A 115343-nucleotide genomic window follows, 5' to 3' on the forward strand; every position below is an offset into this window, starting at 1 on the left:
TGGTACCTTCACTATCGTTACTAACATCATGCGTATCGTTACTAACATCATGCGTAGTTATACCTGAAACATTAGTATCATCAACAGTAGTACTTTCACTTCTAGAAATAGGTGAATTAGCATCCAAATTATTATTAACACCTTGCACTTCATCATAATTTGAACGTACATCAAGCACTATATTATCACTGGGAGACGATATATAACTATTTAACAGTCCATCATCATGTCCACCTATTCTATCTTCCTTCCCATTATCACCTGACTGAGGCTGTTGAGAAATATCAGTAGGTTTGCTTGAAATACCATTATCAGTCTGCACATTATAATTATGATTTCTTGGAGTTGAATCAGAACCATGATCATCACTCTTTTCTACAGATTCACCCTTATTCTCAGGATTAATATTACTTCTGCTAACCATATTAATATTTGATTTACCAGTAGATCTACGATTCCGTATTGCATCTTTAATTATACTTTGAGTTTCCTGATCAAGTCCTACTATAGAAGCTAAAGATTGAGTAGCAGCATGTATACTTGCACCAAGACCAGCAACACTCCCAGATATAGAATGAGCAATCGTTTCAGACATATTTTTAAAACCTCTCATAGCATTTGCAACAATAAGCAATATCAAAACTGATACAACACTAAATGGTAATCCAAATAATCCACGACCTCCCTGAACATATGCTTCCCTTATTGATTCAGTAATAGATAATGCAGGTGAATATCCAATAGGTGCTAATACATATATTAGACAAATATCAGGTGGAGCACCTTCTTCAACAGCACCAATAGGAAGATCAAAACCTAAGTAGCATTGACTACAAACAGTAAATCCTGTAACACTATATAACACAGTTAACATAACTTGATTCAAAAATGCAAGTGCAGCAAATAAAATTATAGGTTGTAACGAAAAATTAACTAACATCTTGATCCATGAATCAAAAAGTGTCTTTGTAAGCTGAAAGAAAACAAAAGTTATAAAGATAGGTGCTAATGTTGCTAAAAAAGCGATAGCAACAATAGTAAGTAAGTATGCTATAACTGCCTCAATAACGCATATAAAAAATACAATAGAAGCCCATAAAATTATAATAAACATCAGCCACCCTATAGGACCTGTAATTATTAATGTGGCTAATCTAATCCATACTTCCCCTGTCAATAATACTCCTATGGTAGGATCTAAAAACGCAAATGAATTATCTCCATCCAATTCACCATTAAATGCAGCTATGAGGTCACTGACTCCTTGAACAAATATTGAAAAGAAATGATCACTGAAAAATTCCCAACTACCCTGGCTTATCAAACCAACAACAACTGCAATCTTAGCAATACGTACTACTAAATCATACTTGGTACATTTTACAACACCTATTATATACCCTAATACAGTAAAAATTATATACAAAGTACATAATGCTTGTAATGCTCTCCATAATGATCCTGCACTGGTTTGATTAGTATATATACTCTGTACTGCACCTTTTGATTTGTTTGCATGTATTAAATCTATAGCTTGAGAGATACTATCAACCTTTACATCCTTAGGTAATCCATATAAAATTCTTAAAAGAGTATCTCTAATCATAACAAATACTTTAGAGAAATTTGGATTCCATGTTTTTACAAAAAAATCAGCAAAGTACTTATTTTCTGATTTCATTCCTGGCAAACTGCTATAATCAAATTGATCTTCATATCCTCTAACATCTATACCTAAATAAATCTTTCCTGATTTTTTTTCAGAACCATCTCCATTAATCATATACACTCCTGTTCCAGATGTCTTATCTTGAGGATCAGGTACAAATAATTCAACAGTACCTTTATCCCCAGGAAACATAGTTGGAGCATTATCTCCTATATACATATATAATTTTTTCCCGTACATAAAATTACATGTGCGTTCTACATGAATATTATATCCACCAGAATATAAGTGATAGTTTAGTCCTGAACCTAATACTGTAAATCTTAACTTCATACGATCATCAAGTTCATATGTATAATTAAAATCAGGTTTCAGGCTACTTGATTCAACATCCCGAGAATCATTAGAATAACAATAATGACTATAAGTTTTTTTTGGAAAACAATAATAATCTTTGTTCAAATTTTTTTTAATTCCAGGTTTTGGTATTATATCAAAATAGGCAGTCAATCCTTGTATTACTTGTCCAGAATCATTACTCTTAATAATATCTTCTAAATTCGCTTCACTTGCCTCATTGAATGTAACGTTCATATCAACTTTACTATTCTCAGTAATACAATTCCCATCTGCACGATAATTTGATATTGTAGCAATCCCTTTATCAGCACTAAGCTGTGATTTAGAATTACATATAGTGCCACAAATACAATTGATATCATATGTTGTAAAATTATTAATAACATCTATAATTTCTTTAATTGTATCTAATGTAATATCCTTTCTTATGTTACCTTGCTCTTGTTGTTTTTTATAATACTCGAGTTGAGAAGTATTTGCAGTATCGACATGACTTATAATTCCATTTTTATTTAATTCTTTAATAATCGCACAATGTTTCTTTAATATATCAACATCAATCCTCTTATTTTTTATCATTCTAGCATCATAAACAAAAGGAGCTTTAATCCAATCTTTTTCTAAACTTTTATTATAAAAAACCTTATTTCCATAGGGAGTAGTTGTATTATCCACTAATGCTGAAACTTCAGTACCTTGCAAACGAGGTATCACAGCAAATGCATGTTCAGATGATTTACATTCTTTTTCTACCTTTATATAAAATTTAGACGCACCATTTTTACAAATATTTTCAGCTGACATAGCCGTACTACAGCTGCTATCTTCAAAAATCTCATCATCAGAATAATATATGATACCAGATTCTTTCAATGCATCAGCACTACAGTCTTCCACTTTCAGTTTTCTAGGGATTAAACTAACTTTAAACATATCTCCTTTATTCATGTAAAAGGTACTAATACTGCGTGCAGTAGGTGAGAGATATGAGCTCGACGGCTGCTTAGAGCCAGCACTTTTACAGATATTTACCAAATTTTCATAAATCGATTCATCATGATAATTAACAACATAAGCAGAGTTATTACAAGTAACTGCTGGAACAACTACATCTTTTGGATTCAGAGAATCCTTAGGACACATATTTAGAACTCCAGTAATCATTAACTTCATTGGAGACTGATCTTTACTAACTCTCAATCCGGTATCAATCCAATTAGGTTGCACTATATTCCGTACCTTGTTCACTTTTGGGGTAACTTCTACAACAACTGAATTACCACTAACACCTTTACTACCTTCAATACACCTAACTTCACATCCTGTAATAAAAAATAGTAATAATATTATAAATTTTTTCATATTCTACCCACCGAAACTAGATGGAGGATTTTCCGGGATTGAAACACCACCACGTGATGGCTTGCTAGTAGATTCATCATTCAAAGGCGCCTGAAATCCAAGAGAATCACGTCGACGTTCACCATCATTATCCCGATTATTCATATTATTCATTTGTGCATATCTTGCCCTTTGCATACGACTATTTTGATCCATACCAATAATTCCCAAAGCACTCTCCTTAGCATTTTCAGCCACCATTGACAAATTAGCAAATGAACCAAAAATTGATGTACACATTTCTCCAGAAGAGCCAACAAAATGCTTTGTTGCATTCACCATTATTACAAATATTAATATATTAACAATAGGCATTGGTAATCCTATAAATATTACTGTATCACTATTTACTGAATCTCTTAGATTATCATTAAAGGCTGATACAGGAGAAAATCCTAAAGGAAGTAAAAATTCAAGCAGACAAAAACTTATTTTCGTGATTCCTATGTCAATCTCAGGTCGCAATACACATACATCACATGATTCAAAATTAAACATAGCATATATTATACTATCTATAACTTCAGTCAAAAGAGCAAAAGAAGCAAATATTATTACCGGTTGCATAGCTGTCTGTACTAAAGATTTAATCCATGCATCAAAAATTGCTTTAGTACGTTTAAATAAAATACAAATTATAAAAAAAGGTGCAATACTGAGTAGTAATCCTATAAGAATAATAGATATCAGATAAGTAACAACTGCAGTTGCTATAGTTAAAAATAAAACTATTAATCCCCAGAAAATTAGAGATACGCTCACCCATCCTACTGGACCAGTACATAATAATGATAAAATCTGTAACCAAGTTTCAGACAAAGAAAATCTATACAACATTGTATCTAAAAATTCAAAACTAGTACTATTAACAGAATCTTGACCTGTCATTATGGCAATCAATTGTATTGGCGCTTCAGTAAATAATTTAAACAAATGATCATTAAAAAACTCCCAACTATTAGGGCCAATAACATAAATTACTATACTAATTTTTAGTGTTATAGCTAATAACTCAAAAATAGAAGCCTTAGAAAATCCAACAAAATAAAATAACGCATTTATTAAGATGTATAATACCAACAATGAATTTACTATTTGAATAAAATGTGTATTTTCTATAACAGTATTATAGATTATATTAACACCTCCAGAATTAGTAGATGATGTCCCATATAATCCACGTTCCAATGCATCTTTTAATTTCTCTACTATATATGAAATCACATTAGGTATTTTCTTTTTTGCAGTGACTGTAATATTAAAATATCCTGTATTATTATCATATCCATCCCCATTATCTTTTACACCAAAATATAACTCACCAGCTGCATCATCATCTGTCAATTGAACTGTCGTGCTTTCATTGTTTATAAAATTGATCTTTTTTGTACCTCCGTCTCCTGGTTTTACTTTAGGTGGAACTTTAGATATAACATAATACAAACTATCTTTAACGTGATTACTACAATCCTTAGTTACTTCAATTTTATACTTACCTATCAATTCTAAATTAGGATCTACACGCAATTCTAAATAAAGGCCTTCAGATGAATCTTTATTAAAAGAATACCAATAATTAGTTAAAAGACCAACATCAGAAGAGTTATTATCTGCTTGCCACTTTTTAATTGTATCATCAACAGTAATAAAATTTGTTATACCTGACTCATGGTTTAAATATACAAAAGGCAAAACAGTACTATATTGCCCCGCTTCGTTTAAATCACATGATATGCTATTGCCTGTAATAGAGCATTCATTTAACATAGTATTCTTCTCTGAAACAAAACAGTTTTCAGTGACTATATCGTTTTTGTAATCAGGAACACCACATATATTTCCGCATATCATATTGACAGTATATGCATCATATATTTTTTGATATTTGTCTCTTATTAGTTTCTGACGTGTCGCAAAATGTTCTTTTTCCTTCAATATCAGTTGATTCTTATCATTATCATTATATTGAGTTTCATGTTTAAGTTTTGCTGTATCCATAATTTTATTCAGATATACATCCAACTCATCAGGTGTAAAACAAAGATTGAAATAATCATTGCCATTTTGACTAGCAGAACGTGTGTTCCGCTTTGAGTCTTTAGAATTTATCCTGCGCTTTAAATCTTGATATTCTGATTTACTCATATGATATAAGACTCTAAGTGGAAAATCAATCCAGGCTTTTTCTTTTCCTTCCAAATTAGGATTTTTTAAATACATAAGATTACTCATCTGTTGCGAACCGTAATTATCAATAGAAATACGATACTCTGTACCTAAATAATCTTCCATACATTGGTTAGTATTTTGAACATAAACTTTGGGATTTTTATTTTTACATATATCCTCATCTACAGTAAATTTAAACGCTGGTAATAAACTAAATTGCAATTTTTCTCCTGCCATTATATTAGGCATTTTAATAGGAAATCTAAGATTATCCTTCTTAGAGGATACATTGCTAATATTATAGACCTCCAGAATGTCTTTTGTATTATGACAAAAATCAACATTCACTGTATCAACTTTTATAGTAAGAGATTTTCTCCCTGCTAATATTAAATCTGACTTAACCCAAGTAACATGTTCTTTTTTTCCATTTTCTAACCCAGCTTCCACAACACTCGAATATTCATCAAATAGTACACTTTGAGGCCTAATACAACCATGATAGCCACAACTTGAAAGAAGAAAAATACTGATTATTAAAACTCTTTGAAACATAAAATCAGCTCTTCCACCTAAAAAAACAACATAAAATATCTTGATAAAATTTCCATGAACAATCAAAATTCGTTCTTAATAAAAATATTTACTTAATCCTTTCACGCATAATTAATTAACACCAAAAAGCAACACTAAATTATTCTTATCAAGAGAAGTATTTCCTCGTTAATTTTTACAGAGTCCTACAAAAATTTCATTTTTCTCCTTTAGAACTGCCTCCAGAAACTTCATCTTTACCTCCATCAGAACCAGATTTACGATTACCCAATTTATCAGATATAGCATCTTTGGCTTTTTGTCCTATACTACCTTGAACTTTAGATGCTGCATTCATAGCAGAATTCATCATTGATTTTGGATTAAATGATGAACCAACATGACCAGCTCTTGGATCACCTGCAAGCTCAGCTGCTATGTAAGTAATAGATGATAAGAAATGATAAAACAAAAAGCCTATTAATACCATCATCAGCAATTTCATCCATAACATTTCAGCTTCATGTTTAAAATCAGGAGCATAAGCATTAAATCCAAAAAATGCAGGTTTTGTTAAAAATTGCACATTTCCAAACATACATGCTAAATTATAATCATATTTTGAATCATCACATTGTTTTGGATCACGCAACTTAAAAGTAATTCTTTTATGGCCCAAAACCTGAACTTCTTGCCTATCAAACTTGAGATCTTCAAAATACAAATTATCAAAGACAGTAAACAACAATGCTAGAAAAGCAAAAAGTATTACAGGATACAATGTATAAACAATTAATTGCCTTATCCATCCATCAAAAAATCCCCTTGTAGCTTGAAATAATACCATAGGAATCATTAATGGAGAAATTAAGATTAAAATAGTAAGTGCAATTAGTGACAACAAAAATATATAAACTAACCATATTACAATAAATATAAGCATTAGTACTGCAAAAATTGCAATCAGACATAACATCAATTTCATATTAAACAGCATACTAGCAAAAAAAAGTCCTGCAGTTAAGAATAACCCTAGAACAATTGTTGCAGATCCACCATTTAATTGCTGCCCTAAATAAAACAATAATTTACAATCTAACCTATCCCATGGAGCTAGATACTGATATTGAGCATCATAATCCTGACCAGTATAATTACATATAGTTTGTTCTCCACCTGCTTGTAATACTATATCTGATAATCCTATGGAGAGCTTTACTATTTGATCATAGTAATGTGACATAGCAGATCCTTGAGTGAAATACACCACTAATGCAAACTTAATTATGAGCATGTATAATTCAGCTGGACTTTGTATTCCACCTAATACCGCTTTAATTGCAAATAATATTAAAGCTAATACCAAAACTGCCATTACTGCCTTTTTCAACTTATCCTGAGCAACTTTTAAAAAACCAGCTTTTTGGCTACCATTTTGACCACATCTACCAGTTAATATATTGTTCAGGGATCCTTTGATACAAGAGACTATTATTGAAGTCATTGGAAAGGTAGATTTTACATAAGGACCAACTTCACCTCTACATGCAGGATCTATATAACAACTATAACATTGAGAATTATCATAACTTACAATCCTCTTATTATCATCTGACATAACTGGTACAGACTTTTCACACATTGCAACTGGTGGTCCACTAGGACGCATATGACAACCAATCTCAACTTGAGGCCATAAAGGAGCACCTATAGCTTTAGTAGCATAAACACAGATTTTATCTGCTTTTTCTACAGCTTGAAAAGTAATTGTATGCATTACTTTTTCTTGACCAGATTGTAAGACCGCACACTCTACTTTTCCCTGCATAGCATACTTAGCGATTTTTATTTCTTCAGTAGAATAATCACCCTCTCTTGGATAATCTCCTGCTCTTAATAACTCAGTAACATTTCCTGATGAAGCCTCTGCTGCTCTTTTAATTATACTAATAGGATTAATACCACCTATTGGATTACGATAACAAACTTCTATATAATTAGAACTAGATATTCTATTTTTAGGCCAATAATACTTATCCACTTTTACAAATTTCTGAGACGCACATACAGGTTCATTTTGTTTTGCCCGCATTAAATCAACAGTATTGCTACTATTTTTTTTACCAGTTACAAGACATGTAAAATATTCTACTTCTGAAGCAAAATCACCATTTGCACAACTTTGATAATTTGCAGTAGGCTCTTGACATTCTTTATAAGTACCTTCAGGATCACTACCTTGCTTTGCATCACTATTATCAAAACGCATAACTGGATGACGTACAAAAGACCAATTACAAGCAAAAAATGCAGCTCCTTTAGCAACCGCCACAGCAATCAGCGCCACCCCTGTAAGAAACATTCCTAATGCCACAAGCCAAGTTCCTGGATTAATAAAAAATATACTACCAATAACCAGAGCAAACCCAGCAGTAAATCCAGTAAGTCCTATATACTTCATATGCTCATTAACTCTAGAACAGAAAGGATTACTGGCTAGTGTAGTTCTATATATAGCTGTCTTCTCGCTTTCAACTTCTGCTGCCAATATAGATTTAGCATATATAAAATTAACGTTAATCAAAAATAACATTAATATATATATTACACTCTTACTAACTTTCAGCATAATCAACTCTTTTATAAAGAACAATTAATTATTAAATGTTACACATGCTTTACTCTTTCATAAAATATAGGTAACCAAACATTTGGGTTATCTCCTACTTCTTTTATTAAATCATGTAACATTAATACTGTATCTGCTCTGCCAGACAAAACACTTACTATATCTTCAAGTCCACTTAAATTAATCCTCGCAACTACTGCACCTACCCCTTGTTTTACTAGAAAAAACCTCGTACTAGGATCCGTATGCTTTATTAAAGTATATTCTCTTTCAGTTAACATAAATACATTCCTATAGGCACTAGTAGCTTTTAAATTGGGCAAAAATATTTGAGTAGCAGTTTGTTGTACTAAAGTATCACTGATTGCACTTTTACTAGCATCTTCGACACTTTGAGTAGCAAAAATCACAAATGTGTTTAATTTTCTTAAAACTTTTAACCAATCTTTTATCTTTGGAGCAAACACTGGATTATCTATCAATGCCCATGCTTCATCTAACACAATAATAGATGGAGTGCCATCCAAAGAAATACTAATCCTATGAAATAAATACAACAATACAGGAGCAAGAGATACTGGATCTTTCAATAAATGACCCATTTCAAACCCAAAAACTCTTGACTTATTAAAATCCAATAAATCTTCTGTATTGTCAAATATTGCTGCATGAGATCCTTTACCATGCCACATAGATATAGACCCTGCCAAAGTATTAGGACCGTCTAATCCTAAAAATGGCACTAAATTCGATAATACTCTATGTTCTTTTTTCAATTTAAAATTACCTTCTATAGCATCATTAATACGAGTTATATCTTCAGAAGTAAACTTACTATTAAATACTGATATTAAAGATTTTATCCATTCCATTAAAAATGTCCGATTATCTGGAGTATCATCAAGATGTAAAGGATTAAACCCAGTAGGATTTCTTGGTTCTATAACCATATAAACCCCACTTAGCGCCCTAATGAAAATTTCAGCACCATAATCTTTATCAAAAAAGAAAATTCTTGGTGAAAACTTCATAGCCTGAGCACATAAGAAATTCATTAATACTGTTTTACCACCACCAGTAGGTCCTATAATTGCAGTATGACCAACATCACGAATATGAAAATTAAAAAAGAAGGGAGTTCCAGAAGTAGTATCAAATACTGTTACTGCCTCACCCCAATGATTATTAAATTTCTTCCCAATAGGATAATTATGCTGAGATGCAAAAGCAGCCATATTTAACGTACTTATTATAGCTTTACGAACTGTATATTCGAAATTACCTGGCAATTGAGCCCAAAATGCTGGTTCTAGATTAACTCTCTCTCTAACCGGATATACACCACAATTGGATAACTCAGATTCTATTAAAGACAATGCATTATCAAGAGTTTTTATACTTCTTTCTGTACATAAAATAGTAAGATGATGTTGTCCAAAAGCAATTTTACCACTCATTGCGTCATCCAAAGCTTGAGTGATTTCTACTACCTGAGATACTGCTTTATCTGCAGATTGTATCATACGATTCTGTTGAATCTGCATCTTAGTAATAGCACTCTGCCTATTAGTAAATTTAAAAGATTGTGTAATAATAAATTCATAAGGCAATTGTAGAAATGCATCTAACATACCAGCAGATGTTGTCTGCCCATACTCTTTTAAACTAATTAATCCTGCATACTTAGATCCATTATGTGTAACTATTTGTATTGCTTTATGTCCAAAATACAACCTATGCATAGGTAGATATTTCGATATATCCCCTGCATGAAATAACACACGTTGAAAAGATCCACAATTTACTATCTGTGACAAAAATTCCAGAATTTCAGAAAATACCCCTGTTGGTGTTTCTTTAACACTCAAAACTCTAGGCATATAATTACGCAAACTTGTCAAAACACGATTAGTTACCTCATCCAAATCTTCAGAGACAGCTTGTAAATCTTTCATCCATGATTCTTGCGATGCAACCTTTCCAAATTTACCAAAAATACCAGATAAAAATTCTATTCCTTTCTTCCCATTTTCTCTGACTATTGTAATATATAAATCATTAGTAAAAGATTGTTTTGTTGCATGCTTTTCTCTCCATTTCACATTCACGTAATTTGCAAATGAACTATATACCTTATCATTAGCAAATCCTTCTGAAAAAGCATTTCTTCTACGCCTAATTACATGAAAATATAAAACAAAAGATGCAGAAGATATGCTTCTCAACATTTGATTACGTATGGAATTCTGTATAGACAAATCTTCATCATCTGCAGTCTCAAAAGCATAGCCAGACAACTTAATAACCTTAAGCATCGACCCATCTTTTGTCATTAAGGTAGAAGAATTCCAATGTTCACTATAGGGAATAAAGTTAGACTCATGATATTCCCTTTTGATTATTTTTCTTTTTTTTGTTTGCAATTTTTGAAACTTTAACATCACATTACATCATAAGAATTAGCATTATGATAAAATCTATTTAAACATTTACTACACTTCTTCATCTTAAGCATAAATAACTCCAAAAATAATGGCTCTTTCGACGAAGCTAAAAAACCTATTCCATGTATTCCTGGACCTAAAATAAATAATGCTCTGAAATCATTAGTATACATAAATATCATTATACAAATCATAAAATTTAACATTGCAAAGATATAACTAACACCAAAAAGCATAGTAGGCCTAGTTAATCCTTTAAATAACTGATCTGCTTTAACAGTACCTGTCATAATAAAACACCACCCAAATATATCCTAAACACTGACTGCAGTTTCATATAATGTAGTGTCTAATTTTATTAATTAAACTTCTCTTATAAAGAGAACACACATTAATTGTTAAAAGTAGCAACAACAATTTAACAAACCATTAATCATTAACATTTATTTTAGATGAGGTAAAAGTGTAACAGAATTACCTCATTATATAAATTTAATAACGATACCTTTTAATTTAAAATAAAAAGGTATCATTATTAATATAAAACAAAGTAATATCTATAATTTAAATAATCAATAAAATAATACTAAATATCTAAAATTTTATAAAATAATAAACTACATTAAAATCTTAAACGTAATTCAAATTTATTATTTATCACTAAGAAATAAACTAAATTTCTAAAAATTTCTGAGCTGCAAAATCCCAGTTAACCAAATGCTGTAAGAAAATTTCTATGTAATTCTGACGTACATTAAAATAATCTAAATAATAAGCATGTTCCCATACATCCATAGTTAATAAAGGATGTGTTCCAGGATACTGTGTAATAGGTGTATCACCATTGCTAGTACATAGAATCTTAAGTTTTTGCTCATCTATATCAAAAACTAACCATACCCATCCACTACCAAAATGACTTTTTCCAGCATTAATAAAAGCATTATTGAAATCATCCATACTGCCAAAGTCTTCATTTATTTTATCTAATAATTTTCCTGTAGGAAGTCCTCCACCATTTTTCTTCATAGATTCCCAATAAAAATTATGATTCCATACTTGACCAGCATTATTAAATATAGATTTAGACCCTAAATCCCCAGATGTAACTTCAATGATTTTAGGTAAATCTTCATTAGTACACTTGCTAAAATCTGTATCTGCAACAAGAGTATTTAGAGTATTAACATAACCCTGATGATGTTTGTTATAGTGATAGTCTAATATTTGAAGACTCAAATATGGCATCAAATCACTTTGTTGATATGGAAGCTCTGGTAAAGTAAACATATGTCCTCTATTTAAAATAAACACAAATAAAAAGAATATCAACCTTACATAAAATCTATGCAAAGTTAAAATGTATATAATGATATATATTACACTATATTTATTTGAGTACACTAAAATTCAATTTTATACCAAATTAATATATTTCCATTTTACATAAAAATACTTTTAATAAGAAAAAATCATAGATAGAATTAAAAACTATATATAATAGTAAAGTTTAACATTTATAATAACATGAACATACGAAAAAAATTAGGCAAACTACTAAAGTATCGTCACATTGCTTCCCGTATATCCTTAAAAAATAGGAAAGATCGTATTTTATCAATCCTATCAATGACTGCACTGGTTACTTCTTTAGGTGTACTTTTTATAATTTTAGGAAGTATCGTCAACAATGGATATAACGCATTAACACAAACAAAAATTTTGTTATCAATAAAAATCACTAATGATGCTATAGAGCAACAAGACAAATTAAAACTCAGAAGTAATTTGATAGATTGTATCCATCAATCTTTAGAAGAATCATTCTCAGATGTTATAGATCTTTCAAATCCTGAAAATAAAAAAATTATTTATAGTATAATAAATGATACTGCACATTACAATTTAGCAGATTTTATATACAAAAATCCAAAAGCTACTAAATTTAATCTGTGGTTTAAATCTTCTACTACATTCAATAAAATTATCAAAAGTAAAAATATAAATCATCCAATATATAAAAAAATTATTACAAAATTACAGGATAATAATAGAATAAAAGTATCTTTTAATGATGCATTATTTACAAAGTATAACTCTAGATCTCCTGAAAATACTGGTATCATTGGATCATTAATAGGATCCATGTTTACAATAATTATATGTTTAACATTTGCATTACCCATAGGTATTACATCAGGTATATGTTTAAGTGAGCTCATACCAAAAAATAAAATATCTTCTATCATTGAGGTCAGTATAACAAATCTTGCATCCGTACCATCAATCATATTTGGCATTTTAGGATTAGCAATATATATTAATATCTTTAACATACCACGTTCATCAGCACTCATAGGTGGAATGACTCTATCTTTGATGATGCTACCAAATCTGGTAATAGCCACCAAACAAGCATTTACAGCAGTACCATCATCTGTGAAGGATGCAGCTTTCTCATTAGGATCATCAAATATGCAGGTAATCTTACATCACTCATTTCCAATAGCATTACCTGGTATCATGCAAGGTGTTATTCTAAGTATAGCAAGAATTTTAGGTGAATCTTCTCCATTAATAATGATTGGGATGGTCGCATTCATAGCTGATATCCCAAAAAATTTCCTTGATCCGACAACTGTATTACCTGTACAAATATACATGTGGGCAAGCAATCCACATATTGAATTTATTCAATTAGCTGCTATTGCCATAGTAGCCCTACTCTTAATGTTATTAATTTTAAATCTTATAGTAACTTTTATAAGGAAAAAATTCGATCATTTCATTTTTTAAACTAGCAAGTAAGCTAGCCTTAACAAAAGTATTATTAGTACTTTGTATCATTAAAAGACAAAACCATTTAATAACAACGTGAAAAAAATAAGTGCACTCAGCAGGATTTGAACCTGCGACCTTTACCTCCGGAGGGTAACGCTCTATCCACTGAGCTATAAGTGCAATACTGAAATAACTTATAAGAAGATATATCAAAAATCTCACAAGAGTTTATATAAAACAACATACTAAACGTATGCAATTGTAAAAACGGCTTAATTCTGTAAAAATATTAATAATATCTCACCTAAATCCTATTTATACCACGATTCTATTAACCTACCATTCTTACTTTCTAGTAATATAATAAAAATCCATTTCAATCAGCATAATATTTCATACTCTTAATTTAATAAAAAAAAGTAATTTATTCCTAATATATACTACTATTTTCCTTAATTATATAAACTTCGTGAAATGATCTACTATACAAGCTACACCTACCAATATTAATTTAACCCAAAACCTATAATCATACTAAGATTCATACTACCTTCATAAAGGAATTAATAAAAAAATATAAAATTTTATTATATATACCTAATTTGACTTGCTTTCAGAATTAATTAACACAGCAGCACGATTCTCTTTTAATTTTTGAAAATCCTCTTCAGCATGATATGAGGACCTAACTAAAGGCCCTGAAGCAACCATTAAAAATCCCTTAGAGTATGCAACATACTTATAATGATCAAACTCTTCAGGAGTTACATACCTATCAATTGCAGCATGTTTAGGAGTAGGTTGTAAATATTGACCAATTGTTATAAAATCAACATCTGCTGATCTTAAATCATTCATCACTTGATATATTTCTTCTTTTGTTTCACCCAAACCTACCATTATTCCAGATTTAGTGAATATTTTAGGGTTTTTATATTTAACTGTTTTAAGCAAGTAAAGAGAATGAAAATAACGTGCTCTTGGCCTAATCCTTGCATACAATCTTGGCACAGTTTCTATATTATGATTGTATACATCAGGAGCTGCTTCAGCAATTTTATCAATTGCACCATGTTTATTCAAAAAATCTGGAGTTAATATTTCAATAGTAACATTCTGATCTTTCTTTCGTATTTCTTCTATACACTCTACAAAATGTCCAGCTCCACCATCTGCCAAATCATCTCTATCTACAGATGTAATAACAACATGCCGAAGTTTAAGTGAACTGATAGCCATAGCCAAGTTTTGAGGTTCATGAGGATCTAACTTATCTGGAATTCCAGATGCAACATTACAAAACGCACATGCTCTAGTACACGTAGAACCCAAAATCATTACTGTTGCATGTTTCTTATTCCAACACTCACCAATATTAGGACAAGCTGCTTCTTCACATACAGTGTTTAATTTACGTAACTTCATCAAATTACGCATCTGATAAAAAGCATCCCCTGTAGGCATCTTGACTTTTAACCAATCAGGTTTACTTCTCATACAATAAAATTCAGAAATTCCCGTTCTTGAGTATAACTAACAGCAACACCTATGTCAAGAAAGTGTAATATCTATAGTTTATCAAGTACTATTATTAATCATAAAATTATCACATCATAAGTAAGTTGCTCAAAATTGCAGATTCAAAAAAAGTAAGAATCTTCTTTATCCTTTCATACCAAATAACTACTTTGTAATACGATTGAAATATACCTAATCACTAGAAATATTACCTACTTTAACCATCATGACATTCATATTTTTAGATAGCTACTATTACAAATTTTAAATTATAAAATATTACTAATCACCATAATTAAAACATCAACAACTAAAACATAAGTCACTATCAATAAATATCTTATAATATGATAACACATGATAATAAATGTAATTAACAACTGCGAGAGACATTACATACAGTATTCTGAACACTACGCTGCTCTACATTTATATTGTTTAGATAGCTATTATTACAAATTTTAAATTATAAAATATTACTAATCACCATAATTAAAACATCAACAACTAAAACATAAGTCACTATCAATAAATATCTTATAATATGATAACAAATGTAATTAACAACTGCGAGAGAAATTACATACAGTATTCTGAACACTACGCTGCTCTACATTTATATTGTTTAGATAGCTATTATTACAAATTTTAAATTATAAAATATTACTAATCACCATAATTAAAACATCAACAACTAAAACATAAGTCACTATCAATAAATATCTTGTAATATGATAATAAATGTAATTAACAACTGCGAGAGACATTACATACAGTATTCTGAACACTACGCTGCTCTACATTTATATTGTTTAGATAGCTATTATTACAAATTTTAAATTATAAAATATTACTAATCACCATAATTAAAACATCAACAACTAAAACATAAGTCACTATCAATAAATATCTTGTAATATGATAATAAATGTAATTAACAACTGCGAGAGACATTACATACAGTATTCTGAACACTACGCTGCTCTACATTTATATTGTTTAGATAGCTATTATTACAAATTTTAAATTATAAAAATATTACTAATCACCATAATTAAAACATCAACAACTAAAACATAAGTCACTATCAATAAATATCTTGTAACATGATAATAAATGTAATTAACAACTGCGAGAGACATTACATACAGTATTCTGAACACTACATTGCTCCACATTTATATCGCTTAGATAGCTATTATTATGAATCCCAAAACATGAAAATTTTAACTCACAATGATAATCCATGTATGATAAACGACCAGTAATGTGTTGAGAATTAGTAACAACATCCTGAGTAAAATTCACATGTACCATCTGAAGATGAGTTGCAATATTCACAGATTGTTTAACACCATTAGAAACATCAAATGCGTCTCTAGAGCGCTCAAAAACATTCAACTTATTAACAGCTTGTTTAACAAGATTTACTACCCTCTGAAAAACCATATCTATTGTCTGTATTATGGCAGCTACAGCAAAAAACCCTCCTTCTTGGTACCTGTACATTGACTGAGATGATATATCTCTGATAAAAAGACACTGATTATGCAACTTATAAGATATCTCATTTATCTTGCCATAAAAAACACCTGGTGCATAACCATTTACAAAGACATTTGTAGGATCAGCTATAACAAGCATTTGAGAATTAATAGCCACATCATAAAAAGCTTTCTCATCCTTCTTTTGTACAAATAATCCCGCTACTTTTAATGACCTAACGTTTTGCTGAGCAGTAGAAATATCTTGTTGTATCCCAATAAGAGAGCTGATAAAACTCACAATTAAAAAAAAGCGAAAAAGTAGATTAGAACCAATACCAAATTGCATCATTTGAGCTCTTAGTTCTGTAAGAAGCATTAACCTTTGTTGTAACAATTCTCTTCGCTCAGTATCTAACTCATTTATTAAATCCTCTTGTAATTCTAAAATCTGCGTATCTAATAATTCTTTAAGATCAAGAGATCGGCCATTACGTAAAAACTTTTTTAAGAACTCTATAATGGATTCTAATATGAACCTTTTCTTTTTCTTTTTACGTCTCAAAGGATCAAGTTCATAATTAATATCTACACAGTCCTCACTTTCCTGACATAACTTACTAAAGAAATCTAATATTTTTTGTAATAAAGATTCTTCTATCTCAAAATTCTCAATTTTACTTGTAGGCATATCATGATCATATTCATGAACTTGTACAACTTCACTATATTCTCCAGTTTGTTCTACAATAAATTTATGAAACTCTCCCTCAAGCTCTAAAACAGATTCCTTAATTTCCAAATCTTCTAACTTAATTCTCCCAAGAGCCTTAAAATCATCTTCTTCACCAATATTAAATGTCAATGCCTCCACATTACAAAGAATGCTACTGACTACATTATTATGATCTTCATTTTCTTTGTTGCATCCATTGAAATTATTTGATTTTGCGTCATAATTCTCATCATTCATCATAAAAACATACCATTCATATCTCAAGAAAATGGACTACTTGACTACTGAAATATAAATCAACGATCAATACTTAGTTTCAAAATATGGTCTACCTTACCAAGAAATAACTCCCTTTTTTGATCACTACAATTCATTTTTTGTACCAAATTCAACTCTTCCATATCAGTAGAACAACAATTGTCAGATATACACTTTACATTAAATAACATTGAATTCGATACCATATTCTCACGTAATATAAAATACTGAATATTGTATATAACTTTCTTTTTGGAACAACAGTTGATAACTTTCTGTATTCCCTTTATAAATAACCCTTCACACAAAATTTCTACAAATCCATTGATCAGTTTTGATACCCTTTTCTGGGCAAGATTTACTTTATGAAAAGAAGATGAATATATAAAATAATTAATATCTTGACAGTGCAAACTACATTGAACTGCTTGTACATTATTACATAATAGTCCTATCTCAAATTCAGAACACATAAACATTATATCTTTAAATAAAATACCCCTTTGATAAAACTCAACTAACAACAACCTTCCAAAGTCAGTGCAAGTAAAATACTCATATAATCCATCTAACATTACCATATCTAGTGCATGATCTGTTATCTGTGTAATATAATCAGCAACACTGAGCAGAGTGATTGAATTTGTAAAACGAAGTAAATAATATAATATAAAAGATATAGCAATACCCTTTGGATCTCGCAAATATTCAATAAATTTACAAACGGACTTTTTGAAACGAGCAATACAAGATATTATTCCCTTATCAATCTTAATATAATCAGCTAAATCTTTAGCCTGATCTGAAGGTTTTTTCAACAACAAATTATTAGAATTGAAAAAGTTATCAAAAAATATTTTCATGCTTGTCGTCTGACCATGAAGCATTTTATTATCATCTAATGATTGTAAAATATAACATACATCCCTTATATATGGAGAGAAGTTACTATCAATATCAGTATCTATAAGCTCCTTAGAAATTAATTTACCAAATTGCAGCTGTTTTCTATAATTTTCTAACCTTAATACACAATCATAAAGCATTACCGTAATACTATGCTCTATTCTAGTATTTAAAAATACCGATTCTGATTTATCTTTGATGTTATAAACATCATGAACGTCCAACATATGTATTGCCCATTTCAACGATGCAATTTTTGCATCCAGCAATTCCACTTTTATAGGATTACCTATGGTATTTACTCTAGCAAATATATACTTTACATCTTCTCCATTATATATCTTAATACATGAATCTTTCTGGAAATATCTAGTCTGTAAATTAACAGCAGTAATCTTGTCATGAAGTTGTGTTCTTTTTTGAAAATCATTTAAAATACTTAATCTAGCTGTACTATTAAAGTAGCCGATTTTTTCTGTATAATTATTCAATAAATACGAAAATTCATATTTTAACTTGATATAATTGACATTATTTACCATATCTTGAGGCAACTGAGAGGTATGACATTCAAACTCTTTTAATAAAAACTCAGGTTTTGGCTTTCCATTACATAAAATTTGATCAATGTATGATGACAATTCCTGTGTCATACTACTAATACGTGATAATAGACCATCACTGACATTAGCTCTGCCATATATCTGATCTAATCCTTCAATCAGACCACTATTAATATCAAATTTCTGTTCATAAAATCCTTTTTGTTGTTGATAGGTTTCAGACTCTCTTTGTTCAAAAAACCAAATCTTGCTTAATAAAATAACACATGAATCTTTAAATCCATAAACTTTCAATGATTGATAAATATTGCTACATATCTTATAAACATACTCACCTACTAAATATATTAATTTCATAATAAATCTTATACATTCTGAGAACAAACCACATAAAAGAATAAAATCAAGTACTCTAACAACAATACCCGCAATATCTAAAATTAAAATTAACGCCTTATCTACCACAGTATCTAATCCTGCTACTACAAATAATGTATCAAATATTCCCTGCATTCCATCAATAAGTTTACTAATAACAATACCAGGCAGAATATTAAAATGCGTCAGTATCCTACCAACAATTGCACTTACCAGCATAATAATGAAAATAATACCAAAAAATACATAAGCTATAAATTTATTAGATAGTAATGTTATTTTCAATTTCTCAAAAGTACCTGCTATATTATTGTCTTTACGGATTTTTTTCTTTAAAAATTTAGCTTCATAATAACTCTGAATAAATCTTTCTTTAGAATTACATAATTTGAGATCTTTTATAATTTTACTTGAAAATGACGTAATAGGAATTTTCTTATTCCGTGTATACAATTTTTCCTTAACATTATCCCCTACATAACCTGGTGTAGTACGATAACGGCTAGGATTAACATAATAACGCCATAAAGAAGAAAATGGTATAAAATGTGATGCCTTATATAAAATTTGTAACACTCTTAAAAATTTACTAACTTTAATATCACAAATAAATTTTTCATCTGTATAATTACTTCTCACAATACACTGTAAAATACTGAGGAATCTATTATAATTTAGCTCCTTATCCCACAATTCATTAGGAACATTGAAATAATTTATGTCTATGTCTAAATAATCCATTAGAGGATGTAATTTTAACTGGTGTACAAACCATTTATTGTTTTCTCCTTCTTTTATTATCCACTTCCCATTAACATATTCTATTGAATTAAGTAACCTAGAAAAATCTATAGATGATATTAGTTGCCCATTCTTTAGTAATTGCGTACTTAATATTGGGTGATTACTTATTATAAAATTAATTACTCTTTGAGTAAGGAAACTTTTGTTGACACTACCTATTTTTACATTATGGTTCATATATCTTACAATTTCTTTCAATAAAAGTACCCTGCTGTTTGCATATTCTGCTAACTCTAAGAGTTCTTTTTTTGTGAATTTCAATATTGCATTTCTGTTAACAATTTTCTTTTGTATGAAAAAATCATAAACAGCGAGCAATCGATTAATATCATCGTGTGTATCTTTACAAGTAACTTTAAAAAAAAATTCTAAATCTTCTAGCATTAAAACATCTTTGAATTTCTCCAAAAAATTAATTTCTGATTCTATAAGTGCAGTTAACCCTCTGAAATACTGTTGAGCATGTAAAATTCCATTATTACCATTCATCTTAATAAAAAAATCAAGATTTGCTGTAATATTCAATTTCACATTTTGTAAACTAGATATAGCATCTTCTATTGCTAAATTATCTTCTGGTAAATTATTTCCATATAATTCACAATATGCATTATGTGCTTCCTCTAACCCTTTTCTAGATAAATTAATACAAGATAGTTTCTTGTCTTGAAAAAACTTATAAGCAATATAGCTAACCATATGATATAGCTGACGCTCTCTTAATAAACTTTCAATTTCTTTGATTATTCCCTGATCACTTGCTAAAACATTTAACATGCCTTGAAATACATAGAATGGTATGATTAAGAGATTTCCAAGCTTTGACTGTGATAGACAATCAATAAAATTTTCTAAGCACTTTTTCTGATCCAATACTTTTAACAGCACACTATCATCAGATAGTTTAGTGCTTTCTAATTCCAGCATTTGCAATTTTTTATTAACTACTTTAAATAAAATGCTATCTCTATAATCTTTTGTACTAGACAAAAAAACACCATAGTGACCCTGATAATATATATATAATTTATTTTTTAATAATTCCGGATTTGGAAAACATAAAGGCATTAGATCTATTATACAATCTTCATTCATTCTCCCAGGACATCCTTCACTTTTAAATACACAATCTACTAATTGTAGAAAAAAATCACCTCTTCCACGCTGATCATGTTGATAAGGACTTTTTATAGTATTATAAATATCACAACAGTGTGTTTCCCAAAGATCTGTTGCTTCAAATACTAAGTACATCATCAATCTAACATTATATTCATTACCATCAACTGCTGAACGAAATGGATTACGAAATTTTGCCTTTAAAGAAATCAAATCTGATTTTCTTATTGTAAATTTACAATTTACTAGATCTTCCTCTATAATATCACGAGGTAAAAATTTTAAAATTTTCTCCTTTTCACTATCATTTTTATACATTACATAAATACATAAAAAGTGATCTTCCATCATTATGTTATCTTCTTGAATTAGAGAGCTAAGAAACTCAGTTAATGATTGACCTTTATATATATCATTTAATAACATATATTACCTAAACACATTAGATATAACCACAGGATAATGCAGGATGTTATCTTGCAACATATTTCAAGTATTTCATTTAGACTAAAGATATAACAATCTATTCTTTGAAAGAAATGCATAGTCATATTTTATGCATAATAATAATTTATATATACAAATTTATTAAAACTTAGATCAATTTAAGATGTAATAGTACTCTACATAACAGAATAGATCTTATTAAAATTACTCAAACTCTATAATAACATCACCAGCAGCTATGCTGCTTCCTTCTGAGAATAATACAGATTTAACAACTGATTTTACATCTGAGTATATCACATTCTCCATTTTCATAGCTTCAATAACTAACAAAGGTTGCCCTGGGTGAACTTCTTCTCCTTGTTTAACATAAATTTTAATAATCATACCAGAAATAGGAGAACACACATTATTACAATATAACTCTTCTGCACTAATTTGAGGCATTATAGGAAGTAGATTAGATACACAAGGTCTATATACTGCACATAAAGCACTCATAGCAGAATATCTAAGCTTATACTTATTAAATCTACTATCAACTTTTACATGAAATACTTCTCCATTATTAATTTGCACCTGTAATATTTTAAAATTTACATTCCATGTAGCTGAAATTAAATATTCACACTGATCATAAATTGCTAAAATTTTACCACTTTCATACTTAGCATTAATTGAATATTTTTGATTATCAATACAAACAATCAACTCTTTACTTTCATGTAATTCAGCTCCGTAGTTACCATATTCATCTTGAAAAAATATACACAATGAAGTTAAAATAAAAAGCTTAATGCAAGCCCCCGTCAAAGAATCTCCTTGAAACCCATCAAAATAAAATTGTTCAATAAATTTTGTATTAATATTTGCAGATATAAACGTAGGATGATGAAATACAGACAATAAAAAATCTATATTATTAGCAATACCACTGATATAGAATTCATTTAAATATCGTTGCATAAAACTCACTGCTTCATCCCTATTTTGGCCATAAGTACAAACTTTAGCAATCATAGGGTCATAAAACATACTAACTTCTGCCCCTTCAAATACCCCACTATCAATGCGTAAATTATCATTAGGTACAGGAGCAGAATAATAAACAATTCTCCCACTAGAAGGTAAAAAATTCTTAGTAGGATCTTCCGCATAAACTCTAGCTTCTATTGCTGAACCAGTAAACTTCACATCTCGTTGAGTAAATCTTAATTTTTCACCACTAGCAATTCGAATCATTTCTTCTACAATATCAATACCAGTGACAAGCTCTGTAACAGGATGTTCAACCTGTAACCTAGTATTCATTTCTAAAAAATAAAATTGCTTATTTTGATCAACTATAAATTCAATAGTACCAGCAGAATAATACTCAACTTTTCTTGCTAGATTGACACATTGCTGATACATTTTTTTCCTTGTTTTTTCATCAAGGAATGGACTAGGTGTCTCCTCAATCACTTTTTGGTTATGTCGTTGTATAGAACACTCCCTTTCACCTAAACAAACAATATTCCCATGCTTATCAGCTATAATTTGTATTTCAATATGCCTTGGTAACTCAATATACTTTTCTATAAAAATTCTACCATCCCTAAAATTTTTTGCTGCCTCATTTGTTGCAGAATTAAAAGCCTGTGCTATTTCCTCACTTGATTTCACAATTCTCATACCTTTACCACCACCCCCAGCAGTAGCTTTTATCATTACTGGAAACCCTATAGATTCAGCTATTTTTCTTGCTTCATCAACAGAGTCAACTATTCCCATATATCCAGGAATGATATTAACTTTTGCAGATTCAGCTATTTTTTTAGAAGTAATTTTATCAGCCATCATTCTTATCGAAGCAGCACTTGGCCCAATGAAAGCGATATTGTATTGCTCCAACTTTTCAGGAAAATCAGCATTCTCAGATAGAAATCCATATCCAGGATGCACAGCATCTACACCTGCATTATGCGCGACTTCACAAATTTTCTCCATATTTAAATAACTCTGATTCACTGGAGCAGGGCCAATATTTATTGCTTCTTCAGCAGATAAAACATGTAAGGAATATATATCTGCATCTGAATACACAGCAACACAAGATATTCCCATTTTACGAGCAGTCCTCATAACCCTACATGCAATTTCACCTCTGTTTGCTATTAATATTTTTTTTATCATTATCCTAAATACTCTTAGTTAAAAGGCAATCCCTTTATTTATATATAAAGATAGTCTAAAATTCTACTTATATACAACTATACTACAAGCAATATTTCACTGTTTTGACTATAATTAGTGATTACAGTATATTACCTAGGCACAAATTATAAACTATAAACATGCTAGAGAAAAAAATTTTTATTAAAAGCGGAGATGAAAATAACAGATTAGATAAATTCATAGCAAGCAAATTAAACATATCTCGTAATCAAGTACAACAATTAATAAAAGATAATAGAATCTGTCTGTTTGACAGCATAGTAAAAGATAATAATCATATAACAAAAGTAAACGACATTTATAGTATAAATATACCTATAAAAGAAGTCAGTGATACAATCACTCCCAACCACTCCATACCAATTTCAGTATTATATGAAGACCATGACATAATAATAATAAACAAAACCCCTGGAATAACTGTACATCCAGGAGCAGGAACAAGCAATAATACATTAGTTAATGCACTAGTTGCACACTATGGCAACAGTTTAAGTCATGTAGGGAAAGCAACAAGACCAGGAATAATTCATAGATTAGATAAGGACACTAGTGGACTAATGGTCATTGCAAAAAACGAAAAATCATATTATTTTTTATCTGATCTACTACTCAAAAAACAAATAAAAAAAGAATATTTAGCAGTAGTATGGGGATCTCCTAATCCTCAGAATAACACCATCAAAAACTATATTTGTATGAAACCTAATAACAGACAAATGATGTCTGTTACAGATCTACCACATAAAGGAAAATTAGCTATAACTGAATATCAAACTCAAAAAAGCTTCAGTAATATAGCAAGTTTAATAAAATGTAGAATATATACAGGAAGAACACATCAAATACGTGTACATATGAGCCATATAGGAAACTCTATAATAGGTGATCAAAAATACGGCAAAAACAATAGCAAAAGTATAAAATATGCCAAACAAAGCACTATTATTAACACATTAAAACGACAAGCCCTTCACGCATATAAATTAGGGTTTATCCATCCCACAAAAAATACATATATAGAATTTCATTCTGATATCCCCAATGACATACAAACACTAATCAACGAATTGGAACAATTGAGTTAATCGATAATCATTTTATAGTTATATAATACGTAATAAAACAACATATAAATTTTTACACATTTTTATAGATGTTCATACCACTATAAGTATCAAGCATAAAAATTCTTATATTTCGCTTCAGTAGCTACATAATAATTAAATTGCAATAGGATTATAAGTTAATAAACTAAGAATATAAAAAAATATGTTTGATCAAATACTTATAATTTAGTTCAAAACTAGAGGTATTTTTATACGTATTACATATAGTTCACAAATTTACACGTATTATAGGTATCAACTTTATAGTAACAATACTCAAAAAAATTAGATTCATTTGTAATATTATTCAGGTAAATCGTTTAACCATCTCAATTTTTCTCATGTCAGTACAAAAAATGTCTTTTATAAACACTAATTTAACACATTTCAATGCCATAGTTGTATTTAAGTATTACTATTATTCTTATCTTCCTACTTACGCAACTATATTAACAGCTTATAGTCATACTAAATAATATATATTATCTCTTATATACTACATAAGATTTACTACATTATTATTGTATTATCTCGTAGTACTATTTCTTACAAGCAACAACTTTTTAATTTTCAATAGAGTTATTATAAGTTTATGTTATAGATATCTATCAATATTATATAAATTTAATAGTAAAAATTTGGAGTATCTCATGATTTTTCTTGCACATCCATTCTTCCATTATAAAAACAACGTACTTAACATAGAAAATGTCAATGTGTTAGATATTGCAAAAAACATTGGAACTCCCGTTTATTGCTATTCTCTAAACGCAATAAAAAACAACTATAAACAATTTCAAAAAAACCTACCTAACAATTCTATCATATGCTATGCAGTTAAGTCGAACTCTAACTTATCTATTTTAAGTTTATTGGGATCACTTGGAGCAGGAGCAGATGTAGTTTCTGAGGGAGAAATACGTCGTGCTATTGCAGCTGGAATTTCACCAAATAAAATAGTATTTTCTGGCGTAGGAAAAACTGAGCAAGAAATAAATTTCGCACTAGATAACAGAATATTACAATTTAATATAGAATCTATTGAAGAACTATCTCTTATTAATACAATTGCATGTCAGAAAAATATAATTGCACCGGTATCTATCAGAATTAATCCAAATATTAGTGCAGATACACACAATAAAATTACTACAGGATTAAAAGTTAATAAATTTGGAATACCAGAAGAACTAATTGATCAAATCCTAAACAAAGACCTTATTGGTATCAGAATTATAGGAATATCTGTACACATAGGTTCACAAATTTCCAATCTACATATATTCCAAAATACAATTGATAAAATCAAAAAAATCATAAAAATATTCAAGCAACGTAATATTCAAATAATAAGGGTTGACCTTGGTGGTGGACTTGGAATACCATATAAAAGTTCTGATGTTTTTCCGACAATTCAAGAATATGGAAACTTACTAACACAGAATTTTGAAAATGAAAATTACCAAATCATATGTGAGCCTGGCAGAGCACTAGTAGGAGATACTGGTGTACTACTAACCAAAGTACTATACCGTAAAAATAATCAGGAAAAAAATCACATTATACTAGATGCAGGAATGAATGATCTAATGCGTCCAGCACTATATGATGCTGAGCACACAATAATACCAGCAGTTTCTTCAACATCAACACAATTGCAATCATACGACATAGTAGGTCCTATATGTGAATCTGATGATACTTTTGCATATAATTACCATATAAACAACTTACAAAAGGGAGAAATAGTAGTAATATGCACAACCGGAGCTTATGGGTCTTCAATGTCAAGCAACTATAATTCCAGATTACTAGTACCTGAAGTAATGGTTAACAATAGTAGCTATAACGTTATACGCCACCGTCAAACTTATGAAGATATGTTAAAAAACGAAGTTATACTAAAATTTAGTAAATAATATGCTATAGCATTAAATATGTTTTTGCAGCAACATTATACTAGTTGTTAACATCAGCCACCATAATGTCAATAAAATATAAAAGCTCGAGCTTACGGATTTTCAATGTAAAGCAACTATATTCTAGATTACTAGTAAGTAATGGTTAACAATAGCAGCTACGATTTATACATCATCATTAAACTTATGAAGATATGTTAAAAAACGAAGTTATACTAAAATTTAGTAAATAATATGCTATAGCATTAAATATGTTTTTGCAGCAACATTATACTAGTTGTTAACATCAGCCACATAATGTCAATAAAATATAAAAGCTCGAGCTTACGGATTTTCAATGTAAAGCAACTATATTCTAGATTACTAGTAAGTAATGGTTAACAATAGCAGCTACGATTTATACATCATCATTAAACTTATGAAGATATGTTAAAAAACGAAGTTATACTAAAATTTAGTAAATAATATGCTATAGCATTAAATATGTTTTTGCAGCAACATTATACTAGTTGTTAACATCAGCCACATAATGTCAATAAAATATAAAAGCTCGAGCTTACGGATTTTCAATGTAAAGCAACTATATTCTAGATTACTAGTAAGTAATGGTTAACAATAGTAGCTACGATTTATACATCATCATTAAACTATTTATACATCATCATTAAACTTATGAGAAGATATGTTAAAAGACAAAGTTACACTAGCATTTAAGAAATAATTACTATAGCACTAAATATGTTTTTGCAGATGGTATATTTTAGTTGTTAACATCTCCATATAATATCCAGTGCAACATTTATAATGTGAATTAGAACTCACTTATAACTACAATACGCTTTACCAAGAATACTGACATTAGCATAATATTGTACAAACATACTGTAGAAAACAACATTAAGTCATTGTCCTTTTTATAACATCTTATATACAAGAAAAAAAGAATTAGATTAGATTAAAAAACTATAAAGTAACTTTTACACCTCTTGCTACAGCATTTTTCACAAGCTTTTTAATCTTTTGAGCTTTATCAGTCAATTTTCTAGATGATGTATTAAGCAAATACATATCAAAACCACCTTTATAATTTACTGTTCTTAGAGTACGACTAGATATTTTTAACTTAAACTTCCTATTTAAAATATCACTTACTAAAGTAACATTATGTAAGTTGACTAAATAAGCCCTTTTAGTTTTACGATTAGAGTGCGATACCCTGTTTCCAAAAGACTTTCCTTGACCTGTAATATCACAAACCCTACTCATTTTACAAACCTAAAACACTAACTAATAGGCATTTATTATAACAATACAGTAACATTAGTCAAACACAAATTCTTCAGATTATTGAGGTTTAAAACAGCTAACTACTATGAAAATGCAACTAATTTGACCAAACCATAATATCACTTAATATTATAAAGCAATTTTTAATGCTCATTAACAAATAACTAATTGTAATCAAATAGACATACCCAATCAAAAACACAAAATTAATTACAACACAACAAGCATCATATATAATTATTAAGTCTATATACTATCTTAGTAGTAATCTACATAAAATTTACTGGATCAACATCTATGGTAATTTTTATTTTATTTGATTTCGTATAATACTCCTTATACTTAGCAAGTAGTTTTTGTATCATAACATTACTCTGTACTTTAATCAAAATCCTATACCTATACTGCATATTCAAGAAACTTATAGGAGCAGGAGCTGGACCTAGAACAGTCAAGGTATTCGGAAGACTTTTTACTATTTGTTTTGATATATTTACTACATGAGCTTCATTCTTCCCACTAACTATTATACCTATCAACCTTGTATATGGTGGCATATTAGTTAGTAACCTAGATTCTAGTTCTAAATTATAAAATAGTTCGCGATTATAAGATGACAGTGATTTTATTAAAGGACTATTAACATCATAAGTTTGTAAAATTACTTCACCGTTATCTGCAAACCTACCAGAACGTCCTGACACTTGATGTAATAGTTGATAGGTTCTCTCTGTAGCACGCAAATCACTATTATTCAATCCTAAGTCGGCATCTATTACGCCAACTAGTGTCAACTTAGGAAAATTATGACCTTTTGCTATTACTTGAGTACCAATAATAATATTCACCTCACTACGCATAATTAAATCAATCATAACACTGATATCCTTATGACTAATATCACTGCTAATTACTGCAATTTTAGCATTCGGTATCAGTGCAATAATGTCTTCTTCTACTTTTTCTACACCTATTCCATATGATACAAGAGATGATTCTGAACAATTAGTACATACATTCTGCATTATGCAAGAATATCCACAATAATGACACAATAACACATTTTTTCTTTTATGTTCTACAAGCCAAGTAGCACAATTTTTACAATGTATTTTAAAACCACAAGCCTTACATAATCTTAATTTTGCATATCCACGACGATTCAAGAAAAGCATAACTTGGTCTTGTCTTTGCAAAACTTCCAATATTTTATTATAAAGCTTGTCCGATAACCATGAATTAACCATCTTGCTTTTACATAAATCAACAATCCCTACTGATGGTAACTTAGCGTTCCCAAATCTTTGCCTCAATTTCACATGATAATACTGAGACTTTAACACATTATTGATTGCCTCCAAAGACGGAGTAGCAGAAGATAAAATTATTGGTATATTCAAGCTCTTTGCCAATACAATAGACATATCACGTGCATTATAGAGCACTCCACATTCTTGTTTAAACGATGAGTCATGTTCTTCATCTACAATGATTATCTTAAGATTTTTATATGGTAGAAATAAAGCAGATCTTGCACCTATTACAATTAAAGATTGACCATGTGCTATTGATAACCAATATTCTCTACGATTCCTTAATGTTAAATTTGAATGCCATTCTACTGGGTAATAATTATCAAAATAATGCTTTATACGCTTTATTAATTGTAATGTTAATACTATCTCTGGAAGCAAAATTAATGCTTGTGCTGTACTATCCCTCTTTATTAATTCACGTATAACTTTACAATAAACTTCAGTTTTTCCAGAACCAGTTTCTCCATCTAGCACTATAACTGAATAATCTGAAATTTTATTAACAATATTATTATATGCAGCCCTCTGCTCATCTGATAACATAATTTCTACATCATTATATCTATCATTTTTCTTTACAGAAAATTCTAACTTATAAAAAGACTTAGCGTGTATTACATTACTGAATACCATTTTTAATACTAAACCTGCTGGAACAATATTATAGTTGCCTACCCACTTGATAAAATTAAGAAATGCAATATTAACTCTTGGCAAAGAACTTTTAGAAATTATAACCCTTAACTGCAATTTTTCTATATTACAACCTGAAGGTATTGTGTCACTCAGTTTCAATATAATACCTACCATAGTCCTAAAACCAAAAGGTACAAGAACATATTCACCAACAAAAAACAACTGATTTTCTGGAACAGTGTAATAAAATGTTTTATTAATCGGTACTGGAAGCAAAATTTCAGCTATCATGCTAAATGTTTTAATAACAGAGCTATTTTATTATAACAAAAGAATCAAAATTTACATCTTTACTTACAAATCTATTTACCAATTACATACTCAGCAAATACATAACTTGCTAGTCTACTTTAGAGAAAATCAATAACATTAATATGAAAACATATTTATTAATTCTCCTATACAGTAATAAAGTTGACTATTCTTGGATTACATGCTCTACACTTTTTAAATTTTTTATATGTACTAATAAAATAAATAATAGATCACTACTATTATAAAATCACTATGATATCAATTTATACAAAAAGATATAAAATCTACTTAAGATCAGAATTATCTAAGATATAACTATTATCATCACTTACATTACATAAATAAGTAAAAACAATGTAAAAAAACTATAATGAAACAAATAAATTATAGTCTTTTTTTCAAATACATATTCATCAATATAACCTATTTTTTTATATCTAATTTCTTCAATCTCGAAAAAGAAAATCTTTAATTATTGCATCTGCAAGTATAATTGATGTATCTCTACCTGTACTATCTCCAAGTTTTCTTTCAGCATTCATCATCAGATATTCTGGATGGAATTGAAAATATATATTACCATATTTATCTTCAATTGCTTCTATAATACCATCTTCTGATACAGCAACAATCCTATACCCTAAATTATACATTTTCATTACATTCTCTACATCATTATCGATTGCTTCTGAATGTGCATCTGGAAAATATATAATTTGATTCTTATCTAACTTCAAATTAGCTACAATACTTGATAGCCTACTATTAGGAAAAATTTTGATTTGATGTAAATTAGCATCCACACTTCTAGGATCAGGCATTGAAATAGTATGTGATTCTACCGAAACATGAGAATTAATTATATTTTCCACTCTCGTAATTCTAATGCCATTTGCATACATTATGCCTTGCAAACCACCACAAATACCAAGAAGATGTATACAATGATTCTTATCATAAACTACCCTAACAATAGCATTAGTAACTAGTTGTCTATCTAAAGATGGAGCAATTGGTGGAGAACTAATATTATAATAGTTTCCTGGTATAAATATTCTATTGATATTATGTTCTTCTATAAACCTTGCAACAACACTTTCTATAACGTATCTGGACACTCCGTAATGTGTTTTATGAATTTCATTAACCCTTATTGCCTCATCCCTAACTAACTGCATAATTATCTTATAATCCATCAGAACTACACGAACCCCATAACTTTCAAGTAATTGTGTAATTCCCACAGCCGTTCTATATTCATTAGGATAGCTAATAAATTCAGTGGATAATAATCCAACTACAATATCTTTACGATCATATTTCGCACACTCAGCTACTACTGATACATATGGAACAATCAATATAGTAAAAAATAGAATTACTATTACAGCATGTCTTATTCGATACATGAACTTCATATAATATTCTTTTATAACATAGTATAAAATTACTACTAATAATAATGATCAATAAATTTAAGTATAATTAATATCAAATTAACACAATGTAAAATAAAAAAGTACATAGATAAAGTAAGTACCTAGTACGACAGCTAGGTAGATTTTAGCATAAAATTAGGGTACTATGTAATTCATGTTTACTTATCAAGTTGTACACAAACATATCTCTTAAATATAAATATTAAGTTGATTGTCTATATATACTGAGATATGTTTTTTTTAAACAAGTACACAGCACATTATATGAAATCTCTATTAGTTACCCGACCAAAAAAAGATTCTATAAAAATCAAAGAACATCTCAATAAATTAGGCTTCAATGTCTATATCGAACCAATGTTTTCAATAAAATATTTAATAGCTAAAATCAATGTAAAGGATTTTGATTTCATCATATCCACAAGTCAGCACAGCATAATTGCTTTAAGTAAAATTACTAAAAACCGAGATATAAATATTATTACTGTCGGTAACAATACCATGAATATTGCACAAGAATTAGGTTTTACATCCGTAAAATCACTCAATGGAAATATTAATGACGTTATATCTTATATAAGAAATCATAATCAAGCTAATATCCTATATATAAGAGGCAAAGAAGTTACATGCAACCTTAAAAAAAATTTCCATTATTATAAAAATTTTCAAGAAATTATACTATACAATACAATAGATAGAAAACACTTCAGTAACCGCTGTTACAATGCTTTGTTTCAAAACAAAATATTAGGTATATTACTTTATTCTTCCAGAACTGCTAAAATATTGATTGAATTAATTAAAAAACATAATATTCAAGATAAAATAGGAGGCATTACTATATATGCTATGAGTAATAAAATTGCAGATATTGCAAAAACAGCTCGCTGGAAAATTATAAAAGTATCTGATCAACCTACCAACAAATCGCTGTTATCATTAATTCAGTAACACAGTATAAATAACCATCACATTATAATCATAAAAAACATTATCTACTTTTTGTAAATATTTTCTATATAAAATAACACACCGTTATATATTTTTCTAAAAAACTATATTATTCAATGGTTACACAATACAATTATAATTAATACTTGATATATTATTAAATTGTATATCAATAAATATACTAATACCATGCTTACTGAAATCTCCAATTCCTTTACAAAAAACACAGATTTCTTCATACATAAAGTAATCAATAAAACTCAGATTTACAGTAAGATATATTTACTACTTTATATTAAATATTATAATATATTTATAAAGTACTGTAATACATAAAAAGTCATTATTATTAAATAAAACCCTACTTACCTCTTCAAACTACCACATGCATCATATAACCAACTTTTAACTTCTTCATTTAGATATGGAGCAATAGTATTACAGACAAAACTATGATATTGATTTATGTAATTAATTTCTTCTTTATTTAACATATCTGCATTTATTAATTTTAAATCTATTGGTACACATGTTAATTGTTTAAATCTTAAAAAACCATCAACATACTTTTCAACATACATAAGATTTTCAATCCTTATTCCATACTCACCATTTTTGTAGTACCCCGGCTCATTTGATAAGACCATATTTGGGTTTAATGCAATATTATTCTTGCAAGAAATAGCACAAGGACCTTCATGGACTGATAAAAAACTCCCTACTCCATGGCCTGTACCATGTTGGTAATCAAGACCTGATTTCCACAAGTACTGTCTAGCTAATATATCCAACATTCCACCAGTAGTCCCTAAAGGAAAAACTGCCATTGCTAAGGCAATATGACCTTTCAAAACCAATGTAAAATTGGTAATCTGCTCAGATGTAGGCTCCCCTATAGCAATAGTACGCGTAATATCTGTTGTCCCATCAAAATATTGCCCACCAGAATCTAACAAATACAATCCATTTTTACAAATTAACTTATTTGTCTTACTATTCGCTTTATAATGTATTATAGCTCCATTTTCTCCAAAACCAGAGATTGTAGCAAAACTTTCGCCTTGAAACAAATCTTGCTCTTGCCTGAAACTTAACAATTTTGATTCAACATCCAATTCTGTAACTCTCCGATTATTACTTAACTGAACATTCAACCAATATAATAAATTAACTACAGCAACTCCATCCCTAATATGAGCGTTAATTACACCTTGTATTTCAACATCATTTTTCTCAGCTTTCATTAAAAGACAAGGATCTGAATCATGAACTAATATATCTTGTTGTTGTAAAGATAAAAAGATGTTCATTGGTATAGTAGATGCATCTATAGCTATCGATTTTACAGATTTCAAAACATTAAATAAATCATCCAAAGAATATATACTAAGATGTTCATACTTAACATCTACCAAATGCACATTATCAACAAATAAATCAACTTTTCCATCTTTATATAATATTGCTCTAGATAACACCGACGGATTATAAAGAAACTTCTTATTACGTATATTTAGCATCCATGAAATAACATCTGTATCTGTGATTAATGCAGCATCTTTACCGGATAAATATTTTGCAACTTTACAAGACTTTTTATAACTATCAATACCAGAATACTTTAAAGGATGTTGTACTATGTTATGCTCTACAGTAAGATCACGAATCCATAATTTATCAATCAAAATTTGATCTATTGACTTTAAAACAACACCACAATCCTCATACTTTCTTATTTGGCTTAAAGTAAATAAAGAAGATTCATAAGCTATAACAGTATTAGATAAACAATTTTCTACACACCATTGCCAAGGAGTTAAATTACAAACATTATGTATTTGATAATAATTAAGGTCCAATTCCTGCGCTGCTTGTAATATATATCTACCATCGGTAAAAAAATTCTGCTTACCCTCCTTTGATATTATCAAAGTAGCATTTGAACCAGAAAAATCACATAACCATTTTATTCTCTGCTTATTAACAGGTACATACTCACATTGATACTCATCTGTATTCTGTAACAACAATACATCAATTCCATATTCCTTCATTAAACCAACTAATTGATTTAACCTATCTTCCATAAATTCCACACCTGATAATAAAAAATACATATTACTATATAACAAATAGCATAGCAGTCTTTTTTGACAATCACAAACTTAGTACTAAAACAATCCTATATTTTAAAATAAATATCTTATTAACATCAATACTTCATAATCAACAATGAATAAATATAGTAGGCAATAAACCTTAATTATCTCATATACTTCTTTATAATAATGTACAGTGATTTTTTAAAATCTTTATTTACATTCCAGACAACACTTATAGAATTTACCTAATATATCAAGCTTATTCAGTATTACATACATTACTATAAATAATAATTTTACTAACTCCCAACTTATAAGTTGTAAAATATGATAACAACTAACTAAAAAACATACCTGCTTAAGTAAATTAACTGCTTAATACTTTTATAAACTTCTACATAAAATTTATTCTATTGGAAACATTTACCTAAATCCGTAAAAATTCTATATAAAATCATTGATTCAATTATATTAAATGTTTTAATAAGAGTTTAATATGATAACAACTAACTAAAAAACATACCTGCTTAAGTAAATTAACTGCTTAATACTTTTATAAACTTCTACATAAAATTTATTCTATTGGAAACATTTACCTAAATCCGTAAAAATTCTATATAAAATCATTGATTCAATTATATTAAATGTTTTAATAAGAGTTTAACGTTAATTTGTCTCCACTCATATTGAAATGAAAATATTGTAAAAAGCTCATTCCTAAAAGAGAAGTGCGCATCGGAGAAACATTCACACTAGCCTTTACATTATTAACAATAAATTTTCCTACCTGCATTTCAGATATTTCTACATATAAAGCTTTTACTGTACCATTAGCAGTATGATAAGTCTTCTTTCTATTTAAGTATTTTAGATGATGTTTTAATCTCTTTGCATCCTCCACTGACAAGACTATATCAGTAGCACCAGTATCAACTAAAAAATTAACTGGAATACCATGCACCATAGCTTCTATATAAAAATGACCATCTTTAGCTCTGCGAAATTCAACTCCTCCTCCATTAACGTAATTAATGCTTGCGTTTTGAGTAATGCTATTAGGAAAAAATTTAAAGTATTTTCTATTAGTAATATCATCTTTTGTAACATCAAACAGCGTTACTAAGACTATAAAACCTAACCAAAACAATACATATTTTACACTTCGCATAATGGATTCCAAAAAATTCACTAATATAATAATGATATACTAGTAAACATATGAATTAATTAACTAAATACAATAGATCTATGCCTAAAGATAAAAATTACCGCTACAAGATTTATCCCACTCAATTCTAAATTGTTTGAAATGTTCCTTCTCATTAGCATCCAAATATGATAATAAATCACTTATGCTATCATTATAGTTTAGTGTTGTAATTCTATCTTGATAATGCATCATTCTTAAGTATACTAAATAAGTATTTATTACATCTGTTTCACAGTAATCACGAATTTCAGATATTTTACCATTATCATACAATTCAGCAACCTTCGACCCATCAATACCAAATTTACCAGGAAAATTCAATACTGAACATACCTCATTCATCTTTATTCTAGCAGAAGTACCAAAATCAGACAGGTAATCTAATAGATCACAATGCCAATCAATGCTATAGCGTTGAAAATAATTATTCCACTTATCCCCAATTTTATACAAACACCCTGCCTGTATACCATGTACCATAGCTCTATACTTTAATACTGAAAAATCAAAAATACGTCCATTAAAAGATACAAATCTTGGCCTCAAAGATGAAACATATTGAAAAAACCCCTTTAGCAAATCTTTTTCCGTAGAATCTACTCTTCCACCAGAACGTATTTCTTGTAAATGAAAGGATTCATATTCCCCTATTCTTTTAATATCTGCTTTTAGAAAACTAATAGCAACTATCTTGTGAAAAGGTTGTCTTAAAAATGGATTCTTACCATCAGTAATCTCCAAATGGTAATTTATTAATGCTTCTCTTTTTTCACTTAGCTCAACTGTATCATCAAAATTACTAAGAAGATTACGACAAGCATCTACATCTGGAACTGTTTCTATATCAAAAACTAATAAACTATTCAACATATCCTACACATTCATCTAAATGATTTTGCCAAAATTCTCTAACTTTCACAAATAAAAAAAGATGTATCTTCAAATCAAGTATTTCCTGAAGATCAGATTTAGATTCTATACTAATCTTCTTTATCATTTCTCCTTTTTTACCCAAAATTATAGTTCTATGACTATCTTTAGTTACATATATTACCTGCTTAACAATTAAGCTTCCATCTTCCTTTTCTTCTAATGCTTCAGTCACTACAGACAAAGAATAAGGTAATTCATGATGTAGAGATAAAAATAACTTTTCCCGTGTAATTTCAGCCATAAAAAACTTTAACGGTGCATCACTAATCTGATTCTCAGGATATAACCAAGGACCACTAGGTGAAATTTCACATAGGTAATCAGTTAAACGACTTAATCCTATATCATGTAATGCCGATATGGTAAAAGTTTTACTAAAATTATGTAATAAATACATATGCTCTATTGCTCTATCAATTGATGACACAGATACCATATCAATTTTATTTATTACTAAAATAGCATTAATATTAGATTGCTTGATTCTACTAACAATCTTTTCAACATGCTTATTCAAATAATTTTTTACATCAAGTAACAGTATTATATTTTCAATGCCTTTAAGAGACATCCAAGCATGTTTTACTATAAATTTTTCTAATTTTGTCTTTGGAGAAAAAATACCTGGCGTATCTATAAATATTAATTGAACATTTTCATTATTCAATACAGCATGCATCCTAACTCTAGTAGTCTGCACTTTTGGAGTTACAGCTGCAACTTTTTGTCCCACCAGCATGTTAATTAATGTCGATTTTCCTGCATTAGTTGTTCCAACTATAGCAGTCATAGAACATTTTTTATCCGTATGATCCATATTCCTTTGCTAATACTAAGTAATTAAACAGACAGTACATCCTTATATTTACAAGAAGATACGAAAAAGTAACACAATGTATATTTAAATACCCTTAAAACTATCGTGTAAAACCACAGGTAATACAATACTAATTACAGTAAATATTATAAAACCGACCTCTACATTACACATCAAAAACACATACTATGCAATAAAATTTTTTAATAATTTAAAAGCATACTTCAATCATTACAATAAACTCACATAAATATCTATAGCTATTCAACAAAGTAATTAATAAATTTTTGAAATTAATTTATACCCTAATTATATACTTTTCATCGAGATTACTGATAAAAAACCCCAAGGTAAAGTTTCAATAATCATATAACCACCTACTCAGAAATGATTTCAAAACATTTAAAAAAGAATTTTCACTACTCCACTATGTACAGCCATGTTTTACTTGTTATAAAGAAATGCAGAATTCATAAAATACAAAAGCTACGTAGAATATAAAATTTCATCAAAATATTTTATAATGAAATATATACCAAAAAACTGAAAATTATTTCTCATTAAATAGATTCATAAAATTTGTATCTTTAAGCTTACTAAATTTATTCATCAAGGTACTCATTTGATTAAATTGCTTTATTAACATATTAATAACGTTAATATTTACCCCAGAACCTTTTGCAATTCTAGCTTTACGTGCACCATTCAATATCTTAGGATTTTTCCTTTCTTGTTTTGTCATAGAATTAATAGCTGCTATATATTGCTTCGATCTACTATCATTTGCAATCACAGAAACTTGACGTTTTATATCAGCACCAAAATTAGGAATAAATTTCAAAATATTAGCAATACCACCTAATTTATTTAAAGCTTGTAAATGCTGTACTAAATCATTTAGATCAAACTCACCTTTCTGAGCTTTTTTTTGCATTTCATCTATAGCATGCTTACCTACAGCTTCTGTAGCCTTTTCTACTAAAGATACAACATCACCCATATTTAATATTCGTTTAGCAATCCTATCTGGATAAAAATCATCCAAATCATTCAACTTCTCACCAGTAGCAATAAACTTAATAGGGCTACCAACTGACATCTTCATAGAAAGTGCAGCACCACCCCTAGAATCACCATCAACACGAGTTAAAATTATACCTGTAATCCCTATACTACTATCAAATGACTTAGCTACATTTACAGCATCTTGACCTATCATAGAATCAACAACCAAAATCACTTCACTAGGAGATGTAAGATCTCTAATGGCTTGTAATTCTTCCATCATCACCTGATCAATATGCAATCTTCCAGCTGTATCTAAAATTAAAACATTAAAATCATTCTGTTGAACAATATTCACTGATCTCTTTACTATCTCAATAGGAGTTTGATTTTCAATAATAGGTAAAGTTTGAACATCTATCTGTTCTCCCAATATTTCCAATTGTTTTTGAGCTGCAGGACGATAGACATCCAATGATACCATTAGTACTTCTCTCCCTTTGTTTTTCAATTTTAACGCTAACTTAGCTGTAGTTGTAGTTTTACCAACACCCTGAAGCCCTACCATCATAATAACAGAACAAGGTTTATTAGAGATATTCAATTCACACTTTTCAGATCCTAATATCTCAATTAAACAATCCTGGATTTTCTTTATTATCATTTGTGTCGGTAATACACCTTTTACAGTAGTTTCTCCAACTATTTTTTCCTTAACATTACTGATAAAATCCTTAACTACAACTAAAGAAACATCTGCTTCAAGCAAAGCGACTTTCACTTCTTCCATTGTAGCATCAAAGTCCTCAGAAGAAATAACATGCTTACTCTGCATCCTTTGGATTACATTACTTAAACTATTAGTTAAAGATTCAAACATAAGTATACGACAACCATAACAATAATAAACAACATACCTAGCATTATTGTAAATCCCAAAGGATTAACACTTGGTACACTCAAAATTTCCAGATTGCTCTTAGAACATAATAATACTCGCTTACCCAACACATAGGTTAACATAGCAATAAGAATATTATAAATGTATAACAAAAACTTGTTAACAAGCAATACTACACGCATAAACAATACTCTATAGACCCAATCAATGTCCATAATAAAATTAACTCTTCCTTTAAAAAGAGAGGGAAAAAAATAAAGAACACTATACTTCCAAATATTAACTCAAATTGTAATACAATACTATCCCACTTTCCAATATCTTCCCGCGCTAATAAGAAACTGAATACTATCCCGAATAATATACAAATTAATGCCAATATTGACATCGATAATTTAGATGCTGCACAAACCTTTTTAACAACAGGACTTTCTGTAGATTTAGATACAAATATATACGAAAAAAACTTTATTCCAACGCTCATAAATAACAACATACTACATAGCAAGAATAATTTACCTATTAACACCTCTGTAGAATTCATATTATTTATCATGTGCATAATCTTAAACTTCACAACAAAACCAGCAGTACCAGGTAAAGCTCCCATATTAGATATAGCAACTATAGAACATACTGCTTCAATTGGCATTTTTTTGAATAATCCACCAATTTCACTAAGATTAAATCTTTGAGTACTCTTTATCACAGAAGTAGCAACCATAAATAACAAACTCTGATAAACTATAGACAGAATTATTTGTAGAATAATTATATCACTAACACCATCATCATTATAACCATCAGAAAATCCTATCGTGGTAATAATTAATCCCATCTGTCCAACTAAATTATAGCAAAGTAAACGCTTAATATTATTTTCTAATATTGAAAAAATTATCCCATAAATAGATGTTGCTATACCCAAAAACAATAATATTTTTTCTCCATGAAAAAATAACATCAAAAGATATACTGAAACTTTAGTAGTAAATACAGATAAAATGATAGTATCATTATTCAATGCTGTAGAATAAGTATCCGTCACCCAAGAAGATAAAGGAAAGCAAGCACAATTGATTAATAAACCTATTAGAAAAAATACTTTATAATTATCTTGACTACCAAGTGGTCCCAAAAATTGGCCAGACGCTCCAATAAGCAACATTACACCAGCTAGAAAATGAATACATGAATAATGCATAAATACTCTTCTGTTGGTTCCATTAGAACCAGAAGCAACCATTACTAGTACACTTAATGTCATAACTTCAAATAACATTGCCACAGATAATAAACTCGTTGAAGAAATAGTGGCTATGCTACTTAAGTAATATAGAAGATATAAAATTGTCTCACGCCTTTCTATATTCCAAATATATAAAAAAACTAGAACTATAATAATAGAAAATGTACCAAATATTAACATACTACCAACATCATATTCAATCTCTATACCATATAAAGGTATCACTAACATGATGAATGCTAAAAATATGAATTCAGGCATAAGTGATATAATAGAGTAGCGGTTAGTAGAATGTTTAGTCATAATAACTCAAATTATATAGTATTATTATTTTTCAACTATATATTAACTAATACCAAATCGCACTAAAAATAGCTATTAAACATTGGAAATATAAATATATTTCTTACTAGAACAACTGTATTTCTCTACACAAAAAAAGTAATAAAAAATGCTATTGGATTGTATTATCCTGCAATTCAGAAATAATTGGAAATATCAAAAAAAAAAAAACTCACACATATATAACTTTTTTTAATTACTAAAATTTCAACTAATTATATTGAAACAACAACCACTCAATATTGATAATTGTGATACTTTTTTAGATATAGCATGCAGAAAGATTACATGTTGGTCAGGTCAATAATGAGAAAGTTTAAAGCTATTAAAGATTCGATTTCTTATGATGAAGTAATTTTAGTTGTTCATCTTATTAAATATAATAATTCATTTTCTATAAACAGCAAAATCTATCATTGATTATAATATCTAGATTAAACAAATATATTCTTACTTACCCTTCAGGTTTAAAATAATTAATACAAAGATAGAACCATAACCTGATTAGTTATCTGTTTGTTAATACAAGTAACGACTTCTTTTGCTACTTGTAAAATATAATAATATATTATTCAGGTAACAATAAACTATTCGCCCTATTTTTAAAAGCAGTCATTATTCTCTTATATGCACTATCACAAACCAAATTAAATGCAGACTGTAACATAGGTACTTTAAAAGCACAATTTATATAAAACTGTACTAATGTTTGATTTTCCCCCCTTGGAATAAATGTCCATTGATTATGCAAAAATCTAAATAATCCCTCTACTGCTTCAACCTTTATCCACCCTTCTTGATTCATAGTAGGCTCCTTAAATACAACATTTGAAGTATACTGACCACTTAACCCTTTAAAATTAGCTAACAAATCAGCTACTATTATATTTTCTCTACGTTCTTTTATGTAAACTGCTTTACACCATGGAAGAAAATCAGGGTATTTCTCAACATCTAATACTATATTGAATAAATCAACAGCAGAAAAATTGATAATATCGCTATCATTTAAGTTATATTCATTTCTAGACATAACAAGATTTCATAAGAAGTATAAATACACATCCAATTGGGAGAAACCGTCATTGCCGTCTATGCTCTGAATATCCTGAGATTAAAGCTAAGGTGGGCACCATTTATTAATCCACATTGACTAACAGTGACAGTTCCCTAAAGAATCAATTGAGCTCGAGGAATTAACTTAACTTCAACGTGCAACACAGAAACTCCCATTGGAATCCTAACACAATATAATATACCTATCAACTTTATATTCTTATACAACTACAATAAGAACAATAAATTCTATTTTTTGTCTTTTTTATCAATCTCCTGATAATCAGAATCAACAACTTTAGAATCTTCTTCGTTATTTGCTGTAGTACTTTCAGCAGCTGAAGGATTATTAGCAGCATTAGCATTACCATATAAAGCTTCACCTAGTTTCATTGATACTTTCACTAAATGATCAACCTTTTGCTGTAAAACATCTAGATTCTCTATATCACTACTACTGATACCATCTTTCACATCTCTAATAGCATTTTCAATTTCAAGCTTATCAGAATTTGGAATCTTATCTCCATGCTCATTCAAAGACTTTTCTGTAGAGTGTATTAAATTTTCACCATTATTTTTTAGCTCAATAAATTTTTTACGCTTTTCATCTTCCCCAGCTTTTTGTTCAGCTTCTTTTATCATTCGTTGGATTTCATCATCACTTAACCCACCTGAAGATTGAATTTTAATAGCTTGCTCTTTACCAGAAGCTTTATCTTTTGCTGAAACATGTACTATACCATTAGCATCTATGTCAAATGTAACTTCAATTTGAGGCATACCACGAGGAGCTGAAGGTATACCTTCCAAGCTAAATTGACCTAACAATTTATTATCAACTGCCATTTTTCTCTCACCTTGGTACACTTTAATAGTTACTGCAGTTTGACCATCCTCTGCTGTTGAGAATACTTGAGATTTCTTTGTAGGAATTGTAGTATTCCTTTCAATTAATGGAGTAAATACACCACCTAAAGTTTCTATGCCTAAAGATAATGGAGTTACATCTAACAATAATACATCTCTAACATCACCAGCAAGAATACTTCCCTGTATAGCAGCACCTATTGCTACAACTTCATCTGGATTAACACCTTTATGAGGCTCTTTACCAAAAAATTCTTTTACTTTTTGTATTACTTTAGGCATCCTAGTCATACCACCAACTAATACAACTTCATCTATTTTATCTGCAGATATTCCAGCATCCTTAAGAGCTTTTTTACATGGCTCGATAGTTCTTTGAATTAGATCATCAACTAAATTTTCAAATTTAGCTCTAGTTAATTTTAAACTTAAATGCTTAGGTCCAGTACTATCACTAGAAATAAATGGCAGGTTTATATCAGTTTCCATGCGATTAGATAATTCTATCTTTGCCTTTTCTGATGCTTCTTTGATTCTTTGCACTGCCATAGAATCACCATATAAATCTATACCTGTAGTCTTTCTAAAATCATCCATCAAATAGTTCATAATTGCATGGTCAAAATCTTCACCACCAAGCATTGTATCCCCATTTGTTGCCTTTACTTCAAAAACACCATCAGCAATTTCTAATATTGATACATCAAAAGTACCACCACCTAAATCATATACTACTATTACTTTTTGCTTGTCACTTTTATTTAACCCATATGCTAAAGCAGCAGCTGTAGGTTCATTGATTATTCTAATAACATCTAACCCTGCTATCTTTCCAGCATCTTTTGTCGCTTGACGTTGTGCGTCATTAAAATATGCAGGTACTGTAATCACAGCTTTTTCAACCTTATGTCCAAGATGTCTTTCTGCTGTTTCTTTCATTTTTTCCAAAACAAATGCACCAATCTGACTAGGAGAATACTCTTTACCAAGTACTTTTATCCAAGCATCACCATTTTTAGCAGATACTACATCATAAGATGACTTTATGCCTTTTACATCTTGATATCTACGTCCTATAAGCCTTTTACTAGCATATATAGTATTCTTAGCATTTGTAGTAGCTTGACGTTTTGCTGGATCACCAACTAACCTTTCTGAATCAGTAAATGCAACTATTGAAGGAGTAGTTCTAGCTCCTTCACTATTTTCAATAGCCTTTGCATCACCTCCTTCCATAACTGCAACACAAGAATTTGTAGTACCTAAATCTATACCTATAACAGCCATAAATAGCCCCCTTACATAAAAATCAAAACTATAACCACAGATATAATAACCAAATCACAAGATTACAACCCTATTTAACACAAGTTCATAAATTTATGAATTAAATTGTGAAAATATGCGGATTAACCATTTCTTTATCCACATATTTCTAGTAGGAGTCTTTTGTATTTCTTCTTTTAATTTATTATCTTCAGGAGTTTTATAGTCAACAGTAAATACATTTACAACATCTTTACTTTGATTCAACATATCATCATTTTCAACACTAATATGAAAATCCGATGTGCTACTTGTATTTTGATTAACAGTCAACTTAACTGATACACTGAATTCTTCCTCAATCTCAGCAATATGTTGACGCTTATTGTTAAAAAAATATTCTATCATTTGTCCAGCAACTGAGATATTTATTAATTTATTACGATTCTTATTAGCACAATATCTAATATCACGTAATATATCTCCAGAAGAAGATTCTAGAGATCTAACTCTACCTACCCCATTGCAATGCAAACATTGTACTGTATTTGCTTCTAATATACTTTGCTTGACTCTTTGTCTCGATATTTCCATCAATCCAAATGTACTTATATAGCCAAACTGCACTTTTGCTTTATCATATTTAAAAGCTTCTTTAATTTCAGATTCTACTGACCTACAATAGCGATATTTTAACATATCAATGAAATCTATCACTATTAGTCCAGATAATCCTCTTAAATTAACTTGTCTAGCAATTTCTTTGACAGCTTCCATATTTGTCTTATAAGCTGTTTCTTCAATACTGTCCTCACCTGTCATTTTGCCAGAATTAACATCTATTGATACTAATGCTTCTGTTGGAGTAATAACCATGTATCCTCCAGAAGGTAAATTAACTATATTTCCATATAGCTCAGAAATTTGTGACTCAACTTTGTAATAAGAAAAAATAGGAACACTACCTTTATAAATTCTAAGGCGCACCCTATTCCTAAACATAAATTTAACACATTCTTTCGCTAACTCATACGCATAGCTACCAGATACAATAATATCTTGTGTATTTTCATCACAATAATCTCGTAGTGTTCTTTTTATTATATCACCTTCAACATATAACAATGATGGCATAGTAATACTTACATAACTATTCTGTATACTTCGCCAAGTTGATTGTAAATAAGATAAATCCTGCTCTATATCTTTTTGACTCTTATTAGACCCAGCAGTTCTAATAATCATACCAGATTCTTTTGGTAGTTTTATAGCCCTCAGAAAATTCTTCAAAACCTTTCTATCATCAGCATCCTCAATACGACGAGATATACCACTGTTCTTATTACCAGAATTTGGCATAAATATACAATACCTACCAACCAGAGTAATAAAAGTTGAAAATGTTGCTCCCTTGTTTCCACGCTCCTCTTTTACAATTTGTGCCATTAACTTCTGATCAAGTTTTATTACATCTTGCAACTTATACAATTTGTAAAAAGGCAGTTTAGATTTACCATTCTTCAAATTATCTTTTTTTAATAATGTCAACTTCTCATTATAATGGCTAACATCTTCTTGATCTTTACTATCACATGTAACAGAATCATCTACAGATCTTACATCATCATCATCTTTTATATCAGAATCTTCATATAATGCTTGATATAATTTTTCTTTCTCTTCTTCCGATATATTATAATAATCCAATGATATTTCAGAAAAAGGTAAAAATCCGTGCTTATTTGCTCCATATTCAATAAATACTGCCTGCAAAGATGGCTCTATACGCTTTACTACAGCACAATACACATTACCTTTTAAACACTTTTTACTCTTTGATTCTTGATCAAATTCTACAACTTGCCCATCACGTAATACTGCTACTCTAATTCCATCTTGATATACTGCATCAATTAATATCCTTTTATTATGACCTGACACTAGACTTACACCTAAAACTCACTTAATTATAGCCTTTAATTATAACAGCATAGATAAGATTTAAAAGATAAAAACACCTTATTATTACCCACACCTAAAAAACATAAATAAGTAAAATAATAATTATTTGTTTATCTACGTATTTTTTCGTCATTTATTGAAGAAAATGCCATTTTTATTTTTACAACTATTGATAAGCCGACAGCAAAAATTGCAACCCCAACAACAATGGCTGTTAACATTAAAACACTAGGCAAAGGATTAGTATATAATACTACATTATCACTTAAGATTGGCACAGTACCATCACTAACATAGCCCATAGAAATATAGAACAACAATACAGAAGCTTGAAATATATTTAATCCTATTAACTTTTTTACAAGATTTTTACTAGTAGCAGTAATATATAATCCTATAACCATTAATATTATAGACACAATGTAATTAAAATAACTAAAAATCATACACCGGAGCAAAAATACTTAAAATAAAATTATTAAAAATAATATGCATTCATTCTTTATAAGAAGATACAAAGTTAAAAAAAATAGTCAACATAGAACTACATACAGTCATGCCTACGCCTAATTCCACAGCAAATATCCCTAATTTTTGTCCCAATACTGGATCACTCATTAACGTAGAATAAGATAGAAATTCACCACCAAGTAACATAGATACAACACCAGTACCTCCATATATTAAGATACCAATACCACCAATTAACCTCACAATATATGGCGATATTACTTTTGAGGTAACCTTTAATCCAAATAATATACCATGCAAGATAATTGCAGATGCAACAATAACCCCCGCCTGAAAACCACCACCTGGACTATAATCACCATGAAATTGAATATATAATCCATACAAGATTATAACAGGTATCATCAAGATAGATATTGTCCGCAAAACTGGATCCTTAAACATGATTATTATCCTTAGCAAGTAATAAAGAAATTCCTAAAGAAGCAGTAAATATTACAACTGTTTCACCAAAAGTATCATATCCACGAAAACTTGCTAAAATTGCAGTCACTATATTAGGAATTCCCATGTAGGAATAAGTATTTTTTACATAATAAGATGCAACATGATTATTTGCAAAAGAGTCAGCATCCCCAAAGATAGGTAAATCAGGTATCACATACATCAAACTTACAAACAATCCTAAAGCAATAATCATAGGAAATATTTTTATACTATCATATATTTCCTCTTTACCTGTTTCAATTAACGATAAAGCAATTAACATTAGTACAGTAGTCATACCTGCTCCTACAGCAGCTTCTGTAATTGCAACATCTGGAGCATCCATTACTAAATATAACAACGCCATTAAGAAACTAAATATACACATCATTACTACATTAACAGTAAGATTTCTAGATAACATTAAAGAAAATGACATAAATACTAGAAATAGAGACAACACAACATTCATAATAAAATTAATATTACTCAACATCCCCTTTACCTTTTTTGTCTCTGTAATAAGCAGAACGTGCTAATGCATAAGATGCTGTAGTACTAGTAATCCATAATAAGCAGATTAATAATAAAATCTTAACTGTAAAAATCGAAAAATCAGATTGCATGGCAAGCCCAATTAAAATTAAGGATGCTCCTAAAGAATCTGTGATACCTGCAGGACATAACTTTGTATAAAAATCAGGAGACCTTATTACTCCTACCATAGAAGTAATAATTAAAAATATTCCCAACCCTAGAATTATCATGCTTAAATATTCCATCATTTTTTTAGATCTCCAAAAGAACCATGAAGAAAAAATCTCATAAATCCAATAGTAGAAATAAAATTAATACACACATATACCAAAGATACATCTATAAATAATGAAAACGTATCATTTATGATTCCAATAACAACAATCAAAATCATGGAATACGTGCCAAACAAATTTGCAGCAAGTATTTTATCATATATAGTTTTACCAATAGATAGATATACTAACATCATTCCCATACAAAATAATAACACACAAACTGTAAGTACTAACATTTCATCCAATGATAATAATGATAAAATCAATATATACAAATAGTTATCAATACACAAACATTTAAATCATAATAACTAAAACTTAAATTACTAAATATCATATTATTTACTTATTTGATAATAAATTAGACCATATTATGAAATGTACATAAGACACTATCTCCGCTAGTATACTGATTACCACTTAGAAATTGAAAATATATAGGTAATACTTATATCTTCTCTCTTATAAAAAACATACTTTTATTATTAAAATTTATATATCGAAACAATCAAACATCCTATGACAGTATAAAAATATAACTAGAATTCACAATTTTAAAGATTTTTAAGTTTAAAATTGATGAGGCTAAATATCAATGCATAAATTAATAGAACTTTGCAAAAATTCAACATTATAACCCAGCACTAGAAAACACATACTAAGTAATAACTAATTACAAGAAGATCTTAAATAACTTTAATTTATGAAATTTTTTGTAATATCTAAGAATTCTAAATTTACAAATACTCAATGAAAATGAATTATAACAGTTATATCTAATCCGTATCAATTTTCAATTTATCAAGTATCTTACTTACTAAGTTTTCTGCAGTGATTCCAAAATGCTTATATAAATCTTTACATGGAGCAGATATCCCAAAATTCTCTAAACCCACAAAAATACCATTTTCCCCTATGTATTTATGCCATCCAATTGATGAGGCTAAATATCAATGCATAAATTAATAGAACTTTGCAAAAATTCAACATTATAACCCAGCACTAGAAAATACATACTAAGTAATAACTAATTACAAGAAAATCTTAAATAACTTTAATTTATGAAATTTTTTGTAATATCTAAGAATTCTAAATTTACAAATACTCAATGAAAATGAATTATAACAGTTATATCTAATCCGTATCAATTTTCAATTTATCAAGTATCTTACTTACTAAGTTTTCTGCAGTGATTCCAAAATGCTTATATAAATCTTTACATGGAGCAGATATCCCAAAATTCTCTAAACCCACAAAAATACCATTTTCCCCTATGTATTTATGCCATCCAAAAGAACTTGCAGCTTCTACAGCAGCTTTGATACTTTTATTATTCAATAAATTGAAGATATATTTTTTATCTTGTTGCCCAAATAACTCCCAACAAGGAACAGATACTACTCTCGTACCTAACCCTTTACTCTTCAAAATATCAGATGCTTTTAATGCAACTTCTACCTCAGATCCAGTTGCAAAAATGGTAACATCCAAATCTTTCTCATATTCACGTATAATATATGCACCCTTACTAGATAAATTCTCTTCAATACATACACTACGAATACAGTTAACATCTTGTCTAGATAATATCAACACAGATGGAGAACTAGTTAATTTTAATGCAATCTCCCAACATTCTAATACCTCAATAGCATCAGCTGGCCTAAAAACATATAAATTAGGGATTGATCGCAAAGATGATAAATGTTCTACAGGTTGATGAGTCGGACCATCTTCTCCTACTCCAATAGAGTCATGTGTCATAATATAAATAACCTGCTTTTTCATCAATGCAGACAATCTAATAGCTGGTCTACAATAATCAGAAAAAACCAAAAATGTTCCCCCATAAGGAATTATCCCACCATGCAAAGCCATACCATTCATACACCCTGCCATAGCATGTTCCCTAATACCATAATGTAGATAAGACCCCTTAAAATTATTTCTGTTCATAACTGATACAAGCTGCGGCTTAGTATTATTAGAATTAGTAAGATCAGCAGAACCACCTATTAATTTACTTGTATTCTTCACTATAATTTCCAATACTCTACCAGAAGTCTTACGAGTTGCTTCATTTAAATTTAAAGTATATAGTTCCTCTTTGAATTTTTTTAAACTCAATAAAACTGCATCAGAAACACCATCCTTTATTATATCTATAAAATCACTAGAAGTTTCAGCGTATTTTGTATATCTATCAAGCCACATGTTGTATTCAGCCTTTGATCTATTAGCAACACCCTTCCATAACTGCAAAATTTCCTCTGGTATATTAAATGGTTTGTAATGCCAACCTAATTTTTCTTTCATCAAGATTACTTCTTCTTCTGAAAATGGCCAACTATGTGCAGCACAAGTATTTTCTTTTGAAGACAAATTTTTTCCAATAATTGTCTTACAACAAATCAAAGAAGGTTTGTCAGATTTTCGAGCATCTCTAATCGAAGACTCAATTTGACTAAAATCATGTCCATCTATTTCAACAACATCCCATCCATAAGATAAGAACCTAGCTTTAACATCATCTGAAACAGACAAAGAAGTTGGACCATCTATTGAAATACTATTGTCATCAAATAATACTATCAATTTACTCAATTGCAAATGCCCTGCCAAAGATGCTGCTTCATGACTAATGCCTTCCATAAGACAGCCATCACCAACCATAACGTAAGTAGCATGATTGATAATTTCATTCCCAAATCTTTCAGATAATACCTTTTCCGCTATTGCCATACCTACTGCACACGCTAAACCTTGACCTAATGGACCAGTAGTAGCATCTACCCCAGGAGTATAACCATATTCTGGATGCCCAGGAGTTAAAGAATGAATTTGTCTAAATTTTTTTATTTCTTCTATATCCAAATACCCTAAAAAATATAATATAGAATATAACAGCATAGATCCATGCCCATTCGACAACACAAATCTATCTCTATCAAACCAATCAGGATCTCTAGGATTAAATTTCAGAAACTTTGCAAACAACACTGTAGCAACGTCTGCCATGCCAAGAGGCATACCTGGATGCCCAGAAGCAGCTTTCTGTATAGCATCTACTGATAATATTCTAATGGCATTAGCCATATTTACCATATTACTATATTCGCTGTCCATATTCCACTCTTATTAAATTCACAACACACAACTTTAGTTAAACACATACAACGACTTACACATTCAAATATTTATCCGCAAGGTAATTTTTATAAAAAGCAACATTCAATTTCTGCCCTGTAATCTTCTTTAATAAATCCATACTACTGTACTTTGTACCACAATCACATATATTCTTATTCATCCACGAGGTAAATAATGAGAGATCTCCCTTTGCTACCTGTGATAAAACTTGAGAGCAACTATTTTCCATAACAGAAAAAATCTGAGAAGCAATAATAGCAGAAATCATATAACAAGGAAAATATCCAAAAATCCCACTCACCCAATAATCATCCTGTAAAAATCCTTCCAAATCATTCTTTGGAGCAATGTTAAAATAGTGTTTCATTCCTTGAACCCAAGCATCTGGCAAATCTTGTACTTGCAGAGAATCACTTATCATTTCCTTTTCTAAAGTATACCGCAACATGATATGAGCTAACAAAGTTACCTCATCAGACTTATGCATAAATAAATTAGGCCGTACTTCATTAAAATATAACTGAATATTTTCATAATGCCCAACCTTGCCTCTAAAAGAAAACTGCTTCTTCAAAATAGGAGATATAAATTGTATAAACTCCGTACTCATCATCAAGTGAGTCGATGTCAATAACCCTAAAACTTCAGGTAAAATGTTGTTTATATTCCATCCTACAGGTTGTTTATACCACATCTCAGGTAAATTTAAAGCATATAAAGCATAACCTATTTTTCTGAGCAAAGTCTTCAATCCAACTCTATAATTACTCTCATCATAATCAACTAAAAAAGACAGCTCTTTTCCAAATGAATATCTATTACTTACATAATCTTGATCAATAATATTTATATTATTACCAATCATACCAAAACACGATAAAGTATCATATCCTAGAAGTATCTGCTTATCTTTATTAATATTTTTTGGATAACAAATCTTATTGTGTTTTTGTTTATCACCTATTTCATTGATAAAATGCCGAAAAAAAGCTCCTATTTCAGTAAATATAGCATCTACCTTCTTTGTATTTAACTTACTATCCTGCAATCCTAAAATAACATCATACTTAGAAACCTTTAAACTTTCAGCTTTAATAGAAGCAACATCACCTACTAATCTCACAACATCAGATAATAAGGTAATTACATCCTGGACAGAAGCATCACCATTACGAAACAATAACCAAGAGTTTTTACATTTTACTCGCGCTTTGTAAAGATCTAATACCAATTCTATAGGAATAGCAGTGCTATTCTTATGTATGAATTCAATATGATTTAAATTAGCAATTTCCCAATCATTTAATTTCGCTTTATTGGCTGCAGAGTGTTGTATCATATCAGCAATTATCTCATTACTGACAATTTCGTGCTTAATTTCTTTAAGGGTACAAACATGCTCTATTCTATCACTAACATTACCTTTACTAGCTTCTAAAACACTAATAATAGAATTAATACTTCCAATTTTATCAAAAACTTGCTCTAAAAATTTATAATGTTTCATATGTATAATATTCCGTAGGTTAAATTCATTTAGTCAGTTAATCAAAAAATTCATTAAATAATATCAACGGGTATGCAAAAACTTTTCCAAAATATACTAAAGCATACAATGCATACTATATATATGCTACACTAGGCAAAATATTAATAACAAAAATACTGATACCTAAAAATCACATAATTCTAATAAATAGTTGACAATGATAATCAATATATTAGCGCAATATAACATAAAATATCAATATTTCTCTCTTCAAAAAATTTAAATAATTCTACTAAACGTAAGATCCTAAATGGATTTCTCCATTAAACAACATTTTTACAAGCATTATGATATACATTACTAATTGCACTATATCAATAGTTATAAAAAACTATTTAAACATTAACACATTATATTAATATTACATATATTTACTCACATAACTTAAAGTAATAATTTTTGTTCGTTGATCGAACTATAGATTTATCATAATCAAGTAGTAATAGATTTTTATATATCCAAATAACCGATTATTGTTTTTCACATAAGAGGATTACTAAAAACAACAATAAGTAAATAAAAATTAGGCCTTTTTTATACATATAATTGCACATAAATACTCATATGTTTGCAATACTTGTCTTTATTGATATTAAATCATTAATTTCCTAACTATAAGTAAATTATCATATAAATCCAGTAATATGGCTACACTTTGATTTTTCTCTTGACTTAAGATAATTTTAAGTAATGATCATGATAATCTTGTTCAAAACAATTGAGGCACTATGAAACATAAGTTGGTATTTATCAAATTCATGCTACTATGCTTAATTCTCAGTAGCTGTAAAACTACTGATCATACTCCCTTGGTAAATGTTGATCATGTGTTCTCTAATACAAAAGTTATTGAAAAGCTATACTTCAGTTTTGGAAAGGCAACAATAGAAGATTCTGATAAAGTAACACTTGAAAAAGTTATACAAAAAGCACAGGAATACCCTGATACTAGTATTATTATTGTCGGACATACTGATACCAGAGGAACAGATGAATATAATTTGGAGTTAGGCACCCAAAGGGCAAATGCTGTTAAAGATTTTATTCTAGAGCATGATAGGTCTTTAGAAGATAGAATTATCGTAAAATCTAAAGGAAAATCTGAACCAGCAGTTTTAGTATACTCTAACAATCCAGAAGAAGCTGAATACGCTCACACTAAAAACCGCAGAGTTGTAATAACACTTACTGATAACTTCACAGATAAAACTAAATCTGTAAAATAATGAACTGAATGAGGGTTCAGATTTTTAATAAAATAGGTAGTAGTAAAGGTAAAAAATAATTGATTTTATGAATAGTTGCCATTTCGGCCATCAAATTCATAAGAATACATACACTTTCTATATATATTTTTTAATATGTAGAAAGTAATGTACTTCTTTCGTAAAAAAACATTAATTAAGAAGCATTATTATTACCTTCTTCTCCTTATGGATCAAGGTATACGTATTCTCACTTAAGTCATTAATATATGATTCCCAAACATTGAAATTTAACAAATTCAGGTTTTTTTAAGATCAACATCAAAAAATCGATATAGGCAAAATACTTTGACTACTAAATTATTTGACACAATTTCTTTATTTTGTTAGTGTGACTTGGGATTTATACAGAAAAGCTATGGTGAATATAGTAGTTATAGGATTGCAATGGGGTGATGAAGGAAAAGGAAAAGTTGTAGACTGGCTATCTACTAATGCAGATGCTGTAGTTAGATTTCAAGGAGGCAATAACGCAGGACATACCATAGTAATAAATGATAAGGTATATAAATTAAACCTTCTGCCATCTTCTGTTTTACAAAATGATAAGTTATCGGTAATAGGGAATGGAGTAGTGTTAGATCCTTATGCACTTGTTTCTGAAATCGATAATTTGAAAAGTAGTGGTATCAACATTACTGCCCAAAATCTTGTAATATCAGAATCTTGTCCATTAGTGCTAAGTGTACATAAACAAGCAGATGTGTTGTTTGAACAACTTAGACAAGACACTATAGGAACCACAAATAAAGGAATTGGTCCATGCTATGCAGATAAAATTAGCAGGCGGGTTATTAGAGTATGTGATTTACTAGACACAAAAGACTTACTATACAATAAAGTAAATCATCTTTTAAGTTACCACAATTTACTAAGAAAAAATCTTAATACTCCACCTATACAAGCAGAGGATATCGTTAACGAGCTGTTAAATATTGCCCCAAAAATTTTACCATTTGTTCAACCAGTATGGAAAATTATATATGATTTAACACAACAAAATAAGGTTATAATTTTTGAAGGAGCACAAGGGACATTTCTAGATATTGATCACGGGACATATCCGTTCGTTACATCAAGTAATACTATAGCATCACAAGCATGGGTTGGATGTGGAATCAATCCATCTAACAAATCTCATATACTAGGATTAGTAAAAGCTTATACAACAAGAGTCGGCAATGGTCCATTTTTTACTGAGCAGAATAATGATATTGGAAGAATCATGTTTGAAACAGGAAAGGAATTAGGAACTGTAAGTAATAGACAAAGAAGGTGCGGATGGTTTGATGCAGTATTAGCACGACAAGCAATCATGCTATCTGGAGTATCAGGGCTGGTTATCACCAAACTTGATGTATTGGATCAATTCAGTGAAATAAAAATATGCGTAAAATATAAGTATGGAGATAAAATATACGATTATCTTCCTGCTTCACCTTATATACAAAGCAATCTAGAGCCAATATATGAAACACTTCCTGGGTGGCAAACAAGTACATTTGGTAGTGTATCACATAAAGATTTACCACAAAATGCTATATCATATATAAAAAAAATCGAAGAAATTCTAAAAGTTCCTATTCATTTAATTTCCACAGGTCCAGAAAGAAATTCCATGATCATACTCAATAGTGACTTTTTGCAGTAGTACATTATGAAAAACACCTAAGCTCAACTTTATAGATTACATTAAGCATAAAAAATGCTATACTTGTGTAATCATTAATACTTAAAAAATTGTTTTACTTTATAACATGTCTCCTGATAAAAAAATTTTATAAACATATATCAATAACATTCAAAGTATGTAGTAAAAAGCACAGATAACAACAAATTCATACGGATGCAAATTTAATAATTTGATAGTTGTTTGATGAAAAGAAACAAATGACCAAAACCCTGTATTTAAAGTAGCAATATTACCTCACCTCTAAGTTATTGATTTCAGGAAATATGGTAAAAGATCTAACGCTACACCTAATCACACCTATAAACAACTTATATCCGTAAAATAGGTAAAGGATTCAATAATCGAAATCCTGTATATTTTAGCAGCAATATTATTACCAATTTCTAAGTTATTAATTTCAGAAATATGGTAAAAGATCTAACGCTACACCTAATCACACCTATAAACAACTTATATCCGTAAAATAGGTAAAGGATTCAATAATCGAAATCCTGTATATTTTAGCAGCAATATTATTACCAATTTCTAAGTTATTGATTTCAGGAAATATGGTAAAAGATCTAACGCTACACCTAATCACACTTATAAACAACTTATATCCGTAAAATAGGTAAAGGATTCAATAATCGAAATCCTGTATATTTTAGCAGCAATATTATTACCAATTTCTAAGTTATTAATTTCAGAAATATGGTAAAAGATCTAACGCTACACCTAATCACACTTATAAACAACTTATATCCGTAAAATAGGTTATGAAAAGTAATGTTATACTTTATTACTAGTAGCAACCCTACATTTGCACTCTTTAACAATACATATATAATTAAAATAATGACTGGAGAAACAAACGTTGATGTCCAATACACTTATCACCACACTAATATTACTTTTAGATATTTCTATATCTACATTTGGTAAATTTTTATTATATCAAGCACTTGTTGTAAAATTAATACAGCTGAGATTTTATCATCAATTGCTTGAGATTCCTTCCTCTTAATATTAGCTAACTTTGCTACTCTTGTAGCCATGGCAGTACTATATCTTTCATCATGTAAATAAACATTAATATTATACTTTGCTATAATTCGATTTGCAAACAGAACTACTTTCTGACATAACTCATTTTCTAACCCATTTAACTCAATTGGCCAACCTATAATTATTGAACCTACCACATTTTCTACAAAAATACTATATAAACTACCTAAATCTTTCCTACTACTTCTTCTCATATATACACTGTAGGGCATGGCTACTAAATTTGTTCTATCACTCAAAGCTATCCCTATTTTTTTTTCTCCAAAATCTAAACCCATTATCCTTTTTGTCTTGTCTATAACTTTAATAAATTCATCAATGTTTTTATATAACATACCACTTCCACTAAGAATATTCTGCCCCACAACTTTATATCTTTAGTACATATTACTTAAAATCATCATACTCTACCAATAGTATAATGTATAATTTACAGTTAATACTTCACATTATTGATTACACTACTTAAAATAGTCATATCCAAAACTTTTGCATAAATGTATTCCTGAAAATAAACTCTCATAATAAATTTAATTTCTTAAATTGATACTATAAATATGAAACACTAATTTTGCACTGACAATACAGACTAATGTAATAAATCCCTGATTAGTTCGAGAATAGGATTAGCAAATTTTATATTACAGTCACAAAGAGAGAATAATAGTAAGCCACACTACTGACAAGATAAACATTCATTATAATCAAAATTTGTAATCTGCTTATACTGTTCTACTGATTTTTCTAATGCCCCATGAGATACTTTATCCGCACGCTGGATTGATTTTGATCTACAATAATACAAACTTTTCAATCCCTTCCTCCAAGCAAGAAAATGTATTTTATGCAAATACCTTTTATGAACATTCGCAGGCAGAAAAATATTAACAGATTGTGCCTGACATATATACTTTGACCTATCACTTGTATGTTCTATTATCCACCTCTGATCAAGTTCATATGCAGTTTTAAATATTAACTTTTCTTCTTCAGTTAAAAAATCTAAATGTTGTACAGACCCCTCATTAGTTGAAATAGAAGACCATACTTGCTCATTATCTTTACCTTTTAACCTTAACAATTTCTGTAAGAACTTATTTCGCACAATGAAAGAACCAGTTAAAGTTTTATGTGTAAAAACATTTGCTGCATATGGTTCAATACCAGGGGAAGTATTACCAGCAATAATAGAAATTGACGCAGTAGGAGCAATAGATAACTTATTTACAAATCTTTCTATAATACCAGCATCTTGTGCATCAAGACAGGAACCTTTTTCTATAGCAATATTATAAGATGCAATATCAGCATGCTTTTTTATATGAGAAAATATTTTTTTATTCCATATGGTAGCTGTCACAGACTCAAACGGTATCATTTTACTTTGCAAAAATGAGTGAAATCCCATTACTCCAACACCTATACTACGTTCACGCATTGCTGAATATTTTGCTCGTTCCATTTCACTAGGAGCTTTCTCTATAAAATCAGTTAATACATTATCAAGAAATCTCATAATATCTTCAATAAACAACGAATTATCTTTCCATTGCTCATAATATTCAAGATTCAATGATGCAAGACAACATATAGCAGTACGTGACTTATTTAAATGATCATATCCAGTAGTAAGAGTTATTTCTGTACACAAATTAGACATCTTTATGTCTAAATTCAGTTTTTTATAAATTTCAGGTTTATTGTTATCAACCTGATCAATAAATAATATATATGGCTCCCCTGTTTCAACTCTTGTTGTTAAAATTTTTATCCAGATATCACGCGCTTTTACAGTAAAAAGCACTGATTGATCTTTAGGACTTATCAAATCCCATGGTTCATCATTTTCTACACATCTCATGAATTTATCTGATAATACAACCCCATGGTGTATATTCAATGCTTTTCTATTAGGGTCACCTCCTGTTGGTTTTCTTAAATCCAAAAATTCCTCAATTTCTGGATGCCAAACAGGTAAATATACAGCAGAACTACCTCGACGTAATGATCCTTGACTAATTGCTAAAGTTAAAGCATTTTGTACTACGATAAACGGTATAATACCGGAAGTTTTACCACTACCACGTACTTTTTCACCTATAGAACGCAAATTTCCCCAATAACTCCCTATACCACCACCTTTCGATGCTAACCACACATTTTCATTCCACAAATTAACAATACCTCTTAAGCTATCTTCTGTTTCATTTAAAAAACACGAAACTGGCAATCCTCTATTTGTACCGCCATTACTTAATATAGGAGTAGCAGGCATAAACCATAATTGGCTCATATAATCATATAACCTTTGTGCATGCTCTGGATTGTCTGAATAATATTCAGAAATCCTCACAAATAATTGCTGATAATCTTCATTTTCAAGTAAATATCTATCAGACAACACGGCCTTACCAAAAGCTGTAAGATTATTATCTCTTCCATAATCAACAATTACTGTCCTCATAATCTCTACCCCTTTTTACCATTTAAACCTTATGTTACTATAAGAATTATTGCCCATACATATATATTGTATATATTTACTATATAAAACACAATATATAGAAATGCAAAACATCTATCAAAAAAATTACACTGTAAACTATCTAACAACTAGTATGACTTAATACAATAAACACCTTCATTAGGAAAGTAAGTACGACGTATAAGTGTGTAAAATGATAAAAAAAAAAATAAAAGTGACTCCCACGGGAGTCGAACCCGCGTTACCACCGTGAAAGGGTGGGGTCCTAGACCACTAGACGAAGGAGTCATATTATCTGATTATAAAATTGAACATCCGCATAGTCAAACATTATTCTCAACAATCTACTTATTTCTAAATACATAACATCATTCACCACATAACATATTTATTAAACATTCCTACATGACAAAACAAAGTGCACCATATATTAAATATTATCAATCTTTTCTTAGTAACTACTATAAATTACATTGCATATTATTCTTAGACTTTTATAATCTTCGATACAAAGGGAATAATTTCTAGAGGAAACCTTGTCTCACAATATATCAGATCTAATGAAACATCACAGTAGCTTACTTATAAAAAAGCTAGAAAGTGTTTTACCAGAAGACAATCAAGATATATTATTAACATCTATGAGGTACTCCATGTTTGCACCTGGCAAGCATATACGCCCTTTCCTTGTTAATGCTTCTGCACAAATATTTAATGTCAATATAGAAAGGGTTCTACCTGTAAGTGCAGCTGTAGAAATCATACATGTCTATTCATTAATACATGACGATTTACCAAGCATAGATAATGCAAATATACGTCGAAAACAAGCAAGCTCTCATAAAAAATTCAATGAAGCAATAGCAATATTAACTGGTGATGCATTATTAACTTTAGCATTTGAAATATTATCAACAATTGATGAATTACCTTCTATACGTTGTTGCATGATAAAAGCATTAGCTAAAGCTTTAGGCTACCAGGGTATGATACAAGGACAAATACTTGATACAGAAACTACAGCAAAAGATATAAATGATATACAAGCTATACACATGTTAAAAACAGCTCAGTTTTTTGCTGTGGCATGTGAATTAGGAGGAATATTAGGAAATGCATCAAATATTGAATTAAATGCTTTGACTAGTTATGGATTAAATCTTGGACATGCTTTTCAAATAAAGGATGATATTGCTGATGCAAACCAAGATAAATCCAAGAACAACATCCTTAATGTACTAAACAATGAAGATGCTAAAAACTATGTGAGTAATCTAATAAATAGATCAACTGAACATTTAACTATTTTTTCACATAAAGCGGCTATTCTACACAGTTTAGCCAGGTTTATAAGAAATTTATAAAACATGAAAAAGATACTTTCTAGGTTATTATATATCTGTCTTACTCTAATAACTGTAATGTTGATAGGAAAGTCATTAACAATGCTATATACAAAAACAATATTCAACCATACAGATAACCCCAGCAAACCATACAAGATTAACGCTAACCACTCCCTAACACATACCATAGGATATCAATTATTAAGACCAATTATTGAATCTCGTATTGACTATTATATAAAAGTAAATGGATTGGTTGATTACTTAGAACATATCAAGCATAAAATTATAAAACCGGATCTTTTCAAAATACATGATATTGTAGAAGGAAACGGTAAAAAAGTATTATGCGGACAAAACATTTCGGCAACAATACACAAATTTGTATATGATCCAAACAACAAAAATACCTTTTCTCAAGCATTAACAAATATCCCACAAGAAGTAACATTTAAACTAGGAGAAAGCATTATAAAAGAACTAAATTATACAATAGAAGGTATGGAAGAAGAGGGTCAACGTATCATTATACTAACAGATCAAGAAGGCAATTTTAAAGAACAATACTATGTAAAGTTAATATCTATTGACTCATCATATCCAGACGAGGCAAATGATATATTAATTTTTAACAATGTTATCGAAAATTATGAAGGCACCGTCAATAAAATACGTTGCGGTGATAGTATAAACGTAAGATACAGCATACGTGAATCAAATGGGAAAGTAATATTAGAAGATCAAGAATTAAAAGTAGATGTTGGAAAAAATGAAGCTCCTCTTGCAATAGAATTAGGACTTATTAATATGAGATCAGATATGACACGATCTATCATTGTGTCCCCTAAGCTTTTCACCAATTTTGAGAAAATCGAAAATTTTGACGAAAATAGCATCAAAATAATTGACATAAGCATTATTGAATGACATTTCTTATAAACCATTGAAATACATACAATCAATACAGCACAAAATAACTGATAAACATCAAATTCCCCTTGCAACTGATATTAGAATTATGATTTGCTAATATAAAATTAGATAAAACATTGATTATACTTTCTCAGCTTTTTACTAATCTGAGAAATCTGAAAGAAATTTTTCGATAAAAACAGCATCAAAATAATTGATATTATTACTTGAATGACATTTCTCAGAAGTATATATACAATTAATTATAGCAACAAAATAACTGATAAACATCAAATTCCATTTGTAACTGATATTGAATTATGATCTGTGTTAATATGAAATAGATATACAACATGTTCCAGTTATTAAATAACCACATAACAACACTATTTAAATTAGAGAAATAAAGTAATTCCAGCTTGGTCAGCAACATTTTTAATTTAGAAATTTTACATTCATCTGACATACTAAATTACTACACAACTAACAATATAATTGTACACCTTTTAAAACTAATAATTATATTCTCTTGACCCATGTACATATGTAAAAAACTAAATTCCAAGACTGATTATTATTCTTGTGCATTAGTTAATTATTTCAATAATTGAAGAATTATTACTTAAGTTCCCATTAAGGAATAATACTAATTCTTCTATCAAAGATGGAGCCAACAAATACCCATGACGATACAAACCATTAATCCTTATAAGATTATTCTGAACATATATTTTAGGCAAGTTATCAAAAAATGCTGCTCTACAATTTCTTGACATATCTATAATTCTTGCTTCAGCAAAACCCCTATGTACCGAATAAGCTGCAGATAACAACTCTAATACAGATTGCACTGAAACCTCAGACATATCTGAGCTTTCTATTTCAGTAGCCCCAACAACAAATTGAGAATTTTGCCTAGGAACTATATATATACTATATCTTGGATGCACCATTCTAACTGGTCTGTTTAAACTAACTTGTGGAGCATATAATAATAACACTTCACCCCTAACTCCCCTTAGATTAGGCAAATCATTTTTTGCTCCTATACCTCGACAATCAAAAACAAAATCAAATTTATATTCTTTACCATTTTCTAGAACTACAACTTCATTTACAATTTCATTGACAACAACGTGTTCATACCAAATTACATTATATTGTTCTAAAGTACACATTATATTATAAAAGAATTGGGCACTATCAATTTGAGCTTCTCCTGGTATATACAATCCGTAAGGAAATGAGAGATCAGGTTCAAGCAGTTTTAAAGCATTCTCATCTATTATCTGTAAATTACTAAGATGTGATTTCTCTTTTATAAATATCATCATTCTTTCAAGATCCGGCATGTCATTTTTATGAGCTACTATTACACTTCCAAGCATTTTAAAAGAAGTATTGCCTAATATATCATTAAGAATTTTCGGCCATAAATTTAATGATTTTATACCTAACTCAAAAACAACTTGTTCCATTTTTTCTGATTCTGAATATAAAGCAAGCATACCTGCAGCAATAGCACCACAACTTTGCCTGTCACTTTTACCAAACTTATCAAACAAAGTAACCTGCCAATTATCACGTAATAACCTTAATGCTAGTAACCTACCTACTAACCCTGCTCCTACAATCCCTGCTTTTTTACTCATGATAAAATCTAGATATAAATTAATTTGTAAAAAATAAATTTTCTAAATAACACATACACCACTACTCTAATATAATTGCCTATTTTAAATTGCTATAATAAAATATAAAATTACTTTATTACAATTATATCAAACTAGTGCTCATTTATCGCTCATTCCAATTATAAACAACTGCTTTTTCGTATATCTATAAACAAAGATACACACCATATCCTAAGCCAAATATCCAATACAAATTTCCCTAGTCTTAAAATTATCAAAAATTCATCAATAATTCAAATATCTATCCTTTGAAATATCTTATCATATACAGTTTATATTATTATTTACCGTGAGTAAAAATCCTTCATAATGTCATGTATATAACATAGCCTTAGCATCCAAATGCCAATATTGCATTAAATATTTTTACTATAATAAAAAGAAATCCTTTTCTAAAAACACCTCACCACATATACAACTAATGATCATTTATTATAGTGACACTTTTCATTATATACCAATGATGCAATATATTAAGCATCTAAGATCAACACTGTAATACACTACTTTAAGCTTAACATCATAAAAGCAAATTTACTTATTCTATACTGTACTTTTTATTTAAAAAATAGCGGTACTGTTTATATTATAATTACATAGATTAAATACTGATAATAATACAGAAATAAGCATTCTAAAAATTAAAATCCGCAGGATTATATCTTGCTGTATAATCTTTAAATCTACCTTTTTCCGCTTCAAAAAATAACTTAATATTACCAATTGGACCATTACGCTGCTTTGAAATTAATACATCTGCAACATTACTTATTGAATTCATTCTTTCTTGCCATTCAACATGCTTAGCTGTACCTTCAGATGGTTGTTTTCTGAGTTCATAGTACTCTTCTCTGTACAAAAACATTACAACATCAGCATCTTGCTCTATACTACCAGAATCTCTTAAATCTGACAATTGAGGTTTTTTATCATCACGTTGTTCAACTAACCTTGATAACTGAGATAAGGCTATAACTGGTATATTTAATTCTTTTGCAATAGCTTTTAGTCCCTGCGTTACTTCTGATACTTCTTGAACCCTATTCTCTCCACTACGCTTAGTCGTACCCTTAATTAATTGTAAGTAATCTATAAAAACAGCTTCTAAATTATATAGTTGATGCATTCTCCTAATTCTAGTTCTCAAGCTACTTATAGATATACTAGATGAATCATCAATAATTAATGGTAAATTACACACTCTAGTACTGGCATCAAGTACTTTCTTAAGTTCTTCACCATTAATTTTTCCAGATAATGCTTTATAAGAACTCACATCCGATTCAATGGCTATAACCCTAGAAGCTAACTGCTCTGCTGACATTTCTAATGAAAAAAAGCCAACATGTTGGCCATTATATTGACTACTATTACTTAAAATTTTACATGCATTTAACGCCATATTTAGTGCTAAAGCTGTCTTTCCCATAGATGGACGTGCAGCTAAAATAAGCAAATCAGATTTCTGCAATCCATTTAGCAATTGATCTAAATCACGAAATCCTACAGATACACCTTGTAAAGTTCCTTCATTACTTTTTGCAAATTCTATCTTTTTTTTAATATTCGCAACTAAAAGTGCAAACTGATGATATGTTTTATCAGACTTTCCTTGATTACCCAGTAAAAATAACTTTTGTGCAGCATGCTCTATTTGATAAATCGCAGAGTTATCAACATCATAATCATATGCCCCATTAATTAAATCCTGCCCAAATGAAATAAGACATCTCCTTAAATAAGCATCAACAACTATATTTGCAACATTCTTAATATCAAAAATTACACTAGCTTTTGCTGCAATTTTTGCTAAATACTCAACTCCACCAGATTCAATTAAATCTTCATCATTATCAAAAAACATCTTCAAGCTAACTTCGTTAGCAACTAACCCACGCTTATTAATTTTTACTATTTGTTCAAAAATACGTCGATGTAAAGTATCAAAAAACACATCACTTGTTATTATATCTTCAACTGCATCACAAATTCTATTATCACGCAACATTGAACCTAACAATATCTGCTCAGCTTCAATATTACAAGGAAGCCCAGACATTAATTGATCAAAATTTTTACTAGTGTTTGACTTCAATTCCAAAATATCCCCTCAATAGTAATCACTATAATTTAAGATAAAAAATTAACTAGCTATAACCTATTTATAACATCTTACAATTGCTAACAACTTAAAAAAATTATCAGTATATTCCGAAATAACCATTGCGCATTAAGACTTCTTTCTGCATATACTCATTTCTCAAAACTAAGATACAACAAACTCGGAATTGCAATGATAACTTTATCCAATTAATAAAATTAATCTGATTGTACTATCATTCCATAGATTCATGAATAAAAATTTTTTCACAACTTATTCTTTTATAAAATATAAAAGAAAATTGTCATACCTGGTTCACTTAATATTAAAAGATGAAATTTTACATTTTCGTAATATAACATATGCTACTTACCTTACATATGACATAAATGATAACATCAGTCTTTATTCAATATAAAATTAAATATTCTTTCTCAGTTATTAAATTTACAATAAATTTTATGATTAAACACACTACATAGAGTGCACAACAATCACTGCTATGCAATATGTAATTTATATCTTAAAATTATTTTCTAGACTTTATGCATAAAAACCTAAAATTCTCTTAAATTATAAGGAATCATAAACTGTATATTCTGTTCAAGATTATGATATAATAATAATGGTTCACAAGGTGTAGATTTACCTAAATTATTTTAGATCTATGCAAAATAAAGTACCACATAACTATTTAGATCTTCCTCTATGCTTTCCTTGGGATAAAGACATCACACTCATGAATATTTACAAAATTGATCATGATTAACAGGACATCATAAATGTTATAAGTCAGGTCAATACATAATACAACAATTGTTATATAATTGTGCATTTATAGCTAAAATTTAGATTTTACGTAAAATAAAGTACCACATAACTATTTAGATCTTCCTCTATGCTTTCCTTGAGATAGAGACTTCATACTCATGAATATTTACAAAATTGATCATGATTAACAGGACATCATAAATGTTATAAGTCAGGTCAATACATAATACAACAATTGTTATATAATTGTGCATTTATAGCTAAAATTTAGATTTTACGTAAAATAAAGTACCACATAACTATTTAGATCTTCCTCTATGCTTTCCTTGGGATAAAGACATCACACTCATGAATATTTACAAAATTGATCATGATTAACAGGACATCATAAATGTTATAAAGTCAGGTCAATACATAATACAACAATTGTTATATAATTGTGCATTTATAGCTAAAATTTAGATTTTACGTAAAATAAAGTACCACATAACTATTTAGATCTTCCTCTATGCTTTCCTTGAGATAGAGACTTCATACTTACAAACATTTGCCAAAATCCTGTTTGCTCTTTATCAAATTTCAAACCAGCAAACCTTTGCAGCTTCTCAGACATTACAAGCTTAGTCCACTGACCTATTGGTTGCATAATATTAATGACTTTAGTATTACCTTCATATTCTACTTGATCTCTAGCAAGATCACTCACTAACATTTGATGTTTAATGAGCTCTTTCTTCTTTTTCTCTATATACCTTTTATATTTCTCTTCATCTGTTAGCTGATCTTCATAATCATTATCAATAAATATCTTTAAAAGATTTTCATATATAGAGCTTCTACAAAAGGTAAATAAGGCAATACAAATACCTAAGATACCAAAAGCTATGACTAAATAAATAAGAATATCAAAATACATAAAAATATATAAAAGCCCTACGTGTATAGTATATCATAATTTTATCAAAATAGTAACCACTCACTTTATTTAACTATAAAATATTAATCAAATTTTTTCTATTATATAATACTAATTTTAAGTAAAAAGTAAGAGCAGTGTTCGACTATACATATATGAAATTAGCTATTTCAAAAGCACAAGAAGATATATCAGAAGTACCAGTAGGAGCAGTTATAGTACATAACAACAAAGTAATATCTTTCGCTAATAATTTAAACATACACAACACAGATCCAACTGCTCATGCAGAAATCTTAGCTATAAGAAAGGCATGTAAAATATTATCTACTCATATATTAAATCAATGTGATATATACGTGACTTTAGAACCATGCGCAATGTGTGCACAAGCAATATCATTTTCTAAGATACGTAGATTATACTTTGGAGCTTATAATAAAAAATATGGAGCAATTGAGAATGGAGCTAGAATTCTCCAATTTTGTCATCATATACCAGAAGTATATGGTGGAATACTAGAAGAAGAAAACATAAAACTTATAACAAATTTTTTTAAAAAACTAAGAAGACAGTAATTTACAGATAACTTACTCTATTAAACAAAAAATATATAGTTATCTTATACTATAAAAATATATCACTTCACTATAAATAACTGATATAAAAAACAAGCAAATTAGATATCATACATTTTTTTATATAATAAAATCTCCAAAAGCAATAATACCAACACTTTATAAGAAGCTTTATTAAATACGTATTAAACATGTACCCCAAGTAAAACCACCACCTATTGCTGCCAATACAGCAATATCTTGCTTTTTTAATCTTCCAGATTCCTTTGCATAAGATAGCGCTAAAGGAATTGATGCTGCAGAAGTATTGCCATGTTGATCAACACTAATAACCATTTTTTCATAAGGTATCTTGAGTCTGCGTGCAACTAGTTCAATAATACGAACATTAGCCTGATGCAAAATAAACCAATCAATATCACCTATTTCTAAAACATTTTGATTCAGAATTTCAAGTATAGAAGAACTCAATTTTTCAATCGCATGTTCAAATACAACAGTACCACTCATACATATCGTACCAGCAACACCATTATATGCGGTACCACCACTAGTATATAATAAATTACAAAAAGCTCCATCAGAATGTAAAATAGTTGATATAATACCATCATCTCCTTCAGAATTATTGCTTAAAACTACTGCACCTGCCCCATCCCCAAATAAAACACATGTTGATCTATCTTGCCAATCTAAAATCCTAGACATAATTTCAGCCCCTATAACTAAAGCTGTATTTACCTGACCAGACTTAATAAAACTATCAGCAACAGATATCGCATATATAAACCCAGAACACACCGCTTGAATATCAAAAGCAAACGCTTTTTTACATTCTAACTTATTCTGAACTATAGTAGCACAACTGGGAAAAGTTCTATCCGGGGTAGTAGTAGCAACAATAATTAACTCAATTTCATCTTTATGAACACATGCATCATTTAAAGCTGATATTGCTGCACTCGCTGCCATATCTGAAGTCATTTCATTTTCTTCAGCAATATGCCTTTGCTTTATGCCAGTTCTCTTCACTATCCACTCATCACTAGTTTCGACAGTTAGAGCAAGCTCATCATTTGTTAATATCTTCTTAGGCAAATATGAGCCTATCCCCAACAGATTAGATCTTTTCATAGGACAACATTAATTTAATTCATGAATAATTTTAGCATTGATATCATTACGCACAGCATTTACGGCTACCTTAATAGCATTAGCAAAAGCTACTTTATCAGCATTCCCATGACTTTTCACTACAACACCATTTAACCCTACTAACATAGCTCCATTATACATTTTAGGATTAAACCTCATGAAATCTTTTTTCATACTAGATTTCAACAACAACCCTGCAAATTTCGTTATCATAGAACTAGCAACTGATTTTTCAAAAACTGACTTAAAAGTATATGCAAGAGATTCAGTGACTTTTAATACAATATTTCCAGAAAATCCATCTGCAACTACAACATCAACCTTACTTTCCAGTATATCAATAGGTTCAATATATCCACAAAAATTTATTTTATTTTCAATTTGTTTTAATAATAAAAACGCTTCTCTTATAACACCTGTACCTTTAACTTCTTCTTGTCCAACATTTAGTAATGCTACTTTAGGTTTAGGAATATTCAATACAGCCTTTGCGAAAGCATTACCCATAATAGCAAATTGAAATAAAGAACTCGAACTACAATCAATATTAGCCCCTAAATCTAAGAACACAAATTCTTCACCTCCTCTAGAAGGGAGCGCGGTACAAATAGCTGGACGGTCTATATTAGGCAGTGTTCCTAATAAAAAACGCGAAATAGCCATTAAAGCACCTGTATTACCAGAAGACACAACTGCAGATGTTACATTACCTTTTATACTATCAATTGCACACCACATACTAGAAGATCTACGTTTTCTTAAAGCAAAAGATGGCTTATCATTCGCCAATACTACTTCTGGAGTATTAAAAAATAAGCTATAATTCTTAACATTTTTATATTTATCTAATATAGGTAAAACTTGGCTTTCCTGCCCATATATATTAAAAGAAACGTTTTGATTATCTAATAAATTTGTTAAAGCAAAATCCAACCCGCCTACTACTGCTTCAGGGGCAAAATCCCCACCCATAGCATCTACTGCAATTGATATCATGCTCATTCTATATACTTCCCAAAAAAACTAACTACATATTACTACTATCTACTTCTAATATCTGTTTCTCATTATAATATCCACCCAAACATATATGATGAGACAACTTGTATTCTCCTGTTGTCTTGTCAATCCCAATATTAGGAATTTTCAATTTACAGTGTGAACGGTGCATATTACGACGTGATTTTGACTTCTTTCTTTTTGGTACAGCCATTAATATAACTCCAAAATTAAAAACGTTAGCTTACATTATTATTGAAAACGAATAAATTAGCAAATATTTTTCAATTAATACCTAGCAAAAACTTAGGAAATAATTTAAATACTATCATTAAATATTGAATCTCTTAGTTTTTTATGTATAAAAATTTTAACTTTAAAATTACACACCAACACAATAATGCACGACTAGGTACCATATTTACTCCTCATGGTGTAATCGATACCCCAGCTTTTATATTCTGTGCTACAAAAGCAGCTATAAAATCCGTTGATATATCAAAAATCAAAGAATCAAACACACAAATTATATTATCCAATACTTACCACTTAATGCTACAACCTGGTGAAGACATCATTGAAAAATTAGGAGGTTTACATAAAATCACCGGTTGGAATAAACCAATGCTTACAGATTCAGGTGGATATCAAATATTTAGCTTAGGGTATGGTTCAGTATCAGATGAAATCAAGAGTGCAGGAAGAAATCGTACTTCAAGAACCTTAGTTTCTATTAGTGAAGAAGGAGCTGTATTTAAATCTTATATAAATGGCAGCTTATATCATTTAACTCCAGAAAAATCTATACAGATTCAACAAAAATTAGGTGCAGATTTAATTGTTGTACTAGATGAATGCACTCCATTTCATATTAGTTATGATTACACAAAAAAATCAATGAATATGAGTCATAGATGGGCTGTCAGATGTATCGATCAATTCAAAAAAAATAATGATAATTCTCAAGCATTATACGGAATAATTCAAGGTGGAGTTTATGAAGACCTCAGAATCAACAGCTGCAATTTTATAAACGATATGCCATTTTTCGGACATGCAATTGGTGGATCACTAGGAGCATGTAAACAACAAATGTATGACATTGTTTCACTAACAACAAGCAAATTAGATAAAAACCGTCCTATTCATCTATTAGGAATAGGTAATATCGATGATATATTTCAAGGAGTAAAAGTAGGTATTGATACTTTTGACTGTGTATATCCAACAAGAATAGCTCGACATGGTGGAGCATTAGTGAAACCAAAGCACAGAACAGAACACACATACAATAAAGAATATATAAATCTGAAAAATAAAAGATTTAAAGTAGATACAAACCCTATAGAGCCAGAGTGCATATGTTTTACATGTTGTCACCATTCAAGAGGATATATACACCACCTATTAAAAGCACAAGAATTATTAGCTTACAGCTTAATTAGCATACACAATATATATTTTATGAATAACTTAATGCAATCCATTAGGAAAGCAATACTGAATAATAGATTAGAAGAAGAACAAAATAAGTGGGTCATACAGTAAAAAATCAATCTTAAAACAAGTTTTCCTAAGCAACATCATAACAAAATACTTGTAGTGATATGGAATTCAACAAGAATTATAGAAAATACTAGTAACACTATAAATAAATTTTTAATAAAGTAGCACTAAGACAATTTTGAACTACACCACGTCCCATTAACGACTAAATTTAAATTCTCTTATCCTGATAATTCATTATTTATTACAATCATACATACATATACAACTATCAGGTACTGCAAAATAATAAATATAATGTTGTCATTATTTCAATACGGGATTATATAGTTTGGGTATAAATAACTTCCACGCATAACAATTTTTTACATACCTACCACTACTACACTGTGATAATTAACTGCAATAACACGATCTAAATCAGATATAAATATAAGATACTGCAATAATAATAACATAATGTATCTCAACGGCAGTATATAGCTTGATTATAAATAACTTCCACGCATAACAATTTTTTACATACCTACCACTACTACACTGTGATAATTAACTGCAATAACACGATCTAAATCAGATATAAATATAAGATACTGCAATAATAATAACATAATGTATCTCAACGGCAGTATATAGCTTGATTATAAATAACTTCCACGCATAACAATTTTTTACATACCTACCACTACTACACTGTGATAATTAACTGCAATAACACGATCTAAATCAGATATAAATATAAGATACTGCAATAATAATAACATAATGTATCTCAACGGCAGTATATAGCTTGATTATAAATAATTCCTACAACATAATAATTTTCTCACATACTTACCACTACACTAGTATATCACATCATACAATAGACAATATTAAGTTAATACCGATCATTACAGAAAAACCGATTTTTCTTTGCATTTTGCTTATTGTAAATCTTAAAAAATCTGCCAGTCAGTTTATACTTTCACTACTCACTTATAGCTAAAGACTGCTAGTTTATCGAATATTTTCAAAACGTAGCAACCCTAAACTTATATAACTGTACAGCTAAATATTACTATAGCCTACTTACGCTATATTTTGAATTTTGCTCGATTGCAGATTCTGAAAAATCTACCTAGTCAGTTTATACTTTTACTATTCTTCGACAACTACAAATTACTATCATATCACATATTCTCACAGACATAATGAATCTAACTCTATTTAATTTAAGCACTATTACAACTGATCTACTATATATCTTTGGGTTTTACTTGATTGCGGATTTTGAAAAATCTCCTCAGTAGTATTGTACTCAACTATTTTTCCAGAATCAAAAACTGCCACTCTATCAGAGATCTTTTTAGCTTGTTTCATAGAATGAGTCACTACAATAATAGTAAAATTCTTTTTTAAATTTTGAATCAAATTTTCAATCACATTTGTAGCTACAGGATCAAGAGCAGAACATGGTTCATCCATAAGTAACATTGTTGGCCTCACTGCAATAGCACGCGCTATACACAAGCGTTGCTGCTGCCCCCCTGATAATTCAAAAGCATTATCTTTTAGTCTATCACACAACTCTTCCCACAAACCAACACTTGTTAAACTTTTTTCTACAATTTCGTCTAACTTCTTTTTATTCTTAGCTAACCCGTGTAATTTCGGCCCATAGGCTACATTATCATATATAGACTTAGGAAAAGGATTAGGCTTTTGAAAAACCATACCAACTTTTGCACGAAGAAGAACCACGTTTGTATTAACAGAGTAAACCCCTATATCATCAACATTTAAACTACCTTTAATCTTACAATTCGATATAAAATCATTCATACGATTGAAACACCTTAAGAAAGTAGATTTTCCACATCCTGAAGGACCTATAAAAGCTGTAACTTCTCTTTTATATATATCCAAATTTATATCATACAAGATTTGGTTAGCATCGTACCATAAACTTAAATTTTTAGCTGAAGCATGAATCTGCTGTGACATATTAACCCTAATTAAAAACTACACTATAGTAGCCATCATGTCTGACATTGTATATACACCAGGAGGTTGCTTTACTAGCCACAATGCAGCTTTTAAAGCTCCTTTTGCATAAAGATTCTTATTTAATGTTCTATGATTAAAATCTATCATCTCTTCATCACTCACAAACATAACTCTGTGATCACTCAAATCAGCACCACCCCTAGATACAGCATATCCAATAGTATTAAGATCTTTTCTAGCTTCTTGTGGAGTACCCCCTACGTATTGAGCCATTTTAAATGGAACATTTCTTCCCTTAGCTGCAGCTTTTCCTAAAATTAAAGATGTACCAGATGGAGAGTCTTTCTTATATCTATGATGCATTTCCCAAATTTCAACATCATAATCAAATAGCTTCTTTGCAGTTTCTTCAACTAATCTTGCAAGTATATTAACACCAAAGCTTACATTTGTAGTCCATAAAAATGGTATATTCTTTATATAATCTTCAAAAACCATTTCTGTAGCAGCTGGACCAGTAGTACCACTTAAGAGAGGCTTTCTCTTGTTTTCAGCCATTTGGATACATTCCAACAGTGTTGTAGGATTAGTAAATTCCACAACAATATCTGAAACCTCAAAAAGATGCTCTAAAGAATCAGTAATTTTAGCACAGCAATCACATCCTACAACTTCCCCTAAGATTTGTCCGACATGTGGATTACCTGGACGAACAAGACCTGAACTTACTTGAGCATAAGGACTTGCCGATATTTCATTAACTAATCGTCTACCCTGCTTGCCCAAACAACCAACTATTCCTATGTTTACCTTTGTCACAACATACCTCCTATCATCATATATTTACCTTTATAATACACCAGTGGCTTATCATTACTATTCAGCTTTGAACAACTTATAACCTCACCAACTATAATCTTATGGTCCCCACCGTCATACACATGTTTTTTAGCACAATATATATACGATATTACCCCATCAATAATTGGAATACCATCCATAACACTATAATTAAAATCTTTCCAATCTTTTACGTCAGACTCTGCAAAATCTTGAGATATACTTTTTTGTTTATCACTCAATATATTCACAATAAATTTTGAACATGTATGAAATATTTCAAACCTAGAAGCAGACTTTTCAATTGAAAATAATACCATAGGTGGGACTAAAGAAACAGAATTAAACGAATTAACAGTAATGCCATGCATACTACCACTTGGACTAACTGTAGTCACAACTGTTACACCAGTAACAAATTCACTTAAGCAAGATTTAATATAAGCCTTAGAAAAATCACCAACCTGCATTTATCAGATCACCCACCACACAACTACAGTACTACTTTTAAACATCACTCAAAGCACCCTACCAAGCACAGTACCTAAAAACAAAATTAATCCTACATATATATTTACTTTAAACATATACATACATTTTTCCGGGTTGTCAAAATCTGATTTTTTATACTGATAATAGAAAATTACAACAATAAACAGAATTGCCATATAAAAGATAGGATGCAATACAGAAATTATACCAGCAGAAGTCCACATCGTAACAGTAATCATATATAACCGTCCAATCCACAATCTAACATCACTACCAAATTTTATTGCAGTAGATTGCACTCCTAAATTGATATCATACTCTTTATCTTGTAAAGCATATATGGTATCATACCCTACTGTCCAAAAAATACATCCTATATAAAACAATACACAACTCAATGTTAAATGACCAACGGTCATAGTACATCCCATTAATACTCCAACATTAAAAACTACTCCAAGCACTAACTGCGGCCAAGGGAAACATCTTTTAGCTAACGGATATAAAATAATTAGTACCATTGATATCACACTAAGTTTAACAGTATACATATTAGTAAATACAAGCAATATGCCTGCGCACAATAAAAGTATTATCAATATTTTTAATGCTTGAAAAACACTTAGATTATTATTTGCTAATGGCCTATTTTTTGTCCTTTTTACTTCCGCATCTATTTTTCTATCAAAAATATCATTAATGATGCATCCAGCTGGTCTCATGACAAATGCTCCTAAAGAACATAAAAACATATAACCACAAGCCTCTAATACACTATGAGATACTAAAGCTATACTGGCTGAAGCAGGAAATATTAGCAATAAAATTACTTCTACACTATGTAATCTCAATAATAAACGATATTCTCCAAAATTAGACATAATATCTTTCACTTTACACAACATATATCCTCTTAATATCAACTGAGATGTAGAAAGTATATACACAATCAACCACTAATAAAAAATAAAAAACCCGTACATTCAACCTTAAATGATCATTTTTTTTAGTTAATTATGAGTTTATATCAGTAATTTTAGTATTCTATAGAATGACCTTAGTCAAAAACTAAATAAATTATTCTTTTATCTAATAAAAATTGCCAAACTCCTTCTTGACAAATACTATCACACCATATAGCCTTTAAAAATATAGTTTTAACACTTATTAGGAAATTCTAAGATGAAAAGGACTTTTCAGCCTAGTAGAATTGTACGCAAACGTAGGCACGGCTTTAGATCAAGAATGTCAACTAAAATGGGGAGAAGAATTTTAAATCGCAGACGTGCTCAGGGTCGTCGTGTTTTATGCGCTTAAAAGGTATAGTTACAGTAAAAAAAAGAAAGTGTTTTCTATTTGCAAGAAACAATGGTACTTCTATAGGAGGTGGTGGGTTATTCTTACAAGCTGTTAAGGAGTATAATGGTCCTTTAGAAGGTGGGTACGTTAGAGTTGGGTTTACAGTAAGTAAGAAAGTTGGCAAAGCTGTTATACGTAATAAAGTCAAAAGGCGTTTTCGTGCATTAGCGCAAAGTATTATTGTCAAGCATGCCATTAGAGGGTACTATTATATATTAATTGGTAATAGATACACACCAAAAGTAAGTTTTAAAGAGATGTCATTGAGGTTGGTAAGTTACCTAAATGCTCCACGCTTACACTCTTAAAAGATTTTAAATAACTATTTTGATTTCATAAAAGTTTTTCTAATTTTAGTTTGCATGAAGTAGCTATGAATATGTTAAATTTAGTGTTATCTTTTCCAGCAGTGTTTTTGCTGCTATTTACTGGTATTTATTTATCAATAAAATCAAAATTCTTACAAATTACAAAACTCCCAAGTGCGATATCATTAATCACAATGAAAAAATATCGCGATAAATCCTTTTCTATTGCTGCACTATGTACAATAATAGGCGGAAATTTAGGTGTTGGAAATATCTCAGGTACAGCAGTTGCATTAAAATCAGGAAGTCCAGGATTTGCTTTATGGATGGTCATTATAGTAACCCTATGTTCAATTATCAAATATACAACTTGTTATCTAAGCATAGAAACACGAGTAAAAATTAATAAGCAATACATTGGAGGACCAGCTATATACTTTAAACATGCATTCAAAACAAAAAAAGCTGTGACAGTTTTTACTATACTTATGCTTATATGTTCTATTACAATAGGTAATTTTGTTCAAGTTAATTCTCTATCAATACCAATGGAATTAATTAATAAACCTCCAATAATAGCAGGATTATTCATGTGTGTAGTATTCTTTGCTGTTACAATATTAAGACTGGAAATCATTACAGCATTAATTTCAAAACTTGTACCAACAATGGCTATAGCATATATAGCATTAGCATCTTTTGTACTGTATAAATTTAGTGAAAACATTATACCTTCTATAAAATTAATTTTTTCTAATTTCCTCACATTTGAAAGTTTTAAGTCAGGAATGATAGGAGCATTTATTCTAGAAACATTTCATATAATCCAAGTAGGAACTCTTAGAGGTATATTTGCAACAGACATAGGACTAGGACTAGAAGGTATGGTTCACTCTTCTATAAATAGCAATAGTAAAGACTTCAATATACATCAAAGTTTTATTTCTTTAATTTCCCCATTTATAGTAGTCATTATTACATTGATCACAACTCTTGTTATACTTGTCACTAATACATGGCTTGGACCTCTCGAAAGTACCAACATGTGTATAGCCGCTTTTAGATCTGCATTTGATTCAGAATATATAAATTATGTTATCATAGTAATCATGTTTTGCTTCTCATTCACAACTATTTTCACATGGTTTGTCTGTGCTAAAAGCACTCTATATTGTCTCACAGATGGAAAAGATACTTTATGTATAAAAATTTGGAAAATTCTATACACTATAATAATACCAATAGGAGCACTAGGAAAAGTGCAGCTTCTGTGGAACATAGCTGATATTTCTATATCACTGATATTAATTAGTAATACTATTGCTATACTAGTACTGCTACCAAAATACAGGAATATATTTAAATGCAGCCTCAGCTAACGGACCATCAAAGCTAGATGTTCCAAGTCCAAATCCTTTTTATTGGACTAGTTTTTTAAAAATAACATACTACTAACAAATATAAGCTGAGAACAAATATTCTTATTAGCATACCTGGAATAGCATATTACTTATGTATTCCATATCCTGCTGCAAGATATCCTAATCTTTATCTCTTATTTGTTAATTAAGGCAACATAATAATGAACTATACCCATAACCCACTACTAACAGATGCATTATTAAAAACAATAAGATAATTTCTGAACAAAATATAACTATGATAAGAACAAACAACTCTCATGCAGTGCATCTGAATAGCATATACTTATGTATTCCATATCCTGTTACCAGATATCTTATCAATTTTTATACTGTTATTCGTCACCCAAACAACATATGACTTCCTAATATCACTATAATCAATATGTTGGGTTATGCATTTATCTGGATATATGAATTTCTTCCCTTGTACAATTAAGTCTACATTTAGACAATTTCGCATTATATAATCAGCATTATAAGCAATTAAAACATTTTTTCCTAATTTGCTATATATACACCCTTCACTCTTCTTACAAGATAAGTATTTATTACTTCCAAAATAAGGCCTTAACATTTCTCCTTGACCATTTTGTCTTGCCCATGTCAAATTTACAAAACTTGTCAAATGAGCTTTTTGATTGATTGCATATAACTTACCATCTGACTCTTTAACTACAATATTATACTGATTCACTATAACATCAGGAGTTATATAGTTAATACCAATAAAAACACCCAATACAATCAGTATTAATCCATAAAATCTCACACTTCCTTTCCATAAACATAAAAATAAAAAGCCTAAAGTAATAACCAATATAGATACTGAAGAAAAAGCATGCAATAACACTATTAAGCCATTTATTTTAGAAATATATTGAGTTATACGTATAAGTACCCTGACCGAACTTTCTACCATCCATGAAATACAGAACTCTAAATTAACAATACCCAATACAATATATAACAACCCCAATGGCATTATAAAGAATGTTGTAATTGGAATTGCAAGTAAATTAGCAAAAACACCTGCTATAGAAAAATAGTTAAAATGATATATTACATAAGGAAGTGTAGCCAAACTTGCAATTAATGAACTTAAAATAATTGATAAAAAATACTGTAGTATATTATTCATCATCACTAACCTTAAAAAAATATTACGACTAGCAACAAGAGCAAGTACAGCAGCAAAGGACATTTGAAAACTTGGACTTAGCAATGATTCAGGGTTAATTAATAATATAACAAATGATGCAATTGCTATAGAACACAAATTATTATGATTTCGATCAATTAAAACACCAATAAAAATACAACTCACCATAATAAAAGCACGTTGAGCTGAAACAGGTATTCCAGCAATCAACAAGTAAATTAGACTCACGATAATAGCTATAACAGCAGAGATTTTCTTTATGTTGTATCTTTCCGCAAATCTTGTAAACAATACTAATAAATTTCTTAATAAAGAAAAAAATAACCCAGCAATAAAAGATAAATGTAATCCAGAAATAGCAAAAAGATGAGCTATTCCTGTATTTCTAATAGAATCCATTATATCATCTTTAATACCTTCTTTTTTCCCTATTAATAATGCACTTAATATATTAGCGCTATCTTCTGTTAAGCTTCGTAGAAGTATTCTATATATACCAAATCTTACAAGTTCTATATATTCTATAATTTGTTTATTTTTATTTTTTTAAATAAATATACATTACTAATTGTAAAACCTACCGCACTTATATTTTTAAAATATGCTATACGCGAAAAATCATAAGAAAATGGAGATACAGCAGCTGATGGAGGATAAATAATTGCAGAAAATTGTACTATATCACCTATTACAATCCTACTATCCAGTTTAGTACGAACTTCCAACCTAATACATTTTATCTTGTATTTACTATTTTTGATATCACAAACAACCAATCTCTTATACGATTGTTTAGTACTTATTTCTTTTACTTTAGCAACAATATCCCTTAGATATACCTGATGTCGTAATGTATCACTAACAAAATAATGTGCTTTTACTTGAACACTAATAAATCCTAATACGACAAAGAAAATTGATAAAAATAAAATACTATACTTTTTTAAATAAATAAAAACTAAACTTACTAATAATAAGCATGCAAGATATATTAACAAATCATCTTGTGGTTCCCTATTTAAAGAAAAGTATGCTATTATGCCAACCCCTTGTAATACTGGCATCCAAATTATCAGCATACTTTTATTGTCATTAAGATTCTTATATAACAACAGTATTATTTTTTTAATAATTACATTCATTAACAATATATATTTAATAAATGTTAAAATATTAATATATTTTATTTTATAAACAACTTAATATTTACTACATATCCAATACTAAATACTGTGATTCAAAATATATTCTATCTATCTATCTATGTAATCTTGAACAAGCATTATATATCTTCCTATAAAATTATATGACAACAGTAAATTGGCTGTTGCAACCAGGATTAAAATTGATAAAACATCTGATAACAAGAAGACTTATGAGTGTTAATTATTTAGAATATATCATTCAAACATTCTACTAAGAATATTTATTTTAAACTTGTACTTATTAGTATGCTATTGTTTTAAAAACCAGCTTTATAATTTAAAACAGGTCCAGTGAATTGGTATACCGATATAGGACTTTAAGTAAAAAATAACTAGAATCTACTCTCACTACATAACAAGGTAAAAAAATCAATAAACACCTGATAACAAAAAACTTATGAGTTTTAACTGTTTATGCATGTATCATTCAAACATTCTAATAAGAATATTTATTTTAAACTTGCACTTATTAGTATGCTATTGTTTTAAAAACCAGCTTTATAATTTAAAACAGGTCCAGTGAATTGGTATACCGATATAGGACTTTAAGTAAAAAATAACTAGAATCTACTCTCACTACATAACAAGGTAAAAAAATTAATAAACACCTGATAACAAAAAACTTATGAGTTTTAACTGTTTATGCATGTATCATTCAAACATTCTAATAAGAATATTTATTTTAAACTTGTACTTATTAGTATGCTATTGTTTTAAAAACCAGCCTTATAATTTAAAACAGGTCCAGTGAATTGGTATACCGATATAGGACTTTAAGTAAAAAATAACTAGAATCTAATCTCACTACATAATAAGGTAAAAAAATTAATAAACACCTGATAACAAAAAACTTATGAGTTTTAACTGTTTATGCATGTATCATTCAAACATTCTAATAAGAATATTTATTTTAAACTTGCACTTATTAGTATGCTATTGTTTTAAAAAACCAGCCTTTACATTTAATAACAAGTACACATTAATTATTACGGATCATACAGTTATATTGATATTGAGATATTACTTAAGTGATAAATATTAATAATTTTCTCCCCATGGTACTTGCATATTATACTTAAAAATTAAAGATATAATCTACTGTCTTATGCATCTCAGTGTGATATAAATAACATCCGTAAATATTAAATAAATGAATAGCAAAAAGGACACGCACATTAAAAAGATCTTAATATTCCACCAAGTTCCTGAGCTACAGCATTAATTATCAGATCAGATGCATCTTTTATTTCTTGATCATTTAATGTGTGATCAACAGGCTTGAAAGTAACTGATAATGCAACAGATAATTTATTATCACCTATATTATTCCCTTCATATAAATCAAAAACTGCAACATTATCTATTAAAGTACTGTTACTATTTTTGGTAACATCTATTAAACGCTGTACACTTATATCTTTATTAATTAAAAAAGCAAAATCACGTTTTACACACTGATAACATGATTCTACAAATTCTTTACGTACTACATCTACTTGAGGAATTTTATATAAAAACACCTCAAAACAAACTATTGGACGCTTTATTTCATATAAACGCATTATATCAGGATGTAGCTCTCCAAAATACCCTAGCAAAATATTGTTAAAATATACATCTGCAGACTTTGCAGGATGAAGATATGATCTGTTAGACTTTTTAAATTCTACAGCACTAGACTTAATATTCAATTCTTGTAATATACTAATAACATCAGATTTGACATCAAAAATATCAACAGATCTATCAAGTTTATAAAGATTTCGTGGGAAATTACTTCCATATCTGACGCCACCTACTACATAACTGTTATTACTACATACATTATCAATACTATAAACTTGACCTATCTCAAAAATAGCTATCTCACTATTTCCATATGCTTGATTCTCAGAAACAACCTGAAGCAAATTCAATAAAATACTTGGCCGCATTAAATTTAGCTTATCACTAATGGGATTATCTATTAGCAATAATTCTGAATCATACCCTAATTTCTTAGCAAATGTTATATTTGTAAATGACCAAGTGATTACCTCCATCAATCCTTCAGCCAATAGTACTGATCTTAATCTATCATAACAGTTATCGGTAATATCAACATGAGAAATAGGTATAGGTTCTTCACCTATTTGATCATATCCATATAACCTAAGGACTTCTTCTACAATATCAGAATGATGCTTAATATCAGACCTCCATGAAGGAACAGTCATTTTCCAGATATATTCATTACTACTATCTACAGTAAAACCAAGCTTAATAAAAAAATCAGAAATTTGTTTTACTGGAATATCAACATTTCCCACTTTTCTTACAGATTCTAGAGAAAAATCTAACTCAATATCATTAACTAAATAATTTTCATCAGAAACAACATCAAAAGGCTTGCCACCACAATATTCCAATATCATTTTCGTAGCTAAATCTAGCCCAGTTTGCAAAAATCTAGGATCAAGAAACCTTTCAAAACGATAACTAGCATCAGTAGATAACTTAATTTTTCTTGAAGACAAAACAATATCTACAGGATTAAACCATGCAGATTCTAAGAAAATATCCTTTGTATCTAATAAACAACTACTTAACTGAGAACCTATTATTCCAGCAATACCATGAACATTATTATCTAAGTCAACAGCTATAATATTTTCTGCACCTAAAATGTATTTTTTATTATTAAGAGCAGAAAATTCTACTTGATTCTCAGCTTTTTTAAAAATCAATTTCTTTGTTATTTTGCTTGCATCATATACATGAAGTGGCCTATTGAAAGACAGCATAATATAATTTGTTATATCAACAACAAATGAAATTGAATTTATCCCACATGCGAACAAATAATCCTTTAACCACTTAGGACTTTCACAATTTTTTACTCCTTTAATATATCTTCCCCTAACTATTCCATCAACTTGTACACAAACTCCAATTGGAGAAGTATTAGAACCGGTAGAATTACTAATAATTTGATGATCTATACATCTCAATTCCCCTATACCAGCAGCAGCTAAATCACGCGCTATACCATATACTCCTAAACAATCTCCACGATTTGGAGTAATGTTAACTTCTATAATTGGATCACAAGGAAAAAAAGTATCTCCTACATTATAAGTAGATGACAATTCAATTATTCCATCACTAGAATCATTATGGTTTATAATTCCTAATTCATCATTAGAACACAACATACCATGACTTTCAACACCTCGTAGTTTTACCACCTTAATCACAGATTGATTTTTTGGAATTACACTACCAACATGTGCTAAGACAGTTTTCATACCAGCTCTTACATTAGAAGCGCCACACACGACCTGGAAAGTCTCCTTTCCATCAAATACTTTACACACCCTTAACTTATTAGCTGAGTGATGAGGAATTACTTCTAATACCTTAACAATAACAAAAGTTTTTAAATGATCGCAATAATCTACACTATTTACTTCTATACCAATATCACTAAGCTTCTTAACTATTAAATCCAAAGAAACATTTGTATCAAGATATTGCTTCAACCATGAAAGTGTAAATCTCATAACCAATCACTTTAGATAAAAAACATGAGAATATTATAAAAATACAAAACTAAGAACTCTTATTATTACTTTCAACAGTTACTGCTTGTCTATCAACAAACTCTATAATTGCTATAGGTGCACTATCACCTTTACGGAATCCATTCTTGATAATCCTAGTATACCCACCATTTCTATTTTTATAACGTACTGACAATGCATTAATCAATTTATCAGCTGCATCAGGATTTTTAATTTTAGAAATTAATAACCTTTTTCCATAAACTAAATTTTTTTCTTTATATACCTTACCAATGGTAATAAGCTTTTCTACATAAGGACGTATTTCCTTTGCTTTAGGTAAAGTAGTAGATATCCTCTCGTGCTTAATTAAAGATATACATAAATTCAAAAGCATAGACACTCTATGAGCACTGGTACGAGAAAATTTTCTATGAGCAACACGATGCCTCATAATATAACCTCATTCTTCACTATATTGTTTACTTAAACTCTCAATGGACTCAGGAGGCCAATTCGCAATCTTCATTCCCAAATGCAAATTCATACTTGCTAAAAGCTCATTAATCTCATTAAGCGACTTTCTACCAAAATTTGGAGTTCTCAACATATCAGATTCAGTTTTTTGAACCAAATCCCCTATATAAGTAATATTATCATTTTTCAAACAATTATAAGATCTTACTGAAAGCTCTAACTCATCAACTTTACGTAATAAATTAGAATCATAAGGTAATGTATCTTTAGTATCAACTTTCTTATGAGGCTCATCAGTTTCATCAAAATTAATAAATGGTTGAAATTGATCTTGCAAAATTCTTGCAGCTAACGCCACTGCTTCATCAGGTAAAATAGATCCATCTGTCTCTACAGACATAATTAATTTATCATAATCTGTAAATTGGCCAATACGACTACTTTCTACCTTAAAAGATGCCTTTTTTATAGGACTATAGAGAGCATTAGTAGCAATGAAATTTACTGGTATATCACCAAGCTTGGCAACTGATTTACGCTTTACAGCCGGAACATAACCTTTTCCAGCATTAACATACATCTTTATATTAAAATCTACACCCTGATCTAAAGTACAAATTAATAAATCCTTATTAAGTATAATACAATCATCAGTATCAGCTATCATCCCAGACCTTACTTCACATGGTCCTTTTACTTTGAGAGATAGAACCTTACTATTCATACCAGAAAGTTTTACTCTCATCATGCTAATATTCAAAAGAATATCTGTGACATCTTCCCTAACTCCAGAAATCGAAGTAAATTCGTGCAAAACATTTTCTATTTCAACTCCATAAACAGCAAAACCACGTAAAGAGGACATCATAACTCTTCTTAAAGCATTACCTAAAGTTAAAGCAAAACCACTTTCAAGAGGTTCAATAACTAAATCTGCCTTGTTCGAAGAAGTACCATGAGGAACTACCTTAATAGAAGAAGGTTTAGTCAATTTACTCCAATGGTCACTCATTGATATATAACTTACCCCACTAGAGTAAGCATTACCTATTGTATAGCCCGAATCTTGAGCAATAGAATTAGAATCCTCATCAAAAATCACAACAGAACCTCACATAGTAACAAATATACTTAAACTCTACGTCTTCCTGGAAGTTTACATCCATTATGCGGAAGCTTTGTAGTATCCTTAATAGAAGTAACATTTAAATTACAAGCCTGTACAGCCCTTATAGCTGCTTCTCTACCTGCACCAGGACCAGAAACTTTAATAGATACTGTTTTCATCCCATTTTGTTCAACAACTGTCTTAACAGCATGACTTGCTGTTTCTTGTGCTGCATAAGGGGTTGCTTTCTTAGAACCTTTGAAGCCACATGCCCCAGCAGAAGTACATATTAACGAATGTCCTTGCTGATCTGTAACTGTCACAATGATATTATTATAGGTAGCATGAATATGTACTACCCCAACTACAACATTTCTCTTTTTCTTTTTATACACTACACTCATAATATACCTTGTTATTTTTTCTTAGCAGCAACTGGTAATCTTGATCTACCTTTACGAGTTTTAGCATTAGTATGAGTCCTTTGACCACGAACAGGTAACCCTCTCCTATGCCTTAACCCTCTATAGCATCCTATATCAGTTAAAAATTTAATATTCATACTAACTTCTTTTCTTAGATCGCCTTCTACTGTATAATTCTCTCTAATAAAATTCCTTATTCTAATAATCTCATCATCATTTAAATTCACAACACGAACATTATGATCAATATTACAACCTTCACAGATTCTATTAGCTAAAGAAAGACCAATACCATATATATAAGTTAAAGCAATAACTATACGCTTATTTGTAGGAATATTTACTCCAGCTATACGCGCCACTAACTCTCCTCCACAAGATAACAAATGTTTTGTAATATAGCAAATATGCAGCTTAACGTCAACCAATAATTAAAGGATCTATTTTGTCTTTTATATCACAAGTAACTTCTTCTATTGACTTACCTGCATCAACACATACAACCTTACCACGATAATAATCCTCTAATTTTTTTATCTCTTTATTATATTGATTTACTCTTTTTATGATAACTTCTACTTTATCATCATAACGATAATCTAGTTGATTGCTTTTACAAAACTTACAAAAAATCTCATCTATTGTTTTATCAAAAAAATTTAAATTAGAAACCTGTCCACAATTTTTACATAAAATACGGCCATATAGCCTATTCTTTATTGTTTCTAGATCCAATTGCAATTGTATTACTATATCAATCCGACTATTACACTCTTCTAAAATTTCCGTCAAAAATCTTGCTTGCCCTAAATTTCTTGGAAATCCATCTAATAAAAATCCATTCTTTACCTTACTAATAGATTTAGCAAACATTTTACAGACTATATCATCACTCACTAAATCACCAGATTCCATAACTTGCTTAATTCTTCTACCATCATCAGTATCAAGTTCTACTTCATTCCTTAATAAATCTCCTGTTGAAATTACAGAAATAGTACTATAACTTTCCGATAAAATACGGCATTGTGTACCTTTCCCAGATCCAGGAGGACCAAAAATTAATATATTTATTTTATTTTCCATAATTCAGATTTTTTAATTAATGTACTATACCTGCTTGAATATAAATGTGTCTGTACTTGAGAGAATGTGTCAATTATTACGTTTATTATTATCAAAAAGCTAGTACCTCCTAAAGTAAAAGAAACAGAATAGTTATACCTTATTAATTCAGGAATTATGCAAATAATTGTTAAATAAATTGATCCTAAAACAGTTAACCTCTTTATCACATAGTTAAAGTACTCACAAGTACCATTCCCAGGTCTTTTTCCTGGAATAAAACCTCCATTTTTTTTTAAAATCTCTGATGTTTCTTTCGAATCAAAAACAAAAGCTGTATAAAAAAATGCAAAAAATATTATTAATAATGCATAACACACCATATACAGTAACTTACCAGATGAAAAATGCATTAATATAAAATCAGACCACGGAGAACCTTGATGAAAATTTGCTACTGTGATCGGGGATAATAATAAAGCATTAGCAAAAATAGGTGGAATTACTCCAGAAATATTAATTTTTAACGGAATATAAGTAGAACTACTACCATATAATTTATTTTTAACTTGTCTCTTAGGATACTGTACTAATATCTTTCTATAAGATTTTTCAATAAAAATAATTAATAGTAATAATGCAAAAAATATTAGAAGCATTAATAAAATCACAAATATTGGAACATTCCCATTTTTACCTAATAAAAACATAGAAGAAAAAGATCCAGGCAACTCAGCTACTATACCTGTAAATATAATCATAGATACGCCATTACCTATACCATTTTTACTGATCCTTTCCCCTAACCAAAGTAAAAACATTGTACCACCTAACAGACTACTGATACCTACTACACGAAATAATATACCAGGATCAATGACTACAACACTAGCTTCTGTATTCATTTTCTCTAATCCAAGTAAAATAACAAAACCTTGAACTAGACAGAAAAAAATAGTCATATACCGTATATAACTATTAATTTTAATTCGTCCTAACTCACCATTTTGCCTAAGATCATTTAATTTTGGAATAGTTACTGATAATAGCTGAACAATTATAGAAGAAACTATATATGGCATAACATTTAATGCAAAAATAGTCATTCTACCTAAAGCACCACCAGAAAATACATTAAAAATCCCTAAGACACCTACAGAATGTTTTGTAACTACTGCATCTATTACATCCGGATTAATACCAGGAATAGGTATATATGTACCCAAACGGTATATAATAAGACATAATAAAGTAAACCAAAGCTTACCTAATAAATTATCCTTATTCCAAGATAGTAAATCCATTTTTTGTGACATAAGACTACTTAACTATGAATTTAAATATTATTCTTTACTTTCTGATACATTACTTAATAAAGTAACTTGTGACTTCGCTGATTTTGAAATAAAATCATATTCAATTGCCACTGCAGTATTCAACTTACCATTTCCAAGAATCTTAATTTTTTCTTGAACAGAAGAAATAATCCCTAGATTAAATAAAATTTTTTTCGTAATTGCAGAAACATCTTCAATTTTTTTACTATCAATTAACCTCTGAATTGTAGACAGATTGATTATTGAATACCTATCTTTAAGCAGAGAATTAAATCCTCTTTTAGGCAACCTGGTAAATATAGATTGTTGACCACCTTCAAATCCGTTTATAGCAACTCCAGATCTTGCTTTTTGTCCTTTATGTCCGCGACCAGAAGTCTTACCTTTTCCGCAACCTATACCTCTACCTAACACCTTAGATTTTTTCTTTTTAGGTAACCCGCTAAATATATTATTTAATTTTATAACTGTATCCATAAATTACCTATTTTCAATAATATCACCTATCTTCCTACTCCTTTTATTAGCTACCTGCTTCGGTGATAGCATTTTTCTAAAAGCAGCAAAAACAGCATATACAACGTTATGTGGATTTGAAGATCCTATAGATTTTGCTACAACATCTTGCACCCCTAAAACTTCAAAAATTAAACGTATAGAACCACCAGCTATAATACCTGTACCTACCTTAGCTGACCTTAACATAACTTTACTTGAACAAAACTTAGCTTTCACATCATGATGTAAAGTCCTAGATTCACGTAAGTGAACTCTGATCATATTCTTCTTAGCAGCATTAACAGCTTTGATTTTAGCTTCAGATACTTCAAGATGTTTACCTATTCCACAACCAACTTTACCTTTCTCATCACCTATAACTACTAACACTGAGAAAGAAAACCTACGGCCACCTTTTACAACTTTTGCAACCCGCCTCACAGAAACTATCAATTCAGAAAAATCATTAGAACCATGAACATTTCGTGACTTCTTTACAACATCCATATTATAAAACCTATTTATTAAAACTCAAAACCATAACTCCGCAATTCATTCGCAAAATCAGAAACTATTCCCGTATACTTATAGAGGCCTCTATCGAAAATAAATTTTTTACAATTATCCAATTTATTTAATCGATCAGACATCAACTTTGCAACAACCTTTACAGAATAACTGTTAACCTTCCTATTAGTTAAAGCAACAACTTCACGTTCTAAAGTAGATGCTGAAGCAAACGTTTTACCACATTTATCATCTATTAATTGAACATAAAAGTGCCTATTTGATTTGAAAATAGATAACCTTAATAAAGATGAATTTCTTTTTAATTTTAATCTAACACGCCTTTTACGCCTTTCAAGTCTAGTACAATTATATACCATAATTTTAACCATTACCTCATTTCTTACTTTTTCTTATTAACTTCTTTCCTATGAACATATCTACCTTTAATAGAGATACCTTTACCTTTATACGGATTATATTTCCTAATTGAACATATATCAGATGCTACCATATATACTTTTTGTTTATCAAAACCCTTAACCAATATTTGAGTGGGTTTAACACATTGAATAACAATACCTTTAGGGATCTTATATTTTATACCATGACTAAAACCCAATGATAAAGATAAATATTCACCGTTAACTTCAGCTTTATAACCAACACCGTTAACTTCAAGTTCAACTACTAATCCTTGAGATAAGCCTATGGCATAATTATTAATTATACTTCTGTAAGTTCCCCACATTACTCTCGACTTGATAGACTTATCACTAGTACGCAACATAATCTTGCCATCAGTAATATCACAAAGAATACCATGATTTAAAGTCAATTTTAATGAATTCTCACTATTCTTTAAGATAAGCTGATTATCAACTAAATCTACCTGAACATTACTAGGAACCGCTATAGGCACAGAACCAACTCTTGACATTAATTAATCTCCTAAAAAACACCACATAAAATCTCTCCACCAACACCAGACTTACGAGCATTATAATCTGACATAATTCCTTTAGACGTCGATATTATATATAAGCCTAACCCATTATAAAACTTAGGCATACCTTTAGCTGAACAATAGCACCTCTTACCTGGCTTTGATATTCTAGCGATCTGACTAATTACAGGTGCACCATTATAATATTTAAGTTTCACTTCAAAAAACTTTATATTAGAACTCTTTGACTTCTCAATAAATCCATCTATATATCCTTCTGAAAGTAAAATTTGTAATATAGCATGAATAACATAAGAATAAGAAACCTCTATCACCTTATTCATGCTTAATTGTCCATTACGTATACTTGTTAAAAAATTAGCAATAGGATCTGACAAAGACACTACTAACCCCTCCTTTCAATATTACCAACTAGATTTAGTCAACCCAGGTATTTGTCCAATTGAACCTAATTGACGTAAAACAATACGAGAAACCTTAAACTTTCTATAACATCCTCTAGGTCTTCCAGTAATTAAACACCTATTTCTAATTCTAATATAAGATGAATCTTTAGGAAGCTTAGATAACTTTATTTGAGCTAAGAACCTATCATTCATAGAAATAGATTGATCTTTAATTATAGCTTTTAACTTCTCTCTCTTACTCTTCAATCTATTACAAATAGATATACGCTTTAAATTTCTTTGTATAACAGATTTTCTTGACATAAATACCCTTTAATTAATAAATGGAAGACCAAATTCCATTAACAACAACTTAGCATCATTATTGTTAACTGCATTTGTGACAATGTTAATATCTAACCCTAGTATTTTATCTATTTTATCATAATCTATTTCTAAAAATGAAATATGCTCCTTTATACCAATCGATAGGTTACCACAACCATCAAACTGATTAACAGATAATCCTTTGAAATCCTGTTCTCTAGGAAGAACAACATGAATAAGTCTCTCTAAAAATTCATACATTTTATTATTCCTTAAAGTAACCTTACATCCAATAGGAAAACCTTTACGTATCTTAAATCCAGCTATAGATTTTTTTGCATAAGTTGCTACAGGCTTCTGACCAGCTATTAATGCAAGATCACGTACACAAGAATTCATAACTTTACTATCAGAACCACTTACACCTAATCCTATATTTAAACAAACTTTTACAATTTTAGGAACTTGCATCACATTGCTATACCCAAGCTTAACTTTCAAAGATGGTACAATATGACTCTTATATAAATCCTTTAACATAAAAAAACAACCTATTCTATAATTTTGCCAGAAGATTTCATAAAACGCACTTTTCTTTCATCAATAAATTTATAACCTACTCTTGTTTGAACCCCAAGTGTAGAATCAAATAATGCAACATTTGAAAGATTTATAGGCTTCTCAACATTTATAATACCGCCATCACTCTTTTGAGTGGCTTTAACACTCTTCTTACATACATTAACCCCTGAAATTATTGCAAAAGAAACATCTTTACCATAATGCTTTTTTTTCAGAATTTTTACTACTTTTCCCATTTTTCCTTTATCTTTGCCACTGATTATTATAACATCATCACCAGCAATAATCTTCATACCCATCTTATAATACCTCTACAGCTAAAGACATAACCTTAGAAAAAAGACCAAAAGGTAATTTTTTAATCGGACCAAATACACGAGTCCCTAATGGATCACCTTGATCATTAATTAATACAACAGCATTACTTGAAAATCTTATAACACTTCCATCTAACCTACGTACTGCTTCCTTTACCCTAACAACCACTGCTTTGTAAACTTTCCCTTTACTAACTTTTCCTCTCGGAGTAATTACCTTAGTGGAAACAATAATAATATCACCAACTGAAGCAGATTTCTTACCACCTAACAATCCTATACACAACACTTTACGTGCACCAGAATTATCTGCAACATCTAATAAAGTATTCTTCTGTATCATAAACTTATTACCTTCTAAATTACAATCCACCTTTTAGTAGCAGATATAGGTACATGCTCCTGTATCTTCACAACATCACCACACTTATACTGATTATGTTCATCATGTACTACATAATTCTTACGCTTTTTTATTATTTTCTTATATGTCTTATGCTTTATCATATGAGAAACCATTACCTTTATAGTTTTATCACATTTTGCACCAACTACAATACCTGTTAAAACTCTCTTATTAGACATGCTTTTCCTCTTTTTTCTTTTCGTTCAATATTGTTAATACCCTGGCTATATCTTTTTTTATATTTGTACAATAAAAATGGTTGCTTGATTTATCAACTTTCTTGCTCAATACAGCATTAACCAATTCCTTCCTCAAACTTACTAACAACTCACACAACTCACTATTAGTTTTAGATCTTATATCAACAATATCCATAGCTCAACACCTTTACAATTCATCACTAACAAACTTACATTTCATTGGAAGCTTAGCTTGAGCTTTATTCAATGCTTCCTTTGCTAAATTTAATGAAACTCCACCTATTTCAAACAATATCTTACCAGGCTTGACTTTACATACCCACATTTCAACACTTCCCTTTCCTTTTCCCATACGAACATCCATAGGTTTTTTACTGACAGAAGTATGACAAAATGCTCTGATCCATACTTTACCAACACGTTTTAAAGTCCTTGAAATACTTCTTCTTGCAGATTCAATTTGTTTAGAAGTTAACCTACTTGGCTCTAAAGCTTTTAATCCATAAGACCCAAAAGATAAAGTATATCCACCTTTTGCATTACCGCTAATACGCCCTTTAAAATCCTTCTTATATTTAGTTTTCTTAGGTATAAACATAATTTCTACTCACTAATTACTCATTACTCGATTTCATATCGCCAAGATAAACCCAAACCTTAACACCTATTATTCCATAAATTGTTTTTGCTTCACAAAAACCATAATCTATATTGGCCCTAAAAGTATGCAATGGAATACTTCCTTCCTTATACCACTCAGTTCTAGCAATCTCAGCTCCACCTAATCTACCAGCACAACTAACCTTTATTCCTTTTGCCCCTACCTTTAAACAATTTTGTACACTTCTTTTCATTGCACGCCTAAAAGATATTCTCTTTTCTAATTGCTGTGCTATATTTTCTGCTATTAAAACTGCTTTCAATTCAGGTTTCTTTATTTCTATTATATTTAATTCAATATTATTATTTATCATTTTAACAATTTGCTGCTTTACTTTATCAACATCAGCCCCTTTTTTACCTATGATTACACCAGGTTTAGCAGAATATACGTTAACTATGATTACATCTACTTTTCTAGCTATAACAACCTTACTAATCGAAGCATGATAAAAAGCCTTTTTTATAAACTTACGTAATAAAAAATCTTCATGTAACTTTGTAGTATAATCTTTATTAGCATACCACAAAGAGTCCCACGTATTGATTATCTTTAACCTTAATCCAATAGGATTAGACTTCTGACCCATAAATTACATCCTCTCAAATAATTTTATTACAACATTACCATAATGCTTATGCACTCTACATGCTTTACCTCGTGCACGAGCATGAATCCTACGCAAAGAAAAAGATTTTCCGACCAGAACCTCTTTTACGTAAAGATTATCAAGATCAACATTACAATTGGCTTGCGCATTGGCAACAGCAGATTTTAAAACCTTGCTGATATATCTAGCAGACTTCTTTTTACAAAATTTTAAATACATTATAGCTACAGATACATCTTTTCCTCTAATCAAATCAGCAACCAAATTTAATTTAGAAGGAGTAGATCTTAGCCCAACCCCTTTAGCTATTATTGATACTTCTTTACTCATAATTTAAACCAATTTTACTTCCTAGATACCTTCTTATCACTCACATGGCCAGTATAACGACGAGTTGGAGAAAATTCACCAAACTTACGCCCAACCATATTATCATTAACTTTCACAGGAACATAAGTTTTACCATTATAAACCCCAAAAGTTAAGCCTATAAATTTATTTAAGATCACAGAAGACCTAGAATGAATATTGATAATAGAATTTAATTTATTTTGAGCCACAGCTTTATTTACCAATCGTAAAACATGCGGTGCACAAAAAGGAGGTTTCTTAACAGATCTAGACATATTCTACCCTTTATCAGATACACGCTTAATATATTTATTACTAGATTTATTTCTTTTTCTAGTCTTTTTCCCTTTTGTTGATACACCCCACGGAGTAACAGGATTCCTACCTCCAGAAGTTTTACCTTCACCTCCACCATGAGGATGATCTATAGGATTCATCGCAACACCACGCACAGTAGGCCTAATACCTAACCATCTACTTCTTCCTGCTTTACCTAATTTTACGTTTTGATTATCTAGATTAGACACTATACCTATAGTAGCACAACAATCAGATAATACTTTTCTTATCTCTCCTGAACTTAACCTTAATAAAACATATATACCATCTTTACTCATCAATTGAGCATAAGTACCAGCAGCTCTTGAAATTACTCCACCATTGCCAGGTCTTAGCTCAACATTATGAACAAATGTACCCACAGGAATTGACTTTAACATAAGACAATTTCCAGGTAATATATCAGCCCCATCCCCAGATACAACAACATCACCTTTTTTCAACCCATTAGGCGCAATTATATAAGACTTCTCACCATCATCATAAGATAATAGCGCAATAAATGCTGTTCTATTTGGATCATATTCTAACCTTTCAACAGTCGCAGGAATACCAAATTTATTCCTTTTAAAATCAATAATTCTATATAAGCGCTTATGACCCTTACCACGATGACGCACAGTAATAACACCACGAGAGTTTCTACCACCAGAAGAAATCTTATAACTAACTAAAGACTTTTCTGGCTTACCCTTCCATAGCATTGATTTATCTAACAACACAGTACCACGTAAAGATGCTGTTACTGAATTTAAATTCTTAATACCCATCTTAATTCTATTTCATTCCCATATACTTAAAATTTTGATCTTTTGGTAAAGAAAAATAAACCTTTTTTCTATCTTTCCTACGGCCAAATATACCTTTAAAATATTTTTTCTTCCCTTTCTGATTTAAAACATTAATACGAATAGCATCTAAGTCAAATACAACTTTCAAAGCCTTTTTGATTCTTTGTTTATTAGCATCAACAGATACGTATACAGCATACTTATTAAACTTCTCATTTAATAATACTGCTTTCTCTGTAATAATAGAGGACTGTATAACGTTAAAATAATTAATCATAATAACCTTTCTTCTAAATATTTCACAGCTCTAACAGTCAAAATTATGCAATCATGTCTTAAAAGATCTAAAACATTTGTTCCAACTTGCTTTAATAAAGTTACATTATGCAAATTTCTACAAGAGCAAACCACACTTTTATTATAATCTTTATCAATAATCAGAAAAGATTTATGCCTGAAATTTTTAATAAATTGCAATACTTGTGTAGTCTTCACAAAATTAACATCAATACTATCTAAAATCAACAATTTATCGCAAGAATTCTTTAACGATAAAGCAACCTTCAACCCTAAATTACGAACTTTCTTGTTTAATGAGTAAGCATGACTTCTTACTACAGGACCGAAAATAACAGCACCACCTCTAAATTGTGGACTACGTAGACTACCTTGCCTTGCCCTACCAGTATGTTTCTGTCTATGAGGCTTAGCAGTTGTACCAGAAACATCACCTATAGTTTTCGTTTTATGTGTCCCAGCACGCCTTTTAGATAATTGCCAATCAACTACCATCTTTAATATATCTGGCCTATAATTCACAGAAAATATCAAAGGATTTAAATTAATCGTCCCAACTTTATCACTACTTACATTTATTATACTAACTTCCATATTGAGCTCACACAACATTATCTAATTTTAAATCTTCAACACATACAGGAAAAGAATTCTTTGGCACCGACTTTTTTATAGCATCTTTCACAAAAATATAAGATCCCTTAGCCCCAGGAATATTATTACCTTTTACAACTAATAAAGATCTTTCTTGATCAACTAAAATAACTCTAAGATTTTGTACTGTTACTTTACTATCTCCTAAATGACCAGCCATTTTTTTCCCTTTATATACCCTACCAGGATCCTGACACTGACCTGTTGAACCTTGAGATCTATGAGCAATAGAAACACCATGAGATGCTTTTAACCCCTTAAAATTATGTCGCTTCATAACACCAGCAAAACCTTTTCCTAAAGAATATCCAGTAACATCAACGTACTGATCTTTAACAAAATGAGTAATAGAAATCTTAGCACCTTCTACTAGATTATCTAGATTATCAACCTTAGATTCAAAGATCTTACACTTGGCAGTAATATTTCTTCTTTCTAAAATCTTTGATTGAGGCTTCTTTAGATTAACAGAAGCTTCCACACCTAATACCACAGCATTATAACCATGAACATCTTTAGTCTTTGTAGAAATAATAAAAGAATTTCTTAAATGCAATAAAGTAACTGGTACTCTTTTGCCTTCATTATCAAAAATTGCAGTATGACCTACCTTTTCTAAAAATAACCCTATTCTTTTAGCCATTGTTACCCCCCCCAATCACCTTAACCTTAACATCTACACCAGCAGGTAATTGCAAGCTCATCAATGCTTGAATAATTGTAGAATTAGCTTTTGGCAGACTAATTAAACGCTTATGAGTTCTAATTTCAAATTGTTCTCTAGATTTCTTGTCAACATGAGTAGATCGATTAACAATAAACTTCATAATCTTACGAGGAAAAAAAATTGGACCATTAACACGTGCACCACTTCTCTTGGCAGTCAAAATAATACTACGTGCAGACCTATCCAATAAACAACTATCAAATGCCTTAAGCTCAATATATATCTTTTGCGTCACCATAAAATACCTACTCCAAAATTTCAGTAATAATACCAGAGCCTACAGTTCTACCACCTTCACGAATTGCAAATCTCAATCCCTTATCAATAGCAACAGGCTTATCTAAACTTACTTCGATATTTATATTATCTCCAGGCATTACCATCTCAACTCCATCAGGTAATTTTATACTCCCTGTTACATCAGTCGTTCTAACATAAAATTGTGGCTGATAATTTGAGAAAAATGGCGTATGTCTCCCACCTTCTTCTTTCTTTAATATATATACCTCTGCCTTGAATTTCTTATATGAATGTATCTGACCAGGCGCACTTAATACTTGCCCCCTTTCTACATCTTCCTTCTTTATTCCTCTTAATAATATACCAGCATTATCCCCTGCTTCACCTGCATCTAATGCCTTATGGAACATTTCAACTCCAGTACATACTGTGCTTTGCACATCACGTAACCCTACTATTTCTATTTTATCTCCTACTTTGATTACTCCTCTTTCTATCCTTCCTGTTACTACTGTACCCCTTCCAGGTATTGAAAATACATCTTCTATTGACATTAAAAATGGCTTGTCTTTTTCTCTTGTTGGTAAATTTATTTTCTCTAAGGCACTCATCAATTCCATAATCTTTTCACTCCACACACCTGAGCCTGTTTCTTCTTCTAATGCCTTAACTGCAGATCCCCTCACAACATCTATATCATCCCCTGGATATCCATATTTTGATAATAATTCTCTTATCTCCATTTCAACTAATGACAACATCTCTTCATCATCTACAACATCACATTTATTCATCCATACTACTATGTCTTTTACTCCAACTTGTTTTGCTAATAGTATATGTTCTCTTGTTTGAGGCATTGCTCCATCAGTTGCAGATACTACTAATATTGCTGCATCCATTTGCGCAGCACCTGTTATCATATTTTTTATATAATCAGCATGTCCTGGACAATCTACATGCGCATAATGTCTATTTTCTGTTTCATATTCTACATGTGCCGTTGAAATGGTTATACCTCTTGCCTTCTCTTCTGGTGCTTTATCTATTTCATCATATTTTACACTCTTATTACCTTCTCCACTCAATCTCTTCGCTAACACTGTTGTTAACGCGGCTGTCAATGTTGTCTTGCCGTGATCAACATGCCCTATTGTCCCTACATTTATATGTGGTTTCCTTTCCTCTACCATAAACAAATACCTTTAACACCGTTAAACCATTTCAAAATAAAGAGCGGATAGTGGGAATCGAACCCACATAGTCAGCTTGGAAGGCTGAAACTCTACCATTGAGCTATACCCGCATAACCGTGGAGGAGGTAGGATTTGAACCTACGATCACGTCAGTGGACAGATTTACAGTCTGTTGCCTTAGACCACTCGGCCACTCCTCCTAAAAACACTAATGCTAACCTAATATCTTATTAATTAACATAAAAAAATAAAAACGATACCAAAAAAATTTAGATTAGAATTGATTTAACTAAATTAAAGATTACAATATGTCAATATCTAATTAAAAAAAAAGTCAAAAATAACAACAACATTTCTATGAACAAAAGTAAAGTATTAATTTACGGAAAACACGCATGCATTGCTGCTTTGCAAAACAAGAATAGGGAGTGCTATGAACTTTTAGTAACAGAAAGCTTTATGCAAAACAATAACGAAATATCTAAAATTTCAGAATTATGCAAACAAAAGAATATAAATTTAAAACAAGTAAGCCTTAATTATATCAATTCACTTTTACCACATAATAGTAATCATCAAGGCATTGTATTAAAAGCATCAACTATTAATTCAATAACAATAGAAGAAGTATTAAATACATCTAAAGAAAATTCAACCATAATACTCTTAGACCAAGTTACAGATATCCATAATATAGGATCCATCATCAGATCAGCTGTATGTTTTAATGTAGATGCTATTATACTACCATATCATAATTCACCTTCAGAAAATTGTGGCATGTCAAAAACCTCAAGTGGGGCTATCGAAATGATCCCAATTGTATATGTAATAAATATAGTCAATACAATGAAATTGTTAAAAAAAGCAGGTTACTGGTGCTATGGGTTTGATGCAAAAGAAGGAGAATTTTTACACAAAACAACACTAGACAGAAAAAAACTAATAATTTTTGGGGCAGAAAGCAAAGGAATGCGCAAATTAACAAAAGAAAATTGTGATTTTCTATTAAAAATTGCAATATCAGGAAAAATCGATAGCTTAAATGTATCAAATGCAGCAGCTATAGCATTATATTCTGTTTTTACACAAAATCATGACCAAGCATTGCAATAATTTCGTTATAACAATTGATGGTCCTTCTGCTTCAGGAAAAGGAAGTTTAGCTAGGAAATTAGCAAACTTCCTTAATTTTCAATATTTAGATACAGGAAAAATATATAGGATAATAGCTGCAATATTTGGAATATCAGCACAAAATAATTTAAAAATTGATAGCAACTTAGAAGAAAGAATATTATCATTACTTCTAGAGGATAGTAATACTACATTATACAACAATGAAGACATAGCTAAGATTGCTTCAATTTTAGCAAGACACAAACATATTAGACTTGCGTTATTACCTATACAGCGTAGACTTATCTATTCAGCAGAACCAGGAATCATTCTTGATGGTAGGGATACATCTTCTGTAGTCTTTCCTAATGCAGATTTTAAAATTTTTATTACAGCACAAACATCCATTAGAGCGCAAAGAAGATTCAAAGAAATGCTACATCAGAAGAAACAAATGTATAAAACAATACATCAGCAGATAATAGAACGAGATATCAGGGATACTTATAGAGAATTCTCACCCTTGATACAGGTAAAAGACGCATTATACATTAATGCTTCATACATGACTAAGGAACAGGTATTTTCATATATTAAAGAAAAAATAAAAACCTACTTGTAAAGTATGGTAAATAATAATAATATGATTTTTACTGCTTTTGCTAATTTTAAAATAGGCTATATTTTATGGAAAACCTTCAAACAAAACCAAATTTAGAATCGGACAATTATTTGCATAATATAAAAAAAATAAAATCTAATAAATTTATTAGCCATAATCTTGAAACAGAAGACTTTGATAATAATAGTAGTTCAGAATTTCAGCATGCATTAAAAGGATTCATCGATGACAGCGTAAAAGAAGGACAAATAATAGAAGGTACTATTATCTGCATAGACAAAGGATATGTAACAATAGATTCAGGATTAAAATCTGAAAGTATCATTTCACTTAAAGAATTTGAGCTCGGTGATGATTATCAAAACATTGCCATAGGATCCAAAGTAAAGCTATATTTAGAGAAAATAGAAGGTCGTAATGGCAGTGTAGTATTGAGCAGAGAGAAAGCTATCAGAGATGAATTATGGCAGAAACTTGAAGAAGCTGCAGAAAAGAAAGAAGACGTTGAAGGAGTAATATTCAGTTCAATTAAGTGTGGATATACTGTTGATATAAAAGGTGTTGTAGCATTTTTACCAGCAAGTCATGTAGCTTTAAGACAAGTTAAAGATATTACTCCGTTGTTAGGCAAAAAGCAAAAATTTCGTATATTAAAGATGGATAAAAAGCAAGGCAATATTGTAGTATCAAGGAAAGCTATACTAGAAGAATCTCTTGCAGATGCTAAAAGTTTATATCTCAATCAATTGAACGAAGGAGATATTATTGAAGGTAAAGTTAAAAGTATAACTAAGTATGGTGTGTTTATAGAAATACATGAATCCCCTTCAGTCGGTGTGGTTGATGGGCTATTACATATAACTGACATATCATGGAGCCGTGTAAGTCACCCTTCAGCTGTTTTTTCATGCGGTCAAACTGTAAAAACAAAAATTATAAAGATTGATCGTGAAAATAAGAAAATTTCTCTCGGTGTAAAACAATTAGAAGAGAGTCCATGGTCAAATATTGAGAAAAAATATCCTGTTGATAGTGTTCATAAAGGTATTGTAACAAGTATTGAAGAGTACGGTGTTTTTGTTGAATTAGAAACAGGAATAGAAGGGTTAGTTCATGTATCTGAAGTAAGTTGGACAAAAAATTCTTTACCTATAAATCAGCTGTTTATGAGGGGTGAAGAAATTCAGGTTAAAGTATTAAGTATAGATACAACTAAAAGCCGTATGAGTCTTAGCATGAAAAGGTGCCAAGATAATCCATGGCAAGCATTTACGCTAAAATATCCTTTAGGTTCTGTTGTATCCACAAAAATAAAAAATATCACAAATCTTGGTATATTTGTTTCATTCCAAGACAACACACTTAATGATGGCATTGAAGGCTTAATACGTACTACAGAATTAAGTTGGTCTTTATCGCCAGAAGCAGCAATAAAAAAATATAGTGTTGGAGATTGTGTAGAAGCAAAAATATTAATGATAAATCCAAACAAAAGTAAAATAGATCTTGGAATAAAACAACTAGAATATGATCCTTTTCTTGACTTACTAAAGAAAACTAATTTAGGAGATAACATACCAGTTACAGTCACCAAAGTTGTTGAAGATACTGGCATATTAGTTGATGTATTTAACGGATCAAATAGCTTTAATCTTTTGATTGAACAAGAATATTTACCTGATAATAAGAAGTTCTTTCCAGGAGACAAGTTAGAGGCTGAAGTATTGCTTATTGAAACTTACAATATGGTATTATCATTGAAGCATTGAATAGGGTTACCTCATGTCTGATCAGTTACTAAAAATAGAAATATTAAATTCCAGAGTAAAGTTATGGAGGATCTTAGCATTCTTTATGATATTTATATCGCTAATATTGAGTAACTACATTGATCTATCAAATGTCAGTAATTTTTTAGATAATCAGTATATTGCTAAAATCAATATTGAAGGTAAAATTGACACAAATAACGAAACGTATATGTTACTGAAAAGGGTTGCTGAAAGTAATAACATTACAGGGTTAATATTAAATATCAATAGTCCAGGAGGTTCAGTAACAGGTAGTGAGATTTTATATCAAGGTATACGTAACGTTTCGAAAAATAAACCAGTAGTTGCGTTATTAAATGATTTTGCTGCATCAGGTGGGTACATGGCTGCAGTGGCTGCAGATCATATAATATCTCGTCACACTACTATTACTGGTTCTATTGGTGTGTTAATGCAATATATTGGTATTAGTTCTTTAGCAGAAAAAATGGGTATTTCTTTAAAATCAATCAAATCTTCAGATTTAAAAGCAGAAATATCCCCTTTTGAAGAATTGACAAAGGAAAAAGAAGAATCAATACGTCGTATTATTAAAGAATATTATGAGTACTTTGTTGATGTGGTAGCAGATCGCAGAAAAATGGACAGGACTCAAGTACTGAAAATAGCAAATGGCAGTGTGTACACAGGATCAGAAGCATTATCTATAGGGCTAATTGACCAAATCGGCGGAGAAGATGAAGCAATGGATTGGTTTCATTCACAAAATATTAACACAAAAAAAGTCAAAACCTTATCAAAAAAATCATATCAATCTACATTTCGAAATGTAAGCTCAATTATATCTCAGGTTATTCATTATTATATTAACAAATAAATATCATGTTAAAATCACATTTAATTCAACATATATCCAAAAAAAATCCTTCTCTCAGTGAGGAAATAATATCTAAAATATTAAATATATTTTTTTCATTAATTATAGATTACTTAAAGAATGATTGCAGAGTAGAATTAAGAGGTTTTGGATCATTTACAGTAAGAAGTTATAATATAAAAATTGCTAATACAAGGTTAGCAAAAAATAAATATCGGAAAGTATACTTTAGAGCTAGTAATAAATTTATCAAGCTGATAAATCAATAAGCTATAACTAAATATAAATTAGATGGTTTATTATGAATCAAATAAATAACTTTCATAATTCAGAGTTTCAGCAGAGTTTAGATGAAGCATTTGATAGGTTAGAATCTTTATTAGCACAAAAATTAAGTCATAAAAACAATATATCACAGTATAAAGCAACTATAGAATTACTTACTGAAGAAAAGAACAAATTAGACAAACAGCTTATAAGCAAAACAAATGAATGTAACAATTGGAAGGAGACATGCCACGAAGTTATCAATCGTTTAAATTCTACAATAGAAAACATCCAGGCTATTTTAAAAAAGGAGTAAGTTAAGTGAATAGCTCTAATCCACAAGTCATTGAAATTACTGTCAGAAATAACAAATACAGATTAGCATGTAATAAGACAGAAGAATGCCACTTGCTTAACTTAGTAGATAAGTTCAATAAATTGGTTAATTCAATATCAAGTGCAGAAAAAGGTAAAGGTTCTGATGCTTTAATATTTTTACTAGCAGGATTAACACTAGAAGATGAGAAAAACGAGCTAAAAATTCAACTAAAAAAAACAAAAGACGAAATGTTAATGTATAAGAAATATTTTGATGACTATTTAAAACTCAAAAATGAGATAAGTAATATCTCATCACATACCTTATTAAGAATAGAAAAATTAATTCATAATTTAGAAAAATCTTTCTAGTTTATATGCCTCCATTTTATTTACTACTTAAAAAAGCTAACAAAACCATACACTACAAGAATACTAGATTTATCATATATATTAAGTAAATATTCCTATATACTAAATAAAAAACCAAAGTATAATGTCCTATTACATCAATTAGGTAGCATTATATGGATATGTCAAAATTTACAGAGGATCTACACATCAAGCTGAAAAATTCATTGTTTTGCGGTTTTAAAGGATGGTTAATTTTTCATTTGAGCACTCTTACTTTATTAGAGCTATCACTTTATAATATGTGTTATGGAAAGCACATGTCAGATCTTCAAAGAACAATCATTAAAGAGAGCAAACAAAATACAAAGTATCAGATAAAAAATCATATTATTCCATTTCTTGAAGTTATGATTGTCATGCCTACAGTATTTCTTGCGATATATTACTCAGGACCACAAATTTTTGGAGCACAATTCACACCATTAGAAACACATCTGTTATGTTTAGCCGTATGTATGAGCATTATGATAATGATCTGTATGACTCTAAGAGTATTAGGGATAAGAAAAGATTGCTGCCAGACAATAGGTCATCCAATATACAGAAATTCTTCTGCAGGTAACAATGACTACGTACACTTTACAATCCCTAGTGATCAGGAACCCACAAAATATCCCACAGAATATAATAATACTACTGCATTACCTAAAATGAAAACCATACTTCTTTCTATGCTAATGACTCCTTTAACAGCACTAAAAGCAATTATAGAATTATCTCTTTTTACTATAGGAATACTAGAGCTTCCATTCAATCTTATTCTTGATTTAAGCATATCACTATATCATATAATCAAAGGCTCTAAAACTTCCATAGAAGAGTTTACACATTCTAGAGAACATGTTAAGCATATGGCTAGTTTCTTATATGCAGGAACTAGAGATCTAATAGTAGTATGCAGCCTCGGAATATTAAATGCTAAAATAATAAAACATGATAAATTATCTTGTAGATCTCCCATATCATACCTTGATGAAATGTTAGTAGATTGCCCCACACCGAAAAACACAGAAACAAAAACAACTACCCCCCCACATTGTCCGGGATGCAGCAAGTCAAAGCAAGTAACAGTACTATAAATAATGTACATTTAACTTGCAGTTCTGTACAATTAATCTTTACTTGATAACTAACATTATATGTGTTAGTTTGTTAAAGTTATAAAATAAACAAATAACATGTGCCAAGAGTAGCAGTAGTATTATTTAATATGGGTGGGCCTCAATCACTATCTGAAGTAAGGCCTTTTTTATTCAATTTATTTTATGATAGAAATATTATAAATTTAGCCAATCCTTTAAGGTTTATACTAGCAACATTAATTTCACTGTTGAGAAAGAGGAAGGCAGTAGCAATATATAAACACCTTAATGGACAATCCCCTATATTAAATGAAACAAAAGTACAAGCTTCTTCTCTTGAACACATACTAAATGATCAGAATGAAAAAACCCAATATAAGGTTTTTATATTCATGCGATATTCAAAACCCTCAGCTAAAGAGACAGTAAAATCTGTATGTCAATACAATCCAAATAAAATCATTCTAATACCGTTATACCCACATTATTCAACAACTACTACACTATCAGCTATTCAGCACTGGAATTACCACATGAAGAAAAGCAAATTTCAGTTCCCTATTTCAGTAATCTGCTGCTATTATAACAACGAAAAATACATAAAAGCACAATGTCAATTAATCACAGAAAAATATCAAAAAGCACAAAACTATGGATTACCAAGAATATTATTTTCAGCACATAGTTTACCATTAAGCATAATACAACAAGGTGACCCATACCAGTATCAAATAGAACAAACTGTATCATTAATTGTTAAATCTTTAGATATACTATCATTAGATTATAAAATATGTTATCAGAGTAAGGTCGGCCCTGCAAAATGGTTAGAACCTAGTACAATATCAGAAATTCATCAAGCAATACAAGACAATGTACCTATAGTATTAGTTCCTATATCATTTGTATCAGAAAATTCTGAAACTCTAGTAGAATTAGATATAGAATATAAAAAAATAATATCAAAGGAAAACATGTTCTTTAGAGTTCCAACGTTAAGCAACAATGAATATTACATTAAGTGTTTAAAAGAAATATGCACACAAGACCAGCATAAAAGCCCATGTCCTATCCAATGTAAAACATGTTTTAAAGTTCTATATAACTCCACTGAATAAGTAAAACTTATATAATAACATCAGAGAGATGATCAAAACTAATATTAAAAGAAAAACATGACTTTGGATTTACAATCATTAAGTAGCAATAAGTATTACACCAAGTGCTTAAAAAAATGTGCATACAAAATTAAAATGTATCTTGAGATTACTTTTCATAAGCAAAACTTATATAACCAATAAATCACATATTTATAATATTATAGAAATGACTCTATCTATCAATTCATAATAAGCACCATACCACAATTTTGTAATTATTTTTACTGTTATACCATAAAATGCTCAAAACTTAATAATAGTCTCACAATTACAGTGATAATGCTAAATATCTTCAATAATAAAATCTACTAGAAATTCACAACAGATCAAATCTTACAGTAAGATGGAGATCGCATTTCTATCAAACGCGAAATTGTACGCTGAAAATCCATAGGGACTTCTTGTAAGTAATACAATAATTGAGGCTCTGCAGCAAGAGAACAAAAAATTTTAACTTTGTTTTCGTATAATTCATCTATTAGAATAGTAAATCTACGCATCTCATTTTGATTGTAATGATTAAATATAGGAACACCTGCAATAAATATTACTGAAAAATTACGTACTATTTCCTGATAATCTGATACCCATAATGCTCTTCCGCATAACTCATCAAAATCGAACCATGCAGTATCATCAAAAGTTTTACTTACCTTTATATCTCTTCCAAAAACATGTAACATTACAGGTTTTACTTTCTTATTGTTTGCCATTTCAAGAAACAATTTAGATAATTTTGGATAAGAATTCTCTCCTACGAAATATATATTATCTACTTCTAAACCTTTTATAGTACGATAGTCTTGTTTCCCAGATAAATGCACAACATGCATTCTCTCAATTATCAATGATATTACAGGTTCAAAACATTGTCTCTGAATACCATCTTGATAAAGTTCTACAGGTGCGTAATTCGAGGTCATCATGACAATAACTTTCTGATCAAAAATAACAGAAAACAATCGACTTAATATCATAGCATCACAAATATCATACACCTGTATTTCATCTAGGCACAACAAATCTACATTACGAAGTATTACTTTAGCAACTTTATAAAGTGGATCCTTAATATGAGATGATTTAAATTCATGTAATAAAGTATGTACTGTTTTCATAAACTGATTGAAATACTGTCGCTTTTTCTTTTCTATTTCGCAAGAATTATAATAGAGATCTGTAATCATTGACTTCCCTCTACCTACTTCTCCATATATGTACATTCCAACTTTTTTCAATCTCTTTTTTATAGGCAAAAAGTGACAAAATTTTTCAACAGATACGTATGGTGTTAATTGTTTTAATAGATTAACTTGCTGCTCATCATAAGTAATTTTACCACTATTTATCATAAAATAATAGTTATCTAAAATTTTTTTCATTTTTTCCATTATTCATAAAACATCAACATAATTTCTAAAAAGGTTTATATAAAAAGTTATTATTTATTACTTTCAATATTTCATTCTATATTCAGAATAAATAAAACCTCAACTTGCAAATTATTTAACAGCAAAACTAAAAGTTATACAAGTTGAGATCTTTATGTATAATACCAGATGCAAAATTAGCTTGTATCTCTATATTTATAATACTACTAACATAAGCATGTATTAATCTAGAGCTTTGATAAAAACAAATGCTTTTCCATTATATAAGCTTATCAATAACATTATTTAAAAAGATTAAAAAACAAATATTCATTATCATCACTAGTACCTATATAAATCAAAAATCCCAACTATCAGATTGTTTAACAGCAAAACTAAATTATACCAGCTGAGACCTAATTTATCTAATTTCTAGCTTTATCTTCATTTAAAATTCTATTATTTAAGATAATGCTTTTTGTTTTACTTTGGACATTTAAAGGATTATATCCTGCAAAATCACAAACAGTTATAAAATCTTTTGAAAAATCATTTAACCAATTAGTAGCTTTTACTTTTTCAAGTTTATTCTCCATTCTTCTATAATTAGATGTCGAATCAATTATTGCCTGAAGTATTACTGCCTTCCACATTGACTGATAAGACATATATTCTTCTAATACTCTATTATCACATGTACAATTTGCACAGTCTACATCATATGTATCATAATATTCATAAAAATTTAATGAATCATAACTCATAATTAACCTATCTTGTTAAAATATTTTTATTCAAAACTTAGGAAAAACAAAAAGCAAGAGTTGGATAAATCATTCACAAGTGTTATTTATTTTTTACGAAAATATCCCTTATACTACTAAATGCCACTCTAATACACCGAGACCAGCAGCAAATTACAAATGCATTATCTTCGAAATAACTAAATTAATTACTTATATGGAGAAAAATTTGATCAATACAATTACAGTAATATATACATACTTATGTATATATTCAGTATAGTAAACAATATTACTCTTGCGTTATAACAAAATAATTATACAACATATATACTTCAAAGCTGATCACATTTTAATGTCATACTATGCAAAACGGATACAGCACTTATATAAACCTACTAATAACTGTAAAAAATAATTCAAAATATTCCATAGCACATTGAGACCTCATTTAGTAATATCAATGCAGGGTATTATTCTATATTAATAGTAGGTTGAGCACCTTGTTCCGAAATTAGAGATACTAGAAGATTATTGACAAGTTTAATTCTTTGCTCATCAGAAAGATTGATTTGATATTGTAGTTCAAAATGTTTTAATATCTCATCTACCATAATAATTGCATTCCTTACTATATATCCCCTAGCATTAGTAATCGCTTTTGCTTGCTGCCTTCTTAACATAATTTGAGCTATCTCAGAAGAATAAGCTAAATGTGATATTCTTGCATCTTCTACAACAATACCTACAATATCTAATCTATTTTGTAGCATATCACGTAACTTAGACGAGATCTGTGTAGAATTATTACGCAAAGATTCATTGTTATCCTCAGCATCATATGGATATATACCAGCCAGTTCTCTAACTGCAGTTTCACTTTGAATATTAATAAACTCTTGATAATCACTCACATTAAGGCAAGCTTTAGCAGGACTGATCACTCGCCAAACAACTACAGCAGCTATCTCTATTGGATTACCATTAAAATCATTTACTTTAATCTTATTGATATTAATATTCCTTACTTTCAACGAAATTGACCTCATACTAACAAATGGAATAGTCCAAAAAAAACCTGATTTAAATATAGTTCCAATATAATTTCCAAAAAACTCAACAACTTTTGCTTCATTAGGATTATTAACAAAAAAACCACTTGGAATAATAAACGTGCAAATTAATGAAAGTAAAGACATTGGGAAAATAATAACAAAACTCCCATAATATATACCAACCAACAACAAGCAAATAAAAATAATACACCAAAATATCACTGAAAACCCATTAATATGTACTAATTTTTTATCATAAAATTCTTTATTATTCACAATACGCCTCCTACAAGCATGAACATTGTTTTTAACAATTAGTAAAATCTTACGTACTATACACAAAAACATCAATATAGTACATTTATGTATACTTTATTAACTCAATCAGCTTAATTATTCTAAATCAATTCATATTAGATTGAATGTGAAGTTCCAAAAATTTCAGAGCATTATCAATAGACAATAATCAACATGGGTTCACGTTATTGATGTTAAGTTTTTGATATACTGAGTCCTGATTAAAATTATAATGCATGTTTATGCAATGGTTTGCATAGTAAATCATAGGCTACATTCTGTTATTTCATGTAAGATAGCCTGATCAAGTGGTATTTTACTATGTCCGTATAGTGATCTTATGAAAAATGCTTACAAAAGATTCTGTAAAACCTTTAATAGTGTACTTTTGTTTCTACTGGACCAAGATATCAACTGATTAAAGACTATGCGCACAGCTTTAATGAAAAAGTGATACACCTTAAAGTATTAAATAATTTACTTGGTCTTTTGAATTTCTTAATTAGTTAAAGCTCATATAAAACAATTACTGTAATACACAAAATATATACTGATAATACATAGCAAAGTTTTATTGTGCAATAATTATAGCATGAGTTATATCAATGCTACCATTCCTCACAGATATACTCAAAGGAGTTTCATTATTATAATTAGTAAAATTTGAATCAGCACCTATTGACAATAAAAACCTTACTATATCTAACTTTCTTTGTCTTACAGCATAGGTTAACAAATTATCTCCCACATCTGAAGTACGCACCTCATACAGTATAGTTGATAAACTTACACCTAATTCTTGCAATTTATTAATCAAAGATCTCAATCCAGAAAGGTCATTCTGTGTTATACAGTAAAAAATTTGTATGTAATAATCTTCAACACTATATATTTTTGGAAGATGATGATTCATTTCATTATATTGTGATTTTTCAATGCCCTCTATAATATTTCTTCTAAATGGCCATTTATATGAAACATTACTTGCTTTTACTTCATTTTGCTGTACCTGAGATGTATCTTCTAATACTTCAGAAGTTTTTTTTTACCATTAGACTTATCTTCAACAACATTCTTATCTGGAACTTTTAACTGCTGATCTTTTTTTTCATCACCAGATTTGAGTAAACTACTATCAGATATCTTCTTACTTTTTATATTAATATCCTGATCATTAACATCTTTAGTAGCATCATCATTTCCTTCTATTGACATACCTTCTTCATCATCATCAAACTCATCATCATACATATCTTCTTCATCATCATCAAACTCATCATCATACATATCTTCTTCATCATCATCAAACTCATCATCATACATATCTTCTTTAGCATCATCTAAATCATCATCGTTACGTTCAGCATAACTCTCATCGTAATTAGCAGACTTTTTTTTATCAAGATACTTTATATCTTTTGTATTAACATCATAAGCATTACCACTAGAATGCAAATCATATGTGAAACCAACTGTTGAATTGATAAAACTTATTATCATCACGAATAGAAATAACTGATTCATTAAAGACTCTCTTAACTAATAAAATCTTTTATTTAATAATAATTACTGTTATAAGTATAATTTTTTATTAACATTAAAAATAGAAATATTGTAGATTATACATTATATGAACAATATTGCAACTAATCCTTTTTATTCTTTCATATGGATATCTGCATCAGCTGGCACAGGGAAAACAAGAATATTAGTCAACAGAGTCTTAAGATTATTAGTGACAGGCCATAAAAATATACTTTGCTTAACATTCACAAATGCAGCAGCACACGAAATGACAGAACGTATACATTCAATCCTAAGCACTTGGACAATATTAAAAAATGAAGAACTAAAAAAAGCACTACAAGATATTATTCCAACTCAAATAACTCCAAAAGAATTCAAAAGAGCAAGGGAATTATTTAATAATTTACAAAACGTATCACTTTCAGTAAAAACCATACATAGCTTTTGTTATCAGTTAATATCCACTTTTCCAATAGAAGCAGGAATTTCTCCTAACTGCACTATTAAAGATTTTACAGAATCTTTTTCAAAAATTTTTCATAAATTACTGCATGATTCAACAATAACACACCACTTATCAGCCATTTCACATGAGATAACGGAAGCTACAATTTATGACTTACTATACAAATTATTAAGTAAACAGCATTATAATCTCAACCAAGGCTCAGTATATCAAAAACTTAACATCCATAACATGGAGGAACCATGTCAATTATTACCTATTGATAATCACACTCTTAATTATTTAATCAAAATTTTAAGTGAAGGAAGTATAAGAGATAAAAAAATTAGTCATAAACTAGCTAAGTGGAGTAATTCACTACAAAAATACAAATTACAAAAATTAAATGAATACGCAAAAATATTTATTAATTTACCATCTTTAGAAAAAAAATCTATATCATCAATAATCACAAAAAAGACATTAACTGATTTTCCTGAAGCAGAAAAAATTATTCTAGATATACAAGAAGAAATACTAAATTTTACAAAAATTTTTTATACCAATAAAATAGCAGAACGTACTATCCATCTTATTGAAATTGCAAAATGTTTTATAAAACTATACCAACAAGATAAACAGAAACTAAATTATCTAGATCATAATGATATTATAGATCTAGCATTAAATTTACTAACAAATCCAGCATATAAAGATTGGATATTATTCCAATTAGATAGTAAAATAGATCATCTGTTAATTGACGAATCACAAGACAACAGCATAAAACAATGGAATATTATTTTACAATTATGTCATGATTTCTTCTCTGGTATAGGTACAACCGAAGAACCAAAAACGTTATTCATCGTAGGAGATATAAAACAATCAATATATGGTTTTCAAAATGCAAGGCCTGATTATTTTGACCCTATGTGTCATTATTTTGCACAACAAAGCAGCCAATATAAACATAAAATATTACATCTCACACAATCATTCAGATCAACACCACCTATCTTAAAATTAGTAGACAAAGTATTTAATAATTTCTGCCAAGAAATATCCTTTAACACAACAAAAATTAAACATGAAATCTTTCGAAAAAACGACCCAGGATATGTAGAGATATGGCCTGTAATTAACATTAAAAACAATAAAAGTTTTTCATTGGATCTTGAAAATCAAGCTTACCAAGACCCCAACCTATTACTTGCATCAACTATTGCAAAGAAAATTCACAAATGGATAATTAATAAAAGAATTATATTAGCAAAAAATCGTCCTATAACAGCAGGGGACTTCTTAATACTAGTAAGACACAGGACTTCTTTCATAGATCATATTATAACAGCATTAAAAAAACTAGATGTCCCCACATTAGAAAGAGATAAGTTTAAAATAATGGATTACACAGTAATCCAAGACCTGATCAATCTAGGAGAATTTTTATTATTACCAGAAAATGACTTAGCTTTAATAGGTTTATTAAAATCACCAATTTTTGAATTCACTGAGGAGCAGATATTCCGCCTAGCATACAACAGGAATAACACATATTTGTGGAAAGAATTACAATTAAAGTTTACTACTATATCAAAGTATCTAAAACAACTAATTGATATATCACAACTGCATAACCCTTTAAATTTATACCACCATATTATATCAGAGCATAAACATAAATTTATAAAGCGCTTAGGTCAATCAAGCATAGAAATCATAGGAGAATTCATTAATCTATTAATACAATCCGAATCCAATAATCTGAATTCATTACAAGCATTTATACATTGGATAAAAAATACTAATCCAGAAATAAAAAGCGACATTAATCTCAGACAAGATTATGTAAAAATCATGACAATACATAACGCAAAGGGTATGCAATCCCCTATAGTATTCTTATCAGATACAACAACCATTTCAAAAAGTGAAACTCAGCTAGTATTTGATGAAGAACATACCCCATTTTGGATACGCAATGACATAAATGATTTCTGTGAAAACCTGAAATCCCAACAAAAGAGTAACGAATACAATGAATATTTAAGACTACTTTACGTAGCTATAACCAGAGCAGAAGATGAGTTATATATTACTGGAATACCACCCATACAAAATAAGTCATGGTACAATATAATCTATAACACAAACTGTATATATAAGAAAAAATTCATTGATCTACAGCCAATAACACAAGAAAAAGCAGAAGTTTTATATCTTGATGAATAGTAGTGCAATACTATCTTTAAGAGAGATGTGTACTAAATTATGGTAATTTTATTATTGCCAATATAAACTTATATTTAAAAATACACGTTAATTTCAACACAACAACAGACGTTTCACACCCAATTCTATATACCTTGAATGATTATATATCATACTAATGCTTATAATAAAATATTACAACTACACATATACATTACATTTATATACAAGAAACTTTGCACTACAATTTATTATTCATGACATCTTCAGCATCATTATTACTTTCATATAATTAAGAATTCTTATTACACAACACCATAACCACACATATAACATTACATTTATATACAAAACACTTGCCACAGGTCACATTACAATTTATCGTATTTTCATGCAATACCCTCTACAATACACCATTAGTACACAATAAAACTATTAAACAAGCTTTTTAGACCTAGTACTATTTCTATCATGTGCCATTGCAAATGCAGTATGAATGATGTGCTAACTTAAACACAAAAGATATCAATCTACAATATTACACACCAACTTATCATTGTAAGTATGAAATATCGTTTATAAGTAATATGCTACGCTATAGTATATGTTAAAAACTAAACATTGCACAAAAAAATGATTAATTTTTAACTGTAATTGTTTCACTATAATTTTTACTAAAAAGATTGTAAATTCAATAAAATAATAGCTACTTTAGTTAATAAAGCAAAATATTTTTCACTCACTTAAAAACATCTACAACTCAATAATATTTGATCCGGTAAGTTTCCTATTCTCCAAATCTTTATGTGCAGCCACTATATCATCAAATTTGTAAATTTTATTTATACTAACTTTTATATAATTTCTCCTTATCACTTCAAACATTTCCATAGCTGTCATAGCTAAATCAAAGCTAGAACGCTTATAATGAAACACCAAAGGAGAAGTAAAAAATAATGATCTAGAACTTAACATAGAAGCACTAATATTTGAAATAGCTCCTGATATCTGACCATAAGAAACATAAATACCAAAAATACATAGAGATTCAAAAGATACTTTACTAGTTAACGCACCTATAGAATCATAAACTACATTAACACCAGAACCGTGCGTAATTTCCATTACTTGTTTAACAAAATCACTACTACTATAATTCACCACATATGAACACCCAGAACGTAAGGCAATATTTGCTCTATCATCAGAACTAACTACACCTATAACTTTACAT

101 protein-coding genes, 4 tRNA genes and 1 pseudogene (2 of these 106 running past the window's edge) are annotated in these 115343 nt (G+C 29.5%); 23 read left to right on the forward strand and 83 right to left on the reverse strand.

Annotation, left to right across the window (positions count from 1 at the left end; genetic code table 11):
- The 6 genes from MR76_RS02645 to MR76_RS02670 all read right to left on the reverse strand — a co-directional run.
- Positions 1 to 3391, reverse strand: partial view of a type IV secretion system protein gene (locus MR76_RS02645; RefSeq protein ID WP_024072152.1) — the 5' portion only. 590 nt of this gene lie to the left of the window's left edge; 3391 of the gene's 3981 nt are visible here — the first part of the coding sequence; the start codon lies at positions 3389 to 3391; its stop codon lies off the left edge, out of view.
- A 3-nt stretch (positions 3392 to 3394) separates the two neighbouring features.
- Positions 3395 to 6154, reverse strand: a complete 2760-nt coding sequence (locus tag MR76_RS02650) for a TrbL/VirB6 family protein (RefSeq protein WP_024072153.1) — start codon at positions 6152 to 6154, stop codon at positions 3395 to 3397.
- A gap of 196 nt (positions 6155 to 6350) precedes the next feature.
- Complete coding sequence (locus MR76_RS02655) at positions 6351 to 8762, reverse strand: TrbL/VirB6 family protein (protein WP_024072154.1); 2412 nt, start codon at positions 8760 to 8762, stop codon at positions 6351 to 6353.
- 38 nt (positions 8763 to 8800) lie between these two features.
- Positions 8801 to 11203: a VirB4 family type IV secretion/conjugal transfer ATPase gene (locus MR76_RS02660; protein WP_024072155.1), complete on the reverse strand. Its 2403-nt coding sequence runs from the start codon at positions 11201 to 11203 to the stop codon at positions 8801 to 8803.
- A complete protein-coding gene (locus MR76_RS02665; RefSeq protein WP_024072156.1) occupies positions 11203 to 11496 on the reverse strand; it encodes a type IV secretion system protein VirB3 in 294 nt (97 codons plus the stop codon). The genes MR76_RS02660 and MR76_RS02665 overlap by 1 nt, the downstream gene beginning before the upstream one ends.
- 382 nt (positions 11497 to 11878) lie before the next feature.
- A complete protein-coding gene (locus MR76_RS02670; RefSeq protein WP_024072157.1) occupies positions 11879 to 12496 on the reverse strand; it encodes a superoxide dismutase in 618 nt (205 codons plus the stop codon).
- Between the two features lie 237 nt (positions 12497 to 12733).
- Between MR76_RS02670 and MR76_RS02675 the strand changes: the two genes are divergently transcribed.
- A complete protein-coding gene (locus MR76_RS02675) occupies positions 12734 to 14002 on the forward strand; it encodes a PstA family ABC transporter permease (protein ID WP_024072158.1) in 1269 nt (422 codons plus the stop codon).
- Between the two features lie 92 nt (positions 14003 to 14094).
- Here MR76_RS02675 and MR76_RS02680 read toward each other — a convergent pair.
- The 5 genes from MR76_RS02680 to MR76_RS02700 form a co-directional block, all read right to left on the reverse strand.
- Positions 14095 to 14167 (reverse strand) — tRNA-Arg (locus MR76_RS02680).
- Between the two features lie 417 nt (positions 14168 to 14584).
- Positions 14585 to 15484, reverse strand: a complete 900-nt coding sequence (lipA, locus tag MR76_RS02685) for a lipoyl synthase (protein ID WP_024072159.1) — start codon at positions 15482 to 15484, stop codon at positions 14585 to 14587.
- 1143 nt (positions 15485 to 16627) lie between these two features.
- On the reverse strand, positions 16628 to 17965 hold the full coding sequence (locus MR76_RS02690; RefSeq protein ID WP_024072160.1) for a hypothetical protein: 1338 nt from the start codon (positions 17963 to 17965) through the stop codon (positions 16628 to 16630).
- 56 nt (positions 17966 to 18021) lie between these two features.
- Positions 18022 to 22179, reverse strand: a complete 4158-nt coding sequence (locus MR76_RS02695) for a hypothetical protein (RefSeq protein WP_024072161.1) — start codon at positions 22177 to 22179, stop codon at positions 18022 to 18024.
- A 225-nt stretch (positions 22180 to 22404) separates the two neighbouring features.
- Positions 22405 to 24375, reverse strand: coding sequence for an acetyl/propionyl/methylcrotonyl-CoA carboxylase subunit alpha (locus tag MR76_RS02700; RefSeq protein ID WP_024072162.1), 1971 nt, complete (start codon positions 24373 to 24375; stop codon positions 22405 to 22407).
- Positions 24376 to 24536: 161 nt separating this feature from the next.
- Between MR76_RS02700 and MR76_RS02705 the strand changes: the two genes are divergently transcribed.
- The gene (locus tag MR76_RS02705; RefSeq protein ID WP_024072163.1) at positions 24537 to 25505 is read left to right on the forward strand and encodes an RluA family pseudouridine synthase; all 969 of its coding nucleotides are present in this window, start codon (positions 24537 to 24539) and stop codon (positions 25503 to 25505) included.
- Between the two features lie 671 nt (positions 25506 to 26176).
- The gene (gene lysA / locus MR76_RS02710) at positions 26177 to 27445 is read left to right on the forward strand and encodes a diaminopimelate decarboxylase (RefSeq protein WP_024072164.1); all 1269 of its coding nucleotides are present in this window, start codon (positions 26177 to 26179) and stop codon (positions 27443 to 27445) included.
- A 963-nt stretch (positions 27446 to 28408) separates the two neighbouring features.
- Here the strand turns inward: lysA and rpmB are convergent.
- The 3 genes from rpmB to MR76_RS02725 form a co-directional block, all read right to left on the reverse strand.
- Positions 28409 to 28711, reverse strand: a complete 303-nt coding sequence (gene rpmB / locus MR76_RS02715) for a 50S ribosomal protein L28 (protein ID WP_024072165.1) — start codon at positions 28709 to 28711, stop codon at positions 28409 to 28411.
- A gap of 290 nt (positions 28712 to 29001) precedes the next feature.
- Positions 29002 to 30975, reverse strand: coding sequence for a replication restart helicase PriA (priA, locus tag MR76_RS02720; protein ID WP_024072166.1), 1974 nt, complete (start codon positions 30973 to 30975; stop codon positions 29002 to 29004).
- Positions 30976 to 31445: 470 nt separating this feature from the next.
- The gene (locus MR76_RS02725; RefSeq protein ID WP_235111243.1) at positions 31446 to 32408 is read right to left on the reverse strand and encodes a gamma-glutamyl-gamma-aminobutyrate hydrolase family protein; all 963 of its coding nucleotides are present in this window, start codon (positions 32406 to 32408) and stop codon (positions 31446 to 31448) included.
- A gap of 294 nt (positions 32409 to 32702) precedes the next feature.
- Between MR76_RS02725 and MR76_RS02730 the strand changes: the two genes are divergently transcribed.
- Complete coding sequence (locus tag MR76_RS02730) at positions 32703 to 33392, forward strand: uroporphyrinogen-III synthase (RefSeq protein ID WP_024072168.1); 690 nt, start codon at positions 32703 to 32705, stop codon at positions 33390 to 33392.
- 365 nt (positions 33393 to 33757) lie between these two features.
- On the opposite strand, the gene MR76_RS02735 is transcribed toward MR76_RS02730, so the two are convergent.
- The 17 genes and pseudogenes from MR76_RS02735 to MR76_RS02810 all read right to left on the reverse strand — a co-directional run bounded on the left by MR76_RS02735 (position 33758) and on the right by MR76_RS02810 (position 53534).
- Positions 33758 to 35479, reverse strand: a complete 1722-nt coding sequence (locus MR76_RS02735; protein ID WP_024072170.1) for an aminopeptidase P family protein — start codon at positions 35477 to 35479, stop codon at positions 33758 to 33760.
- Between the two features lie 664 nt (positions 35480 to 36143).
- Entirely contained in the window at positions 36144 to 36662 is a 519-nt protein-coding gene (locus MR76_RS02740; protein WP_024072171.1) for a retropepsin-like aspartic protease family protein, read from the reverse strand.
- Positions 36663 to 36746: 84 nt separating this feature from the next.
- Entirely contained in the window at positions 36747 to 37574 is an 828-nt protein-coding gene (locus MR76_RS02745; RefSeq protein ID WP_024072172.1) for a 3'-5' exonuclease, read from the reverse strand.
- Complete coding sequence (gene era, locus MR76_RS02750; RefSeq protein ID WP_024072173.1) at positions 37564 to 38454, reverse strand: GTPase Era; 891 nt, start codon at positions 38452 to 38454, stop codon at positions 37564 to 37566. Before era ends, MR76_RS02745 begins: the two co-directional genes overlap by 11 nt.
- A 550-nt stretch (positions 38455 to 39004) precedes the next feature.
- Positions 39005 to 40339 (reverse strand): signal recognition particle protein, encoded by a 1335-nt coding sequence (gene ffh / locus MR76_RS02755; RefSeq protein ID WP_024072174.1) that lies wholly within the window; start codon positions 40337 to 40339, stop codon positions 39005 to 39007.
- Positions 40340 to 40532: 193 nt separating this feature from the next.
- Positions 40533 to 41912, reverse strand: coding sequence for a proton-conducting transporter transmembrane domain-containing protein (locus tag MR76_RS02760; RefSeq protein WP_235111244.1), 1380 nt, complete (start codon positions 41910 to 41912; stop codon positions 40533 to 40535).
- Positions 41913 to 42519: 607 nt separating this feature from the next.
- Positions 42520 to 42984 carry a type II toxin-antitoxin system RatA family toxin gene (locus tag MR76_RS02765; protein WP_024072175.1) on the reverse strand — a complete coding sequence of 155 codons (465 nt, stop codon included), beginning with the start codon at positions 42982 to 42984 and terminating at the stop codon, positions 42520 to 42522.
- Positions 42985 to 43256: 272 nt separating this feature from the next.
- Positions 43257 to 45164, reverse strand: a complete 1908-nt coding sequence (gene dnaK, locus MR76_RS02770) for a molecular chaperone DnaK (protein WP_024072176.1) — start codon at positions 45162 to 45164, stop codon at positions 43257 to 43259.
- A gap of 93 nt (positions 45165 to 45257) precedes the next feature.
- Positions 45258 to 47084, reverse strand: coding sequence for an Rne/Rng family ribonuclease (locus MR76_RS02775; RefSeq protein WP_024072177.1), 1827 nt, complete (start codon positions 47082 to 47084; stop codon positions 45258 to 45260).
- Between the two features lie 131 nt (positions 47085 to 47215).
- Positions 47216 to 47551, reverse strand: a complete 336-nt coding sequence (locus MR76_RS02780; RefSeq protein ID WP_024072178.1) for a cation:proton antiporter subunit C — start codon at positions 47549 to 47551, stop codon at positions 47216 to 47218.
- Positions 47552 to 47600: 49 nt separating this feature from the next.
- Positions 47601 to 48020 (reverse strand): Na(+)/H(+) antiporter subunit B, encoded by a 420-nt coding sequence (locus MR76_RS02785; protein WP_024072179.1) that lies wholly within the window; start codon positions 48018 to 48020, stop codon positions 47601 to 47603.
- Positions 48013 to 48558 carry a DUF4040 domain-containing protein gene (locus tag MR76_RS02790; RefSeq protein ID WP_024072180.1) on the reverse strand — a complete coding sequence of 182 codons (546 nt, stop codon included), beginning with the start codon at positions 48556 to 48558 and terminating at the stop codon, positions 48013 to 48015. Before MR76_RS02790 ends, MR76_RS02785 begins: the two co-directional genes overlap by 8 nt.
- Complete coding sequence (locus MR76_RS02795) at positions 48548 to 48847, reverse strand: monovalent cation/H(+) antiporter subunit G (protein ID WP_024072181.1); 300 nt, start codon at positions 48845 to 48847, stop codon at positions 48548 to 48550. The genes MR76_RS02790 and MR76_RS02795 overlap by 11 nt, the downstream gene beginning before the upstream one ends.
- Positions 48844 to 49077 (reverse strand): monovalent cation/H+ antiporter complex subunit F, encoded by a 234-nt coding sequence (locus MR76_RS02800; RefSeq protein WP_231568500.1) that lies wholly within the window; start codon positions 49075 to 49077, stop codon positions 48844 to 48846. The genes MR76_RS02795 and MR76_RS02800 overlap by 4 nt, the downstream gene beginning before the upstream one ends.
- A gap of 576 nt (positions 49078 to 49653) precedes the next feature.
- Positions 49654 to 49821: pseudogene (locus MR76_RS05025) on the reverse strand (transketolase-like TK C-terminal-containing protein); the annotation flags it as partial.
- A gap of 190 nt (positions 49822 to 50011) precedes the next feature.
- On the reverse strand, positions 50012 to 52003 hold the full coding sequence (tkt, locus tag MR76_RS02805) for a transketolase (protein WP_024072184.1): 1992 nt from the start codon (positions 52001 to 52003) through the stop codon (positions 50012 to 50014).
- A gap of 55 nt (positions 52004 to 52058) precedes the next feature.
- Positions 52059 to 53534, reverse strand: a complete 1476-nt coding sequence (locus tag MR76_RS02810) for a gluzincin family metallopeptidase (RefSeq protein ID WP_024072185.1) — start codon at positions 53532 to 53534, stop codon at positions 52059 to 52061.
- A gap of 770 nt (positions 53535 to 54304) precedes the next feature.
- Between MR76_RS02810 and MR76_RS02815 the strand changes: the two genes are divergently transcribed.
- Together MR76_RS02815 and MR76_RS02820 are read left to right on the forward strand one after the other, a co-directional pair.
- Positions 54305 to 54802 (forward strand): OmpA family protein, encoded by a 498-nt coding sequence (locus MR76_RS02815; protein ID WP_024072186.1) that lies wholly within the window; start codon positions 54305 to 54307, stop codon positions 54800 to 54802.
- 397 nt (positions 54803 to 55199) lie between these two features.
- Positions 55200 to 56492 (forward strand): adenylosuccinate synthase, encoded by a 1293-nt coding sequence (locus tag MR76_RS02820; protein WP_024072187.1) that lies wholly within the window; start codon positions 55200 to 55202, stop codon positions 56490 to 56492.
- Positions 56493 to 57442: 950 nt separating this feature from the next.
- On the opposite strand, the gene ruvX is transcribed toward MR76_RS02820, so the two are convergent.
- The 3 genes from ruvX to MR76_RS02835 all read right to left on the reverse strand — a co-directional run bounded on the left by ruvX (position 57443) and on the right by MR76_RS02835 (position 60351).
- Positions 57443 to 57913 (reverse strand): Holliday junction resolvase RuvX, encoded by a 471-nt coding sequence (ruvX, locus tag MR76_RS02825; protein ID WP_024072188.1) that lies wholly within the window; start codon positions 57911 to 57913, stop codon positions 57443 to 57445.
- A 341-nt stretch (positions 57914 to 58254) separates the two neighbouring features.
- Entirely contained in the window at positions 58255 to 60042 is a 1788-nt protein-coding gene (locus MR76_RS02830; protein WP_024072189.1) for a ribonucleoside-diphosphate reductase subunit alpha, read from the reverse strand.
- A gap of 236 nt (positions 60043 to 60278) precedes the next feature.
- Positions 60279 to 60351, reverse strand: a tRNA-Glu gene (locus tag MR76_RS02835).
- A 248-nt stretch (positions 60352 to 60599) separates the two neighbouring features.
- Between MR76_RS02835 and MR76_RS02840 the strand changes: the two genes are divergently transcribed.
- Complete coding sequence (locus MR76_RS02840; protein WP_024072190.1) at positions 60600 to 61427, forward strand: polyprenyl synthetase family protein; 828 nt, start codon at positions 60600 to 60602, stop codon at positions 61425 to 61427.
- 3 nt (positions 61428 to 61430) lie between these two features.
- Complete coding sequence (locus tag MR76_RS02845; RefSeq protein WP_024072191.1) at positions 61431 to 62336, forward strand: hypothetical protein; 906 nt, start codon at positions 61431 to 61433, stop codon at positions 62334 to 62336.
- A 147-nt stretch (positions 62337 to 62483) separates the two neighbouring features.
- Here the strand turns inward: MR76_RS02845 and MR76_RS04985 are convergent, their stop codons facing one another.
- The 4 genes from MR76_RS04985 to MR76_RS02860 form a co-directional block, all read right to left on the reverse strand.
- Entirely contained in the window at positions 62484 to 62612 is a 129-nt protein-coding gene (locus tag MR76_RS04985; RefSeq protein ID WP_268744739.1) for a hypothetical protein, read from the reverse strand.
- Positions 62613 to 62908: 296 nt separating this feature from the next.
- Positions 62909 to 63973, reverse strand: a complete 1065-nt coding sequence (locus tag MR76_RS02850) for an FAD-dependent oxidoreductase (RefSeq protein WP_024072192.1) — start codon at positions 63971 to 63973, stop codon at positions 62909 to 62911.
- 676 nt (positions 63974 to 64649) lie between these two features.
- Entirely contained in the window at positions 64650 to 66074 is a 1425-nt protein-coding gene (locus MR76_RS02855; RefSeq protein WP_235111320.1) for a replicative DNA helicase, read from the reverse strand.
- A 1303-nt stretch (positions 66075 to 67377) separates the two neighbouring features.
- Positions 67378 to 67803, reverse strand: a complete 426-nt coding sequence (locus tag MR76_RS02860) for a hypothetical protein (protein ID WP_024072194.1) — start codon at positions 67801 to 67803, stop codon at positions 67378 to 67380.
- 155 nt (positions 67804 to 67958) lie between these two features.
- Between MR76_RS02860 and MR76_RS02865 the strand changes: the two genes are divergently transcribed.
- Positions 67959 to 68381 carry a nucleoside deaminase gene (locus tag MR76_RS02865; RefSeq protein WP_024072195.1) on the forward strand — a complete coding sequence of 141 codons (423 nt, stop codon included), beginning with the start codon at positions 67959 to 67961 and terminating at the stop codon, positions 68379 to 68381.
- 174 nt (positions 68382 to 68555) lie between these two features.
- On the opposite strand, the gene MR76_RS02870 is transcribed toward MR76_RS02865, so the two are convergent.
- From MR76_RS02870 to rpmF, 3 genes are read right to left on the reverse strand one after another with little or no spacing between them, the layout of a single operon-like run.
- The gene (locus MR76_RS02870) at positions 68556 to 69515 is read right to left on the reverse strand and encodes a beta-ketoacyl-ACP synthase III (protein WP_024072196.1); all 960 of its coding nucleotides are present in this window, start codon (positions 69513 to 69515) and stop codon (positions 68556 to 68558) included.
- Positions 69516 to 69524: 9 nt separating this feature from the next.
- Positions 69525 to 70538 carry a phosphate acyltransferase PlsX gene (plsX, locus tag MR76_RS02875; protein WP_024072197.1) on the reverse strand — a complete coding sequence of 338 codons (1014 nt, stop codon included), beginning with the start codon at positions 70536 to 70538 and terminating at the stop codon, positions 69525 to 69527.
- Positions 70539 to 70563: 25 nt separating this feature from the next.
- Complete coding sequence (gene rpmF / locus MR76_RS02880) at positions 70564 to 70749, reverse strand: 50S ribosomal protein L32 (RefSeq protein ID WP_024072198.1); 186 nt, start codon at positions 70747 to 70749, stop codon at positions 70564 to 70566.
- A 143-nt stretch (positions 70750 to 70892) separates the two neighbouring features.
- Between rpmF and tgt the strand changes: the two genes are divergently transcribed.
- Positions 70893 to 72083 (forward strand): tRNA guanosine(34) transglycosylase Tgt, encoded by a 1191-nt coding sequence (tgt, locus tag MR76_RS02885; protein ID WP_024072199.1) that lies wholly within the window; start codon positions 70893 to 70895, stop codon positions 72081 to 72083.
- Positions 72084 to 73265: 1182 nt separating this feature from the next.
- On the opposite strand, the gene pstB is transcribed toward tgt, so the two are convergent.
- Genes pstB through ubiA form a run of 4 tightly spaced genes read right to left on the reverse strand, consistent with a single transcriptional unit; the run spans position 73266 to position 76267 of the window.
- Positions 73266 to 74027 carry a phosphate ABC transporter ATP-binding protein PstB gene (pstB, locus tag MR76_RS02890; protein WP_024072201.1) on the reverse strand — a complete coding sequence of 254 codons (762 nt, stop codon included), beginning with the start codon at positions 74025 to 74027 and terminating at the stop codon, positions 73266 to 73268.
- A gap of 18 nt (positions 74028 to 74045) precedes the next feature.
- The gene (gene dapB / locus MR76_RS02895; protein ID WP_024072202.1) at positions 74046 to 74849 is read right to left on the reverse strand and encodes a 4-hydroxy-tetrahydrodipicolinate reductase; all 804 of its coding nucleotides are present in this window, start codon (positions 74847 to 74849) and stop codon (positions 74046 to 74048) included.
- On the reverse strand, positions 74846 to 75340 hold the full coding sequence (locus tag MR76_RS02900; RefSeq protein ID WP_024072203.1) for a flavin reductase family protein: 495 nt from the start codon (positions 75338 to 75340) through the stop codon (positions 74846 to 74848). Before MR76_RS02900 ends, dapB begins: the two co-directional genes overlap by 4 nt.
- Before the next feature lie 48 nt (positions 75341 to 75388).
- The gene (gene ubiA, locus MR76_RS02905; protein ID WP_024072204.1) at positions 75389 to 76267 is read right to left on the reverse strand and encodes a 4-hydroxybenzoate octaprenyltransferase; all 879 of its coding nucleotides are present in this window, start codon (positions 76265 to 76267) and stop codon (positions 75389 to 75391) included.
- Between the two features lie 277 nt (positions 76268 to 76544).
- On the opposite strand from ubiA, the gene rpmH reads away from it, so the two are divergent.
- The 3 genes from rpmH to MR76_RS02915 all read left to right on the forward strand — a co-directional run bounded on the left by rpmH (position 76545) and on the right by MR76_RS02915 (position 78408).
- Complete coding sequence (gene rpmH, locus MR76_RS04725; RefSeq protein WP_081712322.1) at positions 76545 to 76679, forward strand: 50S ribosomal protein L34; 135 nt, start codon at positions 76545 to 76547, stop codon at positions 76677 to 76679.
- Positions 76670 to 77029: a ribonuclease P protein component gene (rnpA, locus tag MR76_RS02910; protein ID WP_024072205.1), complete on the forward strand. Its 360-nt coding sequence runs from the start codon at positions 76670 to 76672 to the stop codon at positions 77027 to 77029. Before rpmH ends, rnpA begins: the two co-directional genes overlap by 10 nt.
- Before the next feature lie 65 nt (positions 77030 to 77094).
- Positions 77095 to 78408 carry an alanine/glycine:cation symporter family protein gene (locus MR76_RS02915; RefSeq protein ID WP_024072206.1) on the forward strand — a complete coding sequence of 438 codons (1314 nt, stop codon included), beginning with the start codon at positions 77095 to 77097 and terminating at the stop codon, positions 78406 to 78408.
- 328 nt (positions 78409 to 78736) lie between these two features.
- Here MR76_RS02915 and MR76_RS04955 read toward each other — a convergent pair whose 3' ends face one another.
- The 32 genes from MR76_RS04955 to MR76_RS03070 form a co-directional block, all read right to left on the reverse strand.
- Entirely contained in the window at positions 78737 to 80011 is a 1275-nt protein-coding gene (locus tag MR76_RS04955; RefSeq protein WP_235111247.1) for a ComEC/Rec2 family competence protein, read from the reverse strand.
- A 122-nt stretch (positions 80012 to 80133) separates the two neighbouring features.
- Complete coding sequence (locus tag MR76_RS04960; protein WP_235111249.1) at positions 80134 to 80691, reverse strand: DUF4131 domain-containing protein; 558 nt, start codon at positions 80689 to 80691, stop codon at positions 80134 to 80136.
- A 1301-nt stretch (positions 80692 to 81992) separates the two neighbouring features.
- Positions 81993 to 84359: a phenylalanine--tRNA ligase subunit beta gene (gene pheT, locus MR76_RS02925; RefSeq protein WP_024072207.1), complete on the reverse strand. Its 2367-nt coding sequence runs from the start codon at positions 84357 to 84359 to the stop codon at positions 81993 to 81995.
- 49 nt (positions 84360 to 84408) lie between these two features.
- On the reverse strand, positions 84409 to 84813 hold the full coding sequence (gene rplQ, locus MR76_RS02930; RefSeq protein ID WP_024072208.1) for a 50S ribosomal protein L17: 405 nt from the start codon (positions 84811 to 84813) through the stop codon (positions 84409 to 84411).
- Between the two features lie 9 nt (positions 84814 to 84822).
- Positions 84823 to 85938, reverse strand: a complete 1116-nt coding sequence (locus MR76_RS02935; protein ID WP_081712323.1) for a DNA-directed RNA polymerase subunit alpha — start codon at positions 85936 to 85938, stop codon at positions 84823 to 84825.
- 29 nt (positions 85939 to 85967) lie between these two features.
- Entirely contained in the window at positions 85968 to 86348 is a 381-nt protein-coding gene (gene rpsK / locus MR76_RS02940; protein WP_024072210.1) for a 30S ribosomal protein S11, read from the reverse strand.
- Positions 86349 to 86359: 11 nt separating this feature from the next.
- Positions 86360 to 86731, reverse strand: a complete 372-nt coding sequence (rpsM, locus tag MR76_RS02945; protein WP_024072211.1) for a 30S ribosomal protein S13 — start codon at positions 86729 to 86731, stop codon at positions 86360 to 86362.
- A 58-nt stretch (positions 86732 to 86789) separates the two neighbouring features.
- Positions 86790 to 87455, reverse strand: a complete 666-nt coding sequence (locus MR76_RS02950) for an adenylate kinase family protein (protein WP_024072212.1) — start codon at positions 87453 to 87455, stop codon at positions 86790 to 86792.
- Positions 87440 to 88738 (reverse strand): preprotein translocase subunit SecY, encoded by a 1299-nt coding sequence (secY, locus tag MR76_RS02955; protein WP_024072213.1) that lies wholly within the window; start codon positions 88736 to 88738, stop codon positions 87440 to 87442. Before secY ends, MR76_RS02950 begins: the two co-directional genes overlap by 16 nt.
- A gap of 39 nt (positions 88739 to 88777) precedes the next feature.
- On the reverse strand, positions 88778 to 89248 hold the full coding sequence (gene rplO, locus MR76_RS02960) for a 50S ribosomal protein L15 (protein WP_052327679.1): 471 nt from the start codon (positions 89246 to 89248) through the stop codon (positions 88778 to 88780).
- A gap of 3 nt (positions 89249 to 89251) precedes the next feature.
- Positions 89252 to 89776: a 30S ribosomal protein S5 gene (rpsE, locus tag MR76_RS02965; protein ID WP_024072215.1), complete on the reverse strand. Its 525-nt coding sequence runs from the start codon at positions 89774 to 89776 to the stop codon at positions 89252 to 89254.
- A gap of 17 nt (positions 89777 to 89793) precedes the next feature.
- A complete protein-coding gene (locus tag MR76_RS02970) occupies positions 89794 to 90156 on the reverse strand; it encodes a 50S ribosomal protein L18 (protein WP_024072216.1) in 363 nt (120 codons plus the stop codon).
- A 23-nt stretch (positions 90157 to 90179) separates the two neighbouring features.
- Entirely contained in the window at positions 90180 to 90716 is a 537-nt protein-coding gene (rplF, locus tag MR76_RS02975) for a 50S ribosomal protein L6 (RefSeq protein ID WP_024072217.1), read from the reverse strand.
- 11 nt (positions 90717 to 90727) lie between these two features.
- Entirely contained in the window at positions 90728 to 91126 is a 399-nt protein-coding gene (rpsH, locus tag MR76_RS02980; RefSeq protein WP_024072218.1) for a 30S ribosomal protein S8, read from the reverse strand.
- A gap of 21 nt (positions 91127 to 91147) precedes the next feature.
- Entirely contained in the window at positions 91148 to 91453 is a 306-nt protein-coding gene (gene rpsN, locus MR76_RS02985) for a 30S ribosomal protein S14 (protein WP_024072219.1), read from the reverse strand.
- A 9-nt stretch (positions 91454 to 91462) separates the two neighbouring features.
- Complete coding sequence (gene rplE, locus MR76_RS02990; protein WP_024072220.1) at positions 91463 to 91996, reverse strand: 50S ribosomal protein L5; 534 nt, start codon at positions 91994 to 91996, stop codon at positions 91463 to 91465.
- Between the two features lie 11 nt (positions 91997 to 92007).
- Positions 92008 to 92337, reverse strand: a complete 330-nt coding sequence (gene rplX / locus MR76_RS02995; protein ID WP_024072221.1) for a 50S ribosomal protein L24 — start codon at positions 92335 to 92337, stop codon at positions 92008 to 92010.
- A gap of 1 nt (position 92338) precedes the next feature.
- The gene (gene rplN, locus MR76_RS03000; protein WP_024072222.1) at positions 92339 to 92698 is read right to left on the reverse strand and encodes a 50S ribosomal protein L14; all 360 of its coding nucleotides are present in this window, start codon (positions 92696 to 92698) and stop codon (positions 92339 to 92341) included.
- A gap of 14 nt (positions 92699 to 92712) precedes the next feature.
- Complete coding sequence (gene rpsQ, locus MR76_RS03005; protein WP_024072223.1) at positions 92713 to 92940, reverse strand: 30S ribosomal protein S17; 228 nt, start codon at positions 92938 to 92940, stop codon at positions 92713 to 92715.
- A complete protein-coding gene (gene rpmC, locus MR76_RS03010) occupies positions 92933 to 93136 on the reverse strand; it encodes a 50S ribosomal protein L29 (RefSeq protein ID WP_024072224.1) in 204 nt (67 codons plus the stop codon). The genes rpsQ and rpmC overlap by 8 nt, the downstream gene beginning before the upstream one ends.
- A 12-nt stretch (positions 93137 to 93148) precedes the next feature.
- Positions 93149 to 93559, reverse strand: coding sequence for a 50S ribosomal protein L16 (gene rplP, locus MR76_RS03015; RefSeq protein WP_024072225.1), 411 nt, complete (start codon positions 93557 to 93559; stop codon positions 93149 to 93151).
- A gap of 16 nt (positions 93560 to 93575) precedes the next feature.
- Positions 93576 to 94211, reverse strand: coding sequence for a 30S ribosomal protein S3 (rpsC, locus tag MR76_RS03020; protein ID WP_024072226.1), 636 nt, complete (start codon positions 94209 to 94211; stop codon positions 93576 to 93578).
- Positions 94212 to 94214: 3 nt separating this feature from the next.
- A complete protein-coding gene (gene rplV, locus MR76_RS03025; protein WP_044171485.1) occupies positions 94215 to 94562 on the reverse strand; it encodes a 50S ribosomal protein L22 in 348 nt (115 codons plus the stop codon).
- Positions 94563 to 94576: 14 nt separating this feature from the next.
- Positions 94577 to 94858 carry a 30S ribosomal protein S19 gene (gene rpsS, locus MR76_RS03030; protein WP_024072228.1) on the reverse strand — a complete coding sequence of 94 codons (282 nt, stop codon included), beginning with the start codon at positions 94856 to 94858 and terminating at the stop codon, positions 94577 to 94579.
- Between the two features lie 3 nt (positions 94859 to 94861).
- Positions 94862 to 95692: a 50S ribosomal protein L2 gene (gene rplB / locus MR76_RS03035; protein WP_024072229.1), complete on the reverse strand. Its 831-nt coding sequence runs from the start codon at positions 95690 to 95692 to the stop codon at positions 94862 to 94864.
- A gap of 7 nt (positions 95693 to 95699) precedes the next feature.
- Positions 95700 to 95990, reverse strand: a complete 291-nt coding sequence (locus tag MR76_RS03040; RefSeq protein ID WP_024072230.1) for a 50S ribosomal protein L23 — start codon at positions 95988 to 95990, stop codon at positions 95700 to 95702.
- Positions 95987 to 96604 (reverse strand): 50S ribosomal protein L4, encoded by a 618-nt coding sequence (gene rplD, locus MR76_RS03045; RefSeq protein WP_024072231.1) that lies wholly within the window; start codon positions 96602 to 96604, stop codon positions 95987 to 95989. Before rplD ends, MR76_RS03040 begins: the two co-directional genes overlap by 4 nt.
- A 7-nt stretch (positions 96605 to 96611) precedes the next feature.
- On the reverse strand, positions 96612 to 97307 hold the full coding sequence (gene rplC / locus MR76_RS03050) for a 50S ribosomal protein L3 (RefSeq protein ID WP_044171488.1): 696 nt from the start codon (positions 97305 to 97307) through the stop codon (positions 96612 to 96614).
- A complete protein-coding gene (rpsJ, locus tag MR76_RS03055; RefSeq protein WP_024072233.1) occupies positions 97300 to 97629 on the reverse strand; it encodes a 30S ribosomal protein S10 in 330 nt (109 codons plus the stop codon). The genes rplC and rpsJ overlap by 8 nt, the downstream gene beginning before the upstream one ends.
- A gap of 7 nt (positions 97630 to 97636) precedes the next feature.
- The gene (tuf, locus tag MR76_RS03060) at positions 97637 to 98824 is read right to left on the reverse strand and encodes an elongation factor Tu (protein ID WP_024071794.1); all 1188 of its coding nucleotides are present in this window, start codon (positions 98822 to 98824) and stop codon (positions 97637 to 97639) included.
- A 42-nt stretch (positions 98825 to 98866) separates the two neighbouring features.
- Positions 98867 to 98937 (reverse strand) — tRNA-Gly (locus tag MR76_RS03065).
- A gap of 7 nt (positions 98938 to 98944) precedes the next feature.
- Positions 98945 to 99027: transfer RNA gene (locus MR76_RS03070), tRNA-Tyr, on the reverse strand.
- Between the two features lie 157 nt (positions 99028 to 99184).
- Here MR76_RS03070 and rlmB point away from each other — a divergent pair.
- The 9 genes from rlmB (at position 99185) to hemH (ending at position 106416) form a co-directional block, all read left to right on the forward strand.
- The gene (rlmB, locus tag MR76_RS03075; RefSeq protein WP_024072234.1) at positions 99185 to 99943 is read left to right on the forward strand and encodes a 23S rRNA (guanosine(2251)-2'-O)-methyltransferase RlmB; all 759 of its coding nucleotides are present in this window, start codon (positions 99185 to 99187) and stop codon (positions 99941 to 99943) included.
- On the forward strand, positions 99924 to 100568 hold the full coding sequence (gene cmk / locus MR76_RS03080; RefSeq protein ID WP_024072235.1) for a (d)CMP kinase: 645 nt from the start codon (positions 99924 to 99926) through the stop codon (positions 100566 to 100568). Before rlmB ends, cmk begins: the two co-directional genes overlap by 20 nt.
- Positions 100569 to 100633: 65 nt before the next feature.
- Positions 100634 to 102337: a 30S ribosomal protein S1 gene (locus MR76_RS03085; protein WP_024072236.1), complete on the forward strand. Its 1704-nt coding sequence runs from the start codon at positions 100634 to 100636 to the stop codon at positions 102335 to 102337.
- Between the two features lie 13 nt (positions 102338 to 102350).
- The gene (gene sppA, locus MR76_RS03090; RefSeq protein ID WP_024072237.1) at positions 102351 to 103217 is read left to right on the forward strand and encodes a signal peptide peptidase SppA; all 867 of its coding nucleotides are present in this window, start codon (positions 102351 to 102353) and stop codon (positions 103215 to 103217) included.
- A gap of 5 nt (positions 103218 to 103222) precedes the next feature.
- Positions 103223 to 103486, forward strand: coding sequence for an HU family DNA-binding protein (locus tag MR76_RS03095; protein WP_024072238.1), 264 nt, complete (start codon positions 103223 to 103225; stop codon positions 103484 to 103486).
- Positions 103487 to 103518: 32 nt separating this feature from the next.
- Complete coding sequence (locus MR76_RS03100) at positions 103519 to 103800, forward strand: DUF4164 domain-containing protein (protein WP_024072239.1); 282 nt, start codon at positions 103519 to 103521, stop codon at positions 103798 to 103800.
- Positions 103801 to 103805: 5 nt separating this feature from the next.
- Entirely contained in the window at positions 103806 to 104174 is a 369-nt protein-coding gene (locus MR76_RS03105; protein ID WP_024072240.1) for a cell division protein ZapA, read from the forward strand.
- 299 nt (positions 104175 to 104473) lie between these two features.
- Positions 104474 to 105295, forward strand: a complete 822-nt coding sequence (locus tag MR76_RS03110; protein ID WP_144445932.1) for a hypothetical protein — start codon at positions 104474 to 104476, stop codon at positions 105293 to 105295.
- Between the two features lie 131 nt (positions 105296 to 105426).
- On the forward strand, positions 105427 to 106416 hold the full coding sequence (gene hemH / locus MR76_RS03115) for a ferrochelatase (RefSeq protein ID WP_407635603.1): 990 nt from the start codon (positions 105427 to 105429) through the stop codon (positions 106414 to 106416).
- Positions 106417 to 106784: 368 nt separating this feature from the next.
- Here the strand turns inward: hemH and zapE are convergent, their stop codons facing one another.
- The 5 genes from zapE to MR76_RS04655 form a co-directional block, all read right to left on the reverse strand.
- On the reverse strand, positions 106785 to 107840 hold the full coding sequence (gene zapE / locus MR76_RS03120; protein ID WP_044171628.1) for a cell division protein ZapE: 1056 nt from the start codon (positions 107838 to 107840) through the stop codon (positions 106785 to 106787).
- A 413-nt stretch (positions 107841 to 108253) separates the two neighbouring features.
- Positions 108254 to 108592, reverse strand: coding sequence for a hypothetical protein (locus MR76_RS03125; protein WP_024072244.1), 339 nt, complete (start codon positions 108590 to 108592; stop codon positions 108254 to 108256).
- 452 nt (positions 108593 to 109044) lie between these two features.
- Positions 109045 to 109902: an SPFH domain-containing protein gene (locus tag MR76_RS03130; protein WP_024072245.1), complete on the reverse strand. Its 858-nt coding sequence runs from the start codon at positions 109900 to 109902 to the stop codon at positions 109045 to 109047.
- A gap of 592 nt (positions 109903 to 110494) precedes the next feature.
- Positions 110495 to 110836 (reverse strand): ankyrin repeat domain-containing protein, encoded by a 342-nt coding sequence (locus MR76_RS03135; protein ID WP_235111251.1) that lies wholly within the window; start codon positions 110834 to 110836, stop codon positions 110495 to 110497.
- A gap of 110 nt (positions 110837 to 110946) precedes the next feature.
- Positions 110947 to 111447 (reverse strand): hypothetical protein, encoded by a 501-nt coding sequence (locus MR76_RS04655; RefSeq protein WP_144445934.1) that lies wholly within the window; start codon positions 111445 to 111447, stop codon positions 110947 to 110949.
- A 106-nt stretch (positions 111448 to 111553) separates the two neighbouring features.
- Here MR76_RS04655 and MR76_RS03145 point away from each other — a divergent pair, with 106 nt between their 5' ends.
- Positions 111554 to 114130 carry a UvrD-helicase domain-containing protein gene (locus MR76_RS03145; RefSeq protein ID WP_024072248.1) on the forward strand — a complete coding sequence of 859 codons (2577 nt, stop codon included), beginning with the start codon at positions 111554 to 111556 and terminating at the stop codon, positions 114128 to 114130.
- 732 nt (positions 114131 to 114862) lie between these two features.
- On the opposite strand, the gene MR76_RS03150 is transcribed toward MR76_RS03145, so the two are convergent.
- On the reverse strand, positions 114863 to 115343 hold the 3' end of the coding sequence (locus MR76_RS03150) for a quinone oxidoreductase family protein (protein ID WP_024072249.1). The gene runs 494 nt beyond the window's last position; only the last 481 of its 975 coding nucleotides appear in the window; its start codon lies beyond the right edge, outside the window — the gene reads right to left on this strand; it ends in the stop codon at positions 114863 to 114865.

The sequence above is a fragment of the Ehrlichia muris AS145 genome (assembly GCF_000508225.1).
GTDB lineage: Bacteria > Pseudomonadota > Alphaproteobacteria > Rickettsiales > Anaplasmataceae > Ehrlichia > Ehrlichia muris.

What these genes read in the sequence shown, in the direction of transcription:
- MR76_RS03085 (WP_024072236.1), top strand. Translation starts at nt 100,634, where the DNA reads ATGGAAAACCTTCAAACAAAACCAAATTTAGAATCGGACAATTATTTG.
- MR76_RS02785 (WP_024072179.1), bottom strand. Translation starts at nt 48,020, where the DNA reads ATGTTTAAGGATCCAGTTTTGCGGACAATATCTATCTTGATGATACCT.
- rplF (WP_024072217.1), bottom strand. Translation starts at nt 90,716, where the DNA reads ATGTCAAGAGTTGGTTCTGTGCCTATAGCGGTTCCTAGTAATGTTCAG.
- lysA (WP_024072164.1), top strand. Translation starts at nt 26,177, where the DNA reads ATGATTTTTCTTGCACATCCATTCTTCCATTATAAAAACAACGTACTT.
- rpsC (WP_024072226.1), bottom strand. Translation starts at nt 94,211, where the DNA reads ATGGGTCAGAAGTCTAATCCTATTGGATTAAGGTTAAAGATAATCAAT.
- rplN (WP_024072222.1), bottom strand. Translation starts at nt 92,698, where the DNA reads ATGATACAGAAGAATACTTTATTAGATGTTGCAGATAATTCTGGTGCA.
- MR76_RS02820 (WP_024072187.1), top strand. Translation starts at nt 55,200, where the DNA reads ATGGTGAATATAGTAGTTATAGGATTGCAATGGGGTGATGAAGGAAAA.
- MR76_RS02660 (WP_024072155.1), bottom strand. Translation starts at nt 11,203, where the DNA reads ATGTTAAAGTTTCAAAAATTGCAAACAAAAAAAAGAAAAATAATCAAA.
- rpmC (WP_024072224.1), bottom strand. Translation starts at nt 93,136, where the DNA reads ATGGATATTGTTGATATAAGATCTAAAACTAATAGTGAGTTGTGTGAG.
- lipA (WP_024072159.1), bottom strand. Translation starts at nt 15,484, where the DNA reads ATGAGAAGTAAACCTGATTGGTTAAAAGTCAAGATGCCTACAGGGGAT.
- rpsN (WP_024072219.1), bottom strand. Translation starts at nt 91,453, where the DNA reads ATGTCAAGAAAATCTGTTATACAAAGAAATTTAAAGCGTATATCTATT.
- MR76_RS02845 (WP_024072191.1), top strand. Translation starts at nt 61,431, where the DNA reads ATGAAAAAGATACTTTCTAGGTTATTATATATCTGTCTTACTCTAATA.
- MR76_RS03135 (WP_235111251.1), bottom strand. Translation starts at nt 110,836, where the DNA reads ATGAATCATCATCTTCCAAAAATATATAGTGTTGAAGATTATTACATA.
- rnpA (WP_024072205.1), top strand. Translation starts at nt 76,670, where the DNA reads ATGCGCTTAAAAGGTATAGTTACAGTAAAAAAAAGAAAGTGTTTTCTA.
- MR76_RS02915 (WP_024072206.1), top strand. Translation starts at nt 77,095, where the DNA reads ATGAATATGTTAAATTTAGTGTTATCTTTTCCAGCAGTGTTTTTGCTG.
- tkt (WP_024072184.1), bottom strand. Translation starts at nt 52,003, where the DNA reads ATGGACAGCGAATATAGTAATATGGTAAATATGGCTAATGCCATTAGA.
- MR76_RS04955 (WP_235111247.1), bottom strand. Translation starts at nt 80,011, where the DNA reads ATGGATTCTATTAGAAATACAGGAATAGCTCATCTTTTTGCTATTTCT.
- MR76_RS02740 (WP_024072171.1), bottom strand. Translation starts at nt 36,662, where the DNA reads ATGCGAAGTGTAAAATATGTATTGTTTTGGTTAGGTTTTATAGTCTTA.
- plsX (WP_024072197.1), bottom strand. Translation starts at nt 70,538, where the DNA reads ATGAGCATGATATCAATTGCAGTAGATGCTATGGGTGGGGATTTTGCC.
- pstB (WP_024072201.1), bottom strand. Translation starts at nt 74,027, where the DNA reads ATGTCACAGCAGATTCATGCTTCAGCTAAAAATTTAAGTTTATGGTAC.
- MR76_RS02815 (WP_024072186.1), top strand. Translation starts at nt 54,305, where the DNA reads ATGAAACATAAGTTGGTATTTATCAAATTCATGCTACTATGCTTAATT.
- tuf (WP_024071794.1), bottom strand. Translation starts at nt 98,824, where the DNA reads ATGGTAGAGGAAAGGAAACCACATATAAATGTAGGGACAATAGGGCAT.
- MR76_RS02725 (WP_235111243.1), bottom strand. Translation starts at nt 32,408, where the DNA reads ATGTATCGAATAAGACATGCTGTAATAGTAATTCTATTTTTTACTATA.
- MR76_RS02870 (WP_024072196.1), bottom strand. Translation starts at nt 69,515, where the DNA reads ATGAAAAGATCTAATCTGTTGGGGATAGGCTCATATTTGCCTAAGAAG.
- MR76_RS02850 (WP_024072192.1), bottom strand. Translation starts at nt 63,973, where the DNA reads ATGAGTAAAAAAGCAGGGATTGTAGGAGCAGGGTTAGTAGGTAGGTTA.
- MR76_RS02760 (WP_235111244.1), bottom strand. Translation starts at nt 41,912, where the DNA reads ATGACTAAACATTCTACTAACCGCTACTCTATTATATCACTTATGCCT.
- zapE (WP_044171628.1), bottom strand. Translation starts at nt 107,840, where the DNA reads ATGAAAAAAATTTTAGATAACTATTATTTTATGATAAATAGTGGTAAA.
- MR76_RS03095 (WP_024072238.1), top strand. Translation starts at nt 103,223, where the DNA reads ATGTTAAAATCACATTTAATTCAACATATATCCAAAAAAAATCCTTCT.
- MR76_RS02650 (WP_024072153.1), bottom strand. Translation starts at nt 6,154, where the DNA reads ATGTTTCAAAGAGTTTTAATAATCAGTATTTTTCTTCTTTCAAGTTGT.
- MR76_RS02860 (WP_024072194.1), bottom strand. Translation starts at nt 67,803, where the DNA reads ATGTATTTTGATATTCTTATTTATTTAGTCATAGCTTTTGGTATCTTA.
- era (WP_024072173.1), bottom strand. Translation starts at nt 38,454, where the DNA reads ATGGATCATACGGATAAAAAATGTTCTATGACTGCTATAGTTGGAACA.
- rpsJ (WP_024072233.1), bottom strand. Translation starts at nt 97,629, where the DNA reads ATGGTGACGCAAAAGATATATATTGAGCTTAAGGCATTTGATAGTTGT.
- MR76_RS02865 (WP_024072195.1), top strand. Translation starts at nt 67,959, where the DNA reads ATGAAATTAGCTATTTCAAAAGCACAAGAAGATATATCAGAAGTACCA.
- ruvX (WP_024072188.1), bottom strand. Translation starts at nt 57,913, where the DNA reads ATGTTATATAAAAACATTGATGAATTTATTAAAGTTATAGACAAGACA.
- rpsE (WP_024072215.1), bottom strand. Translation starts at nt 89,776, where the DNA reads ATGGATGTTGTAAAGAAGTCACGAAATGTTCATGGTTCTAATGATTTT.
- rpsQ (WP_024072223.1), bottom strand. Translation starts at nt 92,940, where the DNA reads ATGTCTAATAAGAGAGTTTTAACAGGTATTGTAGTTGGTGCAAAATGT.
- MR76_RS02675 (WP_024072158.1), top strand. Translation starts at nt 12,734, where the DNA reads ATGAACATACGAAAAAAATTAGGCAAACTACTAAAGTATCGTCACATT.
- MR76_RS02730 (WP_024072168.1), top strand. Translation starts at nt 32,703, where the DNA reads ATGAAATCTCTATTAGTTACCCGACCAAAAAAAGATTCTATAAAAATC.
- MR76_RS02970 (WP_024072216.1), bottom strand. Translation starts at nt 90,156, where the DNA reads ATGGTATATAATTGTACTAGACTTGAAAGGCGTAAAAGGCGTGTTAGA.
- MR76_RS04960 (WP_235111249.1), bottom strand. Translation starts at nt 80,691, where the DNA reads ATGCTGATAATTTGGATGCCAGTATTACAAGGGGTTGGCATAATAGCA.
- rpmF (WP_024072198.1), bottom strand. Translation starts at nt 70,749, where the DNA reads ATGGCTGTACCAAAAAGAAAGAAGTCAAAATCACGTCGTAATATGCAC.
- cmk (WP_024072235.1), top strand. Translation starts at nt 99,924, where the DNA reads ATGACCAAGCATTGCAATAATTTCGTTATAACAATTGATGGTCCTTCT.
- ffh (WP_024072174.1), bottom strand. Translation starts at nt 40,339, where the DNA reads ATGTTTGAATCTTTAACTAATAGTTTAAGTAATGTAATCCAAAGGATG.
- MR76_RS02655 (WP_024072154.1), bottom strand. Translation starts at nt 8,762, where the DNA reads ATGCTGAAAGTTAGTAAGAGTGTAATATATATATTAATGTTATTTTTG.
- MR76_RS02690 (WP_024072160.1), bottom strand. Translation starts at nt 17,965, where the DNA reads ATGATGAATGATGAGAATTATGACGCAAAATCAAATAATTTCAATGGA.
- MR76_RS02705 (WP_024072163.1), top strand. Translation starts at nt 24,537, where the DNA reads ATGCTAGAGAAAAAAATTTTTATTAAAAGCGGAGATGAAAATAACAGA.
- rplP (WP_024072225.1), bottom strand. Translation starts at nt 93,559, where the DNA reads ATGTTTATACCTAAGAAAACTAAATATAAGAAGGATTTTAAAGGGCGT.
- MR76_RS03145 (WP_024072248.1), top strand. Translation starts at nt 111,554, where the DNA reads ATGAACAATATTGCAACTAATCCTTTTTATTCTTTCATATGGATATCT.
- rlmB (WP_024072234.1), top strand. Translation starts at nt 99,185, where the DNA reads ATGAACAAAAGTAAAGTATTAATTTACGGAAAACACGCATGCATTGCT.
- MR76_RS02665 (WP_024072156.1), bottom strand. Translation starts at nt 11,496, where the DNA reads ATGACAGGTACTGTTAAAGCAGATCAGTTATTTAAAGGATTAACTAGG.
- MR76_RS02745 (WP_024072172.1), bottom strand. Translation starts at nt 37,574, where the DNA reads ATGTTGAATAGTTTATTAGTTTTTGATATAGAAACAGTTCCAGATGTA.
- MR76_RS02855 (WP_235111320.1), bottom strand. Translation starts at nt 66,074, where the DNA reads ATGTCTGGGCTTCCTTGTAATATTGAAGCTGAGCAGATATTGTTAGGT.
- rpsK (WP_024072210.1), bottom strand. Translation starts at nt 86,348, where the DNA reads ATGAGTGTAGTGTATAAAAAGAAAAAGAGAAATGTTGTAGTTGGGGTA.
- sppA (WP_024072237.1), top strand. Translation starts at nt 102,351, where the DNA reads ATGTCTGATCAGTTACTAAAAATAGAAATATTAAATTCCAGAGTAAAG.
- MR76_RS02800 (WP_231568500.1), bottom strand. Translation starts at nt 49,077, where the DNA reads ATGGGAATGATGTTAGTATATCTATCTATTGGTAAAACTATATATGAT.
- rpsS (WP_024072228.1), bottom strand. Translation starts at nt 94,858, where the DNA reads ATGTCTAGATCTGTTAAGAAACCTCCTTTTTGTGCACCGCATGTTTTA.
- MR76_RS02695 (WP_024072161.1), bottom strand. Translation starts at nt 22,179, where the DNA reads ATGTTATTAAATGATATATATAAAGGTCAATCATTAACTGAGTTTCTT.
- hemH (WP_407635603.1), top strand. Translation starts at nt 105,427, where the DNA reads ATGGGTGGGCCTCAATCACTATCTGAAGTAAGGCCTTTTTTATTCAAT.
- rplB (WP_024072229.1), bottom strand. Translation starts at nt 95,692, where the DNA reads ATGGGTATTAAGAATTTAAATTCAGTAACAGCATCTTTACGTGGTACT.
- rpmB (WP_024072165.1), bottom strand. Translation starts at nt 28,711, where the DNA reads ATGAGTAGGGTTTGTGATATTACAGGTCAAGGAAAGTCTTTTGGAAAC.
- MR76_RS04655 (WP_144445934.1), bottom strand. Translation starts at nt 111,447, where the DNA reads ATGAATCAGTTATTTCTATTCGTGATGATAATAAGTTTTATCAATTCA.
- priA (WP_024072166.1), bottom strand. Translation starts at nt 30,975, where the DNA reads ATGATAGCTGAAATTTTGCTTCCAGTACCGATTAATAAAACATTTTAT.
- rplO (WP_052327679.1), bottom strand. Translation starts at nt 89,248, where the DNA reads ATGGATACAGTTATAAAATTAAATAATATATTTAGCGGGTTACCTAAA.
- MR76_RS02810 (WP_024072185.1), bottom strand. Translation starts at nt 53,534, where the DNA reads ATGAAACATTATAAATTTTTAGAGCAAGTTTTTGATAAAATTGGAAGT.
- MR76_RS02670 (WP_024072157.1), bottom strand. Translation starts at nt 12,496, where the DNA reads ATGTTTACTTTACCAGAGCTTCCATATCAACAAAGTGATTTGATGCCA.
- rpmH (WP_081712322.1), top strand. Translation starts at nt 76,545, where the DNA reads ATGAAAAGGACTTTTCAGCCTAGTAGAATTGTACGCAAACGTAGGCAC.
- pheT (WP_024072207.1), bottom strand. Translation starts at nt 84,359, where the DNA reads ATGAGATTTACACTTTCATGGTTGAAGCAATATCTTGATACAAATGTT.
- MR76_RS02795 (WP_024072181.1), bottom strand. Translation starts at nt 48,847, where the DNA reads ATGATGGAATATTTAAGCATGATAATTCTAGGGTTGGGAATATTTTTA.
- MR76_RS03040 (WP_024072230.1), bottom strand. Translation starts at nt 95,990, where the DNA reads ATGATTAATTATTTTAACGTTATACAGTCCTCTATTATTACAGAGAAA.
- MR76_RS04985 (WP_268744739.1), bottom strand. Translation starts at nt 62,612, where the DNA reads ATGTTTATCAGTTATTTTGTTGCTATAATTAATTGTATATATACTTCT.
- MR76_RS02790 (WP_024072180.1), bottom strand. Translation starts at nt 48,558, where the DNA reads ATGTTGAGTAATATTAATTTTATTATGAATGTTGTGTTGTCTCTATTT.
- rplD (WP_024072231.1), bottom strand. Translation starts at nt 96,604, where the DNA reads ATGGAAGTTAGTATAATAAATGTAAGTAGTGATAAAGTTGGGACGATT.
- MR76_RS03110 (WP_144445932.1), top strand. Translation starts at nt 104,474, where the DNA reads ATGTCAGATCTTCAAAGAACAATCATTAAAGAGAGCAAACAAAATACA.
- MR76_RS02900 (WP_024072203.1), bottom strand. Translation starts at nt 75,340, where the DNA reads ATGCAGGTTGGTGATTTTTCTAAGGCTTATATTAAATCTTGCTTAAGT.
- secY (WP_024072213.1), bottom strand. Translation starts at nt 88,738, where the DNA reads ATGGATTTACTATCTTGGAATAAGGATAATTTATTAGGTAAGCTTTGG.
- rplQ (WP_024072208.1), bottom strand. Translation starts at nt 84,813, where the DNA reads ATGAGGCATCGTGTTGCTCATAGAAAATTTTCTCGTACCAGTGCTCAT.
- rplE (WP_024072220.1), bottom strand. Translation starts at nt 91,996, where the DNA reads ATGTTAAAGGATTTATATAAGAGTCATATTGTACCATCTTTGAAAGTT.
- MR76_RS03100 (WP_024072239.1), top strand. Translation starts at nt 103,519, where the DNA reads ATGAATCAAATAAATAACTTTCATAATTCAGAGTTTCAGCAGAGTTTA.
- ubiA (WP_024072204.1), bottom strand. Translation starts at nt 76,267, where the DNA reads ATGTTGTGTAAAGTGAAAGATATTATGTCTAATTTTGGAGAATATCGT.
- dnaK (WP_024072176.1), bottom strand. Translation starts at nt 45,164, where the DNA reads ATGGCTGTTATAGGTATAGATTTAGGTACTACAAATTCTTGTGTTGCA.
- MR76_RS02765 (WP_024072175.1), bottom strand. Translation starts at nt 42,984, where the DNA reads ATGTCTAGAAATGAATATAACTTAAATGATAGCGATATTATCAATTTT.
- MR76_RS02780 (WP_024072178.1), bottom strand. Translation starts at nt 47,551, where the DNA reads ATGATTTTTAGTTATTTTAATTACATTGTGTCTATAATATTAATGGTT.
- rplC (WP_044171488.1), bottom strand. Translation starts at nt 97,307, where the DNA reads ATGGCTAAAAGAATAGGGTTATTTTTAGAAAAGGTAGGTCATACTGCA.
- MR76_RS02735 (WP_024072170.1), bottom strand. Translation starts at nt 35,479, where the DNA reads ATGGAAGATAGGTTAAATCAATTAGTTGGTTTAATGAAGGAATATGGA.
- rplX (WP_024072221.1), bottom strand. Translation starts at nt 92,337, where the DNA reads ATGGGTATGAAGATTATTGCTGGTGATGATGTTATAATAATCAGTGGC.
- rplV (WP_044171485.1), bottom strand. Translation starts at nt 94,562, where the DNA reads ATGAGTAAAGAAGTATCAATAATAGCTAAAGGGGTTGGGCTAAGATCT.
- tgt (WP_024072199.1), top strand. Translation starts at nt 70,893, where the DNA reads ATGTATAAAAATTTTAACTTTAAAATTACACACCAACACAATAATGCA.
- MR76_RS02950 (WP_024072212.1), bottom strand. Translation starts at nt 87,455, where the DNA reads ATGGAAAATAAAATAAATATATTAATTTTTGGTCCTCCTGGATCTGGG.
- MR76_RS02700 (WP_024072162.1), bottom strand. Translation starts at nt 24,375, where the DNA reads ATGATAAAAAAAATATTAATAGCAAACAGAGGTGAAATTGCATGTAGG.
- MR76_RS02830 (WP_024072189.1), bottom strand. Translation starts at nt 60,042, where the DNA reads ATGAGGACAGTAATTGTTGATTATGGAAGAGATAATAATCTTACAGCT.
- MR76_RS03125 (WP_024072244.1), bottom strand. Translation starts at nt 108,592, where the DNA reads ATGAGTTATGATTCATTAAATTTTTATGAATATTATGATACATATGAT.